This window comes from Goekera deserti (genome assembly GCF_010685995.1).
In the GTDB taxonomy this organism is placed as follows: domain Bacteria; phylum Actinomycetota; class Actinomycetes; order Mycobacteriales; family Geodermatophilaceae; genus Goekera; species Goekera deserti.
The window spans coordinates 1-115,343 of record NZ_JAAGWK010000012.1 but is presented as its reverse complement, the minus strand read 5'-3'; the positions used below and the strand labels follow the sequence as shown (position 1 = coordinate 115,343).

The 115,343-nt window shown below is 73.3% G+C and carries 94 protein-coding genes, 2 pseudogenes and 1 riboswitch (1 of these 97 running past the window's edge); of the genes and pseudogenes, 59 read left to right on the top strand and 37 right to left on the bottom strand.

Annotation, left to right across the window (positions count from 1 at the left end; translation table 11 throughout):
* Window positions 1-225 carry the start of a DODA-type extradiol aromatic ring-opening family dioxygenase gene (locus tag G1H19_RS10715; RefSeq protein ID WP_152727527.1) on the bottom strand. The gene continues 657 nt to the left of window position 1, outside the view, so 225 of the gene's 882 nt are visible here — the first part of the coding sequence; the start codon lies at window positions 223-225; its stop codon lies off the left edge, out of view.
* A gap of 240 nt (window positions 226-465) precedes the next feature.
* Between G1H19_RS10715 and G1H19_RS10710 the strand changes: the two genes are divergently transcribed.
* On the top strand, window positions 466-1,449 hold the full coding sequence (locus G1H19_RS10710) for a LysR family transcriptional regulator (protein ID WP_162392287.1): 984 nt from the start codon (window positions 466-468) through the stop codon (window positions 1,447-1,449).
* 12 nt (window positions 1,450-1,461) lie between these two features.
* On the opposite strand, the gene G1H19_RS10705 is transcribed toward G1H19_RS10710, so the two are convergent.
* Window positions 1,462-1,728: a dienelactone hydrolase family protein gene (locus G1H19_RS10705; RefSeq protein WP_152727529.1), complete on the bottom strand. Its 267-nt coding sequence runs from the start codon at window positions 1,726-1,728 to the stop codon at window positions 1,462-1,464.
* Between the two features lie 20 nt (window positions 1,729-1,748).
* On the opposite strand from G1H19_RS10705, the pseudogene G1H19_RS10700 reads away from it, so the two are divergent.
* Window positions 1,749-1,985, top strand: a pseudogene (locus G1H19_RS10700) (ABC transporter ATP-binding protein); the annotation flags it as partial.
* Window positions 1,986-2,040: 55 nt separating this feature from the next.
* Window positions 2,041-2,994, top strand: a complete 954-nt coding sequence (locus G1H19_RS10695; protein ID WP_152727530.1) for a quinone oxidoreductase family protein — start codon at window positions 2,041-2,043, stop codon at window positions 2,992-2,994.
* Between the two features lie 275 nt (window positions 2,995-3,269).
* Here G1H19_RS10695 and G1H19_RS10685 read toward each other — a convergent pair whose 3' ends face one another.
* From G1H19_RS10685 to G1H19_RS10660, 6 genes are all read right to left on the bottom strand, one after another.
* Window positions 3,270-4,337 carry a DNA polymerase domain-containing protein gene (locus G1H19_RS10685; protein ID WP_152727531.1) on the bottom strand — a complete coding sequence of 356 codons (1,068 nt, stop codon included), beginning with the start codon at window positions 4,335-4,337 and terminating at the stop codon, window positions 3,270-3,272.
* A gap of 36 nt (window positions 4,338-4,373) precedes the next feature.
* Window positions 4,374-5,930, bottom strand: coding sequence for an alpha/beta hydrolase (locus G1H19_RS10680; RefSeq protein WP_152727532.1), 1,557 nt, complete (start codon window positions 5,928-5,930; stop codon window positions 4,374-4,376).
* A 43-nt stretch (window positions 5,931-5,973) separates the two neighbouring features.
* Window positions 5,974-7,080 carry an ATP-dependent DNA ligase gene (locus G1H19_RS10675; RefSeq protein WP_152727533.1) on the bottom strand — a complete coding sequence of 369 codons (1,107 nt, stop codon included), beginning with the start codon at window positions 7,078-7,080 and terminating at the stop codon, window positions 5,974-5,976.
* A gap of 44 nt (window positions 7,081-7,124) precedes the next feature.
* Window positions 7,125-7,709: a signal peptidase I gene (locus tag G1H19_RS10670; RefSeq protein WP_162392286.1), complete on the bottom strand. Its 585-nt coding sequence runs from the start codon at window positions 7,707-7,709 to the stop codon at window positions 7,125-7,127.
* A 505-nt stretch (window positions 7,710-8,214) separates the two neighbouring features.
* The gene (locus tag G1H19_RS10665; protein WP_152727535.1) at window positions 8,215-8,892 is read right to left on the bottom strand and encodes a LuxR C-terminal-related transcriptional regulator; all 678 of its coding nucleotides are present in this window, start codon (window positions 8,890-8,892) and stop codon (window positions 8,215-8,217) included.
* Window positions 8,889-9,731: a sensor histidine kinase gene (locus G1H19_RS10660; RefSeq protein ID WP_163638808.1), complete on the bottom strand. Its 843-nt coding sequence runs from the start codon at window positions 9,729-9,731 to the stop codon at window positions 8,889-8,891. The genes G1H19_RS10665 and G1H19_RS10660 overlap by 4 nt, the downstream gene beginning before the upstream one ends.
* Window positions 9,732-9,984: 253 nt before the next feature.
* On the opposite strand from G1H19_RS10660, the gene G1H19_RS10655 reads away from it, so the two are divergent.
* The gene (locus tag G1H19_RS10655; protein WP_152727537.1) at window positions 9,985-10,611 is read left to right on the top strand and encodes a TasA family protein; all 627 of its coding nucleotides are present in this window, start codon (window positions 9,985-9,987) and stop codon (window positions 10,609-10,611) included.
* Window positions 10,612-10,656: 45 nt separating this feature from the next.
* Here the strand turns inward: G1H19_RS10655 and G1H19_RS10650 are convergent, their stop codons facing one another.
* Window positions 10,657-11,382, bottom strand: coding sequence for a dihydrofolate reductase family protein (locus G1H19_RS10650; RefSeq protein WP_162392285.1), 726 nt, complete (start codon window positions 11,380-11,382; stop codon window positions 10,657-10,659).
* 2 nt (window positions 11,383-11,384) lie between these two features.
* Window positions 11,385-13,139, bottom strand: coding sequence for a malto-oligosyltrehalose trehalohydrolase (gene treZ, locus G1H19_RS10645; protein WP_152727539.1), 1,755 nt, complete (start codon window positions 13,137-13,139; stop codon window positions 11,385-11,387).
* A gap of 173 nt (window positions 13,140-13,312) precedes the next feature.
* On the opposite strand from treZ, the gene G1H19_RS10640 reads away from it, so the two are divergent.
* Window positions 13,313-15,493: a hypothetical protein gene (locus G1H19_RS10640; RefSeq protein ID WP_152727540.1), complete on the top strand. Its 2,181-nt coding sequence runs from the start codon at window positions 13,313-13,315 to the stop codon at window positions 15,491-15,493.
* 110 nt (window positions 15,494-15,603) lie between these two features.
* Here the strand turns inward: G1H19_RS10640 and G1H19_RS24510 are convergent, their stop codons facing one another.
* Complete coding sequence (locus tag G1H19_RS24510) at window positions 15,604-16,179, bottom strand: transglycosylase family protein (protein WP_152727541.1); 576 nt, start codon at window positions 16,177-16,179, stop codon at window positions 15,604-15,606.
* A gap of 2 nt (window positions 16,180-16,181) precedes the next feature.
* A riboswitch (cyclic di-AMP (ydaO/yuaA leader) is annotated at window positions 16,182-16,331 on the bottom strand.
* A gap of 312 nt (window positions 16,332-16,643) precedes the next feature.
* Between G1H19_RS24510 and G1H19_RS10630 the strand changes: the two genes are divergently transcribed.
* Genes G1H19_RS10630 through G1H19_RS10620 form a run of 3 tightly spaced genes read left to right on the top strand, consistent with a single transcriptional unit; the run spans window position 16,644 to window position 19,686 of the window.
* Entirely contained in the window at window positions 16,644-17,690 is a 1,047-nt protein-coding gene (locus G1H19_RS10630) for an efflux RND transporter periplasmic adaptor subunit (protein WP_152727542.1), read from the top strand.
* Complete coding sequence (locus G1H19_RS10625; RefSeq protein WP_152727543.1) at window positions 17,687-18,469, top strand: ABC transporter ATP-binding protein; 783 nt, start codon at window positions 17,687-17,689, stop codon at window positions 18,467-18,469. Before G1H19_RS10630 ends, G1H19_RS10625 begins: the two co-directional genes overlap by 4 nt.
* Complete coding sequence (locus G1H19_RS10620) at window positions 18,466-19,686, top strand: ABC transporter permease (RefSeq protein WP_152727544.1); 1,221 nt, start codon at window positions 18,466-18,468, stop codon at window positions 19,684-19,686. Before G1H19_RS10625 ends, G1H19_RS10620 begins: the two co-directional genes overlap by 4 nt.
* 125 nt (window positions 19,687-19,811) lie before the next feature.
* On the opposite strand, the gene treY is transcribed toward G1H19_RS10620, so the two are convergent.
* Both treY and glgX read right to left on the bottom strand, forming a co-directional pair.
* Complete coding sequence (gene treY, locus G1H19_RS10615; protein ID WP_162392284.1) at window positions 19,812-22,157, bottom strand: malto-oligosyltrehalose synthase; 2,346 nt, start codon at window positions 22,155-22,157, stop codon at window positions 19,812-19,814.
* Window positions 22,154-24,265, bottom strand: coding sequence for a glycogen debranching protein GlgX (gene glgX / locus G1H19_RS10610; RefSeq protein WP_152727545.1), 2,112 nt, complete (start codon window positions 24,263-24,265; stop codon window positions 22,154-22,156). Before glgX ends, treY begins: the two co-directional genes overlap by 4 nt.
* A 244-nt stretch (window positions 24,266-24,509) precedes the next feature.
* Here glgX and uvrB point away from each other — a divergent pair, with 244 nt between their 5' ends.
* From uvrB to G1H19_RS10595, 3 genes are all read left to right on the top strand, one after another.
* Entirely contained in the window at window positions 24,510-26,624 is a 2,115-nt protein-coding gene (gene uvrB, locus G1H19_RS10605) for an excinuclease ABC subunit UvrB (RefSeq protein ID WP_162392283.1), read from the top strand.
* A gap of 304 nt (window positions 26,625-26,928) precedes the next feature.
* Entirely contained in the window at window positions 26,929-28,068 is a 1,140-nt protein-coding gene (locus tag G1H19_RS10600; protein ID WP_152727546.1) for a TerC family protein, read from the top strand.
* A gap of 186 nt (window positions 28,069-28,254) precedes the next feature.
* A complete protein-coding gene (locus tag G1H19_RS10595; protein WP_162392282.1) occupies window positions 28,255-29,346 on the top strand; it encodes a TerC family protein in 1,092 nt (363 codons plus the stop codon).
* A 104-nt stretch (window positions 29,347-29,450) separates the two neighbouring features.
* Here G1H19_RS10595 and G1H19_RS10590 read toward each other — a convergent pair whose 3' ends face one another.
* Window positions 29,451-30,686, bottom strand: coding sequence for a metal-dependent hydrolase family protein (locus G1H19_RS10590; protein ID WP_152727548.1), 1,236 nt, complete (start codon window positions 30,684-30,686; stop codon window positions 29,451-29,453).
* Window positions 30,687-30,750: 64 nt separating this feature from the next.
* On the opposite strand from G1H19_RS10590, the gene G1H19_RS10585 reads away from it, so the two are divergent.
* The 5 genes from G1H19_RS10585 (at window position 30,751) to G1H19_RS10565 (ending at window position 36,445) form a co-directional block, all read left to right on the top strand.
* Window positions 30,751-32,754 carry a S9 family peptidase gene (locus G1H19_RS10585; protein ID WP_152727549.1) on the top strand — a complete coding sequence of 668 codons (2,004 nt, stop codon included), beginning with the start codon at window positions 30,751-30,753 and terminating at the stop codon, window positions 32,752-32,754.
* Between the two features lie 28 nt (window positions 32,755-32,782).
* A complete protein-coding gene (locus tag G1H19_RS10580) occupies window positions 32,783-33,811 on the top strand; it encodes an acetamidase/formamidase family protein (protein WP_235909175.1) in 1,029 nt (342 codons plus the stop codon).
* A 28-nt stretch (window positions 33,812-33,839) separates the two neighbouring features.
* On the top strand, window positions 33,840-34,127 hold the full coding sequence (locus G1H19_RS23160) for an SDR family NAD(P)-dependent oxidoreductase (protein ID WP_235909176.1): 288 nt from the start codon (window positions 33,840-33,842) through the stop codon (window positions 34,125-34,127).
* A 66-nt stretch (window positions 34,128-34,193) separates the two neighbouring features.
* Window positions 34,194-35,876: a glucose-6-phosphate isomerase gene (gene pgi / locus G1H19_RS10570; RefSeq protein WP_162392281.1), complete on the top strand. Its 1,683-nt coding sequence runs from the start codon at window positions 34,194-34,196 to the stop codon at window positions 35,874-35,876.
* Window positions 35,873-36,445, top strand: coding sequence for a hypothetical protein (locus G1H19_RS10565; protein WP_152727550.1), 573 nt, complete (start codon window positions 35,873-35,875; stop codon window positions 36,443-36,445). The genes pgi and G1H19_RS10565 overlap by 4 nt, the downstream gene beginning before the upstream one ends.
* 19 nt (window positions 36,446-36,464) lie before the next feature.
* On the opposite strand, the gene G1H19_RS10560 is transcribed toward G1H19_RS10565, so the two are convergent.
* From G1H19_RS10560 to G1H19_RS10545, 5 genes and pseudogenes are all read right to left on the bottom strand, one after another.
* On the bottom strand, window positions 36,465-36,896 hold the full coding sequence (locus G1H19_RS10560) for a PaaI family thioesterase (RefSeq protein WP_162392280.1): 432 nt from the start codon (window positions 36,894-36,896) through the stop codon (window positions 36,465-36,467).
* The gene (locus tag G1H19_RS10555) at window positions 36,893-37,924 is read right to left on the bottom strand and encodes an extracellular catalytic domain type 1 short-chain-length polyhydroxyalkanoate depolymerase (protein ID WP_202925747.1); all 1,032 of its coding nucleotides are present in this window, start codon (window positions 37,922-37,924) and stop codon (window positions 36,893-36,895) included. The genes G1H19_RS10560 and G1H19_RS10555 overlap by 4 nt, the downstream gene beginning before the upstream one ends.
* Window positions 37,925-38,088: 164 nt before the next feature.
* Window positions 38,089-38,574 carry an aldehyde dehydrogenase family protein gene (locus tag G1H19_RS23940; RefSeq protein WP_235909326.1) on the bottom strand — a complete coding sequence of 162 codons (486 nt, stop codon included), beginning with the start codon at window positions 38,572-38,574 and terminating at the stop codon, window positions 38,089-38,091.
* Between the two features lie 79 nt (window positions 38,575-38,653).
* Window positions 38,654-39,469, bottom strand: a pseudogene (locus tag G1H19_RS23935) (aldehyde dehydrogenase family protein); the annotation flags it as partial.
* 127 nt (window positions 39,470-39,596) lie between these two features.
* Window positions 39,597-40,262: an MBL fold metallo-hydrolase gene (locus G1H19_RS10545; protein WP_152727551.1), complete on the bottom strand. Its 666-nt coding sequence runs from the start codon at window positions 40,260-40,262 to the stop codon at window positions 39,597-39,599.
* 126 nt (window positions 40,263-40,388) lie between these two features.
* Between G1H19_RS10545 and G1H19_RS10540 the strand changes: the two genes are divergently transcribed.
* From G1H19_RS10540 to G1H19_RS10485, 12 genes are all read left to right on the top strand, one after another.
* Window positions 40,389-41,804 carry an amidase gene (locus G1H19_RS10540; RefSeq protein WP_235927897.1) on the top strand — a complete coding sequence of 472 codons (1,416 nt, stop codon included), beginning with the start codon at window positions 40,389-40,391 and terminating at the stop codon, window positions 41,802-41,804.
* Window positions 41,805-41,877: 73 nt separating this feature from the next.
* Complete coding sequence (uvrA, locus tag G1H19_RS10535) at window positions 41,878-44,769, top strand: excinuclease ABC subunit UvrA (protein ID WP_152727553.1); 2,892 nt, start codon at window positions 41,878-41,880, stop codon at window positions 44,767-44,769.
* A 242-nt stretch (window positions 44,770-45,011) separates the two neighbouring features.
* The gene (gene uvrC, locus G1H19_RS10530; protein ID WP_235909177.1) at window positions 45,012-47,225 is read left to right on the top strand and encodes an excinuclease ABC subunit UvrC; all 2,214 of its coding nucleotides are present in this window, start codon (window positions 45,012-45,014) and stop codon (window positions 47,223-47,225) included.
* Window positions 47,222-48,160: an RNase adapter RapZ gene (gene rapZ / locus G1H19_RS10525; RefSeq protein WP_162392279.1), complete on the top strand. Its 939-nt coding sequence runs from the start codon at window positions 47,222-47,224 to the stop codon at window positions 48,158-48,160. The genes uvrC and rapZ overlap by 4 nt, the downstream gene beginning before the upstream one ends.
* Window positions 48,160-49,182 carry a gluconeogenesis factor YvcK family protein gene (locus tag G1H19_RS10520; protein WP_235927896.1) on the top strand — a complete coding sequence of 341 codons (1,023 nt, stop codon included), beginning with the start codon at window positions 48,160-48,162 and terminating at the stop codon, window positions 49,180-49,182. Before rapZ ends, G1H19_RS10520 begins: the two co-directional genes overlap by 1 nt.
* Window positions 49,183-49,312: 130 nt before the next feature.
* On the top strand, window positions 49,313-50,293 hold the full coding sequence (whiA, locus tag G1H19_RS10515; RefSeq protein WP_152727554.1) for a DNA-binding protein WhiA: 981 nt from the start codon (window positions 49,313-49,315) through the stop codon (window positions 50,291-50,293).
* 194 nt (window positions 50,294-50,487) lie between these two features.
* Window positions 50,488-51,492: a type I glyceraldehyde-3-phosphate dehydrogenase gene (gene gap, locus G1H19_RS10510; RefSeq protein WP_162392278.1), complete on the top strand. Its 1,005-nt coding sequence runs from the start codon at window positions 50,488-50,490 to the stop codon at window positions 51,490-51,492.
* Window positions 51,492-52,685, top strand: coding sequence for a phosphoglycerate kinase (locus tag G1H19_RS10505; protein WP_152727555.1), 1,194 nt, complete (start codon window positions 51,492-51,494; stop codon window positions 52,683-52,685). Before gap ends, G1H19_RS10505 begins: the two co-directional genes overlap by 1 nt.
* 14 nt (window positions 52,686-52,699) lie before the next feature.
* On the top strand, window positions 52,700-53,509 hold the full coding sequence (gene tpiA, locus G1H19_RS10500; RefSeq protein WP_152727556.1) for a triose-phosphate isomerase: 810 nt from the start codon (window positions 52,700-52,702) through the stop codon (window positions 53,507-53,509).
* A gap of 102 nt (window positions 53,510-53,611) precedes the next feature.
* Window positions 53,612-55,324 carry an ABC transporter substrate-binding protein gene (locus G1H19_RS10495; protein ID WP_235927891.1) on the top strand — a complete coding sequence of 571 codons (1,713 nt, stop codon included), beginning with the start codon at window positions 53,612-53,614 and terminating at the stop codon, window positions 55,322-55,324.
* 142 nt (window positions 55,325-55,466) lie between these two features.
* Complete coding sequence (gene secG / locus G1H19_RS10490; protein ID WP_152727557.1) at window positions 55,467-55,700, top strand: preprotein translocase subunit SecG; 234 nt, start codon at window positions 55,467-55,469, stop codon at window positions 55,698-55,700.
* 134 nt (window positions 55,701-55,834) lie between these two features.
* Entirely contained in the window at window positions 55,835-56,176 is a 342-nt protein-coding gene (locus G1H19_RS10485; protein WP_152727558.1) for an RNA polymerase-binding protein RbpA, read from the top strand.
* Between the two features lie 59 nt (window positions 56,177-56,235).
* Here the strand turns inward: G1H19_RS10485 and pgl are convergent, their stop codons facing one another.
* The 5 genes from pgl to tkt form a co-directional block, all read right to left on the bottom strand.
* Complete coding sequence (pgl, locus tag G1H19_RS10480) at window positions 56,236-56,964, bottom strand: 6-phosphogluconolactonase (protein WP_235927889.1); 729 nt, start codon at window positions 56,962-56,964, stop codon at window positions 56,236-56,238.
* Window positions 56,965-57,038: 74 nt separating this feature from the next.
* Window positions 57,039-58,220, bottom strand: a complete 1,182-nt coding sequence (locus G1H19_RS10475; RefSeq protein ID WP_162392276.1) for a glucose-6-phosphate dehydrogenase assembly protein OpcA — start codon at window positions 58,218-58,220, stop codon at window positions 57,039-57,041.
* Window positions 58,221-58,287: 67 nt separating this feature from the next.
* Window positions 58,288-59,805: a glucose-6-phosphate dehydrogenase gene (gene zwf, locus G1H19_RS10470; protein WP_152727559.1), complete on the bottom strand. Its 1,518-nt coding sequence runs from the start codon at window positions 59,803-59,805 to the stop codon at window positions 58,288-58,290.
* 215 nt (window positions 59,806-60,020) lie between these two features.
* Window positions 60,021-61,121, bottom strand: coding sequence for a transaldolase (tal, locus tag G1H19_RS10465; RefSeq protein WP_152727560.1), 1,101 nt, complete (start codon window positions 61,119-61,121; stop codon window positions 60,021-60,023).
* A gap of 23 nt (window positions 61,122-61,144) precedes the next feature.
* Window positions 61,145-63,373 (bottom strand): transketolase, encoded by a 2,229-nt coding sequence (gene tkt / locus G1H19_RS10460; RefSeq protein WP_152727561.1) that lies wholly within the window; start codon window positions 63,371-63,373, stop codon window positions 61,145-61,147.
* A 347-nt stretch (window positions 63,374-63,720) separates the two neighbouring features.
* Between tkt and G1H19_RS10455 the strand changes: the two genes are divergently transcribed.
* The gene (locus G1H19_RS10455) at window positions 63,721-64,635 is read left to right on the top strand and encodes a heme o synthase (RefSeq protein WP_162392275.1); all 915 of its coding nucleotides are present in this window, start codon (window positions 63,721-63,723) and stop codon (window positions 64,633-64,635) included.
* 440 nt (window positions 64,636-65,075) lie between these two features.
* Here G1H19_RS10455 and G1H19_RS10450 read toward each other — a convergent pair whose 3' ends face one another.
* On the bottom strand, window positions 65,076-66,023 hold the full coding sequence (locus G1H19_RS10450; protein WP_162392274.1) for a COX15/CtaA family protein: 948 nt from the start codon (window positions 66,021-66,023) through the stop codon (window positions 65,076-65,078).
* 213 nt (window positions 66,024-66,236) lie between these two features.
* Here G1H19_RS10450 and G1H19_RS10445 point away from each other — a divergent pair, with 213 nt between their 5' ends.
* From G1H19_RS10445 to G1H19_RS24505, 9 genes are all read left to right on the top strand, one after another.
* Window positions 66,237-67,115, top strand: a complete 879-nt coding sequence (locus tag G1H19_RS10445) for a helix-turn-helix transcriptional regulator (RefSeq protein WP_235927888.1) — start codon at window positions 66,237-66,239, stop codon at window positions 67,113-67,115.
* A complete protein-coding gene (gene sufB / locus G1H19_RS10440; RefSeq protein ID WP_152727562.1) occupies window positions 67,112-68,569 on the top strand; it encodes a Fe-S cluster assembly protein SufB in 1,458 nt (485 codons plus the stop codon). Before G1H19_RS10445 ends, sufB begins: the two co-directional genes overlap by 4 nt.
* Window positions 68,569-69,921, top strand: a complete 1,353-nt coding sequence (sufD, locus tag G1H19_RS10435; RefSeq protein ID WP_174278032.1) for a Fe-S cluster assembly protein SufD — start codon at window positions 68,569-68,571, stop codon at window positions 69,919-69,921. The genes sufB and sufD overlap by 1 nt, the downstream gene beginning before the upstream one ends.
* Window positions 69,918-70,250 carry a non-heme iron oxygenase ferredoxin subunit gene (locus G1H19_RS10430; protein ID WP_152727563.1) on the top strand — a complete coding sequence of 111 codons (333 nt, stop codon included), beginning with the start codon at window positions 69,918-69,920 and terminating at the stop codon, window positions 70,248-70,250. Before sufD ends, G1H19_RS10430 begins: the two co-directional genes overlap by 4 nt.
* An 11-nt stretch (window positions 70,251-70,261) precedes the next feature.
* Window positions 70,262-71,083, top strand: a complete 822-nt coding sequence (gene sufC, locus G1H19_RS10425) for a Fe-S cluster assembly ATPase SufC (RefSeq protein WP_235927885.1) — start codon at window positions 70,262-70,264, stop codon at window positions 71,081-71,083.
* Window positions 71,080-72,429, top strand: coding sequence for a cysteine desulfurase (locus G1H19_RS10420; protein WP_152727564.1), 1,350 nt, complete (start codon window positions 71,080-71,082; stop codon window positions 72,427-72,429). The genes sufC and G1H19_RS10420 overlap by 4 nt, the downstream gene beginning before the upstream one ends.
* Window positions 72,426-72,878 (top strand): Fe-S cluster assembly sulfur transfer protein SufU, encoded by a 453-nt coding sequence (sufU, locus tag G1H19_RS10415; protein WP_162392273.1) that lies wholly within the window; start codon window positions 72,426-72,428, stop codon window positions 72,876-72,878. The genes G1H19_RS10420 and sufU overlap by 4 nt, the downstream gene beginning before the upstream one ends.
* Window positions 72,875-73,240, top strand: coding sequence for a metal-sulfur cluster assembly factor (locus G1H19_RS10410; protein WP_456071364.1), 366 nt, complete (start codon window positions 72,875-72,877; stop codon window positions 73,238-73,240). The genes sufU and G1H19_RS10410 overlap by 4 nt, the downstream gene beginning before the upstream one ends.
* A gap of 116 nt (window positions 73,241-73,356) precedes the next feature.
* The gene (locus tag G1H19_RS24505) at window positions 73,357-73,941 is read left to right on the top strand and encodes a GNAT family N-acetyltransferase (protein WP_202925746.1); all 585 of its coding nucleotides are present in this window, start codon (window positions 73,357-73,359) and stop codon (window positions 73,939-73,941) included.
* 45 nt (window positions 73,942-73,986) lie between these two features.
* Here the strand turns inward: G1H19_RS24505 and G1H19_RS10400 are convergent, their stop codons facing one another.
* Together G1H19_RS10400 and G1H19_RS10395 are read right to left on the bottom strand one after the other, a co-directional pair.
* On the bottom strand, window positions 73,987-76,152 hold the full coding sequence (locus G1H19_RS10400) for an SCO7613 C-terminal domain-containing membrane protein (protein ID WP_152727565.1): 2,166 nt from the start codon (window positions 76,150-76,152) through the stop codon (window positions 73,987-73,989).
* A 73-nt stretch (window positions 76,153-76,225) separates the two neighbouring features.
* Window positions 76,226-78,601 carry an SCO7613 C-terminal domain-containing membrane protein gene (locus G1H19_RS10395; RefSeq protein ID WP_152727566.1) on the bottom strand — a complete coding sequence of 792 codons (2,376 nt, stop codon included), beginning with the start codon at window positions 78,599-78,601 and terminating at the stop codon, window positions 76,226-76,228.
* Between the two features lie 128 nt (window positions 78,602-78,729).
* Between G1H19_RS10395 and G1H19_RS10390 the strand changes: the two genes are divergently transcribed.
* From G1H19_RS10390 to G1H19_RS10365, 6 genes are all read left to right on the top strand, one after another.
* Window positions 78,730-80,331, top strand: a complete 1,602-nt coding sequence (locus tag G1H19_RS10390; protein ID WP_162392272.1) for an ABC-F family ATP-binding cassette domain-containing protein — start codon at window positions 78,730-78,732, stop codon at window positions 80,329-80,331.
* 227 nt (window positions 80,332-80,558) lie between these two features.
* Entirely contained in the window at window positions 80,559-80,789 is a 231-nt protein-coding gene (locus G1H19_RS10385) for a helix-turn-helix domain-containing protein (protein WP_152727567.1), read from the top strand.
* Between the two features lie 28 nt (window positions 80,790-80,817).
* Window positions 80,818-81,594, top strand: a complete 777-nt coding sequence (locus G1H19_RS10380) for an enoyl-CoA hydratase/isomerase family protein (RefSeq protein ID WP_162392271.1) — start codon at window positions 80,818-80,820, stop codon at window positions 81,592-81,594.
* Window positions 81,595-81,723: 129 nt separating this feature from the next.
* Entirely contained in the window at window positions 81,724-83,652 is a 1,929-nt protein-coding gene (locus G1H19_RS10375; RefSeq protein ID WP_152727568.1) for an ABC transporter ATP-binding protein, read from the top strand.
* 137 nt (window positions 83,653-83,789) lie between these two features.
* Entirely contained in the window at window positions 83,790-84,242 is a 453-nt protein-coding gene (locus G1H19_RS10370; RefSeq protein ID WP_152727569.1) for an SgcJ/EcaC family oxidoreductase, read from the top strand.
* A gap of 201 nt (window positions 84,243-84,443) precedes the next feature.
* The gene (locus G1H19_RS10365) at window positions 84,444-84,746 is read left to right on the top strand and encodes a hypothetical protein (protein ID WP_152727570.1); all 303 of its coding nucleotides are present in this window, start codon (window positions 84,444-84,446) and stop codon (window positions 84,744-84,746) included.
* A gap of 11 nt (window positions 84,747-84,757) precedes the next feature.
* On the opposite strand, the gene G1H19_RS10360 is transcribed toward G1H19_RS10365, so the two are convergent.
* The 3 genes from G1H19_RS10360 to G1H19_RS10350 all read right to left on the bottom strand — a co-directional run bounded on the left by G1H19_RS10360 (window position 84,758) and on the right by G1H19_RS10350 (window position 89,183).
* On the bottom strand, window positions 84,758-85,483 hold the full coding sequence (locus G1H19_RS10360; RefSeq protein WP_162392270.1) for a sirohydrochlorin chelatase: 726 nt from the start codon (window positions 85,481-85,483) through the stop codon (window positions 84,758-84,760).
* Window positions 85,484-85,593: 110 nt separating this feature from the next.
* The gene (locus G1H19_RS10355; protein ID WP_152727571.1) at window positions 85,594-86,355 is read right to left on the bottom strand and encodes an SDR family oxidoreductase; all 762 of its coding nucleotides are present in this window, start codon (window positions 86,353-86,355) and stop codon (window positions 85,594-85,596) included.
* The gene (locus tag G1H19_RS10350; protein WP_162392269.1) at window positions 86,355-89,183 is read right to left on the bottom strand and encodes an aconitate hydratase; all 2,829 of its coding nucleotides are present in this window, start codon (window positions 89,181-89,183) and stop codon (window positions 86,355-86,357) included. Before G1H19_RS10350 ends, G1H19_RS10355 begins: the two co-directional genes overlap by 1 nt.
* Window positions 89,184-89,381: 198 nt before the next feature.
* On the opposite strand from G1H19_RS10350, the gene G1H19_RS10345 reads away from it, so the two are divergent.
* The 7 genes from G1H19_RS10345 (at window position 89,382) to G1H19_RS10315 (ending at window position 97,992) form a co-directional block, all read left to right on the top strand.
* A complete protein-coding gene (locus tag G1H19_RS10345) occupies window positions 89,382-90,368 on the top strand; it encodes a phosphatase PAP2 family protein (RefSeq protein WP_152727572.1) in 987 nt (328 codons plus the stop codon).
* A 40-nt stretch (window positions 90,369-90,408) separates the two neighbouring features.
* Entirely contained in the window at window positions 90,409-91,944 is a 1,536-nt protein-coding gene (locus G1H19_RS10340) for an AMP-binding protein (protein ID WP_152727573.1), read from the top strand.
* Between the two features lie 103 nt (window positions 91,945-92,047).
* Window positions 92,048-92,563, top strand: a complete 516-nt coding sequence (locus G1H19_RS10335) for a nucleotidyltransferase domain-containing protein (protein WP_202925745.1) — start codon at window positions 92,048-92,050, stop codon at window positions 92,561-92,563.
* Window positions 92,564-92,854: 291 nt separating this feature from the next.
* Window positions 92,855-94,297: a C40 family peptidase gene (locus tag G1H19_RS24500; RefSeq protein ID WP_235927883.1), complete on the top strand. Its 1,443-nt coding sequence runs from the start codon at window positions 92,855-92,857 to the stop codon at window positions 94,295-94,297.
* Window positions 94,298-94,649: 352 nt separating this feature from the next.
* On the top strand, window positions 94,650-96,020 hold the full coding sequence (locus tag G1H19_RS23930) for an AAA family ATPase (RefSeq protein WP_162392268.1): 1,371 nt from the start codon (window positions 94,650-94,652) through the stop codon (window positions 96,018-96,020).
* The gene (locus G1H19_RS10320; protein WP_202925744.1) at window positions 96,017-97,039 is read left to right on the top strand and encodes a DUF58 domain-containing protein; all 1,023 of its coding nucleotides are present in this window, start codon (window positions 96,017-96,019) and stop codon (window positions 97,037-97,039) included. Before G1H19_RS23930 ends, G1H19_RS10320 begins: the two co-directional genes overlap by 4 nt.
* The gene (locus G1H19_RS10315) at window positions 97,036-97,992 is read left to right on the top strand and encodes a VWA domain-containing protein (RefSeq protein WP_152727575.1); all 957 of its coding nucleotides are present in this window, start codon (window positions 97,036-97,038) and stop codon (window positions 97,990-97,992) included. Before G1H19_RS10320 ends, G1H19_RS10315 begins: the two co-directional genes overlap by 4 nt.
* Here G1H19_RS10315 and G1H19_RS10310 read toward each other — a convergent pair.
* From G1H19_RS10310 to G1H19_RS10300, 3 genes are all read right to left on the bottom strand, one after another.
* Entirely contained in the window at window positions 97,884-100,580 is a 2,697-nt protein-coding gene (locus G1H19_RS10310; protein ID WP_152727576.1) for a DUF4132 domain-containing protein, read from the bottom strand. The genes G1H19_RS10315 and G1H19_RS10310 overlap by 109 nt on opposite strands.
* A 3-nt stretch (window positions 100,581-100,583) precedes the next feature.
* Window positions 100,584-100,976, bottom strand: coding sequence for a hypothetical protein (locus G1H19_RS10305; RefSeq protein ID WP_152727577.1), 393 nt, complete (start codon window positions 100,974-100,976; stop codon window positions 100,584-100,586).
* 95 nt (window positions 100,977-101,071) lie between these two features.
* Window positions 101,072-102,043: a quinone oxidoreductase family protein gene (locus G1H19_RS10300; RefSeq protein ID WP_152727578.1), complete on the bottom strand. Its 972-nt coding sequence runs from the start codon at window positions 102,041-102,043 to the stop codon at window positions 101,072-101,074.
* A gap of 438 nt (window positions 102,044-102,481) precedes the next feature.
* Here G1H19_RS10300 and G1H19_RS10295 point away from each other — a divergent pair, with 438 nt between their 5' ends.
* From G1H19_RS10295 to G1H19_RS10285, 3 genes are all read left to right on the top strand, one after another.
* Entirely contained in the window at window positions 102,482-103,408 is a 927-nt protein-coding gene (locus G1H19_RS10295) for an HIRAN domain-containing protein (protein ID WP_152727579.1), read from the top strand.
* Between the two features lie 198 nt (window positions 103,409-103,606).
* Window positions 103,607-104,791 (top strand): SIR2 family protein, encoded by a 1,185-nt coding sequence (locus G1H19_RS10290; protein WP_152727580.1) that lies wholly within the window; start codon window positions 103,607-103,609, stop codon window positions 104,789-104,791.
* 133 nt (window positions 104,792-104,924) lie between these two features.
* Window positions 104,925-106,121 carry a hypothetical protein gene (locus tag G1H19_RS10285; RefSeq protein WP_152727581.1) on the top strand — a complete coding sequence of 399 codons (1,197 nt, stop codon included), beginning with the start codon at window positions 104,925-104,927 and terminating at the stop codon, window positions 106,119-106,121.
* Between the two features lie 29 nt (window positions 106,122-106,150).
* Here the strand turns inward: G1H19_RS10285 and G1H19_RS10280 are convergent, their stop codons facing one another.
* The gene (locus tag G1H19_RS10280; protein ID WP_152727582.1) at window positions 106,151-106,294 is read right to left on the bottom strand and encodes a Zn-dependent oxidoreductase; all 144 of its coding nucleotides are present in this window, start codon (window positions 106,292-106,294) and stop codon (window positions 106,151-106,153) included.
* 145 nt (window positions 106,295-106,439) lie between these two features.
* Here G1H19_RS10280 and G1H19_RS10275 point away from each other — a divergent pair, with 145 nt between their 5' ends.
* The 4 genes from G1H19_RS10275 to G1H19_RS10260 all read left to right on the top strand — a co-directional run bounded on the left by G1H19_RS10275 (window position 106,440) and on the right by G1H19_RS10260 (window position 110,166).
* Window positions 106,440-107,159: an adenylate/guanylate cyclase domain-containing protein gene (locus G1H19_RS10275; protein ID WP_152727583.1), complete on the top strand. Its 720-nt coding sequence runs from the start codon at window positions 106,440-106,442 to the stop codon at window positions 107,157-107,159.
* A gap of 103 nt (window positions 107,160-107,262) precedes the next feature.
* Entirely contained in the window at window positions 107,263-107,988 is a 726-nt protein-coding gene (locus G1H19_RS10270) for an adenylate/guanylate cyclase domain-containing protein (RefSeq protein ID WP_152727584.1), read from the top strand.
* 13 nt (window positions 107,989-108,001) lie between these two features.
* On the top strand, window positions 108,002-108,496 hold the full coding sequence (locus G1H19_RS10265; RefSeq protein WP_162392267.1) for a Pycsar system effector family protein: 495 nt from the start codon (window positions 108,002-108,004) through the stop codon (window positions 108,494-108,496).
* A gap of 416 nt (window positions 108,497-108,912) precedes the next feature.
* Window positions 108,913-110,166 (top strand): HEAT repeat domain-containing protein, encoded by a 1,254-nt coding sequence (locus G1H19_RS10260; protein WP_152727585.1) that lies wholly within the window; start codon window positions 108,913-108,915, stop codon window positions 110,164-110,166.
* A 377-nt stretch (window positions 110,167-110,543) separates the two neighbouring features.
* Here the strand turns inward: G1H19_RS10260 and G1H19_RS10255 are convergent, their stop codons facing one another.
* The gene (locus tag G1H19_RS10255) at window positions 110,544-111,629 is read right to left on the bottom strand and encodes a hypothetical protein (protein WP_152727587.1); all 1,086 of its coding nucleotides are present in this window, start codon (window positions 111,627-111,629) and stop codon (window positions 110,544-110,546) included.
* 181 nt (window positions 111,630-111,810) lie between these two features.
* Between G1H19_RS10255 and G1H19_RS10250 the strand changes: the two genes are divergently transcribed.
* Entirely contained in the window at window positions 111,811-113,613 is a 1,803-nt protein-coding gene (locus tag G1H19_RS10250; protein ID WP_152727588.1) for a hypothetical protein, read from the top strand.
* Window positions 113,614-113,662: 49 nt separating this feature from the next.
* Here G1H19_RS10250 and G1H19_RS10245 read toward each other — a convergent pair whose 3' ends face one another.
* Both G1H19_RS10245 and G1H19_RS22605 read right to left on the bottom strand, forming a co-directional pair.
* The gene (locus G1H19_RS10245) at window positions 113,663-114,469 is read right to left on the bottom strand and encodes a DUF2971 domain-containing protein (protein ID WP_152727589.1); all 807 of its coding nucleotides are present in this window, start codon (window positions 114,467-114,469) and stop codon (window positions 113,663-113,665) included.
* 232 nt (window positions 114,470-114,701) lie between these two features.
* The coding region (locus G1H19_RS22605) for a hypothetical protein (RefSeq protein ID WP_204282669.1) at window positions 114,702-115,343 on the bottom strand (642 nt) is incomplete at its 5' end.

The window sequence follows — 115,343 nt, the reverse complement described above, 5'->3', positions numbered from 1 at the left end:
CTTGCCGATCAGAAAGGTCGGCATGTTGTCGAAGAACCACTGGTTGAAGTGGTCCCCGGAGACGACCACGAGCAGGTCGGGCTGCGCGGCGGCCAGTCGCTCCCGGAGCACGGCGAACTGGGCGATCGTGCGCTGCAGCGGCTCGGGCGAGGCAGCACCGCGGGCGGCGATGCCGGGCAGCGTCGGGTCGTGTGGGGTGCACAGCACCTGCACCACGGAGGCCATGGGTTTCCTCTCAGCACGCACCTGCCGGGTCCCGGTCGGCCGACCGGGCGTCCTCAGGAGGTCGCGGCCATCGTGACCCCGGCCGTACCGGTGCGGAATGGTCTTGTCGGTATGCGGACCATCGGGCGGGTGGATGCTCGCGCGCCGCGACCGGTGCCGGCAGCCGATGACGGGGCCCGGCGGGGGCGCATGATGGGGGGTGGCCCGCAGAGCGCGGCGACCGCTCGACGAGGAGGACCCGTGCCCGACCGCGCGTCCACCGGCCCCGCTGCGGGCGGCCCCGTGCCCGAGCCGTCCCGGCGGGCGTTGCGCAGCCAGGACCTGATGACCCTGCCGGTGCTCCGCGCCCTGCTGGTCGAGCGCAGCGTCACCCGGGCCGGCGAGTCGGTCGGGCTCAGCCAGCCCGCCACCAGCGCCGTCCTGGCACAGCTGCGGCGGCGTTTCGGCGACGAGCTGCTCGTGCGGGTCGGGCGCGACTACCAGCTCACCCCGCTGGCGGCCAGTCTCCAGTCCCGGCTGGAGGTGGCCACCGATGCCCTGGACCGGCTGTTCGGTGACGACTTCGAGCCGGCCACCACGTCGCGCCGCTTCACCCTCGCGATCTCCGACTACCTGGTGACCGTGCTGGCCGAGCAGCTGAGCCGGATCCTGGCCGACGAGGCCCCGGGGGCGAGCCTGGACGTGCAGCAGCTGACCGCGATGGCCCAGCTGGACGTCGACGCGCTGCTGCGCCAGACCGACGGCGCGGTGCTGCCGCACGAGCTCGTCCAGGGCCATCCGGGCCAGCCGCTGCTGGCGGACCGCTGGGTGTGCATCGTGTCCACCAACAACACCAGCGTCGGGGACGAGCTGTCGTTGGACGAGCTCGCGGCACTGCCCTGGGTCAGCCAGCTGAGCCGGCACGAGCGCACCACGGAGATCCCGCCGCTGCGCCGGCTGGGTGCCCTCGGCATCGACCCGCACGTCGACGTGCTGACCGACAGCTTCCTGGCCGTGCCGTTCCTGGTGGCCGGCAGCAACCGGGTCGCCTTCGTGCAGGAGCGCCTGGCCCGCCGGTTGGCCCCGGTCGTGCCGGTGCGCATCGTGGCCTGCCCGGTCGACGTCGTCATGACCCTGTCGCTGCGCTGGCACCAGACGATGACCGACGACCCCGGCCACCGGTGGCTGCGCGGCGCGCTCGTCCGCGCCGCCCGCCTGGCCACCGCGGACGACCCCGCGGGCTGAGCACCCGCAGGGTCAGCCGTCGCGCCGCACGCCGTCGACCGGCAGCTGACGGCGCAGCATCGCGACGACCAGCTCCCAGTCGCGCTCGGCGGCGACCGGGTCGTGCACGTCCCGCGTCGGCATCGTGTACCCGTGCTGCACGCCCGGGTGGGCCACGCGCTGGTAGCGCACCGGGGCGTCGGCGAGGAGCTGCTCCCACCGGGCGACCATCGCCGGTGGCGCGGTGAAGTCTTCGTCGGCGTAGCTGCAGTAGAGCTCCCCGCGCACCTGGTCGAGCACGAGGTGCGGCGTACACCGTCGCGCTGACCGCGGCCGCCCCGGTGCCCCGGCCGGCCCAGCAGGCCGCTCGCCGGGCGGCCCGCGAGGCCGCCGGGTTCGGCACCGCCGGCGCGGCCCGGCCCTCGGCGACCGGGTGCCCGTTCGTGCCCCGCTGCCCGCTGGCCACCGACGTCTGCAGCGCCCAGCGGCCGCCGCTGCGGCTGATCGGCGACAGCAGCTCGGCCTGCCACCACGCCGAGCGCGTCCCCTCCCTCTGACCCGTCCGCATCCCCATCCGGCCGGCCCGTCCGGTCCACAGCGAGGAGCTCACCCGTGCGCGCCCAGCTGCTCCGCGAGTCCGGCACCGACCCCGAGCTCGCCGACGTCCCGGTGCCCGCCGTCGGCGACGACGACGTGCTGATCCGGGTGACGGCGTCCTCGGTCAACCCCCGCGACCTGCACATCGCCTCCGGCGAGGCCGCCGCCTACATGACCTACGAGTACCCGGTCGTGCTCGGCACCGACCTCGCCGGCACCGTCGAGCGCGTCGGCGCCGGGGTGTCCGACCTCGCCGCCGGGGACCGCGTGTTCGGCACCGTGCACTCCATGGTGGCCGGTGCCCGCGGCTCGTTCGCCGAGCTGGCGGCGGCACCCCGCAGCTCCGTGGTCCGCACGCCCGACGCCGTGGACGACGAGTCGGCCGGCGCCCTCGGGCACGCCGCCCAGACCGCGTGGCAGTGCGTCGAGGCCGTCGCCGCGAGCACCGGTGACGTGGTGCTGGTGCACGGGGCCAGCGGCGGGGTGGGCAGCTACGCCGTCCAGGTGCTGCTCGCGCGGGGCGCGCGGGTGATGGCCACCGCCCGCTCGGAGCCGGGTGCCGAGCTGCTGCGCAGCCTGGGCGCCGAGGACGTGCTCGACGGCTCCTCGGCCGACCTCGGCGAGAGCGTGCGGGACCGGCACCCCGAGGGGATCGCGGCGATCGTGCACCTGGTGCCGCAGGCGCCGGCCGAGCTGACCGCGCTGGCCCGGCAGGTGCTCGCCACCGGCGGGCGGGTCGCCTCCACCACCTTCGCCGCCGAGCCCGACGCCCTGCCGGGGATGGTGGCGGGCAACGTGTTCGGGCACGCCGACCAGGCCGCCCTGCAGGCGATCGCCGACCTGGCGGCGGCCGGGCGGCTGCGCGCGCCGGTCACCCGGAGCTTCCCGCTGGAGCAGCTGACCGATGCCTTCGCGGCGCTGGGCGGCGGGTCCACCGGGAAGATCGCCGTGCGCATCGCCGCGCACTGACCTGCAGGCCGTCGAGCCAGGTCGCTGTCGGGGGAGATCGTCACCGAGATCGACGACGGGGAGGACCCCGACGCGGTCGCGATGGCCCGGGACATCGTGGACAGCCAGCGCGCGGAGATCACCGGGATGGAGCAGCTCTTCACCGTCGCCGGCGGCTGAGGCGCTGCACCGCGCTCACTGAGTGGTCCAGTGGTGCCCGGCGCGGCCGGAGTCGGCTGCGCCGGGCTCCCCGCCCACCACGACTGCAGCTGCTCGGCGTCGTGGTCCCCCGTCGGTCAGGTGATCTCGCCGGCTGGACGCCGGGCGCGGCTGGGCTGCACCCGCATCGGCTCGCCCGGCATCTTGGGGTAGTCCGGCGGGTAGGGCAGCTCACCCAGACCCAGGTCGCGCTCCTGGCGCTCGGCCAGCTCCAGCAGGCTCTCGATGCCGTGGGCGTGGTCGGCCAGGCCCGCGTGCCGGTCGCCGAGGGCGCGGAAGCGGTCGGGCATGGTGCGCACCGTGAAGTCGAAGGGGGACACGTCGGGCAGCTCGTCCCAGTCCAGCGGGGCGGACACCGGGGCGTGCGGCTGGGGCCGGATCGAGTAGGCGCTGGCGATCGTGCGGTCCCGGGCCATCTGGTTGTAGTCGATGAAGATCCTCTCGCCGCGCTCCTCCTTCCACCAGCTCATCGTGACCCGGTCGGGCAGCCGGCGTTCCAGCTCCCGGCCGAACGCGATCACGGCGCGGCGCACGTCGGCGAACGGCCAGCGCGGCTGGATCGGCACGTAGACGTGCAGGCCGCGCCCACCGGAGGTCTTGGGCCAGCCCTGCATGCCGTGCTCGTGCAGCAGCTCGCGCACGTGCGGGGCGACCCGCACGGCGTCGGAGAAGTCGGTGCCGGGCTGCGGGTCCAGGTCGATCCGGATCTGGTCGGGTTGCTCGACGTCGGTCGTGCTCACCGGCCAGGGGTGGAAGGTCAGCGTGCCCAGGTTCGCCGCCCAGGCCACCACCGCGACCGAGTCCGGGGCGATCTCGTCGGCGGTGCGCCCGCTGGGGAAGGTGATCCGCGCGGTGGGCACCCACTCGGGGGCGTTCTTGGGCACCCGCTTCTGGTAGAACGCGTCGCCGCTGGTGTCCGTCCGGGTGGACAGCTTCGCGCCCTCGAACACCCCGCCCGGCCAGCGCTCCAGCGTGGTCGGCCGGTGCCGCAGCGCGGCCAGCACGCCCGGGCCGACCGCGATGAAGTACTCCACCACGTCGATCTTGCGCAGGCCGAGCTCGGCGAAGTAGGGCTTCTCCGGGCTGGACACCCGCACCTCGTGACCGTCGACGGTCAGCACGACGGCGTCCTTGCTGCTGGCCATGGCCGGTCCTCCCCGGGCGGTGCGGTGGTGCCGGGCTCAGGCGGCCGGGCAGACGAGCCCGTCGGCGGGCACGGTCAGGTCGGTCAGGTAGGCGTCGACGGCCGCCGTCACGCACGGCGTCTTGGGGTAGGCGGTGTGCCCGTTGCCCTGCCAGGTGAGCAGCACGCCCGCGTCGAGGTCCTCGGCCATGTCCACCGCGCCGGGGTACGGCGTCGCCGGGTCGCCCTCGGTGCCGACGACGACGATCGGTGCGCTGCCCTGGGCGTCCCGCTCCGGCAGCGGTGTGCGCGGCGCGTCCCAGACCGAGCAGGTGTAGAGCGAGCTGGCGGAGCCCGCGCCGAAGAGCGGGTACCGGACGCTCCAGTCGGCGACCAGCGCCCGCACCTGGGCCTCGGTGTACTCCTCGTCGGTGTCGGCGCAGTTGATCGCCAGGTTCGCGTCGGTGATGTTGGAGTACGTGCCGTCGGGGAAGCGCCCGTTGTAGGAGTCGGCCAGGGTGAACACCCCGGCCGAGTCACCGGCCTGGGCACTGGCCAGGGCCTGCGCCAGCTGCGGCCAGGACGACGTGTCGTACAGGGCCGCGAGCACCGCGGTGAACACGTGCCCGGCCGTGGCCTGGCGGGTCTCCCCGGCCTCCGAGCTGGGGATCGGGGCGGTGCGGGCCTGGGCCAGCAGCGAGGTCACGAAGCCGCGGGGGTCGGCGCCGATCGGGCAGCCGGCGAGCAGGCCGGTGCAGTTGGCCGCGAACGCGTCGAAGGCGGCCTCGAAGGCCCGGGCCTGGCCTTCGGCGGACTCCTGCTCGGTGGCGTCCGGGTCGACGGCGCCGTCCAGCACCAGGGCGCGCACGTTCTCCGGGAACAGCTCGGCGTAGGTGGAGCCCAGCGTGGTGCCGTAGGAGTAGCCGAGGTAGCTGAGCTGCTCGTCGCCCAGCGCCTGGCGCAGCCGGTCCATGTCCCGGGCGGTGGCCACCGTGCTGAAGGCGCCGAGGCCCTCGCCGTACTCGTCGGCGCAGGCGTCCGCCACCTCGCGGGTCAGCGCGAACGCGTCGTCCAGCTGCTCGGGGGTGGTCGGCTGCGGCTCGGACGCCGCGGACCGGTCCTTGAGCTCGGCGTCGACGCACTCGACGGGGGAGGACAGGCCCACCCCGCGGGGGTCGAAGCCGACCAGGTCGAAGCGCTGCAGCACCTCCACCGGCAGGGTCAGCGCCAGGCCGACGACGGCGTCGACCCCGGAGCCGCCCGGGCCGCCGGGGTTGACCAGCAGCGACCCCTCGCGGTCGGTCTGCCCGGCCATGACCACCCGGATCATGAACAGCTGCAGGGTCGGGCCGTCGGGGTCGTCGTAGGTGACCGGCACGTCGGTGCGGCCGCACTCGAAGGACAGGTCCCGCTCGGCCCCCGGCTGCCCGGCGATCAGCTGCTGGATCTCGGAGTCGCAGTCGGTCCAGGCGATCGCGTCGACCTGCTCGGGCGTCGGGGTCGCGCTCGCCGCGGCCGGCGCGGCGGCGCCGTCGGTCTCGCTGAAGGACGTGCAGCCGGTGAGGCCGAGCAGCAGCCCGGTGGCGAGGGCGGCCAGGCGTTTCGGGACGGACATGATCAGGAGCGTAGGAGGCGCGGCGGTCGGCTGCTCGTCCCGGTCAGCCCTCGGTGGGCCGCACGCGGCCCCCGAGCACCTCGGCCAGGTCGTAGCGCACCGGCACCTCCAGCTGCTCGTAGGTGCACGAGCGGGCGTCCCGGTCGTGCCGCCAGCGCAGGAAGTGCCCGGTGTGCCGCAGCCGGGTGCCCTCCAGCTGGTCGTACTTCACCTCGACCACCAGCTCCGGGCGCAGCGGCACCCAGGACAGGTCCTTGCCGGCGTTCCAGCGGCTGGTGGCGCCGGGCATCCGCTGCTCGCCCTCGGTGAGCACCTGGGCGTTGGCCCAGTCCTGCCACGGGTGCCCGGACAGCGCGTCGGCCAGGTACGGCGCCAGCTCCTCGACCAGCTCGGCCCGCCGCGTGACGGTGAAAGACGCGGCGACGCCGATGTGCTGCAGGCCGCCCTCGGCGTCGTGGAGGCCCAGCAGCAGCGAGCCGACCAGCGGCTGCTCCGGCGTCGTCGTCTTGTGCCAGCGGAACCCGGCCACCACGCAGTCGGCGGTGCGCACGTGCTTGACCTTCGTCATCAGCCGCTGGTCGGGGGCGTAGGGCAGGCCACCGGGCTTGGCGACGACGCCGTCCAGCCCGGCGCCCTCGAACTCGGCGAACCAGCGGCGGGCCAGCGCGACGTCGCGGGTGATGGCGGTGGTGTGCACGGGTGCCTGCACCCCGGCCAGCGCCTCGCGCAGCCGGGCCTGGCGCACCGAGAACGGCTGCTCCATCAGCGACTCGTCGCCCAGGGCCAGCAGGTCGAAGGCGACGAACGACGCGGGGGTCTCCTGCGCCAGCTTCGTGACCCGGGAGACCGCCGGGTGGATGCGCTGCAGCAGCGACTCGAAGTGCAGTCGGTCGCCCTGCGGCACCACGATCTCGCCGTCGACGACGCACCGCTGCGGCAGTTGCGCCTTCACCGCCTCGACGACCTCGGGGAAGTAGCGGGTCAGCGGACGCTCGTTGCGGCTGCCCAGCTCGACCTCGTCGCCGTCGCGGAAGACGATGCAGCGGAAACCGTCCCACTTCGGCTCGAACCACAGGTCCGCCGCGGTGGGGAACGTGGTGGCGGCCTTGGCCAGCATGGGCTTCACCGGCAGCTGTACGGGCAGGTCCATGCCGGCCAGTGAAGCAGCCCCCGCCGACACCCGCCGCCGCCGTCCTACGGTGCGACCGGCCCGGGCAGCTCGTCGGCCGGCCGGGGGAGCTGCCGACCCGGTGACACGGCCAGCACGGCGCAGGCCAGCAGCACCAGCACCCCGGCGCCGGTCGGGCTGTGCGCCAGCACGGCGAAGCGCCCGAGACCGGGCACGGCGGACCACAGCACACCGCGGACGTCGCCGGCCGGCACCGGGTCGGCGTCGGCGTCGGCGTTGGCGTCACCCCGGGTGGTGAACGACAGCGTCGCGCCGGTGCCGTCCACGGCCACGACCCGGTGGGTGACCAGCACGCCGGTGGCCCGCTGGTAGGTGACGACGTCGCCGACCACCACGGTGCTCGGGTCGACCGCGCGGGTGAGGACCAGGGCACCGACCGGTATGCCGGGCGCCATGCTGCCGCTGAGCACCGTGAGCGCACTGCCGCCGGTCACCCTCGGGTACAGCGCGATACCCAGCGCGAGACCGGTCACGCCCAGCAGCACCAGACCCAGCAGGCCCGCGACGACGCGGCGCACCACGCGCATCCGCCGGTGCCCGGGAGCCGCGGGGGAGGGTGCGTCGGCCGGTGGGAGCAGCGTCGTGGACACGCTCGCCATCCTCGCCACGGCCGGCCGGTCGCACATCATCGAAGCTGGGGATGCGGGCCGGGGGAGCAGCGCACGAGCATCGGTCCGTGCCCCCGCCCCCGATGCCGCCGACGTGAGCGGCCGGGCCGTCGTCGGAGTGGCGCTGGCGCTGTGGGCGGGCACGCTGGCCGAGGGGCCGGCGGGGACGACGACGGCGTCGTTCACCGACGTGACCGGCGCAGGGGTCGTGGCCATCGCCGGGCCGGCCGGGGACCCGGCCCCGGACGGCGGGGTCGCAGCCGACGCGGACCCGGGCTCTGTCGGGGCAGCGCTGCCCGCCGATCCGGAGCCGGGGCCCGCCCTGCCTGTCGAGTCCGCGCCGCCGGAGCCGGCAGTGCCCCCCGCTACGGGCGGGCAGGGGGAGGCCTCGACCGCGCCTCCCGCCGGCGGCGGCCCCGCCGAGCCGGTGGACCCAGCTCCCGGACCTCCGGTCCCCGGGACTCCGGGCGACTGAGCGGACGCCCGGTCAGCGGCCGGCGGCGTCCAGCCAGCCCGTCCGGCGGGCGGCGGCGACCGCCTGCAGCTGCGAGGTGGCCTGCAGCTTGGTCAGCACGCCACGGATCTGGCTGCGGACGGTCGACTCGCTGACGAACGAGGCCCGAGCGATCGCGGCCGTCGTCATCCCGTCGGCCAGCCGGCGCAGCACCTCGTCCTCCCGGGGGCTCAGCCGGCGGAACGGAGCCCAGCGCGCGGTCTCGTCGGCGCGCGCCGTGCGAGCCGCGGCGAGCAGCTGCTGCCGTCGTCCCGGAGGCAGCGGGTCGCCGCCGGCGCGCACGGTGAGCACCGTCTCCACGAGACGGTCCAGGGGGGCGTCCTTGGCCAGCACCGTCGTCGCCCCGCGCTGCAGTGCCGTGCCCCAGACGCTGCCGGCCGGCTCGGCGGTCAACACGACGACGGTGCAGCCGGCGGCGACCAGCGGGGCGACGAGGTCCAGCCCGTCGAGCACGGTGCCGCCCGGGACACCCAGACGCAGGTCCAGCAGAACGGTCGCCGGCGCCACCGCCCGGGCCGCGGTCAGCACGGCGTCCGCGGAGTCCGGGGCCACCACCGACGCCTCGATCCCCGCTGTGCGCAGCGCGAACTGGACCGCCTGGGCCAGCAGCACGTGGTCGTCGACCAGGAGCACGGGCACCGCGGTGGTCATCCGACCAGCCGGAGACGGGCCGGGTCGACCGACAGCGTGGTGGGGAGCAGGTGCACGGCCCCGAGGGGCAGCGTCAGGGTGAACGTGGCACCGGCGCGGGACGACTCGGCCACCAGCTCGCCGCCGTGGGCGCGGGCCATCGCCCGAGCGATGCCCAGGCCGAGCCCCTCGCCCGGGCTGCCGGTCCGGTGCACACCCGGGGAGAACACGGCGCCGGTGTCGCCCAGGCCCGGGCCGTCGTCGGCGACGGTCACGGTGAGCTGGTCGCCCAGGTGCGCGCTCACCCGGCACGGGGCACCGGCGGCGTGCGCCAGGGCGTTGTCGAGCAGGTTGCCCACGATCACCGCCAGCGCGTCGGCGTCGACGGTGACCGGGCCGGTTCCGGTCGCCGTCCAGCTGACCGCGAGCCCGCGCTGCCGGTGCGTACCGACCAGGAAGCCGATCACGTCGTCCAGGGCGACGGCGCCCGGCGCGGGCGCCCGGTCGGGCAGCTGCAGCATCCGCTCCAGCCGGGCGAGCTCCCGGTCCACCGCCTGCTCCACAGCCGCGCGCCGGGCCGGGTCGTCACCGAAGGCCGGGTGTCGGGTCATCGACGACGCGGCGCGTACCCCGGCCACCAGGGACCGCGCGTCGTGCAGGCACTCCCGCACGGCGCGCAACCGCTGCTCGGCCTCCGCCAGCAGCGCCGTCGCCTCGTCCGGTACGTCCGGGAGCGCGGTCGGGCGGCGGCGCGGGGTCGCCCACGCGTCGAGCAGCGAGCTGCGGCGACGGGTCAGCGCCGCCGCCCGCCGGGGTCGGCGGGCGGGCGGGGTGACCGGCCGGTCGCGGGCCGGACTCATCCGGTCACCGCCCGAGCCGGCCGTCGTCCTGATCGGCACGGACCACCTCCTGGGGTTGCGCCGACTACAACACGCGCCGTGACCAGCTGATCCATTTCGGTGACAGTGTCCGCAACACGTGACCCACCCGTTACAGCCGGCGCATCCTCAACGTGGACGATGCCGCCCCACCGACCCTCACGGGAACCTCTCCCTGCCAGCCGCACGACCGGCGGGTGACCGCCGCCGCGCGGCCATCGACAGGAGAACAACCATGAAGAAGCTCGTCCTCACCTCCGCCGCCATGGGTGGCGTGGCCCTCATCGCCCTCAGCACCGGCGGCACCTTCGCCGGGTTCACCGACTCCGCCGCGGCGACCGGGCCGGCGGTCGCCGCCGGCACGTTGAGCGTGACCGTCGACGCGCCGGCGCAGGCGCCAACGATCGCCGGCAACCTCATCCCGGGCAGTACGGGCATCTACCCGTTCCTGGTGCGCAACACCGGCTCGACGCCCGGCTACCTGCACGGCTCGATCGCCGACGTGGTCAACGACGAGAACGGCTGCGCGGCGGAGGAGAAGCTCCTCGGCGACGACTGCACGAAGGCCGGGCCCGGCAGCGGCGAGCTCGGCGCTCAGCTCACCGTCGGGTACTACGTGGACAAGAAGGCGCACAACTACCAGGAATGCCAGGCGATCAAGACCCTGGACGACGCCGTGGGCACCGCCGACCTCGGCACCCTGAACGCCTTCACCGTGCCCAAGGGCAGCTTCGAGGTCGAGCCCAAGGGTGCGCTGTGCATGCTGCTGGTGCTCACGCTGCCCACCACCGCGGACAACAAGGTGCAGAGCGACACCGCGGCTTTCACGGCGACGTTCACGCTGGACCAGCTCAAGGGCTGACCGAGTCGCCGGCGGCGCGGTGCCCGACGGCCGCACCGCCGGCGGTCACGCCAAGCGGTACCGGGTGAACAGGCTGCCGTCCTCGGTGAGCACGTGCACCAGCTCCGGGCGGGCCACCTCCGCCAGCGCGGTGCCGCCGAGCAGCTGCGGCCCGCCGCCGACCAGCGCCGGGGCGATGGTGAGGCACAGCTCGTCCACCACCCCGGCGTCCAGCGCGGCGGCGAACAGCGCCGGCCCGCCCTCGCAGAGCACCTGCTCCAGCCCACGGGCGGCGAGCTGGTCCAGTGCCTCGGGCAGGTCGACGTCGTCCTCGCCGCAGACCAGCACGTGCACGCCGGCCGCGGTCAGCGCCGCGCGCCGCTCGGGGTCGGCGGCGGCGCAGGTGACCAGCACCGTGGGCTGTGCCGCGCCTGCCAGCTGGTCGTCGGGGCTCAGCGACGCCCGCCGGGACACCACGACCACCGGCGCTGTCGCCGGGCGGCCGAGGTCGCTGCGCAGCCGGCCGACGGGGGAGTCGGCGCTCAGCGGCCGGTAGCCCTCGGCCGCGGCGGTGCCCGCGCCGACCAGCACCGCGTCGGCCAGCGCCCGCAGCACCCGGAACACCCGCAGGTCGCCGTCGGACCCGAGCCCGCCGCTGCGGCCGTCGACGGCGACCGCGCCGTCCAGCGAGGTGACGAAGTTGACCCGCAGCACCCTGCCCGTCGGCAGCCCGTACACCGCGGCCAGCTCCTCGTCGGGCACCAGCCCGACCGACGGGTGGAGCGAGCGCACGGTCAGCGGGTGGTGACGACGACGGCGCTCTCGGCCGGCACGGTCACCGAGCCGTGGTCCAGCGTCGGCGCGTCGCCGGTGGCGAACACCACGCCGGTGGCCGGCACGTCCAGGTCGATCTCCCGGGCGGTGTCGGCCAGGTTGGCGACCACCCGCAGCGAGCCGCGGTGCACGACCAGCCAGCGGTCGTCGTCGTCCCAGCTGACGGCCATCGCCGACAGGTCGGGGTCGACCAGCTCGGGGTGCGCCCGGCGCAGCGCGATCAGCTCCCGGTGCACCGCCAGCAGCCGGGCGTGCGGCTCCCGGGTGGGCTCGGACCAGTCCAGCTTGGAGCGCCGGAAGGTCTCCCGGTCCTGCGGGTCGGGGACGACGGCGGCGTCCCAGCCGTGCTCGGCGAACTCACCGATCCGGCCCTCGGCCGTGGCCCTGCCCAGCTCGGGCTCGGGGTGGCTGGTGAAGAACTGCCACGGGGTGGCCGCGCCCCACTCCTCGCCCATGAACAGCATCGGGGTGAACGGGCTGGTCAGCACGATGGTGGCGCCGACGGCGAGCAGGCCGGGGGAGAGGCTGGCTGCGATCCGGTCGCCGACGGCGCGGTTGCCGATCTGGTCGTGGTCCTGCAGGTAGGCGACGAACTTCCAGCCGGGCAGCGCCCGGGTGTCCACCGGCCGGCCGTGGTGCCGGCGGCGGAAGCTGGACCACGCGCCGTCGTGGAAGAAGGCCCCGGTGAGGGTCTTGGCCAGCCCGCCGATGCCGGCGGCGGCGAAGTCGGCGTAGTAGCCCTGGCCCTCGCCGGTGAGGGTCGCGTGCAGCGCGTGGTGGAAGTCGTCGCTCCACTGCGCGGTCAGCCCGGTGCCGCCGGCCACCTGCGGGGTGACCATCCGGGGGTCGTTCAGGTCGCTCTCGGCGATCAGCGTCAGCGGCCGGCCCTCGGCGACCGACAGCCGGGCCACCTCGGTCGCCATCTCCTCCAGCACGTGGGTGGCGCGCTCGTCGACGAGGGCGTGCACGGCGTCCAGCCGCAGACCGTCGACGTGCATGTCGCGCAGCCACATGAGCGCGTTGTCGATGATGTAGCGGCGCACCTCGTCGGAGTCCGGGCCGGACAGGTTGATCGAGTTGCCCCAGGTGTTCGCCCCGCCCTCGGCGAAGACCGGGAAGAACTCCGGGAGGTAGTTCCCGGACGGGCCGAGGTGGTTGTAGACGACGTCCTGGATGACGCCGATGCCGCGCTGGTGGCAGGCGTCCACGAAGCGCTGGTACCCGGCGGGGCCGCCGTAGGTCTCCTGCACCGCGTACCAGGCGACGCCGTCGTAGCCCCAGTTGTGCGTGCCGTTGAACGCGTTGACCGGCAGCAGCTCCACGAAGTCGACGCCGAGGGACACCAGGTGGTCCAGCTGCCCGATCGCGGCGTCGAACGTGCCCTCGGCGGTGTAGGTGCCGATGTGCATCTCGTAGACCACGCCGCCGGCCAGCACCCGGCCGGTCCAGGCCCGGTCGCCCCAGGCGTGGGCACCGCGGTTGAAGCGGCGGGACAGCCCGTGCACGCCGTCCGGCTGGCGCGGCGAGCGCGGGTCGGGGCGGGGTGTGTCGCCGTCGTCGAGCAGGTAGCCGTAGTCGCTGTCCGGGCCGGCCTCGACGGTGGCCCGCCACCAGCCGCCCTCGTCGCGCTGCATCTCGTGCGGGGTGCCGTCGACCAGCACCCGGACCCGGGTGGGGATCGGTGCCCAGACGTCGAACGGGACGGGCTGCGACATGCGGGGGCCTCCGTGGTGCGGTGGTGTGTGCCTGCGGTGTGCTGGGCTCTGCTGACGGGTGGGCGCTGCGGGGAGGTGCCCGCCGGGCACGGCGCCCGGGGACGGGCGCCGGCGGGGGACGGGTCGATCATGCCCGGTGACACGCTCGCGAACCGTCGGACGGGGGGACGGGCATGCAGGCACAGGAACCGGGCGCCACCGGCGGCCCGACGGTCGAGCTGCGCACCCACGGCGCCGCGGGCAGCTCGCCGGAGGACCTGCTGGGCAGCCCGGTGGTGGTGCAGGTCGCCGGGGACGGCGCGGGGCGGTTCTTCCGACCGGCCGACGGCCGCGGCACGCCGCTGCCGGCGCGCGACGGGCACGTGCTCGAGGGCTACCACTGGGGCCTGTTCACCTCCGGCAGCTGGGTGCAGGGCCTGTGGTTCCTGCTGCTGCCGTTCGGCGCGGTCAACCTGGCCGCGCACGCGTTGCCGCCGGCTGCCGGCCGCCGGGCCCGCAGCACGGCGCTGGCCGCGCTGCGCCTGCTCGGCCTGGCGCTGAGCGCCACCTTTGCCCTCGGCGTGGTGCAGGTGCTGGTCGACCTGCTGGCCCGGCAGGGCCCGGGACAGGGACGCCGCGCCGCGGTGCTGGCCGCGCTGGCCGGGGTGCTGCTGGTGCTCGGCGTGGTCGCCGTGCTGGGCCGTGGCCGGGTCGGCGCCGCCCCGCCCGGCACTCGCACGGTGGACGCCGAGGACCCGCCGGCCACCGTGCTGGCCGACCCCGCCTTCTACCGGGGCGACCCCGACGTGCCGGTGCTCCGACGGCTGCACGGGGTGGTCGGCCTGGCCGTCGTGGCGGTGCCGGCCGGCGCCCAGGCCGGCGTGCCGGCGCTGCCCGCTGCCCTGCTGGCGGCCGCGGCACTGCTCGGGGTGCTGCTCGGCGACCCGCTGGCCCCGGCGCCCCGGCTGCGCCGCGGGGACGGGCCGCGGCCGGTGCTGGGCTGGCTGGTCACCGTGCTGCTGGTGGCCACCGCCGGCGCGGCCGCCGTGCTGTGGGCGCTGGTGCTGACCGGTCGGGCCCCGGCCCGCGGGCCGCTGCCCGGGACGGCCGGGCTGACCGCCGCGCTGGTGGCCGCCGGCGCGGGCTGCCTGCTGGTGCTGCTGGTCGCCGTGGCCGGCGCGGCCCGCCGGGGGACCGCCGCGGACACCCCGCCGCCGTTCCGGCCGCTGGCCGGGGGCCTGGCCGGCTGGGTGCTGGCGGCCCTGGGGGCACACCTCGGCATCGGGTTCACCGCCGGGCTGGTGTGGGCCACCCGGTGGGCGGTCGGCGGTGAGGTGGCCGGGCTCTACCGCGGGGTCGCCGGCGCCTGGGGGTTCGCCGTCCTGCTGCTGGCCGCCGGTGCGCTGGTGGTGCTGGCCGGCCGGGGCCGCGCGCTGCGCCGGCTGCGCGCTCGGGCGGCCGCGGCCCGGGCGCTGGTGGCCCCGACCACGCCCGCGACGCTGCTGGACGCGACGGCGGCGGCGCTGTGGCGGGCCGGGCTGCGCCGCCACCTGCCGGCCGCGCTCGTCGGGCTGGCCGTGCTGGGCACGGTCACCGCACCGGTCCTGCTCGCCGGGGTGACCGGCGCGGTGCCCGGCCGGCCCGCCGGGGTGCTGGTGGCGGTGGGCACCGTGGCACTGGTCGGCTTCGCCGCCGGCCTGCTGCTGGTCGGCCGGGGTGCGGTGTCCTCCCCGGCGGTGCGCCGCGGGGTCAACGTGCTCTGGGACGTCGTCGCGTTCTGGCCCCGCGAGGTGCACCCGGTGGTGCCGCCGCCGTACTCGCAGCGCGCCGTGGCCGACGTCGCCGACCGGGTGGCCTGGCACCTGACCGCCGGGGGCGCCGCCCGGGTGGTGCTGACCGGGCACAGCCAGGGCAGCCTGCTGTGCCTCGCGGCGCTGGTGCACCTGCCGGCCGGGTTGCGCGACCGGGTCGCCCTGGTCACGCACGGCTCGCAGCTGCAGGTGGCCTACGCCCGGGTGTTCCCGGCCGCGGTGCCGGTGGCCCTGCTGCGCTGGGTGCTCCGGGCCCTGGGTGGCCGCTGGCGCAGCTTGTTCCGGGACACCGACCCGTTCGCCGGCGCCGTCCTCTCCTGGGACCGCTCCGCGGAGGAGGCGGGCCCGCCGTGGACGTCGACCCGGCTGGCCCCGGCGGGCGCCGGGCGCGGCGACGACGTCGTCGACGAGCACGGCACCCGACGGTGCGGCCGGGACTGGCGGCTGCTCGACCCGGCCGTCGTGGACCCGCAGCGCCGACCCTGGCCGGGGCTGCGAGGCCACGCGGACGCCGCCAGCGACCCGGCCTGGCCGGCCGCCGTCGCGGACGTCTGGCGGGGGTGACCGGCCCGCTGCTGCGGGGCGGGCCGGTGTGGGCCCTGGGGAGAAGGCCGGACGGGCCGCAGGACGGGGCCCGGAGTGGGGGCCCCGCCGTGGCGGGGCCCCCGGTGCGGTCAGACGCTGAGGGTCTGGCCCACTCGGATGCTGTTCGGGTTCGGCACCGTGGCGCGGTTGAGCTCCCACAGGCCGCGCCAGCCGCCGGCCGTGCCCTGGACGCGGGCGATCTTCGCCAGGGTGTCGCCCGGCTGCACGGTGTAGCTGCCGGCCGGGGCCGGGGCCGGGGCCGGAGTGGGTGCCGGAGCGGGCGCCGGCGCGGGGGCCGGAGCCGGGGCGGCTGCGGCGGTCAGGCGCTTGCCGCAGGTCGGCCAGGCACCGGGGCCCTGGGTGAGCAGGACGCGCTCGGCGACCTCGATCTGCTGCTCGGGCGTGGCCAGGTCGGCGCGCGGGGCGAACTGGCCGCCGCCGTGGCCCAGCCAGGTGGCGGAGCTGAACTGCAGACCGCCGTAGTAGCCGTTGCCGGTGTTGATCGACCAGTTGCCGCCGGACTCGCACTGGGCGACACCGCTCCAGTCGTGCGCCGGGGCGGCCGAGGCCGGGCCGGCGAGACCCAGGGACAGGGCGGCGGCGCCGACGAGGGCGCCTCCCGTCACGAGGACGCGACGGGTGGGGGACAGGACGTTGCGGGACATGGTTCTCCGATTCCACCGCCTGCGGGGTCAGCTGTCGGGTTCGGGCGATCGGTGCCCGGCCGGCGGCGCTGCCGGCTTCACCCCGAGACGCGCGGGCGCGTCGAGAAATGGGTCCCCCGCCCCCGTCCACGGGTGATCGGTGTGCAGGCCACCACCGGACGGGGCTGGGCGGGGCGGTGCCTGGTGCCCGGCCACTGACGCGGACACCCGGAGGACGGTAGGTGGCTCCGGCGGGTGCCGCCCGGGCTCGGCGGGAGCCTCCCGGCGTCTGCCCAGGTCGCCGCCCGAGGGCCCGGTGCGTCCGTGACGTGACGTTGTGGTGATGACACGGAGCGTTCCGTGATCGTGCTCATCCTCGGGGATGACCCGGTCCGCATGCCGATGTCGACCCCGGGTTGACCACAGCCGGCGATCGGGTGGCTACGTTGCTGCACAGTCCCGTCCGATCGGTGAGAAGAGTGTTCATGAGGGTCCTGCGCTCCGTGGTGTTCCCCACCCTGCGCCTGCTCGTCTGGGGCGTCATCGCCGTCGCGCTCGTGGTGCTGGCCTTCCGGGGCGGCACGGGCACCGACGCGACCGCGGCCGGCTCGGGCGGCCCGGCACCGGTCGACCTGGCCAGCCCGGCGGTGCCGGTGACGGTCGGCACCGTGCAGAACACCGTCTCGGTGACCGGCACGGTCGTGGCCGACCCGGCCGTCCCGGTCAAGGCGACGGCGGCCGGGAAGGTGCGCCGGGTGCTGGTCGAGCAGGGCGAGGACGTCGCCGCCGGTGACGCGCTGTTCGAGATCACCGTGACCACCGAGCGGGACCCGGTCACCACGAAGGACGCGATGGGCGTGGAGGTGGTCACCCCGCGCCCGCCGCTGGTCACCCGGGTGACCGTGCCGGCGCCCACCGCCGGCCGGGTCGCCACCCTGGACGTCCTGGTGGACCAGCTCGTCGCCGTCGGGGACGCCGCCGGCACCATCTCCCCGGGCACCCTGTCGATCAGCGCACCGCTGACCCAGGCCGACCAGTTCCGGCTGCTCTCGCCCCCCACCACCGCCGCGGTCACCGTGCAGGGCGGGCCGGCCCCGTTCACCTGCACCGGCCTCACCCTCGGCACCCCCGAGACGGCGGCGGACCCGGCCGGGGCCCCGCCCGGCGGCGCCCCGTACTACGACCCGAGCAGCGGTGGCGCGACCACCGGGACGACGGCCCGCTGCACCGTCCCGGCCGGCACCCCGGTGTTCGCCGGCATGTCCGCCGGCGTGGAGGTCGCGGCCGGCACGGCGGTGGACGTGCTCACCCTGCCGATCACCGCCGTCCAGGGCTCGGTGCAGTCGGGCAACGTCTGGGTGGTCGGGCCGGACGGCGAGCAGGTGCAGACGCCGGTCACCCTGGGGCTCAACGACGGCCAGCAGGTGGAGGTCACCGGCGGGCTCACCGAGGGCCAGCAGGTGCTGCAGTTCGTGCCGATCCCGGACGACACCCCGGTGGACGGCGGCATGTACGGCGGCTTCGGCGGATGAGGGGCCTCGACGGCCGGGGACGCGGTCGGGGCGAGGGCGGGCCGCCGGAGCGGGTGGGCAGCCAGCTGCAGCTGACCGCCGTCGGCCGGGAGGTGCGGCTGCCCAGCGGTGACCTGCTGGAGGTGCTCAGCGGCATCGACCTCACCATCGGGGCCGGCGAGCACGTCTCGATCGTCGGCCGGTCCGGCTCGGGCAAGTCCACCCTGCTCAACGTGCTCGGCCTGCTCGACGCCCCGACGTCGGGGGAGTACCTGCTGGACGGCCAGCCCACCGACCGGCTGCGCGGCCGGCGGCGCGCCCGCCTGCGCGGGGAGTGCTTCGGCTTCGTGTTCCAGCAGTTCAACCTGCTGCCCCGCCGGACCGCCGTGGAGAACGTGGCCGCGCCGCTGCTCTACGCCCGCGGCCGGGAGTTCCTGGGCCGCACCCGGCGCGCGCTGGAGGTGCTGGACCAGGTGGGGCTCGCGGCCCGGGCCGACCAGGTGCCCGAGCGGCTCTCCGGTGGCGAGCAGCAGCGCGTCGCCATCGCCCGGGCGCTGGTGCGCCGCCCCCGGGTGGTGCTGGCCGACGAGCCGACCGGCGCCCTCGACGTCGAGACCGGCCAGGCGGTGATGGCCCTGCTGGCGGAGGCGACCGCAGCCCAGGGCGCCGCGCTGGTGACCATCACCCACGACCTCGCGGTCGCCGCCCTGGCCGACCGCCGCCTGCGGCTGGACCACGGCCGGCTCACCCCGATGGACGCCGAGGCCCCCGGGGCGCGCACCGCCGAGGTGGTCGCGTGACCGGGCTGATCGGCGTGTTCGTCGAGGCCTGGGGCGAGGTGCGGGTGCACAAGGCCCGCGTGGTGCTCTCCCTGGTCGGGGTGTTCCTCGCCGTCTTCGCGATGACGTCGGTGACCGGGCTGGGCCTGATCGTCGCCCAGGTGCAGCAGGAGCAGTCCGAGCGCAGCACCGGCCGGTCGGCCACCATCCAGCTGTCCGGCTTCGACCAGACCACCGGGGCACCGGCACCGGCCGCCGAGTGGGACGCCGCAGTCGGCCAGCTGCTGGACCGCTACGGGGTGGAAGCCTACGCCACGGTCGCCTACCGCGACGCGCTGTTCCGGTTGCCCGGCGGCACCCAGCAGCTCCAGGTGCAGCAGGTGTCGCCGTCCTACGGGCCGCTGCACCGCCTGCAGCCGGTGCAGGGGCGCTGGTTCCGGGAGGGCGACCGCACGTCGCTGTCCCCGACGCTGGTGGTCAACGAGTTCTTCCTAGACATGCTCGGCGGTGGCGACCTCACCGCCCCGCGCACCGTCGTCCTCGGTGGTGCTCGGCCGGTGACGGCCACCGTCGTCGGCGTGCTGCGCGACGGCTACCGGAGCCCCACGGTGTACCGCATCGACCACACCGGCCTGGACGACGCGCGCGCCACCGCGGCCGCCGACCAGGCCGCGATGATGTACGGGCCACCGAGCGTCGAGCTGTGGGTGCCGTCGGCGCAGGTCGACGAGGTGATGGCCGCCCTGCAGGCGGACCTGCCGCTGCTGCTGCCCGGCATCTCGGCCAACGTCTACCGGGCCGACGACCCCAGCCTGGAGGGAACCATCGACACGCTGCGGCTCGCCGTCCGGGCGGTCGGCGCGGTGGCGCTGCTGCTCGGCGGGCTGGGCGTGTTCAACGTGGGCCTGATGGCGGTACGGCAGCGGATCCGGGAGATCGGCATCCGGCGCAGCTTCGGCGCGACCTCCGCACGCGTGTTCGGCGCGATCATGCTGGAGAGCGTCGTGGCCACCGTGCTGGCCGGGCTCGCCGCGGTGGCCCTGGCCGTGGCCGTGGTCGACAACCTGCCCATCGCCGACCTGTTCAACGACGGCGTCCCGATCGCCGACCTGCCCGGCTTCCCGGTGGAGGCCGCCGTCGAGGGCCTGCTGGCCGCCGCCGGTGTCGGTGCCCTGGCCGGCCTGCTGCCGGCGCTGCTCGCCGTCCGGGTCAAGGTCATCGACGCCATCCGCTTCTGACCCCCGCCGCGGCTGCTGGGAGCCCAGCGGTGATCAGCTGAGCTGATCACCGTCCGGCCGAGCTCACCAACGCTGGTGAACCCGGCCGGACGGTCGTGAGCTCGGCGGGTGGCCGCCCCGCCCGCCTACGCGCGGGTGAGCAGCGCGACCGGGAGCCGCGCGAGCAGCTCGGCCACCGGGGCGCCGTGGGCGTCGGAGACGACCCGGGCGCCGGTGAGCACGTCGTGCCAGCTGCCGGTGGGCAGCGCGACGGCGGTGTCCCGCCAGCCGCCCGCGGCGGCCAGCCCGACCGGCAGCCGGGTGGCCACCGTCATCGCCCCGCCCCGGTCGAAGGCGACCACGTGGTCGGCAGCCGGCCCGCTCGCCGCCACCGGCGTGTAGCCGGTGAACAGCTCGGGTGCGTCCCGGCGCAGCCGCAGCGCGCGGGAGACGACCAGAAGCTTGGCGGCGCCGGTGTCGTCGACACCGGGCACCTCCCCACCGTCCAGCCGAGCCAGCAGCGCGCGGCGCAGGTCGTAGTCGACCGGTCGCCGGTTGTCCGGGTCGACCAAGGAGTGGTCCCACAGCTCGGAGCCCTGGTAGACGTCCGGCACCCCCGCGATGGTCAGCTGCAGCAGCTTCTGGCTCAGCGAGTTCGACCGGCCCTCCGGCGTGATCCGGGCCACCAGTTCCTCGACGGCGCCCCGCGTCACCTCGTCGTCGAAGGCGGCGTCGACCAGGGCGTGCAGCTGCTCCTCGAAGGCGGCGTCCGAGGCGGTCCAGGTGGTCGAGGTCCCGGCCTCCCGGGCCGCCTTCTCCGCGTAGGCGTGCGCCCGCTCCCGCGAGATCGGCCACGCGCCGACCAGGTTCTGCCACACCTGGTGCGCCAGCGGGCGGTCGGCCAGCGGGTGCCGCTCGAGCAGCTGCCGCACCAGCCCGGCCCACTCGGTGGGCAGCTCGGCCAGCACTGCCAGCCGGGCACGGGTGTCCTCGCTGCGCTTGGTGTCGTGGGTGGACAGCGCGGTCATCGACGCGGGCAGCGACGCGGCCCGGTGCTGCTGCGCGGCGTGGAACTCCTCGACGGTGCGGCCGAGGTGCGCCGGGTCCCCGCCCACCTCGTTGAGCGCGACGAACCGGGCCCACCGGTAGTAGGCGCTGTCCTCCACGCCCTTGGCCATCACCGGCCCGCTGGTCTGCTCGAACCGGGTGGCCAGCTCCGAGCCCGCCGTCGACAGCAGCGGGTGCAGCCCGTTCACGGCCTCGGTCAGGTCCGGACGCCGTTCCCGGACGGCGGCCACGGTGGCGTCCAGGTGCTCGCGGCCCGCGGGCAGGTAGGAGCGGTACACCGGGAAGCTCGCCAGCAGCTCGGCCAGCGCCTCCCGCACCTGCTCCGCCGGCACGCCCGGCAGCTCGCCGACCAGCCGGTGCAACCGAGCGACCTCGGAACCGAGGATGCCGTCGGTGACCTCCCGCTTGCAGTCGTGCACGAGCTGGGCGTAGTCGACCGGGGCACCGGTGATCTCGGTGTCCAGCGCGGTCAGCGCCGGCTCACCGGCCGGGTCCACCAGGACGCCGTCCACCTCGGCCATGGCGTCGTAGCCGGTGGTGCCGGCCGTCGCCCAGCTCTCCGGCAGGGCCTCGCCGGGCTCCAGGATCTTCTCCACCACCGTCCATCGCCCACCGGACGCCGCGGCCAGCCGGTCCAGGTAGCCGCCCGGATCGGCCAGACCGTCGGGGTGGTCGATCCGCAGGCCGTCGACGGCCCCGGTGCGCACCAGCTCCATCGGCAGGGCGTGGGTGGCCTCGAAGACCGCCGGGTCCTCGGCGCGCAGCCCGGCGAGGGTGTTGATCGCGAAGAACCGGCGGTAGTTCAGGTCGCTGTCCGCCCGGCGCCAGTCGACCAGCTCGTAGTGCTGGCGGTCGTGCACCTCCCGCGGCGTGCCCTCCGCCGTCCCCGGGGTGATCGGGAAGCGGTTGTCGTAGTAGCGCAGCTCGCCGTCCACCACCTCGAGCTGCGCCAGGTCGTCGGCCGAGCCGAGCACCGGGATGCGCACCCGGCCGTCGCCGAACTCCCAGTCGACGTCGAAGGCGTCGGCGTGGGCGCTGTCCCGGCCGTGCTGCAGCAGGTCCCACCACCAGGCCGAGGCGTGCGCGTCGGCCACGCCCATGTGGTTGGGCACCAGGTCAAGCACCAGGCCGAGGCCGACCTCGTGCAGCGCGGACACGAACCGGTCCAGGCCCGCGCGGCCGCCGCGGGCCTCGTCCACGTGGGCGTGGTCGGTCGTGTCGTAGCCGTGGTTCGAGCCCTCGGACGACCGCAGCAGCGGGGAGGAGTACGCGTGGCTCACCCCGAGGTCGGCCAGGTAGCCGGCCACGGCCGCGGCGTCGTCCAGGGTGAAGTCGGCGTGCACCTGCAGCCGGTAGGTGGCCGACGGGACGTCCCGCCGGTCGCGGGCAGCCGGAGCCGAGGTCGGGGGCGGGGCGGGCGTCACGGCGCGGAGCTCAGCACGAGCATCGCCCGACCGGCCACGGTGACCTTCTCGCCGGCCTGCACCTGCACGGCGTCCACCGGGCCGAAGTCGGCCGTGTCGAGCACGACCGTCCACGCCGCGGCGAACTCCGCGCTGGGCAGCACGAAGTCGATCGGCTCGTGGTAGGCGTTGAAGACCAGGTAGAAGCAGTCGTCGACGACGTCCTCACCGCGCTCGTCGGTGGAGCGGATGCCGTGGCCGTTGAGGTAGACGGCCACCGACTTGGCGTGGTCGTTGTCCCAGTCGTCCTCGTCCATCTGCTCGCCGTCGGGGTTCAGCCAGGCGATGTCCGGGACCGGCGCACCGGCCTCCCGGCGCACCGGGCGGCCGTGGAAGAACCGGCGGCGGCGGAACGTGGGGTGGTCGGTGCGGATCTTGGTGACCAGCTTGGTGAACTCCAGCAGGCCCTCGTCGACGGCGTCCCAGTTGATCCAGGTGATCGGCGAGTCCTGGCAGTAGCCGTTGTTGTTGCCGCCCTGGCTGCGCCCGAGCTCGTCGCCGTGCAGCAGCATCGGCACGCCCTGGCTGAGCATCAGCGTGGCGATGAAGTTGCGCCGCTGCTGGGCCCGCAACGCCAGGACCTCCGGGTCGTCGGTCCGGCCCTCGACGCCGCCGTTCCAGCTGCGGTTGTGGCTCTCGCCGTCGTTGTTGTCCTCGCCGTTGGCCTCGTTGTGCTTCTCGTTGTAGGAGACCAGGTCGTTGAGGGTGAAGCCGTCGTGCGCGGTGACGAAGTTGATGCTGGCCACCGGGCGGCGTCCGGAGTGCTGGTACAGGTCGGCCGAGCCGGTGAGCCGGCTGGCGAACTCGCCGACCGTGGCCGGCTCGCCGCGCCAGAAGTCGCGGACCGTGTCCCGGTACTTGCCGTTCCACTCGGTCCACAGGGCCGGGAAGTTGCCCACCTGGTAGCCGCCGTCGCCGATGTCCCACGGCTCGGCGATCAGCTTGACCTGGCTGACGATCGGGTCCTGGTGCACCAGGTCGAAGAACGCCGACAGCCGGTCGACCTCGTGGAACTGGCGGGCCAGGGTGGAGGCGAGGTCGAAGCGGAAGCCGTCGACGTGCATCTCGGTGATCCAGTACCGCAGCGAGTCCATGATCAGCTGCAGCGACTGCGGGGTGCGCACGTTGAGGGAGTTGCCGGTGCCGGTGGTGTCCATGTAGTACTGCTCGTCGCCCTCGACGAGGCGGTAGTACGCCTGGTTGTCGATGCCCTTGAACGACAGCGTCGGGCCCAGGTGGTTGCCCTCGGCGGTGTGGTTGTAGACCACGTCGAGGATGACCTCGATGCCCGCCTCGTGCAGCGTGCGCACCATGCCCTTGAACTCGGCCACCTGCATGCCGTTGTCGGTGTTGCTGGCGTACTCGTTGTGCGGGGCGAAGAAGCCGATGGTGTTGTAGCCCCAGTAGTTGCGCAGGCCCTTCTGCTCCAGGGTGTCGTCCTGCACGAACTGGTGCACCGGCATGAGCTCGATGGCGGTGACGCCGAGCTCGGTCAGGTGGTCGATGACCGCCGGGTGCGCGATGCCGGCATAGGTGCCGCGCAGCTCCTCGGGCACCCGGGGGTGCGTCATCGTCAGGCCCTTCACGTGGGCCTCGTAGATCACCGTCTTGTGGTAGGGGATCCGCGGCGGGCGGTCGACGCCCCAGTCGAAGTAGGGGTTGGTGACCACGGACTTCGGCATGTGCGCCGCGGAGTCCTCGTCGTTGCGCTCCTTGGTCTTGAAGTCGTAGCCGAAGACGGCGGGCGCCCAGTCGACCTGCCCGTCGATCGCCTTGGCGTACGGGTCGAGCAGCAGCTTGTTCGGGTTGCAGCGCTGGCCCTGCAGCGGGTCGTAGGGCCCGTGCACGCGGAAGCCGTAGCGCTGGCCGGGCTGGATGCCGGGCAGGAAGGCGTGCCAGACGTAGGCGTCCATCTCCGGGAGGCGGATGCGCGTCTCGGTGCCCGCCTCGTCGAACAGGCACAGCTCGACCTTCTCGGCCACCTCGCTGAAGAGGGCGAAGTTGGTGCCGGTGCCGTCGTACGTCGCCCCGAGGGGATAAGCGGTTCCGGGCCAGACCTGGAAGGTCATCGGGTGGTCCTCCTGCTGTGGGCGGCCCTCGTGTCGGGGCCGCGGGAGCCCCCGCCAGCCGGCGGGGACGACGAGCTCGTCGGGTCGGCGGTGCCCGCCCGCACCGCCGGGCACACGCACTCGTCATGACGTCCCGGTCACGAGCTCGCCGCCAGTCTCTCAACCACCGGCCCCGTCCGCTGTGCGAGGCGGGGGAGACCGAGCACGGCCCGTTCTGTCGGTGGGTCGTCGTACCGTCGTCCACGTGGTTACGAAGACCGGGCTCCGGCCCACCCAGGGGCGTTTCGAGGTCATCTCCGAGTACTCGCCGTCGGGTGACCAGCCCACCGCGATCGCGTCGCTGGCCCAGCGGGTCAACGCCGGCGAGCAGGACGTCGTGCTGCTGGGTGCCACGGGCACCGGCAAGTCCGCGACGACGGCCTGGCTCATCGAGCAGGTGCAGCGGCCCACGCTGGTCATGGCCCCGAACAAGACCCTGGCCGCGCAGCTGGCCAACGAGTTCAAGGAACTGCTGCCGAACAACGCGGTCGAGTACTTCGTCTCCTACTACGACTACTACCAGCCCGAGGCCTACGTCCCGCAGACCGACACCTACATCGAGAAGGACTCCTCCATCAACGAGGAGGTCGAGCGGCTGCGGCACTCGGCGACGATGAGCCTGCTGACCCGGCGCGACGTGGTGGTGGTCTCCACGGTGTCCTGCATCTACGGCCTGGGCACCCCGCAGGAGTACGTCGACCGGTCGCTGAAGCTCCGCATCGGCGACACGATCGACCGGGACGACCTGCTGCGCACCCTGGTCACCGAGCAGTACAGCCGCAACGACCTGTCCTTCACCCGCGGCACGTTCCGGGTGCGCGGCGACACGATCGAGGTCTTCCCGGTCTACGAGGAACTCGCCGCCCGGATCGAGATGTTCGGCGACGAGGTCGAGCGGCTGTACTACCTGCACCCGCTCACCGGCGAGGTGGTGCGCGAGGTCGAGGAGCTGTTCGTCTTCCCGGCCACCCACTACGTCGCCGGTCCCGAGCGGATGGAGCGGGCGATCGGCGCCATCGAGGCCGAGCTGGAGGCCCGGCTGGCCGAGATGGACCGGCAGGGCAAGCTGCTGGAGGCCCAGCGGCTGCGCATGCGCACCACCTACGACATCGAGATGATGCGGCAGGTCGGCTTCTGCTCCGGCATCGAGAACTACTCGCGGCACATCGACGGCCGCGCCCCCGGCAGCGCCGGCAGCTGCCTCATCGACTACTTCCCCGACGACTTCCTCACCGTCATCGACGAGTCCCACGTGACGGTGCCGCAGATCGGCGGCATGTACGAGGGCGACATGAGCCGCAAGCGCACCCTGGTCGAGCACGGCTTCCGGCTGCCCTCGGCGATGGACAACCGCCCACTGAAGTGGGAGGAGTTCACCGACCGGATCGGCCAGACCGTGTACCTGTCGGCCACCCCCGGCAAGTACGAGCTGGGCAAGGTCCAGGGCGACGTGGTGGAGCAGGTCATCCGGCCCACCGGCCTGGTCGACCCCGAGGTCGTGGTGAAGCCGACCAAGGGCCAGATCGACGACCTCGTGCACGAGATCCGCGTCCGCACCGAGAAGGACGAGCGGATCCTGGTCACCACCCTGACCAAGAAGATGTCCGAGGACCTCACCGACTACCTGCTCGAGCTGGGCATCAAGGTCCGCTACCTGCACTCCGAGGTCGACACGCTGCGCCGGGTCGAGCTGCTGCGCGAGCTCCGGCAGGGCGAGTACGACGTGCTGGTCGGCATCAACCTGCTGCGCGAGGGCCTCGACCTGCCCGAGGTCTCCCTGGTGGCCATCCTGGACGCAGACAAGGAGGGCTTCCTGCGCTCGGGCACCTCGCTGATCCAGACGATCGGCCGGGCCGCGCGCAACGTCTCCGGCCAGGTGCACATGTACGCCGACACGATCACCCCGTCCATGGCGCAGGCGATCGACGAGACCAGCCGGCGCCGGGAGAAGCAGATCGCCTACAACACCGAGCACGGGCTGGACCCGCAGCCGCTGCGCAAGAAGATCGTCGACATCCTCGACGGCATCTACCGCGCCGCGGAGGACGCCGAGACCTCGGCCGAGATGGTCGGCGGGTCCGGGCGCAACCAGTCCCGCGGCAAGGCCCCGGTCCCCGGCCTCTCGTCGAAGAAGACCAAGGCCGGCTCGATCGACGTGCAGGGCCTGCCGCGCAACGAGCTCGCCGACATGATCACCTCGATGAACGAGCAGATGCTGAACGCAGCGCGGGAGCTGCAGTTCGAGGTGGCCGCCCGGCTGCGCGACGAGCTGACCGAGCTGAAGAAGGAGCTGCGCCAGCTGGACGCCGCGCTCGCCTGAGCGGCGCGCGGCACGCCCGTGCCAGGCGGGTCGGTTGCCCCCCGGCGAGGCGAGTGCGGCGTGGATCACGTCGGGTCCGGGAATCATCCGGCGCTCCGGGTCGTCTTCCCCGGTGGACGGCGTGCCGCCTGGCCATCTCGTGGTGCCCAGGTGAGAGTGCTGTCCGGGAGGGGAGTATCCCCAGCAGCAGTCTCGTCAACACGGGGTCCGATGACCCCCGGGGCAGCTGGTCGGCCGGTCCACCGGTCCGACGGGAGAGACCTCCGGTTCTGACACGACCTGCCAGATCTCCGGAGGAACCCGCATGGACGTCCCCACCTGGGTGTGGGCACTGACGATCGCCGCGATCGTCGGGATGCTCGCGTTCGACCTGTTCGGCCACGTGCGCACGCCGCACGCCCCCTCGATGCGCGAGTCCGCGATCTGGTCCTCGGTGTACGTCGGCATCGCCGTCGTGTTCGGGTTGCTGGTCTTCGCCTTCTCCGGGGCCACCTACGGCGGTGAGTACTTCGCCGGCTACATCACCGAGAAGAGCCTCTCGGTGGACAACCTGTTCGTCTTCGTGCTGATCATGACCAGCTTCGCCATCCCGCGGGAGCTGCAGCAGAAGGTGCTGCTCTACGGGATCACCTTCGCCCTGGTGCTCCGCACGGTCTTCATCGTGATCGGTGCCGCCGCGATCGAGAACTTCAGCTGGGTGTTCTACCTCTTCGGCGCCATCCTCATCTACACCGCGGTCGTGCAGGCCCGCAGCGGCGGGCACAGCAAGGACGAGGAGTTCAAGGAGAACTCGGTCCTCCGGCTCACCCGCAAGGTGTTGCCGACGACCGAGGAGTACCACGGCGACAAGATGGTCACGAAGATCGACGGGAAGCGTTTCATCACCCCGCTCGCCGTCGCGCTGATCGCCATCGGCAGCGCCGACATCCTCTTCGCCGTCGACTCGATCCCGGCGATCTTCGGTCTCACCGAGGAGACCTTCCTCGTCTTCGCCGCCAACGCCTTCTCGCTGCTCGGCCTGCGCCAGCTGTACTTCCTCATCGACGGTCTGCTCGACCGGCTGGTGTACCTGGCCTACGGCCTCGCCGTCATCCTGGGCTTCATCGGCCTGAAGCTGCTGATCCACGCGCTGCACGAGAACGAGCTGCCGTTCATCAACGGCGGCGAGCACGTGACCGCCGTCCCGGAGATCCCGACCTGGCTGTCGCTGGGCGTCATCGTGGTCACACTGGTCGTCACCACCCTGGCCAGCCTGGCCAAGGACAAGAAGGTCAAGCAGCAGCAGGCCGCGGCTGGCCTGCCCGTCACCGGCACCGGCGGCGCCTCCGGCCCCGCCGCCCCGCAGACCGACGCGGACACGGGCTCCGAGACCGGCACCGCCTCCGACACCGGGTCGCCGGACACCGCCAGCCGGGACGCCGACGGGCTGCCCGCGCCGCGCTGACCCACCGGTGCGGCGTGCCGCACCCGCGGCCCCGCGCCACCCGCACGGCCGAGGCCGTCGACGACCCCGAGTCGTCGACGGCCTCCGTCGTGTCCGGCTCCGGTGACCCTGCCGTGAGCAGGCCGCGAGCGTCGTGCACAGCTCACGGACGGCGGCTCCCTGTGCGTCCCCGTAGAGTCCTGTCCCGTGGAGCTCCCCGTCTGGTTCGAGATCGCGACGTTCGTGGGGCTCACCGCCTTGCTGCTGTTCGACCTGGCGCTGGTGGTCAAGCGACCGCACGAGCCCTCGGTCAAGGAGGCCACCCGCTGGGTGGTCTTCTACGTCGCGCTGGCGCTGCTGTTCGGCGTCCTCGTGCTGGTGGTCACCAACGGTGACTTCGCGACACAGTTCTACGCGGGCTGGTTGACCGAGTACTCGCTGTCGGTCGACAACCTCTTCGTCTTCGTGATCATCATGGCCCGCTTCAAGGTGCCCCGGGCGCTGCAGCAAGAGGCCCTGATGGTGGGCATCATCATCGCCCTGGTGCTGCGCGGGATCTTCATCCTGCTGGGCGCCGCGGTCATCGAGCGGTTCGTCTGGGTCTTCTACATCTTCGGCGCGTTCCTCATCTACACCGCGATCAACCTGGTCCGCAGCCAGCACGAGGACGAGGAGTACGAGGAGAACGCGCTCATCCGGCGGATGCGCAAGATCCTGCCGATCACCGAGGACTACGAGGGCAGCAAGGTCCGCGTCAAGCGCGACGGCAAGCGGTTCTTCACCCCGCTGGTCATCGTCTTCCTCGCCCTGGGCACCACCGACCTGATCTTCGCGCTGGACAGCATCCCGGCCATCTTCGGGCTGACCCGCGAGCCGTTCATCGTGTTCACCGCCAACGTCTTCGCCCTGATGGGCCTGCGGCAGCTGTACTTCCTGCTCGGCGGCCTGCTCAAGCGGCTGGTCTACCTGTCGCTCGGCCTCGCCGTCATCCTGGCGTTCATCGGCGTCAAGCTCGTGCTGGAGGCGCTGCACGAGAACCAGCTGCCCTTCGCCGGCGAGCGCGAGCCGATCGAGAGCATCCCGGAGATCCCGATCTGGCTCTCGTTGTCGGTGATCCTCGGCGTGCTGGTCATCGCCACGGTCGCCAGCCTGCTGAAGACACGCGGCCAGGTGCCCGACGCCGACGGCCCCGCCGTCGACCCGGAGGGCGAGCCGACCGGTGCCCCCGGCGAGCCCGACGCCCTCACCGACGCCGAGCGTCGCGCGGCCGAGGCCCGGGGCGACACCCGACACAGCTGACCGATGGCCGGTGCCGCGCCCGCACGCCGACACCGGCCCCGTACGACCTGAGGTCCCGGCCGGCGGACCGGGGACCGGCCACCCGGTCGCCCTCGGCAGGGCGGTCAGGCGGCGGGGACGTCCACGACCCGGCCGTCCCGGGCCACCGGCACACCGTCCTGCCAGACCTCGCGCACCCGGCCGGCCAGCCCGCCGAGGTCGGCCGGGTCGCCGGTCAGCACCACGACGTCGGCCCGCTTGCCCGGCTCCAGGGTGCCGAGCTCGTCGTCCACCCGCAGCAGCTGCGCGGCCGACTGCGTGGTGGCGTGCCAGGCCTGCTCGGGGCTCATGCCGCAGCGAGCCATCAGGGCGAGCTCGCCCAGGTTGTCCCCGTGCCTGCCCACCCCGCTGTCGGTGCCCATCGCCACCCGCACGCCCGCCTCGACGGCCCGGGTCACCGACGCGTCGTGCACGTCCTGCACCGCTCGCGCCTTGGCCACGACGGCCTCCGGCAGCGCGGCCCCGGCAGCGACGGCGGCCAGCACCGCGCGCGGGGCCGACAGCGTGGGCACCAGCCAGGTGCCGTGCCGCAGCATGAGGTCGATCGCCTCGTCGTCCAGGTAGATGCCGTGCTCGATCGACCGGATGCCGGCCCGGACGGCGTTCTTGATCCCGTCGGCGCCCTGCGCGTGCGCCATCACCGCCAGGCCGGCCGCCTCCGCCTCCTCCACCAGCACGGCCAGCTCGGCGGGCCGGAAGTGCGCGTGCCGGGGGTCGTCGCGCGGGGAGAGCACGCCGCCGCTGGTGGCCACCTTGAGCACGTCGGCGCCGGCCCGCACCAGCAGCCGCACGGTGCGTCGCATCTCGTCCGGTCCGTCGCAGATGCCGCTGGGCCGGCCGGGGGTGACCGGCAGCAGCGGGGTGTCGGCGCCGCAGACGTGCCAGTCGTCGGCGTGCCCGCCGGTCTGGGAGATCATCGCGATGGAGATCTGCATCCGCGGGCCCGGCACCAGCCCGGTGCGCACCGCCTCGGCCACGCCCAGGTCCGCGCCGGCGGCGTCCCGCACCGAGGTGATGCCCAGCGCCAGGGTGCGGCGCAGGTTGCCCACCGCCTCGAAGTAGGTCTGGCTGTACGGGGTCTGCAGCTGCCGGAGGGTGTCCACGCCGCTCATCAGCACGTGCACGTGGCAGTCGAACAGGCCCGGCAGCAGCGTGGCGCCGGTGCAGTCGACCTGCTCGTCGCCGTCCAGCCCGGTGCCCACCTCGACGACGCGGCCGTCCTGCACCGCCACGTCGGCCGGCGCCGCGGGGCTCCCGGTGCCGTCGAGGACCTGGCCGCCGGTGAACACGCGTCGCGTCATCGGGTCACCGTAGCCCGCAGGTCCTGAGCAGTGCTCACGGTTGCCGGACGGCTAGCCTGCGCGCATGCGGCCCACCGACCTCGCCCTGCTGCGCACGCCCGGTGTCCCCACCGTGTCACCGGACGGGCGCACGGCCGTCGTCGCCGTCACCCGGCTGGACCTGGACGCCGACGAGTACCGCAGCCAGCTCTGGACCGTGCCCACCGACGGGTCCGCCCCGGCCCGGCCGCTGACCCACGGCCACCGGGACACCGCGCCCGCCTGGTCACCGGACGGGCGCTGGCTGGCCTACCTGGGCGCGGAGTCCGGCGGCAAGCCGCAGCTGCACCTGCTGCCGACCGGTGGGGGGCAGGCCCGCCGGCTCACCGACCACCCGCTGGGCGCCGGGGCCCCGGTGTGGTCGCCGGACTCCCGGCGGCTGGCCTACACCGCCCGCGTGCCCGAGCCCGGCCGTTACGGCACCGCCGAGGACGTGCCGCCGGCCGCCGAGCCGCCGCGGCTGATCACCACGCTCGCCTACCGCAGCGACGACGTCGGGTTCACCACCGACCGCCGCCCGCACGTGTTCGTGATGCAGCTGACCGACGACGACGCCGCCGACCTGCCGACGCCGGTGCAGATCACCGACGGGGACGCCGACGACGCCGACCCCGCGTGGAGCCCGGACGGCACCCGGCTCGCCTTCGTGTCCGCCCGGCACCCCGGTGCCGACCGCGACCTGGTGCGCGACGTGTACGTCGTGGACGCCGACGGCGGCGAGCCGCGCCGGGTGACCGGGTCCCGCGCGGACTGCAGCAAGCCGGCCTGGACGCCGGACGGCGGCACCATCGTCGTCACCGCCATCCCCGACCTCGGCCCGGACGGGCTGGACTTCGTCGCCCGCAACGAGACCGTGGCCCGGGTGGACGCGGCCGGCGGTGAGCTGGAGCCGCTGCTCGACCCGGAGCAGCACGGCCGGGGCGACGAGACCCCGGGCACGGTGGTCGCCGACGGTGCCGTGCTCGTCGGGGTGGAGCGGCGCGGCGCGGTGGAGCTGCTGCGGGTGCCGCTGGACGGCGGGGAGCCCGAGACGCTGGTCGACGGGGACTTCACCGTGCGCGGGTTCGCGGTCGGCAGGGGCGTCGTCGTCGCCACGGTGGCGCACGACCGCTCCGCCGGGGAGCTGATCGCCATCACCCCCGGCGCGAAGCGGCTGCTGACCGGCTTCGGGTCCGCACTGCAGGCCACCGGCCGGCTGCACCGGATGCGGGAGACGACCGCCACCGCCCCGGACGGCTACCCGGTGCACGGCTGGGTCACCACGCCCGAGGGTCCCGGGCCGCACCCGGTGCTGCTGATGGTGCACGGCGGCCCGTACAGCCAGTACGGCTGGACGCTGCTGGACGAGACGCAGACCGCGGTCACCGCCGGCTACGCGGTGCTGCAGTGCAACCCGCGGGGCAGCTCCGGCTACGGGCAGGCCCACGGTCGGGTCGTCAAGGAGCACCTGGGCGAGCTGGACGCGGCCGACGTGCTGGCCTTCCTGGACGCCGCGCTGGAGGACCCGGCCCTCGACGGCGAGCGGGTCGGCATCCTGGGCGGCTCCTACGGCGGGTACATGACCACGCTGCTGCTGGGCCGGACCACCCGGTTCACCGCCGCGATCAGCGAGCGCGGCTTCAACGACCCGGTGAGCTTCGTCGGCTCCTCTGACATCGGCTTCTTCTTCGCCGACGGCTACGTCGGCACCGACCCGGAGCGGATCACCGCGCAGTCGGCGATGGCCGGCGCCCACCGGATCAGCACGCCGACCATGGTCGTGCACTCCGAGGAGGACTGGCGCTGCCCGCTGGAGCAGGGCACCCGGCTGTACGTGGAGCTGCAGCGCCGCGGCGTGCCCACCGAGCTGCTGCTGTTCCCCGGCGAGGGCCACGAGCTGACCCGCACGGGCCGCCCCGCGCACCGGCTGGCGCGCTTCGAGCACGTGCTGCGCTGGTGGGCCCGCTGGCTGCCCACCGAGCAGGACCGACCCGACCCGGAGCCGGTGACCGAGGCCGCGCCGGCCCCGCCGGCGACCCGGGTCCGCTGAGCCCGGGGCTGGTGCTCGGCGCCCGGGGATGATCAGCTGGGGCATGGACGTCGTCGAGGTCATCCCGTCGCCCGACCAGTACGCCTTCACCTTCGGCGGCGTCGCGCCGCTGCGCACCGTGCGGCCGGGCACCGCCCTGCGGCTGTGGTCCGACGACGCGTTCTCCGGTGCGCTCACCTCGGCCACCGACCTGTCCGGCGATAAGGTCGACCTGAGCCGGGTCAACCCGCAGACCGGGCCGTTCCACGTCGAGGGCGCCGAACCCGGGGACACCCTGGTGCTGCACTTCGTGGCGATGGAGCCGGCGCGGGACTGGGGCGCGTCGGCGGTCATGCCGTTCTTCGGCGGGCTGACCTCCACCGAGCGCACGGCGATGCTGCAGGAACCGCTGGCGGACACCACCTGGATCTACGAGCTGGACCGGGCCCGCAACACCGTCGAGTTCGTGGCGCACCACTCCGACCTGCGGCTGGCCCTGCCGGTGGCACCCATGCTGGGCACCGTCGGGGTCGCCCCGGCCGGCGGTGAGGTGCGCAGCTCCCTGGTGCCCGACGCCTTCGGCGGCAACATGGACACCCCGCAGATGCGCCCCGGCACCACCTGCTACCTGCGGGTCAACGTGCCCGGGGCGCTCTTCTCCCTCGGCGACGGGCACTACCGGCAGGGCGAGGGCGAGGCCTGCGGCACCGCGGTCGAGGGCGCGATGACCACGACCGTCGTCGTCGAGCTGCTCAAGGGCGCCGATTCGCTCGGCGGCCCGGCCTGGCCCCGCCTCGAGGACGACGCCAGCCTGGTCACCGTCGGGTCCAGCCGGCCGCTGGAGGACGCCTGGCGGATCGCCCAGCGGGAGCTGGTCCGCTGGGTCGGCGAGCTGCACGGGCTGCACCCGCTGGACGCCTACCAGCTGCTGTCCCAGGTCACCGAGGCGCCGATCGCCAACGTCGTGGACGTCAACTACTCCTCGGTGGTGAAGGTGCGCACGGACCTGCTGCCGCACGCACCGGCCTACGGCGGCGTGCACGCCGAGCTGCGCGCCCGCGCCGCCACCCTGCTGTGATGCGCCCCGCCACCCTGACCGGAGACCCATGGACCTGCAGCTGACCGGCTCCCGCGTGCTCGTCACCGGCGGCACCCGCGGCATCGGCCGCGCCATCGTCGCCGCGTTCGCCGCCGAGGGCGCCCAGGTGGAGTTCTGCGCCCGGGACGCCGCCGCCGTCACCGCGGCCGCCGAGGAGCTGGGCGAGACCGGGTCGGCGGTGGACGTGGGCGAGCGGGGCGCGCTCGCGGGGTCGACGGTGGCGTGTGGCAGCAGATCGAGACCGGCCAGCCGGAGCGCCCGGGGCGGGCGAGCGGGCGGGGGAGCACTGCCCTAGCGTCGTCGGGGAGTGCGCCGGACCCGTACGACCCGACCCTGCACCTCAGGACTCTGGAGGACACCCGTGGCCGCCCCTTCGCACGACCCGACGAGCGTCCCGGCATGGGCCGCCCTGCAGCAGCACCGGCAGGCGCTGACGCCCGACCTGCGCGGCTGGTTCGACGCCGACCCGGAGCGGGCCGAGCGGCTGAGCCTCGACCTGGCCGACCTGCGCGTCGACCTGTCCAAGAACCTGGTCACCGACGAGACGGTGACGCTGCTGCTGCAGCTCGCCGAGCAGACCGGCGTGCTGGAGCGCTTCGCCGCGATGCTGGCCGGGGAGCACATCAACGTCACCGAGGACCGCGCCGTCCTGCACACCGCGCTGCGCCGTCCGGAGGGTGCGCAGCCGGCCCTGCGGGTCGACGGCCAGGACGTGGACGCCGACGTGCACGCCGAGCTGGCCAAGGTCTACGCCTTCGCCGAGCAGGTGCGCTCGGGGGAGTGGACCGGGGTCACCGGCAAGCGGATCACCACCGTGGTCAACATCGGCATCGGCGGCTCCGACCTCGGCCCGGTCATGGTCTACGAGGCGCTGAAGCCGCACGTGCAGCCCGGGCTGGAGTGCCGGTTCGTCTCCAACATCGACCCCACCGACATCGCCGAGACGACGGCGGACCTCGACCCGGAGACGACGCTGTTCATCGTCGCGTCGAAGACCTTCGGCACCCTGGAGACGCTGACCAACGCCCGGCTGGCCCGGGCCTGGCTGTGGCGGGGCCTCTCCGCCGCCGGGGCGCTCGCCGACGACGACGACGCGCGCCGGGACGCCGTCGCCAGGCACTTCGTCGCCGTCTCCACCGCCCTGCAGAAGGTGGCCGACTTCGGCATCGACCCGGCCAACGCCTTCGGCTTCTGGGACTGGGTCGGCGGGCGGTACTCGGTCGACTCCGCGATCGGCACCGCGGTGGTGATCGCGATCGGCCCGGAGCGGTTCGCCGAGTTCCTGGCCGGCTTCCACGCCGTCGACGAGCACGTGCGCAGCACCCCGCCGGAGCGCAACGTGCCGCTGCTGATGGGCCTGCTCAACGTCTGGTACGTCGACTTCCTCGATGCGCACACGCACGCGGTGCTGCCCTACAGCCAGTACCTGCACCGGTTCCCGGCCTACCTGCAGCAGCTGACCATGGAGAGCAACGGCAAGTCGGTGCGCTGGGACGGGCGGCCGGTCACCACGGCGACCGGCGAGGTGTTCTGGGGCGAGCCCGGCACCAACGGCCAGCACGCGTTCTACCAGCTGATCCACCAGGGCACCCGGCTGGTCCCGGCCGACTTCCTGGCCTTCGCCACCCCGCAGCACGCCCTGACCGACGGCGACGCCGACGTGCACGCCCTCTTCCTGGCCAACTTCTTCGCCCAGACGAAGGCGCTGGCCTTCGGCAAGACCGCCGACGAGGTGCGTGCCGAGGGCACCGCGGAGGACGTCGTCGCCGCGCGGGTGTTCAGCGGCAACCGGCCGACCACGTCGATCATGGCCGCGGCCCTCACCCCGTCGGTGCTCGGCCAGCTGATCGCCCTGTACGAGCACGTCACCTTCGTGCAGGGCGCGGTGTGGGGGATCGACAGCTTCGACCAGTGGGGCGTGGAGCTGGGCAAGCAGCTGGCCCAGCAGATCGCGCCCGCGCTGACCGGGGACGCCGGGGCCCTCGCCGCGCAGGACCCGTCCACCCGGTCGCTGATCGACTGGTACCAGGCCCACCGGGCGTGACCGGCGCCGCTGCCCGGACCGGCTCGGCGCCTGCCGCCGTGCCCGTCCGGCAGCGGGCGTGGCGGTGGTACCACAGCCGGCCCCGCGGGCTCCGGCGTGCGCTGGACTGTGGCGGCGCACTCCTGTTCCTGCTGGTCACCGCGGGGCTCACCACGGTGCTCGGCCATGCCCTCCACGACCGGCCCGACCCGGCGGCGGGCCTCGGGGCCGGTGTGGGTGGGCTCGTCGGGATGCGGATCCGCCGGAGCCTGGATGCCCGCCCCGGTGCCGCCGGGGTCAGCCGCCGCGACGTCGCCCGGGCCCTGCGGGTCGGGGCCCTGCCACCGGACCACCGGGATCGGGACTGGCTGGCGGCGCTGGCCGCCCACCGGCGCCTGCTGCACCGCGGACTGGTGATCAGCGGCGTGGTCGGTGCGTTGTTCGCCGCCTTCGTCGTCGCCGTGTTCACGCAGAGCGGCGCGGTGTGGGCGGTGCCGGCCGGGGCCGCGTTCTGCCTGGCGACGGCGGTCGGCGAGCACCGCCGCAAGCTGCGGGAGCTGGACCGGCTCGCCGACGTCCACCGCGGGTGACGCGACCGACCACCCGTGCTCAGCCGCTGCCCCCGGCGGCCACGATGGTGCCCTGCGCCACCGCGACCAGGCGTTCGACGTCGCCGTCCAGCACGGAGATCGAGCACTCGCAGACCGACTGCCGGCGGGTGGTCACGACCGCACGCGCCCGGGCGATGACGACGTCCCCGACCGCCGGCCGGGCATAGTTGATCTTGTACTCGACCGTGAGCGCATCGCCACCGAGTGCGAGACCTCCCGCGAACGTGAGGGCGTTGTCAGCCAGGTAGCTGAGGACGCCGCCGTGGACGAACCCGTGCTGCTGCTGGAGTTCGGGCCGGTTGCAGATGCGGATCTCGGCAGAGTCCGGGCCGACCGCGGCGAGCTCGGCGCCCAGCAGGCGGCTGAACGGCTGGGCATCGAAGACGCCCTGGGCGAAGGCGGCGAGGTCCGTCGTCGGATCGGCCGTCACCCCCGCGCGCCGCGCAGCCGGTGCTGCTCGAAGAAGTCCCAGAGGAGCTGGGAGGCGTCGATCTCCTGGGTCACCGGGCCCTGGGCCGGGACGTCGCTGCCCGGCCAGGTGTGCCCGCCGTCGCTCACCCGGTACAGCGTGACCTCGGCCCCGCCGGCGCACGTGGTGTAGCTCAGCTCGGTCACGTGCTCGCTGACCTGGGTCGCCTCCGGGCCGCGGCGGCAGCCGTCCAGCCGTGCCCACGTCTGCACGGCCACCGGAGTGGTGTAGCCCCAGCGCAGGTCCGCGTTGCCCTGGTAGGGGTTCACCGGGTCCTGCTGCCCGTGGAAGGTGATCACCGGGACCGGACGCGACGGCGAGCAGTCCTCGACCTCCGGCACCGACGTGTCGTCCGGGTCGGGGCGCCCGGCGCGCAGCCCGGCGACCGGCGCGATCGCGGCGACGACGTCCGCCGCGCGGCAGGCCAGCGTCGAGGCCATCCGGCCGCCCCCGGAGTAGCCGGTGGCGTAGGTCCGCGTGCGGTCGGTGCACAGCTGCGCCGAGACGGTGTCCACCACGTCCCTGAGGAACGCGACGTCGTCCCGGGCGCCGGCGGGCGGGAACGCGCCGGCCGTGGTGGGCACCCCCGGCACGTTCCACGCCCAGCTGCCGTTCGGGTCCGGCGGCGTCTGCGGCGCCAGCGGGAGGGCCCCGCTGGGCGCGGCCACCACGAAGCCCTCCTCGTCGGCGACGGCACGCAGGCCGCTGATGTCCTGCTGCGCCGGGCCGTTGGAGGAGCTGCCGTGCAGGTTCAGCACCAGCGGGGCCCGGGAGGCCGCGAGCCCCTCGGGGACGTACACCGCCACCGGGTACGTCGTGCCGCCGGACGCCACGTCCACCGTGATGTCGCCGGAGACGTCCGCACGCTCGCAGCGCCCGCCCCCACCGTCCGGGGTCGCGGCGGACGCGGCCGGTGGGGCGGTGACCATGGCGGCCGCCACGGCGGAGCAGAGCAGCAGGCCGCGCGTACGGCCGGTCCGGTGGGACACGGGGTGTCTCCTCGTCTCGTGCGACCCAGCGAGGCCGGACGGCGTGCTGGTCGGCCCATCCTCGGGGTTCGGCGGCCCGCGCGCCCGTCGTGGGCGTCCGGCACCGGGCCACGCACCACGCTCTGCCGGCACCGCCCGGTCGACGGGCGGTGCCGGCGCGTACGTCAGGCCGGGAACCCGACGGCGTGCGGGTCCATGAACTCGCGCAGCCCCTCGACGCGCATCTCGCGCCCGATGCCGCTGTGCCCCAGGCCGCCGAAGGGCGCCCGCTCGTCCAGGTGCGCGGCGCCGTGTGCGTTGACGAACGTGCAGCCCGAGCGCAGCCGGCGGGCCACGGTGGCGGCGCGGGCGGGATCCGCCGTCCACACCGAGGAGCAGAGCCCGTAGGGCGTGTCGTTGGCCCGGGCGACCGCGACGGCCTCGTCGTCGAAGGGCAGGACCGGTAGCGACGGGCCGAACTGCTCCTCCAGCACGACCCGGGTGTCGTCGGCCGGGGCCAGTACCAGGGACGGCCGGGGGAAGTTGCCGGCGGACAGGTCCGCGTCGCCGGCCTGCCCGCCGAGCTCGCGCACCTCGGCGCCGGTGTGCCGGGCCTGCTCCAGGAGTGCCTGGACGTACGCCTTCTCCCCCGCCTGGTACAGCGGGCCCATGGTCACCCCCCTCGTCCAGGCCGTGGCCGATGCGCGTGCTGCCCAGCGCGTGCGACAGCGCGTCGACGACCTCGTCGTAGCGGGAGCGGTGCACGTACAGCCGCTTGATCGCCATGCACGCCTGGCCCGTGGTGTCGAAGGCGCCGCTGACCAGGCGCTGCACCGCCTCGGGGCCGAGGTCGACGTCGTCGAGGAGCAGTGCGGCGTCGTTGCCGCCGAGCTCCAGGGTCACCCGGGTGAGCGTGCCGGCGGCCATCCCCATGATCCGCCGACCGCCGGCCGGGCTGCCGGTGAAGCACACCGACCGGACGCGGTCGTCACCCACGAGGGCCTCGCCGATCTGGGCGTCGGCCCCGGTGACGACGTCGAGCACACCGGGCGGCAGCAGTGCCGCCACCTGCTGCACGGTGCGCACGGTGGCCAGCGGGCAGGACGGCGGCGGCTTCACCACCACGGTGTTGCCGGCCAGCAGCGCGTAGGGCAGCGAGGCGGCGAGGAGCGCCAGCGGCCAGTTGAACGGCACGATGATCGTGACGACGCCCAGCGGCAGGTGCGAGATCTCGGTGCGGTGGGGCGGTGCCGGCAGCGTCGTCACCGCGTCCACCTCACCGGCCAGCCCGGCGGCGAGCTGGAAGCGGTGGGCGAAGACGATCGAGTCGATGAACGACTCGGTGCGGATCTCGCCGTTCTCCCGGGTGAGCAGCTCCGCCGTCGCCGGGCGGTCGGCCTCCAGGGGCGCCAGCGAGGCCAGCAGCAGGTCGGCCCGCTCCTGCGGGCTGCGACGGGCCCAGCCCGGGAACGCGCGGTGCGCGGCAGCGACGGCCGCGGTCGCCTGCGCCGCGGTGGCCGCGGCGGCGTGCCCGACGACGGTCGCGCCGTCCGCCGGGTCGAGCACCCGGAGCCGGTCGGCCGACGTGCGCACCTCGCCGTCGAGGTACGACGGATGACCTGGTCGGGCGCGGCCGGACAGCCGGTCAGGAGGCGCCGTCGTCGAGCACGGGCACGGCCGCCGGGACCGGGGTTCACCAGCCGCGGGCGCGCCACTCGCCGAGTCGGGGGCGCTCGGTGCCCAGCGTGGAGTCGTCGCCGTGCCCCGGGTAGAACCACGTGGCGTCGTCGTACCGGCCGAACACCCGGTCCTCCAGGTCGTCCATGAGCGAGCCGAAGTCCGCCGGGTCCGTGGTCCTGCCCGGGCCGCCGGGGAAGAGGGAGTCCCCGGTGAACAGGTGCGTGCCCGCGTCCGCCGGGCCGCGCCAGACCAGGGCGATGCTGCCCGGGGTGTGGCCGCGCAGGTGGACGACCTCGAGCACCTGGCTGCCGACCGGGACGGTGTCGCCGTGCTGCACCGGGCGGGTCACCGGGACCGGGAGGTCCGCGGCGTCCGCCGGGTGCGCCACCGTCTGCGCCCCGGTCGCCTCGACCACCTCGGGCAGCGCCCGGTGGTGGTCCCAGTGCCCGTGCGTGGTGACGATGCTCCGGACCGGGGTGTCGCCGATCAGGGCCAGCAGCGCGGCCGGCTCGGCGGCCGCGTCGACGAGCACGGCCTCGCCGGTGTCGGTGCAGCGCAGCAGGTAGGCGTTGTTCGCCATGTCGCCGACGGCGAGCTTGGTGACGGTCAGCCCGGGCAGGGCACGGGTCTGCGGCGGGCCGCCCACGGTGACCTCGCCGGTGTAGTCGCTGACGCCCATCGTCCGCTCCTGTCCGTGCTGCTCGACCCGGTCCTGTCGGTGCCCCCGGCTAGGTTCCACCGCATGGCCGACAACGTAGCCGGGCGCGCGCCGAGCGACCTGCCGGGCGGGCCGCCCGGTAATCCGGTGCCCAGGCAGGGTGCCGCGCTCGTGGGTCTGCCGGCGGTGGAGATCGCCGCGCGGGTCCGGTCCGGCGCGCTGTCCGCGGTCGACGTGGTGCGGGCGCACCTCGCGCACATCGCCGCGGTCGACGCCCGGGTGGGCGCCTTCCGGGTGGTCCGCGCCGAGGCGGCGCTCGCCGAGGCCGCCGCGGTCGACGCCGCCCCCGACCGGGCACAGCTGCCCCTGGCCGGTGTGCCGGTCGCGGTCAAGGACGTCGTGCCGGTGGCCGGCGAGCTGCTCACCGACGGCTCGGCGGCGGTGACCGGGCCGCCCGAGCCCGACGACCACCCGGTGGTGGCCCGGTTGCGGGCGGCCGGCGCCGTGGTCGTCGGGATCACCCGGGTGCCGGAGCTGTGCCTGTACGCGGCCACCGACGGCCCCGGCACGGTCAGCCGCAACCCGTGGGACACCGCCCGGTCCCCGGCCGGCTCCTCCGGCGGCAGCGCCGCCGCGGTCGCGGCCGGCTGCGTGCCGATCGCCCACGGCAGCGACGGGATGGGCTCGCTCCGGCTGCCGGCCGCCGCCTGCGGGCTGGTCACGCTGAAGCCGGGCACCGGCGTGGTCCCCGCCGGGATCGGTGCGGACAGCTGGTCCGGCATGGCGGAGAACGGCGCGCTGGCGACGACGGTCGCCGACCTGGCGCTCGCCCACGCGGTGCTCGCCGGTGCGCCGGTCCCCACCGGCGGGGCGCCCGCGGTCCCGGTGCCGCTCCGGGTCGCGGTCGCCGCCCGGTCGCCGCTGCCCGGCCTGCGCCCGGACGCCGCCGGGCGGGCGGCGCTCGACGCGACGGTGGCCGCGCTCCGGGCGGCCGGGCACACGGTGGTGGCGCGGGACCCGCGGCTCCCGCCGTCGGCCGCGCTGGGTGTCCTCGCCCGGTGGCTCGCGGCCGCGGACCGGGACGCGGAGGCCCTGGGGCTGGCCCGCGGGCAGCTCCTGGCCCGCAGCCGGGTCCACGCCCGGCTGGGGTCGTGGGTGCGCCGCGCCGGCCTGGTCCGGCCGGCGACGGCCACGCGCTTCCGGGCCGACATGGTGCGCTTCTTCGACGACGTCGACGTGCTGGTGAGCCCGGTGGTCACCGGCCCGCCGCTGCCGGCCCGCCCGTGGCACGAGCGCGGCTTCCTGGCCAACGCCCTGGCGAACGCCCGGTGGGCGCCGTGGGTGTCGGCGTGGAACCTGGCCGGTCTCCCGGCGCTCGTCCTGCCGGCGGGCAGCGATCCCGCCGGGCTGCCGCGGTCCGTCCAGCTGGTCGGCCCGCCCGGGTCGGAAACGCGACTACTCTGGCTGGCCGCAGACCTCGGAGCCCGGCGACCCTGGCGTCGGCACGCGCCTGTCTTCGATCCCGTCGGGCCGGCCGGGGCACCGTCGCCCTCCCGGCCCTGACCGCCTGCCCCACCGGGGCACCCTCCCGCACCGCCTGACCCATCCCGATCCACCTCAGACCGACAGGGATCACATGGACAGACTCGTCGTCCGCGGCGCCCGTGAGCACAACCTCAAGGACGTCCACCTCGACCTGCCCCGGGACGCGATGATCGTGTTCACGGGCCTCTCCGGCTCCGGGAAGTCCAGCCTGGCCTTCGACACGATCTTCGCCGAGGGGCAGCGCCGCTACGTCGAGTCGCTGTCGGCCTACGCCCGCCAGTTCCTCGGCCAGATGGACAAGCCCGACGTCGACTTCATCGAGGGCCTGTCGCCCGCGGTGTCGATCGACCAGAAGTCGACCAACCGGAACCCCCGGTCCACGGTCGGCACGATCACCGAGGTCTACGACTACCTGCGCCTGCTGTACGCCCGGGCCGGCCAGCCGCACTGCCCCAACTGCGGCAAGCCCATCGCCCGGCAGACCCCGCAGCAGATCGTCGACCAGGTGCTGGCGATGGCCGAGGGCACCCGGTTCCAGGTCCTCGCCCCGGTCGTCCGCGCCCGCAAGGGCGAGTACGTCGACCTGTTCAGCTCCCTGCAGACCCAGGGCTTCTCCCGCGTGCGGGTCGACGGCGTGGTCCACCCGCTGACCGAGCCGCCCACGCTCAAGAAGCAGGAGAAGCACACGATCGAGGTGATCGTCGACCGGCTCACCGTCAAGGAGAGCTCCAAGCGCCGGCTCACCGACTCGGTCGAGACCGCCCTCGGCCTGGCCGGTGGCCTCGTCGTGCTCGACTTCGTCGACCTGCCGGAGGACGACCCCGAGCGTGAGCGCACCTTCTCCGAGCACCTGGCCTGCGTCGACGACGGGTTGTCCTTCGAGGCGCTCGAGCCCCGCTCGTTCTCCTTCAACTCCCCGTTCGGCGCCTGCCCGGAGTGCACCGGCATCGGCACCCGCAAGGAGGTCGACCCGGAGCTGGTGGTGCCCGACCCCACCAAGAGCCTGGGCAAGGGCGCGGTGGCGCCGTGGGCCGGCTCGATGAGCAACGAGTACTTCACCCGGCTGCTCACCGGCCTCTCCGACATGCTCGGCTTCTCGATGGACACCCCCTGGGAGGACCTCCCGGCCAAGGTGCAGAAGGCCGTGCTGCACGGCTCGCCCGACCAGGTGCACGTGCGCTACAAGAACCGCTACGGCCGCGAGCGCAGCTACTACGCGGCCTTCGAGGGCGTGCTGCCCTTCCTCGAGCGTCGGCACGAGGACACCGACAGCGAGATGATGAAGGACAAGTACGAGGGCTACATGCGCGACGTGCCCTGCCCCGTCTGCCACGGCACCCGGCTCAAGCCGGAGATCCTCGCCGTCAAGATGAACGGGCGTTCCATCGCTGAGATCACCGGGCTGTCCATCGGCGAGGCCGCCGAGTGGCTGCACGCCCTGGAGCTCGGCGAGCGGGAGCGGGCCATCGCCGACCGGGTGCTCAAGGAGGTCCAGGCCCGGCTGTCGTTCCTCGTCGACGTCGGCCTGGACTACCTGTCCCTGGACCGGCCCGCGGCCACGCTGGCCGGCGGCGAGGCCCAGCGCATCCGGCTCGCCACCCAGATCGGGTCCGGGCTGGTCGGCGTGCTGTACGTGCTGGACGAGCCCTCGATCGGGCTGCACCAGCGCGACAACACCCGGCTCATCGAGACCCTCGTGCGGCTGCGCGACATGGGGAACACGCTCATCGTCGTCGAGCACGACGAGGACACCATCAAGCAGGCCGACTGGGTGGTCGACATCGGTCCGGGCGCCGGCGAGCACGGCGGTGAGGTCGTGGTCAGCGGCACCTACGCGGACCTGCTGGCCAGCGAACGTTCCGTCACCGGCCAGTACCTGTCCGGGCGCAAGGCGATCGTCGTCCCGGAGAAGCGGCGCGAGCCCACGCCGGGCCGGGAGCTGGTGGTCAAGGGCGCCCGCGAGCACAACCTGCGCAGCGTCGACGTCACCTTCCCGCTGGGCATGCTGGTCGCCGTCACCGGCGTCTCCGGCTCGGGCAAGTCCAGCCTGGTCAACGACATCCTCTACACGGTGCTGGCCAACGAGCTCAACCGCGCCCGGCTGGTGCCCGGGCGGCACCGCACCGTCACCGGCCTGGACCAGCTGGACAAGGTGGTCGGTGTCGACCAGTCGCCGATCGGCCGCACGCCCCGGTCCAACCCGGCCACGTACACCGGCGTCTGGGACCACGTCCGCAAGCTGTTCGCCAGCACGTCGGAGGCGAAGATCCGCGGCTACCAGCCGGGGCGGTTCTCCTTCAACGTGAAGGGCGGGCGCTGCGAGGCCTGCTCCGGCGACGGCACCCTGAAGATCGAGATGAACTTCCTGCCCGACGTCTACGTGCCCTGCGAGGTGTGCAAGGGCGCCCGGTTCAACCGGGAGACCCTCGAGGTGCACTACAAGGGCAAGACGGTCGCCGAGGTGCTCGACATGCCGATCGAGGAGGCAGCGGACTTCTTCGCCGCCATCCCGGCCATCGCCCGGTACCTGCGCACCCTCACCGAGGTCGGCCTCGGCTACGTCCGGCTGGGCCAGCCGGCCACCACGCTGTCCGGTGGCGAGGCGCAGCGGGTGAAGCTGGCCAGCGAGCTGCAGAAGCGGTCCAACGGGCGCACCGTGTACGTGCTCGACGAGCCGACCACCGGGCTGCACTTCGAGGACATCCGCAAGCTGCTGCTCGTCGTCCAGGGGCTGGTCGACAAGGGCAACTCGGTCATCGTCATCGAGCACAACCTCGACGTGATCAAGAGCGCCGACTGGCTGATCGACATGGGTCCCGAGGGCGGGTTCCGGGGTGGCTCGGTGGTGGCCGAGGGGCCGCCGGAGTTCGTCGCCTCCGTGCCGGAGAGCCACACCGGGCAGTACCTGGCCAAGATCCTCGACCCGGCCGCGGTCGCCGCGGCGTCCGCACCCAGGAAGCGGGCCCGCAGGAAGGCCGGCTGACCCGCCCGGCACGTCGGCCGCACGCCCCCGTCCGGGCCCGGACGGGGGCGTGCGGGCCGGTGCGCACCCCTCGCCGGTCCGGACCGCGACGGGTCCCCGGGGCGGTGACCAGGGCCGGGGCAGGGCGGTGACCGGGGCCGGCGGCAGGGCGCTGACCGGGGTGCGCCGGGACCCGGCCGCTGGTGACCACCGGCTCCGGGTCCAGCTCCCAGAGTGTCGGCCCGCCGACTTACGCTGGTGTCATGCCCGACCCGTCCACGTACCGCCCCGCGGTCGGCAGCATCCCCGAGTCACCCGGGGTCTACAAGTTCCGGGACCCGGCCGACCGGGTCATCTACGTCGGCAAGGCCAAGAGCCTCCGGCAGCGGCTGAACAGCTACTTCGCCGACGTCGCCGGCCTGCACCCGCGCACCCGGCAGATGGTGACCACCGCCGCCCGCGTCGAGTGGACCGTCGTCGGCACCGAGGTCGAGGCCCTCCAGCTCGAGTACAACTGGATCAAGGAGTTCGACCCGCGGTTCAACGTCAAGTACCGCGACGACAAGAGCTACCCCAGCCTGGCGGTCACCCTCGACGAGGAGTTCCCCCGGCTGCAGGTCATGCGCGGGCCGAAGAAGAAGGGCGTGCGGTACTTCGGCCCCTACGCCCACGCCTGGGCGATCCGGGAGACCCTGGACACCCTCACCCGGGTGTTCCCGGCCCGCACCTGCTCGGCCGGGGTCTTCAAGCGCGCCGGCCAGATCGGCCGCCCCTGCCTGCTCGGCTACATCGGCAAGTGCGCCGCCCCCTGCGTGGGGAAGGTGACGGCCGAGGAGCACCGCGAGATCGTCGACGACTTCTGCGAGTTCCTCGGCGGGCGCACCGACCAGTTCATGCGCCGCCTGGAACGCGAGATGGCCCAGGCCGCCGCCGACATGGAGTACGAGAAGGCCGCCCGCATCCGCGACGACATCGGCGCGCTCAACCGGGCGCTGGAGAAGCAGGCGGTCGTGCTCGGCGACGGCACCGATGCCGACGTCGTCGCCTTCGCGCAGGACGAGCTGGAGGCCGCCGTCCAGGTGTTCCACGTGCGCGGCGGCCGGGTCCGCGGGCAGCGTGGCTGGATCGTGGACAAGGTCGAGGCGGTGTCCACCGGGCAGCTGGTCGAGCAGTTCCTGCTCCAGGTGTACGGCGGCGTCGACGAGCAGACCGGCGTCGGCGAGGCGGGGGAGCAGGTGCCGCGCGAGGTCCTGGTGCCCGAGCTGCCCGACGACGCCGACGTCTACGCCGACCTGCTCGGGGAGCTGCGTGGCTCCCGGGTCTCGCTGCGGGTGCCCCAGCGCGGGGACAAGCGCAGCCTGATGGAGACCGTCGAGCGCAACGCCCAGGAGGCCTTCGCCCGGCACCGCGTGAAGCGCGCCGGCGACCTCACCGCCCGGTCGATGGCGCTGAGCGAGATCCAGGAGGCGCTCGACCTGCCCGACGCGCCGCTGCGCATCGAGTGCATCGACATCTCCCACGTGCAGGGCACCAACGTCGTGGCCAGCATGGTGGTCTTCGAGGACGGGCTGGCCAAGAAGAGCGACTACCGGCGCTTCCAGGTGGCCAACGGCACCGACGACACCGCCGCCATGGCCGAGGTGGTGCGTCGCCGCTTCGCCCGCCACCTCAAGGACGAGGCCGACCGGCGCGACCAGCAGGGCGTGGCCGCCGAGGAGGGCCGCCCGCGCCGCTTCGCCTACCCGCCCAACCTGCTGGTCGTCGACGGCGGGCAGCCGCAGGTGGCGGCCGCGGCCCGCTCGCTGGCCGAGCTGGGGATCACCGACGTCGCGATCTGCGGCCTGGCCAAGCGGATGGAGGAGGTGTGGCTGCCCGACGACCCCGACCCGGTCATCCTGCCGCGCACCTCCGAGGCGCTGTACCTGCTGCAGCGGGTGCGCGACGAGGCGCACCGCTTCGCCATCACCTACCACCGGCAGAAGCGGTCCACCGCCATGCTCACCTCGACCCTGGACGACGTCCCGGGGCTCGGCGACACCCGCCGCAAGGCGCTGATGAAGGAGTTCGGCTCGCTCAAGCGGCTGCGGGCCGCCGGTGTCGAGGAGCTGACCCGGGTGCCCGGCATCGGCCGCCGCACGGCCGAGGCCGTGCTCGCCGCGGTCGCGGACCCGGCAGCGGCCCCCGGAGCGGCGACCCCCGACCCGGCAGCGGCCCCCGACCCGGCAGCGGCCCCCGGTCCGGGTGAGGCGCCGGACGACACCGCACCCGGCGTGTCGCCACTGCACGGCGACGGGCACACTGCACCAGGTGCGCACGAGGCCGGGACCGACCGGGCACGCGGCAGTGAGCTCCGCGATGCTCGGGGCGTCCTGCCCGGCGGGCCCGCGGACGGCCGGCACCAGCACACCGCAGACGGGGAGCCCATGATCGACGAGCAGGTGGCAGCCGACCGCGAGCCCGCGCCGGTGGTCCGGTGAGCGCCCCTCCGGGCGGCACCCCGGCCGCCCCCGCCGACGAGGTCGCGCCCGACGGCGCCGCCGACCAGGCGCCGGCCCGTCCGGTACAGGTCGTCGTGGTCACCGGCCTGTCCGGCGCCGGCAAGAACACCGCCGGTCGCGTGCTGGAGGACCTCGGCTTCTTCGTCGTGGACAACCTGCCGCCGGCGCTGCTGGAACCGATGGTCGAGCTGGGTGCCCGCGGCGACGTCCGCCGGTTCGCCGCCGTCGTCGACGTCCGCAGCCGGGCGTTCTCCAGCGACCTGCAGGACGCGGTCCGCCAGCTCGCCGACATCGGGCACCGGCCGCGGGTGCTCTACGTGCACGCCCGCGACGAGGTGCTGGTGCGCCGCTACGAGTCGGTGCGCCGCGAGCACCCGCTGCAGGGCAGCGGCCGGCTGGTCGACGGCATCTCCGCCGAGCGGGCGCTGCTCACCGGCATCGCCGGCGACGCAGACCTGTGGGTGGACACCAGCGACCTGAACGTGCACCAGCTGCGGGCCACCCTGGAGGCCGCCTTCGCCGACGACGGCGAGGTGCCCGCCCTGACCGCCACCGTGCTCAGCTTCGGCTTCAAGTACGGCCTGCCCCTGGACGCCGACCTCGTCGTCGACGCCCGCTTCCTGCCGAACCCGCACTGGCTGCCCGAGCTCCGCCCGAAGACCGGCCGCGACCCCGAGGTGCGCGAGTACGTGCTCAGCAGGGACGGCGCCCTGGAGTTCGTGGACCGCTACACCGACGTGCTGCGCCTGCTGCTGCCCGGCTACCGCCGCGAGGGCAAGCGGTACCTGACGCTGGCCGTGGGCTGCACCGGCGGAAAGCACCGCAGCGTCGCCATCACCGAGGAGTTCGCCCGCCGGCTGTCCGCCGAGGGCGTGTCCGCCACCGCCCGGCACCGCGACCTGGGACGCGAGTAGTGCCGGCACCGACCTCCGCGGTGCCCTCCCGGGCCACCGCCGCCGGCGTGCTGCCCGAGCAGCCGCTGTCCGGCCCGCTCGCACCCCGGGTGGTGGCGCTGGGCGGCGGGCACGGGCTCTCCCAGGCGCTGGCCGCCTGGCGGCGGATCACCACCGAGCTGACCGCGGTGGTCACCGTGGCCGACGACGGCGGGTCGTCCGGGCGGATCCGGCGGGAGATGCCGGTGCTGCCGCCGGGGGACCTGCGGATGGCGCTGGCCGCGCTCGCCGGCCCGGCGGCCCGGCACCAGGAGCTCGCCGTGCTGCTCCAGCACCGGCTGGGCGGATGGGGAGCGCTGGCCGGGCACCCGGTGGGCAACCTGCTGCTCACCGGGCTCATGGAGGTGCACGGCGGGGACACCTGCCGCGCGCTGGACGTGCTCGGTGAGCTCGTCGGTGCGTGCGGCCGGGTGCTGCCGATGGCCGAGGTGCCGCTGGACCTGGTGGCCCGGGTCGAGAGCGTCGACCCCGACGACCCCCGGCGCTCCCGCACGATCCGCGGGCAGGTGGCGATCGCCTCGACCCCGGGCCGGGTGCGCGACATCCGGGTGGAGCCCGCCGACCCCGCGGTCGCCCCCGAGGTGACCGACGCCATCGCGGCGGCCGACGTGGTCACGCTGGGGCCCGGGTCCTGGTACACCTCGGTGCTGCCGCACCTGCTGGTGCCGCAGCTGCACGCGGCGCTGGCCGCGACCAGCGCCCGGGTGGTGGTGGTGCTGAACCTGGTGCCGCAGGCCGGGGAGACCGACGGGTTCTCCCCGGAGCAGCACCTGGAGGTGCTCAGCGCGCACCTGGACGGCGTGGCGGTGCACGCTGTCGTCGCGGACGAGCACTCGGTTGTTGACCGCCGTGGTCTGCTGTCAGCGGTGCGTGGGTACGGCGCGGAGCTGATCCTGGCTCCGGTCGCCGAACCCGACGGCGCACCGAGACACGACCCGGCCAGGCTCGCCGCGGCGCTGGCCGCCGTGGCCGGGGCGCGATGAACCAGCACGGGAGCACGGTGGGCGCTCCGGCGCCGCCGGACGGGTCGGGACGACCGGCGGGATTCCGGACGTCCCGCACCGTCGATCAGCACGACGTTGTCCTGCAGCAGGGGGAGAGAGGACGCCGCACATGGCGATGACCGCGATGGTCAAGGACGAGTTGTCCCGGGTCGAGTGCACCAAGACCTCCGAGCGCAAGGCCGAGGTGACGGCGCTGCTGCGCTTCTCCGGTGGCCTGCACATCGTGGGCGGGCGCGTGGTGATCGAGGCCGAGCTGGACACCGGCTCCGTGGCGCGGCGGCTGCGCCGGGACATCAGCGAGGTCTACGGCTACACCAGCGGGGTCAGCGTGCTCGCCGGCGGCAACATCCGCCGCGGCGTGCGCTACCTGGTCCGGATCGCCAAGCACGGGGAGGGCCTGGCCCGGCAGACCGGCCTGGTCGACCACCGCGGCCGGCCGGTGCGCGGGCTGCCGCCGTCGGTGGTGTCCGGCGGACTCAACGACGCCGAGGCCGCGTGGCGTGGCGCGTTCCTGGCGCACGGGTCGCTGACCGAGCCGGGGCGGTCCTCCTCGCTGGAGGTGACCTGCCCGGGGCCGGAGGCCGCCATGGCGCTGGTCGGCGCCGCGCGCCGGCTCGGCATCGCCGCCAAGGCCCGCGAGGTCCGCGGCTCCGACCGGGTCGTCGTCCGGGACGGCGACGCGATCAGCGCGCTGCTGACCCGGATGGGCGCCCACGACGCCGTGCTCGCCTGGGAGGAGCGGCGGATGCGCCGCGAGGTGCGTGCCACCGCCAACCGGCTGGCCAACTTCGACGACGCCAACCTGCGCCGCTCCGCCCGCGCCGCCGTCGCGGCCAGCGCCCGGGTCGAGCGGGCCCTGGACATCCTCGGCAACGACGCCCCGGAGCACCTGCTGGTGGCCGGCCGGCTGCGGCTGGAGTTCGGTCAGGCGTCGTTGGAGGAGCTGGGCCAGCGGGCCGACCCGCCGATGACCAAGGACGCCGTGGCCGGGCGGATCCGCCGGCTGCTGGCGACCGCGGACAAGCGCGCCAAGGACCTCGGCATCCCGGACACCGAGTCGGTCGTCACCGACGACATGCTGGCCCAGTAGACGCACCCCCTCGCCTCGCGGGGCCTCGCTCCGCGCGGTCCCGGCCCTGCGCGGTGGCTCGGCCCGCGCCCCCGCTCCGGGCCGGTGCTCAGCGCGGGTCGGGGGTCGGATGGCGGGTCGGTGCGGGGCCGCTAGGGTCGACGTCGACGAGCGGTCGTGCACCCGCGCGGCCCGCAGCGACGTGGAGGTCATCAGTGACGGTCCGGGTAGGCATCAACGGTTTCGGTCGCATCGGTCGCAACTTCTGGCGCGCGGTCGCCGCCAGTGGCCAGGACATCGAGGTCGTGGCCGTGAACGACCTGACCAGCAACGCCACGCTGGCGCACCTGCTGAAGTACGACAGCATCCTGGGCAAGCTCCCCGAGGAGGTCACCGCCACCGACGACGGCATCACCGTCGGCGGCGCGAGCTTCACGGCCCTCGCCGAGCGCGACCCGGCCAACCTGCCGTGGGGCGACCTGGGCGTCGACATCGTCATCGAGTCGACCGGCTTCTTCACCAAGGCCGCGGACGCCCGCAAGCACGTCGACGCCGGCGGTGCCAAGAAGGTCATCATCTCCGCGCCCGCCACCGACGACGACATCACCATCGTCATGGGCGCCAACCACGAGCTGTACGACGGCTCGCAGACGATCATCAGCAACGCGTCCTGCACCACGAACTGCCTGGCGCCGCTGGCCAAGGTCCTCAACGACGCCTTCACCATCGAGCGTGGCCTGATGACCACCATCCACGCCTACACCGCCGACCAGAACCTGCAGGACGGCCCGCACAAGGACCTGCGCCGCGCCCGCGCCGCCGCGCTGAACATCGTGCCGACGTCGACCGGTGCGGCCAAGGCCATCGGCCTGGTGCTGCCCGAGCTGAAGGGCAAGCTCGACGGCTACGCCCTGCGCGTGCCCGTGCCCACCGGCTCGGCAACCGACCTGACGGTCACCCTCGGCCGCGAGGTCACCCTCGAGGAGGTCAACGAGGCCTACCGGACCGCCGCCGCCGGCCCGCTGGCGCCGTACCTGGTCTACACCGAGGACCCGATCGTCTCCTCCGACATCGTCACCGACCCCGCGTCGTGCATCTACGACTCCGGCCTGACCAAGGTCTTCGGCAACCAGGTCAAGGTCGTCGGCTGGTACGACAACGAGTGGGGCTACTCCAACCGCCTCGTCGACCTCACCGCGCTGGTGGGCTCGAAGCTCTGATGCGGAGCGTCGACGACCTCATCGCCGAGGGGGTGTCCGGCCGGCGCGTGCTGCTGCGCACCGACCTGAACGTCCCGCTGGACACGACCACCCGGGAGATCACCGACGACGGCAGGATCCGGGCGAGCGTGCCCACGATCCAGGCCCTGCGCGACGCCGGCGCGCGGGTCGTCGTCGCCGCCCACCTGGGCCGGCCGAAGGGCGCCCCGGACCCCCAGTTCTCGCTGGCCCCGGTCGCCGCCCGGCTCGGCGAGCTGCTCGGCGCCGAGGTGCCGCTGGCCGCCGACGTGGCCGGCGCGGACGCCACCGCCCGCGCCGCGGCCCTGGCCGACGGGCAGGTGCTGCTGCTGGAGAACGTCCGCTTCGAGGCGGCCGAGACCAGCAAGGACGACGCCGAGCGGGGCGAGCTGGCCGACCGGCTGGCCGGCCTGGCCGACCTCTACGTCGACGACGCGTTCGGCGCCGTGCACCGCAAGCACGCCTCGGTGTTCGACGTCGCCCAGCGGCTGCCGCACGCCGCGGGCCGGCTCGTCGCCCGCGAGCTGGAGGTGCTGCGCCGGCTCACGACCGAGCCGGAGCGGCCCTACGTGGTCGTGCTCGGCGGGTCCAAGGTGAGCGACAAGCTCGCCGTGATCGAGGCCCTGCTGCCCAAGGTGGACACGCTGCTCGTCGGCGGCGGGATGTGCTTCACCTTCCTGGCCGCCCAGGGGCACGGGGTGGGGAAGTCCCTGCTGGAGGCCGACCAGGTCGACACCTGCCGGCGACTGCTGGCCGAGGCCGGTGAGCGGATCGTGCTGCCGGTCGACGTGGTGTGCGCCCCGGAGTTCAGCGCGGACGCACCCACCACCACGGTCGGCACCGACGCGATCGCCGACGACCAGATGGGCCTGGACATCGGCCCGCGCTCGGTCGAGCTGTTCGGCCGGCACCTGGACGGTGCGCACACCGTGTTCTGGAACGGGCCGATGGGCGTGTTCGAGCTGGCTCCGTTCGCGGCCGGCACCGAGGGCGTCGCCCGGGCCGTGTCCGGCATCGACGGGCTGTCGGTCGTCGGCGGCGGGGACTCGGCGGCCGCGGTGCGGCAGCTGGGCCTGGACGAGGCGGCCTACGGCCACATCAGCACCGGCGGCGGCGCGTCGCTGGAGTACCTCGAGGGCCGGGACCTCCCGGGCCTCGCGGTCCTGGCGGACTGAGCGAGGGGGCCGACATGGCACGCAGGAGCGCTCCGGCCGCCCGGGAGGGCCGCCGCCCGCTGATCGCCGGCAACTGGAAGATGCACCTCACGCACCTGGAGGCCATCGGCCTGGTGCAGAAGCTCGCGTTCAGCCTCAAGCCGGCCGAGCTGGAGGCCGCCGAGGTCGTCGTCCTGCCGCCGTTCACCGCGTTGCGCAGCGTGCAGACGCTGGTGACCGGGGACAAGCTGGACATCGGCTTCGGCGCCCAGGACCTGTCCGCGGCCGACTCCGGTGCCTACACCGGTGAGGTCAGCGGCGGCATGCTCGCCGCGCTCGCCTGCCAGTACGTGACCGTCGGGCACTCGGAGCGGCGCGCGCTGCACGGCGAGGGCGACGACGTCGTCGCGGCCAAGGTGCGGGCCGCCCTGAAGCACGGGATCACGCCCGTCCTCTGCGTGGGGGAGGGGCTGGACGTGCGCAGGGCGGGCACCCACGTGCCGCACTGCACCGCGCAGCTCGACGCCGCGCTCGAGGGCCTCGACGCCGGTCAGCTCGCCGGCCTGGTCGTGGCCTACGAGCCGGTGTGGGCCATCGGCACCGGGGAGGTCGCCACCCCCGAGGACGCGCAGGAGGTCTGCGGGGCACTCCGGGCCCGGCTCGCCGAGCGGTTTGGGAGTGACACGGCGGATACGCTCCGTATCCTCTACGGAGGATCCGTCAAGGCCGCCAACACGGCCGGGATCCTGGCCGGACCGGACGTGGACGGTGCTCTCGTGGGTGGCGCCAGCCTGGACGCCGACGAGTTCGCCGCGATCTGCCGGACGGCTGCCGAGAGCGGCTGAGGCCGGGACCCCGGTCCCCGGCGACGACGAGCACGGGGACGGAGCGGTGTGCAGCCGAGCAGGACGAGGTCGTCGGCCCCCCCGGGGCAACCGCGGCGGGGGGTGCTGACCGCCGCCCTGGCCGGGCTGCTGGTCCTGCTCAGCGCGTGTGGCGGCGGTGAGGCCGCGGCCCCGGCCGTGCCCACCGCCGCCGGGGCCCCCGACGAGGGGATCGGCGGTGTGCGAGCGCCGTCGGACGCCACGGGCGGCACGCTCCGGGTGTCGATCGCGACGATCGACCACCTGGACCCCCAGCGCTCGTACACCCCCGCCGTCTGGAACCTCATGCGGCTGTACACCCGGACGCTGGTCACCTACGACACGACCCCCGGGCGCACCGACCAGCTGGTGCCCGACCTCGCGACCGACACGGGGACCCCGTCGAACAACGGGCTGACCTGGACCTTCACCCTCAAGGAGGGCGTCCGGTTCGAGACCGGCCGGCCGATCACCTCGCGGGACATCGAGTACGGGATCGCCCGGACCTTCGACGCGAACGTGATCGTCGGGGGACCGACCCACGCGATCGACCTGTTCGACGACCCGGCCGACCCCTACGCGGGCCCGTACGCCGACGACGGCGACGTCGACGGCCTGGCGTCCATCGTCACCCCGGACGACCGCACCATCGTGTTCACCCTGGCCCGCCCGGCACCCGACCTCGGTCACGTGCTGGCGCTGCCCTCCAGCAGCCCGGTGCCGGTGGAGAACGACACCCGCGGCGGCTACGACGTGGACCCGGTGTCCTCCGGCCCCTACGCGGTCACCTCCGTGGACCCCGTCACCGGCGTCGTCCTCGACCGGAACCCGCAGTGGGACCCGGCCACCGACGACGTCCGTACCGCCCTGCCGGACCGGGTGGTGGTCAAGGTGGGTCAGAGCAGCACCGAGCGGGACCAGGCCCTGCTCGCCGGTGCGGCCGACGTGGACGCCACCGGGCTCGGGGTGCACCGGGCGACCACCAGCCGGCTGGAGAGCGATCCCGGCCTGGGCGACCGGGTGGACGACGTCGCCAGCGGTTCGGTGCGGATGCTGGCGCTGGCCAGCACGGTCGCCCCGCTGGACAACCCCTCCTGCCGGGCCGCGGTGGCCGCTGCCGTCGACCGTCGCGCCGTGCAGGAGGCACTGGGCGGCAGCAGTGCCGCCGACCGCACCTCGCAGCTGTGGACCGAGCGCCTCCCGGACGGCCCGGAGGACCCCGACCCGGCTCCGGACACCGCGGCCGCGCGGGAGGCCCTGGCCACCTGCGGGTACCCGGAGGGCTTTGCCACCGTGCTCGCCGTCCAGGACGTGACCGAGCTGGTCGAGGTGGCCGAGGTGATCGCCGCCCAGCTCGGTGAGATCGGCATCCAGGTGCGGGTGCAGCCGATGCCGGGCCTCGGCTTCTACGGCGGCGACGGCATCGGCCGGCCGGACAACGTGACCGCGCAGGGGTTCGGGCTGATGCTCATCTCCCGCCGCGCCGACTTCCCCTCCCCGGGGTCCCTGCTGGTGCCGCTGGTCGACGGCCGCTCGGTGAAGCCCGAGGGCAACACCAACTACGCGCGGCTGGCCGACCCCGGCATCGACCAGCTGGTCGACACCGCGCTGGCCGCCCCGGACCCCGCCCAGGCGAACGCCACCTGGGTGCAGGTGGCGCAGGCCGCCGTCGCCACCGGGGCGTACGTGCCGCTGGCCGAGGACCGGCTCCAGCTGCTGGCCGGTCAGCGGCTGCGCAACGGGGTCGTGATGGCGCCCTACCGCAGCTACGACCTGGCCACCGCCGGGGTCGGGTGAGCCCGTCGGGGCAGCGCCGTAGACTGTCGCGAGGTCCCGGGCCGAGGTGCACCGCCCGGGCAGCACGCGTCCTCACCGGTCGGGCCCCGTCCCCGCCCCACCCCGTACGTCGAGACCCGTGGCCCACGGGACAGGAGAGATCATGGTCGAGCTGGTCCTGAACATCGTGCTCGTGCTCACCAGCATCGTGCTGATCGTGCTGATCCTGCTGCACCGCGGCAAGGGCGGCGGCCTGTCCTCGATGTTCGGTGGTGCTGCCTCGGCGTCGCTGTCCGGGTCGTCGGTGGTGGAGAAGAACCTCAACCGGCTCACCGTGTTCTGCCTGCTGGTGTGGGCGATCTGCGTGGTCGGGCTGGGCATCCTGCTCAAGGTCTGAGCGCGCTCCCGCGCGGCCGGGTGCAATGCCGCGAAACGGTGTCCTCGTCGTGACCTGTGAGCTGCCTGACCGTCCTACACTTCCCCAACGGTGATCGCGTCGGCGCCGCGTGGACGGACGAGCAGGGGGCGCTCATGGCTGGTGGCAGTGCGATCAGGGGCAGCAGGGTCGGCGCGGGGCCGATGGGTGAGTCGGAGCGGGGTGAGTCCGCTCCCCGGCACCGGATCGGTTTCTGGTGCGCGAACCACCACGAGACACGGATCGCGTTCGCGGCCGACATCGACGTGCCGGTGGAGTGGGACTGCCCGCGCTGCGGGCTCCCGGCCGGGCAGGACGAGCAGAACCCGCCGCCGGCACCGCGCACCGAGCCGTACAAGACCCACCTGGCCTACGTGCGGGAGCGGCGCAGCGACGCCGACGGCGACGCCCTCCTCGAGGAGGCGCTGACCCGCCTCAAGGCACGCCGCGGCGCCTGAGCCCCGGACGACCGTGGTGCGGCGCCCGCGGGCGCCGCACCACGGTCGGCCACCACGGGTCAGCCGAGCCGGCTCGCGGCGGCGGCGTCCAGCAGCCAGCGGGTCGCCCGGGTGCCGTGCACCCCGGCGGCGGGCAGGCCGGCGCCGTCCGGGCCCAGCGCGGTGGCGACCGCCTCGGCCTTGCCCTCGCCGGCCACCAGCAGCCACACCTCCTCCGCGGAGTTGATCGCGGAGAAGCCCAGGCTCACCCGGGTCGGTGGCGGCTTCGGGCAGTCCCGCACCGCCACCACCGGACGGTCGTCGGCGGCGGCCGGGGAGTCCGGGAAGATGGAGGCCACGTGGCCCTCCGGCCCCATGCCCAGCAGCAGGACGTCGAAGCGGGGCAGCCCGGAACCCCCGGCGGCCGCCGCGAGCTGCCCGGCGTACCAGTCGGCCGCCTGCTCGGGCTCCGCGAAGCCGGCGTCCGAGGCGGGCACGGCGTGCACCCGCTCGGCCGGGACGCCGACCGCGTCCAGCAGCGCGCGGCGCGCGCCCAGCTCGTTGCGCTCGGCGTCGGCGGCGGGCACGAACCGCTCGTCGCCCCACCACACGTCCACGGCGGTCCAGTCGACGACCTCGCGCTCGGGTTCGGCGGCCAGCGCGGCCACCCGCTCCAGCACCGCGGTGCCCACCCCGCCGCCGGTCAGCACCACCGACGCCGTGCCGTGCACCGCCTGGGCGGCGGCGAGCCGAGCCACCAGGGCGCTGGCCACCGCCCGGGCCAGCCGGTCGGCGTCCGGCTCGATCACGACGGAAGGACCCTCCTGCCCCCCACCACTCGCAGGCTCGCGGCGGGCCCCTGCAGGAGGGCCGGGGTGGGAGCTCACGAGGTGACCGTGGCGGGGTCGTGGGCGTCGGAGGAGTCCTCCCGGTCACCGTCGGGGTCGTCGGCGTCGTGCGTGCCGGTCTGCGCCACCTCGTCGGCGTCGGCCGAGTCCTGTGGCACCTGCGGCGCCGGGGTGGCGGCGGAGTCGGCGCTGGTGGCCGGCGGCTGCGCGGTCGCACCGTTCTGCTGGGCGGTCGGGTCGAACCAGACGTGCTCCCGGGTGCCCGGCCGCCGGGCGAGGCCGGTCATCCCGGTCGCGGCACCCAGGGCCTCGCTGTAGGGCTCGTCGGAGTCCAGCCGGCGCAGCTCCTCGCCCACCAGTTCCCCGAGGTCACGCTCCACGAGCGCCACCACGGAGTCGGCCCGGTGCGGCTGGGAGATCACCGCGCCGCCCTTGCGGTCGGCGGTGACCCGCACCTCCTCGCCCTGGTCCAGGGTGAGGAACACCGACTCCACGCCGCTGGGGCCGGGGGTGCGCTGGCCGGCGACGACGTCGATCGGGCAGCCGCAGCGTGAGGAGATCCAGCCGGCCACCAGCTGCGCGGTGGCGCTGGCCGGGTCGCCCTCGACCCGCCCGCCGGTCACCGTGACCGGCGCACCGCGGCGGCCGACCACGGCGTCCAGCGTGGAGGTGAGGGTGGCCCGCCACATGGTGGTGCGGGTCCAGGCCAGGTCGGTGTCGCCGGGGGCGTAGTCCCGGGCCCGGGCGCGGAGCGCCTCCAGCGGGTCGGCCGCCATCGCGCAGTCGGTGATCCGCCGGTCGGCGATGACGCCCAGCGCGTCGGTGGTGATCCGGGTCGGCGGCGTGGCGTGCCACCAGGTCACCACGGGGGCGTCGGCGGCCAGCAGCGGCAGCACGACCGACTCGGCGTGCAGCCCGAGCCGGCCGTACATGCGCATCACGACGGCCTCGCCGGGGCCCAACCGGCCCCCGATGAGCACCTCGGCGTCCAGGCGGGGCAGCGGCGCCTCGACCTGGCGGCGCACCACGATCAGCAGCCGGCACGGGTGCAGCTCGGCGGCGGCGGCCGCGGCCTGCTCGGCCTCGGCCACCCGGTCCTCGTCGGCGATGACGACCAGGGTGAGGGCCACCCCGCTCATCACCGCGCCACCGGTGCGCCGCTGGGCGGCCAGTTCCTTGACGACGGCGGATCCGGTGGTGTCCCACAACGTAGTCACGGCTGTGCCTCCAGCGGACTCGAGCCCGGGAAAGTCAGGGTGGGGATGGGGGGAGTGCGGTGGGTGGTCACGGACGTCGCCATGCCCGGCCCTCGGCGGCGAGCATCTCCTCGGCGGCCCGGGGCCCCCACTCACCGGCGCGGTAGGGGTAGGGCGTGGTGTCCGCCCAGAACTCCTCCAGCGGGTCGATGACCGCCCAGGACGCCTCCACCTCGGCGTTGCGGGGGAAGAGGGTGGCGTCGCCGAGCAGCACGTCCAGCAGCAGGCGCTCGTAGGCCTCGGGGCTGGCCTCGGTGAACTGCTCGCCGTAGAGGAAGTCCATCGAGACGTCCCGCACCTCCATCACGCTGCCCGGCACCTTGGACCCGAACTTGAGCGTCATGCCCTCGTCCGGCTGGACCCGGACGACGAGCTGGTTGTGCCCGAGCTCCTCGGTGTCGGTGGGCGCGAAGGGCAGGTGCGGCGCCTTGCGGAAGGACAGCGCGATCTCGGTGACCCGCCGCGGCAGCCGCTTGCCGGTGCGCAGGTAGAACGGCACCCCGGCCCAGCGGCGGGTCTCCACGCCCAGCCGGACGGCGGCGTACGTCTCGGTCGTCGACTCCGCGGACACGCCCTTCTCGTCGCGGTAGCCGCAGGCCCGCTGGCCGGCGAGCCAGCCCTGCTCGTACTGCCCGCGGACGGCGAACTGCCGCATGTCCGCGGGCAGCGAGATGGCCCGCAGCACCTTGAGCTTCTCGGTGCGGATGTCCTCGGCGGCGAACTCGACCGGCTCCTCCATGGCGGTGAGGGCCAGCAGTTGCAGCAGGTGGTTCTGCAGCACGTCGCGCGCGGCGCCGGTGCGCTCGTAGAAGTCCGCGCGGCCACCGATGCCGACGTCCTCGGCCATGGTGATCTGCACGGAGTCGACGTGCTGGGCGTTCCAGACCGGCTCGAACAGGCTGTTGGCGAAGCGCAGCGCCATCAGGTTCTGCACGGTCTCCTTGCCCAGGTAGTGGTCGATCCGGAACACGTCCTGCGCGCTGAACACGGAGTCGACCAGCTCGTTGAGCTCGCGGGAGGACGGCAGGTCGGTGCCGAACGGCTTCTCGACGACGACGCGGCGCCACCGGTCGTCGGTGGACTCGGCCATGCCGGTGCGCTCCATCTGCCGCAGCACGACGGGGAACAGGCTCGGCGGGATGGACAGGTAGAACGCGGCGTTGCCGCCGATGCCGTGGCTGCTCTCCAGGTCGGCCAGCGCGGCGGCGAGCTCGTCGAAGGCGGCGTCGTCGTCGAAGGAGCCCTGCACGAAGCGCACGCTGGCGGCCAGCCGCTCCCACACCTCCTCGCGCCACGGCGTGCGGGCGTGCTCGCGGGCGGCGGTGCGGGCCAGCTCGGCGAACTCCATGTCGCCCCAGTCGCGCCGGGCGAAGCCGAGCAGGGCGAAGTTGGTGGGCAGCAGGCCGCGGTTGGCGAGGTCGTACACCGCGGGCAGCAGCTTCTTGCGGGCGAGGTCGCCCGTGATGCCGAAGACCACGAGGGCGCAGGGCTCGGGGACGCGGGGGAGCCGGCGGTCCCGAGGATCGCGCAGCGGGTTGCTCGTCATGGTGGGGTCCTCGGTCGCGGTCGTCAGGGAGGGCGTGGTCCGGGGCAGGGCGGGCCGACCGCCGTCCGTCCGGCAGCTGCGCTGCGCGCCGGCAGGACGACGGGGGACGCGGGGCGCGCCCGGACCCGGCTGCGTGCAGCCGGGTCCGGGACGTGACGTCGTCGGGTGCAGCCTGTCAGCTCCCGCTCACAGCCGCACCCGGCGAGGCCCTGGTGTCAGGACTTGTCCTGGAGCTGCTCCTGCACCGAGCCGGTGAGCTCGTCCCAGGCCTGCACGAACTTCTCCACGGCCTCGTCCTCGAGGACCCGGAACACGTCGGGCAGGTCGATGCCGGCGTCGGCGACGGCCTGCATGGTGGCCGCGGCCGACCCGTAGGCCTCCTGCACCGGGGCGCCGGGCTGACCGTGGTCGGCGTAGGCCTGCATGGTCTTCTCCGGCATGGTGTTGACCGTGTCCGGCGCGATCAGCTCCGACAGGTACATCGTGTCGCTGTACTCGGGGTTCTTCACGCCGGTGGAGGCCCACAGCGGGCGCTGCCTCGACGCGCCGCGGGACTCCAGCGCCTTCCAGCGGTCGGAGCCGAAGACCTCCTCGTAGGCCTGGTAGGCGAGCACCGCGTTGGCGACGCCGGCCTTGCCCTTGAGCTCGTCGTGGCCGCCGGCGGCGTCGAGCCGCTTGTCGATCTCGGTGTCCACCCGGGACACGAAGAACGAGGCGACCGACTCGATCCCGTCCAGCGACCCGCCCTGCTCCAGGCGCTGCTCGAGCCCGGTCAGGTAGGCGTCCATCACCTCGCGGTAGCGCTCGGTGCTGAAGATCAGCGTGACGTTCACGCTGATCCCGGCCGCGATCGACGTGGTGATCGCCGGGAGGCTCTCCACGGTCGCCGGGATCTTGATGAACAGGTTGGGCCGGTCGACGAGCCACCACAGGTGCGCGGCCTCCGCGGCGGTCGCGTCGGTGTGCCGGGCCAGGCCCGGGGCGACCTCCAGGGAGACCCGCCCGTCCCGGCCGGTGCGGGCGGCCACCGGGGCCAGCAGGTCGCAGGCGTCGCGGACGTCGGCGGCGGTGATGGTGCGCAGCGCCTCCTCCACGCTCACGCCGCGCACGGCCATGGCGTGCAGCTGGTCGTCGTAGGACTCCGACCCGCTGATCGCGGCGGCGAAGATCGACGGGTTGGTGGTCACGCCGACGACGCTGTGCTCGTCCACCAGCGACTGCAGGTTGCCGCTGCGGATGCGGTCGCGGGAGAGGTCGTCGAGCCAGACGGCGACCCCTGCCTTGGACAGCTGCGCCAGGTTCTCGTTCTGTGTCATGTCATGCCCTTCGGACGGAGGGATCAGCGGTCGGCGGTGGGGGAGTCGAGCCCGCCCCGGGAGGCGGTGGCCCCGGTGGGGGCGGCGGGCGGGGCAGCGGCGGCCTGGATGCTCTCCTGGGCCGCGGCGACGACCGCCTCTGCGGTGAGGCCGAACTCCTCGTAGAGCTTGGTGTAGGCGGCGCTGGCGCCGTAGTGGTCGAGGCCGACGATGCGGCCGGCGTCGCCGACGAAGTCGCGCCAGCCCATCGGCACCCCGGCCTCGACGCTGACCCGCGCCCGGACGGTGGGCGGCAGCACCTGCTCGCGGTAGGCCTGGTCCTGCTCGGCGAACCACTCCCAGCACGGCAGCGACACGACCCGGGTCGGGGTGCCCGCGGCCTCGAGGTGCTCGCGCGCGGCGACGGCGATCTGCACCTCCGAGCCGGTGCCCAGCAGGATGACCTCGGGGGTGCCGGTGGAGGCCTCGGCCAGCACGTAGCCGCCCTTCGCCGTCCCCTCGGCGGAGGCCATCACCTCACGGTCGAAGGTGGGCAGGTTCTGCCGGGACAGCGCCAGGCCGGCCGGGCGGTCGTTGTTCTCCAGGATGGTGCGCCAGGCGACGGCGGTCTCGTTGGCGTCGGCCGGGCGGACGAAGTCCAGGCCGGGGATGGCCCGCAGTGCCGCGTAGTGCTCGATCGGCTGGTGGGTCGGGCCGTCCTCGCCCAGGCCGATGGAGTCGTGCGTCCACACGTAGGTGACCGGCAGCTGCATCAGCGCGGCCAGCCGCACCGCGCCGCGCATGTAGTCGGAGAACGTGAGGAACGTGCCGCCGTACACGCGGGTGCCGCCGTGCAGCGCGATGCCGTTCATGATCGCGCCCATGGCGTGCTCGCGGACGCCGAAGTGCAGCGTGCGGCCGTAGGGCCCACCGCTCCACATCTTGGTCTGCTGGCTGGCCGGGATGAACGACGGCTCGCCCTTGACGGCGGTGTTGTTGCTCTCCGCCAGGTCGGCCGACCCGCCCCACAGCTCGGGCAGCTCGGGGTAGACCGCGGCGAGCACCTCGCCGGAGGCCTTGCGGGTGGCGACGCCCTTGGCGTCGGCCGGCCAGCTCGGCAGGGCGTCGGCCCAGCCGTCGGGCAGGCTGCGGGTCTTCATCCGGCTGAGCAGCGCGGCACGCTCGGGGTGCGCCTGCTCCCAGGCGGCGAAGCGCTCCTCCCAGGCCGCGCGGGCGGCCTGGCCGCGCTCGACGGCCTTGCGGGTGTGCTCGATGACCTCGGGGGCGACGTCGAAGGTCGCCTCCGGGTCGAAGCCGAGCACCTGCTTGGTGGCCTTCACCTCGTCGTCGCCGAGGGCGGAGCCGTGCGCGGCGCCGGTGTTCTGCTTGTTCGGCGCGGGCCAGCCGATGATCGTGCGCAGCACGATGATCGAGGGCCGGCCGGTCTCGGCCTTGGCGGCGGCGAACGCGGCGTCCAGCGCGGCGAGGTCCTCGCCGTCGTCGACGTGCTGCACGTGCCAGCCGTAGGCCTCGTAGCGCTTGCCGACGTCCTCGGTGAAGGCGATGTCGGTGTGGTCCTCGATGGAGATCTTGTTGTCGTCGTAGACGAGCACGAGGTTGCCCAGCTGCTGGGTGCCGGCCAGCGAGGAGGCCTCGCCGCTGACACCCTCCTCCAGGTCGCCGTCGGAGGCGAACGCCCAGACGGTGTGGTCGAACAGGCTCTCGCCGTCGGCGGACTCCGGGTCGAACAGACCGCGCTCCCGGCGGGCGGCCATGGCCATGCCGACGGCGTTGCCGACGCCCTGGCCCAGCGGGCCGGTGGTGGTCTCCACACCGGGGGTGTGGTTGACCTCCGGGTGGCCCGGGGTCAGCGAGCCCCAGGTGCGCAGTGCGCGCAGGTCGTCCAGCTCCAGGCCGTAGCCGGCCAGGTAGAGCTGCACGTAGAGGGTCAGGCTGGAATGGCCCATCGAGAGCACGAACCGGTCGCGGCCGGTCCACTGCGGCTCGCTGGGGTCGTGCTGCAGCCACTTCTGGAACAGCAGGTACGCAGTCGGCGCCATGCTCATGGCGGTGCCCGGGTGGCCGTTGCCGACCTTCTGGACGGCGTCCATGGCGAGCACGCGTGCGGTGTCGACGGCCTTCCGGTCCAGCTCGCCGAACGAGTCCGGGAGGGTGGGGTCAGGCTGCCGCGGCGAGCCGGTGGGGGTGTCGCTGGCGGCCTCCGCGGGTGCTTCGGCCTCGGTGCTCTGCGTCGCTGCGCTCTGGTCGGTCATGCGTTCTCACAGCTCCCTGTAGGTCGGCCGGTCCCTGACCCGGTCGCGCGGTGGACGTGCCACCGGTGCGGCCGGGCGACGATGCGTGGCGGCACGCCCGGGCGGACGTCGTCGCCCGGTGGGTCCCGGGGGACCCGCCCGCGCGTCGCCGTCGCCGTGGGCCCTACCCGCTGGACGTGCTGCCTCAACGTGATCGAACCCTAGTCATCGCGGAGCCTTCCCAGGGCGTTTCGCCCCGGGTGCGGAGTTAGAGTGGGTGCACCCCCTGACGTCGGCTGAGAAGGACCCCAGGTGCCCCCCTGCCCGCGCACCGCTCGCCCGTCGAGCGACGGGTCCCCGGGCACCCGGTGACGGCCACCGCCCAGCGCCCCGTCCTCGCCGCCCGGCGGCCGATGACGGTGCTGCGCTCGTACGTGTCGCTGACCAAGCCCAAGCTCGTCGAGCTGCTGCTGGTCACCACGCTGCCGGCGATGATGCTCGCCGACGGTGGCTGGCCGGGCACCGGCCTGGTGGTGGCCACGCTGGTCGGCGGCATGTTGGCCGCCGGTGCCGCCAACACGATCAACTGCTGGTTCGACCGGGACATCGACCGGCTGATGTCCCGCACCCGGGACCGGCCCATCCCCAGCGGGGTCATCCGGCCCCGGGCGGCGCTGATCTTCGGCGTGCTGCTGGCCTGGGTGTCGCTGGTGGTCCTCGGCGTGTTCACCACCCCGCTGGCCACCGCCCTCGCCGCGGCGGCGGTGCTGGCCTACTCGGTCGTCTACACCATGGTGCTCAAGCGCCGGACCAAGCACAACACCGTCTTCGGGGGCCTGCCCGGCGCCGCCCCGGTGCTCATCGGCTGGGCCGCGGTCACCGGCTCGCTGGCCTGGCCCGCGGTGGTCTTCTTCGGCATCGTCTTCTGCTGGCAGATGCCGCACTTCTACGCGCTGGCCAGCCGCTACCGCTACGACTACTTCCGGGCCGGCGTCCCGATGCTGTCCGTCGTCGCCGGGCCGGTCAGCGTCGGCCGGCAGTCGGTGGCCTGGGCGTGGGCCACGCTCGCCGTCTCGCTGTTGATGTGGCCGCTGACGCCGGGGGCGAGCTGGGTGTACCTGGTGCCCGCCGTCGTCCTGGGTGCCTGGTTCGTGCTGGAGTCCCACCAGTGGCTGGCCCGGGTCAAGCTCGGCGAGGAGCACCGGCCGATGCGGCTGTTCTCCGTGTCGATCACCTACATGACCCTGCTGTCCATCGCCCTGGTCGTCGACGTCCTCGTCTGAGCGCCCGGCCCGCCCGGCGGCCGTGACACGGCCCCGTCAGCCGGCCCGGCCGCTGCCCATCGCGAGCAGGGCGGCGCCCAGCGTCGCGCCGGCGCCCAGGACGGCCAGGCCGTAGCCGACCGTGTCGCCGGCGAACAGGCCGATCCGGGGCAGGTCGACGCGCCAGGCTCGTGCACCCGGTCGGCGGCGCCTCGTCCGTCACGTCGGTGACGGCGGACGCCGGCACGTCGGTGGCGCACCGGACGGGGACGAACAGCAGCCCGGCCACGACCACCGAGCCGCCGAGGACCGCGGACACCCACCGGCCGGGCCCGCGTCTGATCTGCCGACCGGCCAGCACCCCGACGGCGGTGCAGGCGACCAGCCCCACGACGATGACCGTCCAGGTCATGTCGGAGCTCCGTGCCCCCGCCGGGTGTCGGGCTAGCCCGGCACGCGGGTCAGGCGCTCAGCGAGGGGGCGGCCGTGGCGGCCGGGGTCGCCAGCGGCTGCTCGGACGCCGGGCCGCGCACCGACCACAGCAGCCGGGCGGTGTACGCCGTCACCAGGACCGCGCCCGCCATGTGCACCAGCACCAGCACGACGGGCAGGTCGGTGAAGTACTGCACGAAGCCGACGACGCCCTGTGCCAGCGTGACGACCAGCAGGTCGCGGGCGGCGCGGCGGACCCGGCCCGGTGCCTCGGTGGCCCGCAGCGCGACCACCAGCGCCAGCAGCAGACCGACCAGCAGGAACACCACGTCGGCGTGCAGCTGGCTCATCTGCTCGGCCGACAGACCGGTGCGCCCGGCCTCGGGGTCGCCGCTGTGCGGGCCGCTGCCGGTGACGATCGTGCCGAGCACCAGGACGGCGGCCACCGTGACGGCGATGCCGGTCGTGATGGCGGTGAGCTGCGGCCGGACGACGAGCTGGCCGACCCCGGGCTCCCGGGACCGCAGCCACAGCGTGGTGGCCACCGCCACCAGCACGCTGGACACCAGGAAGTGCGCGGCCACCGTCCACGGGTTGAGCCCGGTGAGCACGGTGACGCCACCGAGCAGGGCCTGCGCCGGGATGCCCAGGAAGCCGATCACGGCGAGCGGGCGCAGGTCGCGGCGCACCGACCGGAAGACGGCGACCACCGTGGCGACGGCGATGACGGCGAGCACGAAGGTCAGCAGCCGGTTGGCGAACTCGATGACCCCGTGACCGGCCAGCTCCGCGGTCGGGGTGACGCTGCCGTCGATGCACTCGGGCCAGGTGGGGCAGCCCAGCCCGGACCCGGTGACGCGGACGGCGCCGCCGGTCACGACGATCACGCCGTTGGCCACGGCGTTGGCGAGGGCCAGGCCGGTCACGACGGCCGGGCGGCCCAGGCGCGCGAGCAGATCCGCAGGGGAGACGGGCACGCCAGCGATGCTAGTCACCGGTGCGGCCGCTGACCGGCGGATCGGCCGATCGGGCCGGTGACCCGGCACACCGCCGACAGTAGTTGCCGTCGACACGGTGATCCGGGGGCGATCCGGGTAGGGCCTGGCGGCCGGGCCGCCCGGGTCAGGTGGGGCCCCCGGGGTTAGGTCGACCTTGCTTGCGGGAGCCTCGAAATAGGACACACTCGTGTTGTGGAATCCCCCCTGTCGCACGCCCCCCGGTCGTCGGGTGCCCCCGACGACGGGCGCACGCGCGACCGGGTCTCCGCCCTCCTGCTCGAGCACGGGCCGCAGACGGCGACGGAGCTGGCGGCGCTGCTGGGTGTCTCGCCGGCCGCCGTCCGCCGGCACCTGGACGCCCTCACCGCCGCCGGGCGGGTGCAGGAGCGGGCCACCCCGGGCGAGCACCGCGGCCGCGGCCGGCCGGCCCGCCGCTTCCACCTCACCGACGCCGGGCGCTCGGCCTTCCCGCACGCCTACGACGACCTGGCGCTGACCGCGCTGCGGTTCGTGGCCGCCCAGGGTGGTCCGGACGCCGTCCGGGCGGTCGCCGAGCAGCAGCTGGCCGGCCTGGAGCAGCGCTGCTCGACGGCCGTGGCCGCCGCCACCCAGGCCGACGGCGGCCAGCCGGTGGACCGGGCGCAGGCCCTGGCCGTGGCGCTGTCCGCCGAGGGCTACGCCGCCACCTCGACGGCGATCGCCAGCGGCGGGCAGCTGTGCCAGCACCACTGCCCGGTGGCCCACGTCGCCGCCGAGTTCCCGCAGCTCTGCGAGGCCGAGACCGCGGTGATCGGCCGGCTGGTCGGCACGCACGTGCAGCGGCTGGCCACGATCGCGCACGGCGACGGGGTCTGCACCACCCACATCCCGGGTGGCCTGGCCCGCCCCGGTGGCGCCCCTCAGACCGCGGCGAGTGCCACGCAGACCACGGCCCGGACGGGGAACAACACGCCCCCGGCCGGCCCTGTACCACCTGAGCGCAGCGTGCCGACCGGCCTCCGCGGCCCGGCCCGCCCTGCACAGACCACCCGCCCCAGCTCGACGACCCACCGGGAGAGGACGCCCGCATGACCAGCATCCAGGACCCTGAGACCCAGACCGGCACGCCGGCCGCCGCGCTGACCCAGGACGAGCAGATCGACCAGCTCGGCCGGTACAAGTTCGGTTGGGCCGACTCGGACGTCGCGGGTGCCTCCGCGCGCCGCGGCATCGACGAGGACGTCGTCCGCGACATCTCCCAGCGCAAGAACGAGCCCGAGTGGATGCTCGACCGTCGGCTCAAGGCCCTGAAGCTCTTCGGGAAGAAGCCCATGCCCGACTGGGGCTCGGACCTCTCCGGCATCGACTTCCAGAACATCAAGTACTTCGTGAAGTCCACCGAGGCGCAGGCCGCCACGTGGGACGACCTGCCCGCGGAGATCAAGGACACCTACGACCGCCTGGGCATCCCGGAGGCGGAGAAGCAGCGCCTGGTCTCCGGCGTCGCGGCCCAGTACGAGTCCGAGGTCGTCTACCACAAGATCCGCGAGGACCTCGAGGAGCAGGGCGTCCTGTTCCTGGACACCGACACCGCGCTGCGCGAGCACGAGGACCTGTTCCGCGAGTACTTCGGCTCGGTCATCCCGTCCGGGGACAACAAGTTCGCCGCGCTGAACACCGCCGTCTGGTCCGGTGGCTCGTTCATCTACGTGCCGCCGGGCGTGCACGTGGAGATCCCGCTGCAGGCCTACTTCCGGATCAACACCGAGAACATGGGCCAGTTCGAGCGGACCCTCATGATCATCGACGAGGGCGCCTACGTGCACTACGTCGAGGGCTGCACCGCCCCGATCTACAAGAGCGACTCGCTGCACTCCGCGGTCGTCGAGATCATCGTGAAGAAGAACGCGCGCTGCCGGTACACGACCATCCAGAACTGGTCGAACAACGTCTACAACCTGGTCACCAAGCGGGCCGTGGCCCACGAGGGCGCGACCATGGAGTGGGTCGACGGCAACATCGGCTCCAAGGTGACGATGAAGTACCCCGCCGTCTGGATGACCGGCGAGCACGCCAAGGGCGAGGTCATGAGCATCGCCTTCGCCGGCGAGGGCCAGCACCAGGACGCCGGGGCCAAGATGGTGCACGCGGCGCCGCACACGTCGTCCAACATCATCAGCAAGTCCGTCGCCCGCGGCGGTGGCCGCACGTCCTACCGCGGCCTGGTGCAGATCGACGAGGGCGCGTACGGCTCGAAGTCGACGGTCAAGTGCGACGCGCTGCTGGTCGACACGATCAGCCGCTCGGACACCTACCCCTACGTCGACGTCCGCGAGGACGACGTCGCCATGGGCCACGAGGCCACGGTCTCCCGGGTCAGCGACGACCAGCTCTTCTACCTGATGAGCCGCGGCCTGTCCGAGGACGAGGCCATGGCCATGGTGGTGCGCGGGTTCGTCGAGCCCATCGCCCGCGAGCTGCCGATGGAGTACGCCCTCGAGCTCAACCGCCTGATCGAGCTGCAGATGGAAGGTGCCGTCGGCTGATGACCGACCCACAGACCACCCTCACCACCGACACCGCGGCGCTGGCCGGGGAGCTGTTCGCCCCCGGCGTCGGCGCCCAGGCCGGCCCGCCCACCACCCCCGCGGCGGGCACCGGCACCGCCGGCGACACGACCGCCGGGTCGCACTCGCACGGCGGCCCGGCCCCCACCGGGTCGCCCGCCGAGCGGTTCACCTCCACCGACCCGGACGCCTTCGGGCGGGTCACCGGCCGCGAGGAGGAGTGGCGCTTCACCCCGATGCGCCGCGTCCGCCCGCTGCTGGAGGGCGCCCCCTCCGAGGCCCGGCTCAGCTGGGACGACGACCTGCCCGAGGGCGTCGAGCTCACCAGCGTGCTGGCCGACGACCCGCTGCTGAAGGGCCTGCCCGAGCCGGTCGACCGGCTCGCGGCGCTCACCCGCCAGCGCAGCGGCGGCGCCACCGTGCTGCGGGTGCCGGCCGAGGCCCAGCTCGACCGCCCTGCCACCGTCCGGCTCACCGGCACCGACTCCGACGCCGCCGGTGGGACGCCGGTCGTCTGGGGCCAGCTGGTGATCGAGGTCGGCGCGTACGCGAAGGCCACCGTCGTCCTGGAGCACTCCGGCTCCGCCCGCTACTCCGGCGGCGTCAGCGTGCTCGTCGGCGACGGCGCGCAGGTCACCGTGGTCTCGGTCCAGGACTGGGACGCCGGCTCCGTGCACGGTGGCCAGTTCGACGCCGTCGTCGGCCGGGACGCCCGGTTCAAGCAGGTCGTCGTCACCCTGGGCGGTGACCTGGTGCGGCTGGTCAGCAACGTGCAGTACGCCGGGCCCGGCGGCTCTGCCGAGCTGCTCGGCCTGTACTTCGCCGACGAGACCCAGCACCAGGAGCACCGGCTCTGGGTCGACCACGCGGTGCCCAACTGCACCAGCAACGTCGTCTACAAGGGCGCGCTGCAGGGCGAGCAGGCGCACACCGTGTGGGTCGGTGACGTGCGGATCCGTCCGGCGGCCACCGGCACCAGCACCTACGAGCTCAACCGGAACCTGGTGCTCACCGACGGCGCCCGCGCCGACTCGGTGCCCAACCTGGAGATCGAGACCGGTGAGATCGTCGGCGCCGGTCACGCCAGTGCCACCGGCCGCTTCGACGACGAGCAGCTGTTCTACCTCTGCTCCCGCGGCATCGACTCCGAGACCGCCCGCCGCCTCGTGGTGCGCGGCTTCTTCGCCGACGTCGTGCAGCACATCGGCATCCCCGAGCTGCAGGACCGCCTGATGGCCGGCATCGACCGCCGCCTGGGCGCCCTGCCCGACCTCGAGGAGCAGGCCACACCGGAGCGCGCCGAGCCGGAGCACGAGGACCAGCCGGCATGACCGCCGTCCGGGCGTGTGCGCTCGCCGACGTCCCCGAGGGCGGCGCGCTGCGCGTCGAGCTCGCGGACGTCGATGTGGCGGTCGTCCGGTTCGGCGGCGAGGTCTACGCGATCGAGGACCTCTGCTCGCACGCCGACGTGCCGCTGTCCGACGGCGACGTCGACGAGATCGACGGTGCCCCCGCCATCGAGTGCGCGTTCCACGGGTCGTGCTTCGACCTGCGCACCGGTCGGCCCACCCACCTCCCGGCCACCGCGCCGGTGCCCGTCTACCCGGTCCGCGTGGAGGGCGACGACGTGTACGTCGACGTCTCCGCGGCCAGCACCTGAGGAGCCACCCCGTGACCAGCCCCAGCACCACCCAGACTCCCGCCAGCACCGTCACCGGCAGCGTGCTGGAGATCCGCGACCTGCACGTCACCGTGGGGGAGGGCGACGACACCAAGGAGATCCTGCGCGGCGTCGACCTCACCGTCCGCGGTGGCGAGACCCACGCGATCATGGGCCCGAACGGGTCAGGCAAGTCGACCCTGGCCTACTCGATCGCCGGGCACCCCAAGTACACGATCACCGGCGGCACCGTCACCCTGGACGGCGAGGACGTGCTCGCCATGACCGTCGACGAGCGGGCCCGCGCCGGGCTGTTCCTGGCCATGCAGTACCCGGTCGAGGTCCCCGGCGTCTCGGTGTCGAACTTCCTGCGCACCGCGGCGACCGCGGTCAGCGGCGAGGCACCGAAGCTGCGCACCTGGGTCAAGGACGTGCGCACCGAGATGACCGCGCTGGAGATGGACGCCGCCTTCGCCGAGCGCAACGTCAACGAGGGCTTCTCCGGCGGTGAGAAGAAGCGGCACGAGATCCTGCAGATGCGCCTGCTCAAGCCGCGCATCGCGATCCTGGACGAGACCGACTCCGGCCTCGACGTCGACGCGCTGCGGGTCGTGTCCGAGGGCGTGAACCGGGCCAAGGCCGACAGCCCGGTCGGCGTCCTGCTGATCACGCACTACACGCGGATCCTGCGCTACATCCAGCCCGACTTCGTGCACGTGTTCGTGGCCGGCCGGGTCGTCGACGAGGGCGGCCCGGAGCTGGCCGACAAGCTCGAGGCCGAGGGCTACGCCAGCTACCTCAAGGACGCCACCGCGGGGGAGGCCACCGCATGACGCAGACCGTCGCGCGCAGCGGCGCCGAGGCCGGCTCGCCGGCCCGGCCGTCGCTGCCGCTGGACGTCGACGCCATCCGGGCCGACTTCCCGATCCTCGCCCGCACCGTGCGGGACGGGAAGCGGCTGGTCTACCTCGACTCGGGCGCCACCTCGCAGAAGCCCCGCCAGGTGCTGGACGCCGAGCGCTGGTTCTACGAGAACGTCAACGCCGCGCCGCACCGCGGTGCCCACCAGCTCGCCGAGGAGGCCACCGAGGCCTACGAGGCCGCCCGGGCCACCATCGCCGGGTTCCTGGGGGCGCGGTCGGACGAGGTGGTGTTCACCCGCAACAGCACCGAGGCGATCAACCTGGTGGCCTACGCGATGAGCAACGCCGCCACCGCCAAGGAGCCGGCGTTCCGCCGGTACGCGGTCGGCCAGGGCGACGAGATCGTGGTCACCGAGATGGAGCACCACGCCAACCTCGTGCCGTGGCAGCAGCTCTGCGAGCGCACCGGCGCCACGCTGCGCTGGCTCGGCATCACCGACGACGGCCGGCTGGACCTCTCCGACCTGGCCACGGTGGTCAACGAGCGCACCAAGCTGGTCACCGTCACCCAGCAGTCCAACATCCTGGGCACCATCAACCCGCTCGGCGAGATCATCGCCCGGGCGCACGAGGTCGGCGCCCTGGTCATGGTCGACGGCGCCCAGTCGGTGCCGCACCAGCCGGTCGACGTGACCGAGCTGGGGGCGGACTTCCTGGTGTTCTCCGGTCACAAGATGCTCGGGCCCACCGGTGTCGGCGTGCTGTGGGGCCGCTACGACGTGCTCGACGCGCTGCCGCCGTTCCTCACCGGCGGCTCGATGATCGAGGTCGTGCGGATGGAGGGCAGCACCTTCGCCGCCCCGCCGCAGCGGTTCGAGGCGGGCGTGCCGATGAGCGCCCAGGTGATCGGCCTGGCGGCGGCCGTGGAGTACCTGCAGGGCCTGGGCATGGACCGGGTCGAGGAGCACGAGCGCGTGCTCACCGGCTACGCCCTGGACCGGCTCGGCGAGATCCCCGGCGTCACCGTGATCGGCCCGCCGGACACCGTGGCCCGCGGCGGGGCGATCAGCTTCACCGTCGACGGCGTGCACCCGCACGACGTCGGCCAGGTGCTGGACGACCTCGGGGTGGCCGTGCGCGTGGGGCACCACTGCGCGTGGCCCGTCGTCCGGCGCTTCGGCGTACCGGCGACCACCCGGGCCACGTTCTACGTGCACACCGGCCTGGACGACGTCGACGCCCTCGTCGACGGCATCCGGCATGCCCAGCGCTTCTTCGGTGTCGCTCCGTCCGCCGTCCACGGAGGTAGGCCGTGAACCTGGAGAGCATGTACCAGGACATCATCCTGGACCACTACCGGAACCCGCACGGCCGCGGGCTGCGCGAGCCCTTCGAGGCCGAGGTGCACCACGTCAACCCCACCTGCGGCGACGAGGTCACCCTGCGCGTGCACCTCGACGGTGACACGATCGCCGACGTGTCCTACGAGGGCATGGGCTGCTCGATCAGCCAGGCGTCGGTCTCGGCGATGTACGACCTGGTGATCGGCCGGACCGTGCAGCAGGCGCTGGACACCGGCGAGCACTTCAGGACGCTGATGTCGGCCAAGGGCGACCCGACCGTCGCCGAGAAGCTGGAGGACGAGCTGGAGGACGCCATCGCGTTCGCCGGTGTCTCCAAGTACCCCGCCCGCATCAAGTGCGCGCTGATGAGCTGGATGGCCCTCAAGGACGCCAGCATCCGAGCAGGAGGGACCACCCCGTGAGCGAGACCCCCGAGACGCCGACCATGCCGGTCGGCAAGAGCGCGCTGATCGAGGACCTCGAGGAGGCCATGCGCGACGTCGTCGACCCCGAGCTCGGTGTCAACGTCGTCGACCTCGGGCTCGTCTACGGCATGGACGTCGACGACTCGAACGTGGCGATCATCGACATGACGCTGACCTCGGCGGCCTGCCCGCTGACCGACGTCATCGAGGACCAGGCCCGCCAGGCCCTCACCGGCGGCCCCGGCCCCGGCCTGGTCGACGACATCCGGATCAACTGGGTCTGGATGCCGCCGTGGGGCCCGGACAAGATCACCGACGACGGCCGCGAGCAGCTGCGCGCCCTGGGCTTCCGGGTCTGAAGGAGGACCACCCTGCCCCCCACGCTTCGCAAGCTCAGCGCGGGCCCCTGCAGGATGGCCTGTTCCAGGCGATCGCTGCTGGCGGCCACCCTGCGGCCGACGGCAGTGTGACGACGGTGCCCCCGCTCCCCGGAGCGGGGGCACTCGTCGTCGGCGGTACCGCCTGGCACGTGGTCGCCGCCGACGTGGACCCGGCCTGGGTGGTGGCCGCCGTGGCGCACGACCCGGTCGCCGCCCCGCTGGGCGCCCGCTTCCTGAGCGCGCTGGCCGACCGGACCGGCCTGTCGCCCGGTGTGCTGGACGCCGTCCTGGTGGCTACAGCGACTGCACCCACTCCTGCAGTGCAGCTCAGGGCTCTGGTCGAGGTGTCCGCGGCGGCCCACCCCCGGGTGGAGCGGGCCCTGCACCACCGCACCGGCGTCCGGGTGTGGCAGACGTCTGACGGCGCCGCCCTGCTGACCCTGGGCCAGGGTGTGGCCGGGCGCTGGGAGGTCAGCCTGGAGGTCGACCCGTCAGCCCGGGGCCGCGGGCTGGGCACGGCGCTCGCCACCGCGGCCCGGTCGCTGCTGCCGCCGGGGACGCCTGTCTGGGCGCAGGTGGCACCGGCCAACACCGCGTCGCTGCGCGCCTTCCTCGCTGCCGGGTACCGCCCGGTGTGCGCCGAGGTGCTGTTCGACGACCCCTCGGTGCAGCGGATGTAGTGATCAGCACCGACCAGCGGCCGGCGGCGAGTGCGCCGGGGCAGCTCAACGGAACTGGGCCAGCCGGCCCACCACACCTCGCACCCGCTGCCGTCGCTCCTCCTCGTAGGAGGTGCCGAGCCCCAGCAGCAGCACGCCGGCGCCGCCGACGCCCAGTAGCAACGGCCACGGCAGGCCGACGACGAGCAGCCCGGCGGCCACGGCGAGCAGCGTGCCGGCGGCCACCAGCAGCGGCGCCCGCACCTGCCAGCCGATCGAGGCACCGACGGTCGCGGTCGCCACCAGCAGCACCAGCGAGGTGCGCAGGGCATCGGGTTCGGCGAGCCCGAGCAGGACCGAGGGCACGGCTGCCACCAGGCAGGCCGGGCCCCAGGTCCGCCAGGACGGGCCCGTCACCAGCTGCCGGCCCGACCCCGCCAGCAGCGCCGCGGCCGCGCTGAGGCTGTAGACCTCGACCACGCCGATGCCGACCGTCGCTGCACCCGTCCAGCAGCCCGCGACCAGGGCCACCACCCCGAGACGGCGGGCCCCGGAGCGCTCGCCGACGTCCGCCCGCTCCGCCTGCGGGTCGGCCACCGCCGCGGCGTCGGCGACCGGATCCTCGGCGTCCTGCCGGTCCTGCGCCGCGGCGAGTGCCCGCCGGCCGGGCAGCCCCCGACGCCGGGCGACCCGGGGCACGCGGTCCGGGCCCGGCGTCGTCCCGGGCAGGGCGCCGTAGACCAGCAGGGCCACGCCCCAGACGGCGAGCTCCGCGGCCAGCCAGCCCCACGCGCCCAGCGTCGTGACCACGAGCAGCCCGGCCAGCGCGGCCCCGGCCCCCACCCGCAGCAGCGGCCGCTCGTCCGGCCCGCCCCGCAGCACGCCCGCCCCGTCCAGAGCGGTGACCGCCACGACGAGCACCGCCGCCGACGCCCAGGGGGCCGGCACCGTCCCGGCGGCGGCCTGCAGACCCACCCCGGCGGCCAGGCAGGCGAGCGCGACGGTGACCGCGTCGGTGTGGTCGACGCGGGGCAGGGCGGCGACCACGGCGGCGATCAGCGCGCACGCCAGCAGCAGCAGCGACACCGCGGCCCACCGCTCGGCCAGCAGCAGCTGCACCAGCGCCGTGCCCGTCAGGGTCACCGCGGCGACGGTTCCGGCCGGCTCCCAGACGCCGATCCCGCGCTGGGCCGCGGCGCTCACCAGCACGGCCAGCAGCAGGCCGGCGTGGCCGGCCAGCTGCACCGCGTCGGTGCCCTCGCCGTGCGCGGCCCCGGCGACACCGAGCGCTGCGACCGACCCGCCGGCCAGCGGCAGGAGCCAGCGGTTGCCCAGGTACGGGTGCAGCTCGCGGTGGTGCTCGACCAGGACCAGCGCCGCTCCGGCCGTCACCAGCAGCGCCACCGCCGTGCTGCGTGCGGCACCGGCGCCGGCCGGGCCCCAGGCGGCGTCCAGCGCGGAGAGGACCCCCGCGGCCCACCACGGCAGCGCGGTGACCAGGACGACGAGGGCGACCCGGGTGCGCCGGCGGGCACCGGCGTGCGCGCGCGCCTGCGCGCCCACCGGCGTCGCGGCCACCCGGCCCCGCGTGCCGCGGTACGCAGCTGCCAGCAGCCCGGTGACGGCCGTGCCCACCAGCGCCACCTGCGGCCACGGTGCGGGCGACGGGACGCCGGTGAGCCAGCCGAGCACGCCCACCTGCACGGCCGCCCACGAGGCCACCGGCCAGGTCAGCGGGCCCTCCGCCCGGCCGGCGAGGGAGGCGAACAGCACGGCCAGTCCGCCGGCCGCCAGCGTCGAGGCCGGCAGGCCCGGCACGGGGGAGTCCGGGCCCAGGTCGAGCGCCACCAGCAGGGCGAGCACCGCGCCCACCGCGGCGAGCGCCTCCTCGGCCACCCGCAGCCCGCGGGTGGCCGCGGGCACCGACAGCCCGGCGGACACCAGTGCGAGCCCACCCACCGCTGCCCGGCCGACCTGGCTCCCGCCGGTCAGCAGCGTGGCCGCACCGACGGCCACCACCAGCACCGCGCCGACGCCCAGCAGGACCTGCTGGGGGCTCGTCCGGTCGGTGGCGGTCCCGGTCCTCGCCGCCCCCGGCCGCGTCCTGCCCGGTCGCGGGCCGCGGGGGCGGGTGGTCCCGGGAGGGGTGGTGTCGGGCGGGGTGGTGTCGGGCGGCGTGGCTGCGGGCGGCGTCCCCGGGGGCGTCCCCGGGGGCGTGGTGGTCGGTGCCATCGAGCCTCCAGGAGCGGGCGGGTGGCTGTCCCCTCACCGTAGGGGCGTCGGCAGCCACCCGCCCCCGGCCGGGTCAGCGCATCTGGCCGACCCAGGCCACGGCCTCCCGGGCCTGCGCCCGGCGCTGCTCGTAGGTGGCGCCCACCGCCAGCAGCACCAGACCGGCGGCGCCCAGCGACAGCCAGCGCGGCACCAGCGGCGCGTACGGGGCGAGCTCGGCGAGCACCACCAGCACCAGGCTGACCCCTCCGACCACGAACGGTGCCTGCCGGTGGGTCAGCGCACCGGCGACCACGGCCGCGGTCGCCGCCAGGACGACCAGCACCAGCCGCACGGCCGAGCCGCCGGCCATCACGAGCAGCACCGAGGGCGCGGCGGCGACCAGCAGGGCCGGCCCCCACACCGCCCACGACCCACCCGGGGCGGGCCGCGGTCCGTCGCCGCGCCACGGGCGGGTCCGCAGCCACGGGCCGGTGAGCAGCAGCAGGCCCAGCGCCGCGGGCAGCGTGTAGGCCTCCGGGGTGTCCACGTTGGCGCCGCCCAGCGCCGTCCACAGCGCGACGAGCAGGTCGGCGACGGCGACGGCGAGCACGAGGCGGCGACCGCTGACCGCCCAGTACCCGACGCCGGCCGCGCCGACCACGGCCAGCTGCAGCGCCACCTGCCCGGTGGCCCCGGTCGACCCGCTGGACGCGGCGGCGGCCAGCGTGAGCAGCGCACCGGACGCGGCGGCCGCGACCTCCTCGGCCCGGCCGGTACGCAGGCCGGCCACGGTAAGCGCGGTCGCGGCGAGCAGTGCCAGCAGCAGGCCGGCCTGGGTGCGGCCGAGCACGTCGGCCTCGCTGGTGAGCAGCACCGCGGCGCCGGGGGCCAGCAGGGCGACGGCGGTGGCGCCGCTGCGCAGCACCGGCACCCGCACCGCGGCGACCACGCCCGGGCCGGTGACGGCCAGCGTGGCGACCGCGAGCAGCCCCGGCCGGTCGGCGGCCAGCAGGGCGACCGTGCCGGCCAGGCCCAGGACGGTCGCGGCCGTCCCGGCCCCGGCGGCGACGCCGGCCCGGTGCCAGCCGAGCACGCCCGCCAGCAGCGCGGTGACGGCCAGCAGCCCGGCGGTCAGCGCGCCGCCGTCGCCGGTGGCGACCAGCGCGCCGGCCAGCGCCAGCGCCGACGGCAGCACGGCCACGGAGGTGAGCACGGCGGCGACCGGGCCGGTGGGGGTGGCACCGTCGCCCGGGACGCCGGCTCCCCGGCGCTGCAGCAGCACCGCGGCGGCCGACCCGAGGAGCACCACGGCGGTGCTGCCCCACGCGTCCGGCCGCGAGCCCGACCAGGCGACGGCGACCCCGCCGATCGCGCCCAGCGCCCCGGCCGTCAGGGCCAGGGCCCGGGCCAGGTCGGTGAGCGCGGGACGCAGCAGCCCGACCAGGGCCAGGTCGGTGGCGGCCAGCCCCAGCAGCGCGGCGACGCCGGCCGGCCCGACCAGCACGTCCGGGGGCAGCAGCACCAGCGGCAGCGGCTGGACGGCGGCCAGCGCCACCACCGGCCAGGTGATGGTGCTGGGGGTGAGCCGGCCCGCGGCCAGCGCGATGCCGGCGGTCACGGTGAGCGCCACCGCCGACCAGGGGCGCAGGCCGATGGCGTCGGCGCCGAACAGGCCCAGCGTGCGCACCGCCCACAGGTCGATCGCGACCAGCGCGCCGGCCGTGACCGCCAGCGCCTCCTCGGTGGCCCGCAGCCCGCGCCGGGCCGCCCACGCGGACGTGCCGGCCGCGGCGGTGGTGACCACCAGCATCGTGCCGGCCTGGAACACCAGCCCGAAGCGCGTCCAGCCGACGGCGACGAAGGCCAGCGCGGCGGTGACCAGCAGGGTGGCGCCCAGCCCGAGCAGCACCTGCTGCGGGGACAGCCGGTTCGCCGGGGAGGGGTCGCGGTGCGGGCCGGAGTGTGCCGGCGGCGGGCCGGCCGGCGGCCGGGCGCCGGTCGGGGGGCCCGCGGGTGCGTCCGGCCGCGGGGTCGGCGGTCGGTACGGGCCCCCGGCGGGAGCCGCGGGCTGCGGCCACGGGCCCGGTCCGGGGGCGGTGGCCGTACCGGGGGTGGTCGCCGTGCCGGGGGCGGTGGCCAGGGGGGCAGCGGTGGCCGGGCCGGCAGCGGTGGGCGGGCCCGCAGCGGTGGCCGGGCGTGAGGTGCGGGCGGGCACCTGCCCGGGGGCGGCGGCGTAGCGGCTCAGCGTGCTCAGCAGCGCGTCCCGGTCCCGGGTGAGCTCGGCCAGCGTCGACCCGATCCGGGCCACGACGAGCCCGGCCTGGCCGACGGCGGGCAGCCCGCAGCGGGCACACGAGGGCGGCACCGTACCGGCCGGGGACCCGGTGCGGACGGTGGACTCACGGGGCACCGGTGCCCCGCAGACCGGGCAGGACAGCACCCACGCGGGCGGGTTCGGGAAGACCATGGGGGGAGCCTGGCAGCGGACGGGGCCGGTGGGGAGGGTGTGCCCACCCGGGTGCCGGTGAGTACTGCTACGCATGTCACCCGGCAAAGGGGTCGAGGTACGGGCACAGCACGCCTACCCTGGGATCAGTGATCACGACCACTGGCCTCGAGTTGCGCGCGGGCGCCCGGATCCTGATCAGCGAGGCGGACCTCCGGGTCCAGCCCGGTGACCGCATCGGGCTCGTCGGGCGCAACGGCGCGGGCAAGACGACCACGCTCACCACGCTGGCCGGCGAGCGGGTCCCGCACTCCGGGAAGGTCGACGTCACCGGTGAGCTGGGGTACCTGCCGCAGGACCCGCGCAGCGGCGACCTCGACATCACCGCCAGCGACCGGGTGCTGTCCGGTCGCGGCCTGGACGTGCTGAAGGCCCAGCTCACCAAGGCCCAGGTGGCCATGGCCGAGCCGGCCGACGACGCCGAGCGCGACCGCGCGGTGCGCCGCTACGGCCGGCTGGAGGACCAGTTCGCCGCGATGGGCGGGTACGCCGCGGAGAGCGACGCCGCCCGCATCTGCGCGAACCTCGGCCTGCCCGACCGGGTGCTCGCGCAGCCGCTGCGCACCCTGTCCGGTGGTCAGCGGCGCCGCGTCGAGCTGGCCCGGATCCTGTTCTCCGACGCCGACACGCTGCTGCTCGACGAGCCCACCAACCACCTCGACGCCGACTCGATCGTCTGGCTGAAGAGCTTCCTCGCCGGCCACCGCAGCGGCCTGGTCGTGATCAGCCACGACGTCGACCTGCTGGAGGCCGTCGTCAACAAGGTCTGGCACCTGGACGCGAACCGCGCCACCGTCGACGTCTACAACCTGGGCTGGAAGCGCTACCTGGACGCCCGGGCGACCGACGAGCGCCGGCGCAAGGCCGAGCGGGCCAACGCGGAGAAGAAGATCGACGCCCTCACCGCGCAGGCCGACAAGATGCGCGCCAAGGCCACCAAGGCCAAGGCCGCGCAGAGCATGGACAAGCGGGCACAGCGGCTGGCCGCCGGGCTGGACGCCGTCCGGGTGCAGGACCGGGTGGCCAAGCTGCGCTTCCCCTCGCCGGCCCCGTGCGGGCGCACCCCGCTGACCGCGGAGAACCTGAGCAAGGCCTACGGCTCGCTGGAGATCTTCACCGGCGTCGACCTGGCCATCGACAAGGGCACCCGGGTCGTCGTCCTGGGGTTGAACGGTGCGGGCAAGACCACGCTGCTGCGGATGCTGGCCGGCACCGAGGCCCCGGACACCGGGGAGGTCAAGGCCGGGCACGGGCTGCGGGTGGGCTACTACGCCCAGGAGCACGAGACGATCGACCTGGACCGGTCGCTGCTGGAGGTCATGCGCGCGGCGGCCCCGGAGCAGACCGACACCGAGCTGCGCCGCATCCTGGGCGCGTTCCTGTTCTCCGGGGAGTCGGTCGACCAGCGCGCCGGCACGCTGTCCGGTGGGGAGAAGACCCGGTTGGCGATGGCCGCGCTGGTCTGCTCGGCGGCCAACGTGCTGCTGCTCGACGAGCCCACCAACAACCTGGACCCGGCCAGCCGCGAGCAGGTGCTCGAGGCGCTGCGCACCTACGCCGGGGCGATCGTGCTGGTGACCCACGACGAGGGCGCCGTGCACGCGCTCGACCCGGACAAGGTGATCATGCTGCCCGACGGCACCGAGGACAGCTGGAGCGAGGACTTCGCCGACCTGGTCAGCCTCGCCTGAGGGCGGACCCCGCTGCCCCCGACCGACGCTCCGCGCCGATCGGCCCCGGGCGGCGGGGGCGGGGACGAGCGCACCGGGCCGGCGGGTGTCGTGTCCGGTCGCGCGCCACGTGACCCTGGGTGATCATGGGTGTCGGGACGCCGACGTCACCAGGACGACGGCACCGGAGGACCAGCGACCCGCCCGGCGCACCCGTGCCGGGACGTTTCCTGGCACGGAGGGGAGTCATGGCCGACTCGAACGCACCGGACCTGAGCAAGGGCAAGCGCATCACGGGAGGGGACAGGTCCTCGCTGGCCGACGACCTGCGCGCCCGCTACGACGGCGGGGAGAGCATCCGCTCCCTGGCCACCTCGACCAACCGTTCCTACGGTTTCGTGCACCGGCTGCTGTCGGAGAGCGGGGCCACCCTGCGCAGCCGCGGCGGAGCCAACCGCAACGCCAAGAAGAGCGCGTGAGCCCCTCGACGACGGTGCAGGGGCGGGCGTGACCGCACCGGACCCGCAGGGCTGGGTGCGCACCTCGCGCGACGGCGCGGTGCTCACCGTCACCCTGGACCGCGCCGACCAGCTCAACGCCCAGACGCCGGAGACCTGGTCGGCGCTGCAGCAGGTGGGGGAGTCGCTGGACGACGAGGTGCGGGTGGTCCTGGTCCGCGGGGCCGGCCGCGCCTTCTCCGCGGGGTTGGACCGCAGCCTGTTCAGCACCGCCCCCGACCAGGCCGGCGGCCTGGGCGAGCTGGCGGCGATGTCGGCCGAGGACACCCAGGAGCGGATCCGCGGCTACCAGGCCGGCTTCCGGTGGCTGCGCCGCCCGGGGATCGTCTCCATCGCCGTCGTCCAGGGCCACGCCATCGGCGCCGGCGCCCAGCTGGCGCTGGCCTGCGACCTTCGGGTCTGCGGCGAGCAGGCGTCGTTCCGGCTGCCGGAGGCGGTGCTGGGCCTGGTGCCCGACCTGACCGGCACCAGCACCCTGGTCGAGGCCGTCGGGTACAGCCGCGCCCTGGAGATGTGCCTGACCGGCCGGCCGGTGCCGGCCGCGGAGGCGGTGGCCGTCGGGCTCGCGCTGGCCGTGGTGCCGACCGAGGAGCTGGACGCGAAGGTCGCCCAGCTCGTGGCGGCCGTGCTCGCACCGGACGTCGACGCCAGCCGGGAGACCGCCGCCCTGGTGCGCAGCGCGGTGCGCAACGACCCGGACACCCAGGACGCCGCCGAGCGCGCCGCCCAGGTCCGCCGGCTGCACGCCCTCGCCGGCCGCTCCTGACCCCGCCACGCCACCCGGCGGAGTGCCCGAGCGCAGTGTCCCTGCGCCCTGGCACTCCGCAGGAGAGCCGTGCGGAACAGGCCGACACCGCGCGCCGTTGTCAGGGGCCGAGCCCAGGAGAGGTCGTGCATGGACGGTCCGATGACCTCGATGGCCGCGATGCGGTCGTTCCGACGTGACCCCTCGGTCACCACCCGCCAGATCCCCCGGGGCACGGTGCGCCGCATCCTCGGCATCGCCCGGCCCTATCGTGCCGAGCTGGCCAGGTTCCTCGCCCTGGTGGTGCTGTCCGCGCTGATCGGCGTGGTCACCCCGCTGCTGGCCGGCAGCATCGTCAACCGGATCGCCGGCCTGGAGGGCACCGCCGGTGACATCGTCCGGATCGCCCTGCTCATCGCCGGGCTGGCCCTGCTGGACGCGGCCAGCTCGCTGACCCAGCGCTGGTACTCCTCCCGGATCGGCGAGGGCGTCATCTACGACCTGCGCAGCCGGGTGTTCGAGCACGTGCAGCGGATGCCGGTGGCCTTCTTCACCCGCACCCAGACCGGGGCACTGGTCAGCCGGCTCAACAACGACGTCATCGGCGCGCAGCAGGCGTTCACGTCCACGCTGTCCGGCGTCGTCTCCAACGTGATCGGCCTGGTGCTCACCGGTGCGGTGATGCTCACGCTGTCCTGGCAGATCACCCTGCTGTCGGTGGCGATGGTGCCGCTGTTCGTCTACCCGGCGAAGCGGATCGGCAGCAAGCTGCAGGAGATCACCCGGGAGTCCTACGGGCTGAACGCCTCGATGAACTCCACCATGACCGAGCGGTTCAACGTCTCCGGCGCACTGCTGGTCAAGCTGTTCGGCCGCCCCGAGGCCGAGGCGGCCTCCTTCAGCGGCCGGGCCGCCCGGGTGCGCGACATCGGCGTCCTGTCGGCGATGTACGGCCGCACCTTCTTCACCGCGCTGACGCTGGTCGCGGCGCTGGCCACCGCCCTGGTCTACGGCCTGGGCGGCTCGCTGGCGTTCTCCGGCTCGCTCAGCGCCGGTGACGTCGTCGCCCTGGCCCTGCTGCTGTCCCGGCTGTACGGGCCGCTGACGGCGCTGGCCAACGTGCGGGTGGACGTGATGAGCGCGATGGTCAGCTTCGACCGGGTCTTCGAGGTGCTCGACCTGGCCCCGATGATCGCCGAGGCGCCGGACGCCGTCCCGGTGCCCGCGGACGACCGGTCGCTGGAGTTCGACCACGTCTCCTTCAGCTACCCGGCGGCCGCGGACGTGTCGCTCGCGTCGCTGGAGGACGTCGCACTGCCCGAGCAGGGTGGCGCCACGTCCGTGCTGCACGACGTGTCGTTCCGGGTGGAGCCGGGGCAGCTGGTGGCCCTGGTCGGCCACTCCGGTGCCGGCAAGTCGACGATCGCATCGCTGGTGCCCCGGCTGTACGACGTCACCGAGGGCAGCGTCCGGGTGGGTGGGCTGGACGTGCGTCGGGCGACCACCGACTCGCTGCGGGAGGCGGTCGGCGTGGTGAGCCAGGACGCGCACCTGTTCCACGACACGGTCCGCGCCAACCTGCTCTACGCCCGGCCGGAGGCGACGGAGGAGGAGCTGTGGGCCGCGCTGACCGGGGCCCGCATCGCCGCGCTGATCGCCTCGCTGCCCGACGGGCTGGACACCGTGGTCGGCGACCGCGGGCACCGGCTGTCCGGCGGGGAGAAGCAGCGGCTGGCCATCGCCCGGGTGCTGCTCAAGGCCCCCGGCCTGGTCATCCTGGACGAGGCGACAGCGCACCTGGACAGCGAGTCCGAGGTGGCCGTGCAGCACGCACTGGACACCGCGCTGGCCGGCCGGACCTCGCTGGTGATCGCCCACCGGCTGTCCACCATCCGCAGCGCCGACCAGATCCTCGTCGTCGAGCAGGGCCGCATCGTGCAGCGCGGCACGCACGACGAGCTGCTGGCCGAGGGCGGGCGCTACGCCGACCTGTACCGCACCCAGTTCGCCGACCGTGCCGGCTCGGGCGGCAGCACCGCCCTCGACCCCGGTGCCGAGCTCGTCGTCCCCACGGGGTGAGATGGTGCCCGGCGAGCGTGCCGGGGCGCGCCGACCGCGCGCACTACCGTCACACCCGACCCATCGGCCACACCCACCACCCCGTCCGCCCGGACCGCTGAGCCGCCCGGCCCCGGACCCCGCCCCTGGAGTTCTCGTTGTCTGTCGCCCATCCGCACCACGCCCACATCCGCACCCTGTACGAGCAGTACATCGCCGGCTGGAACCGTCGCAGCGGGGCGACGGTGGCCGCCGGCTTCGCCGACGACGGCGACATCATCGCCTTCGACGGCACCACACACAGCGGCCGGCTGAGCATCGCCGCCGACCTGCGCCGGGTGTTCGCCGAGCACGAGACGCCGCGCTACGTGGCCGTGGTCCGCAGCGTCCGCCCGATCACCGACGGCGTGGCCGTGCTCAGCGCCGTCGCCGGGATGATCCCGCCCGGCGAGGAGGACGTGGACCCGCGGCTCAACTTCGTGCACACCCTGGTCGCCGTCGACGAGGGCGGTCGCTGGCGGATCGCCGTCCTGCAGGCCACCCCGGCGCGCTACTACGGCCAGCCGGACGTCTCCGCCGCCCTGACCGAGGAGCTCCAGGCCGCCCGCTGACCCCCGACCTCGGCCTCGACGTGAGCTCGAGCTGGACGGACCAGGCGCAGGCTGAGCAGTTCCACGGATGTGCAGCCCTCGCCGGGTGGCGAGGCTGCTGGTATGACGTCGTCTCCCGGTCGCGCCACCCGATCCCCGCACCCCCTGTTCCAGGACAGGGACGACCCTCGGCTCGGACCCGGAGCCTCGTGCGCAGTGCTGATGACCATGCAGCTGGCGCTCTACCTCGGCGTGATCGCGCTGTACGGGGTGTCTGCCGACCTCAACCGGGACTGTGTCCCGGGTGTCGTCTTCTCCTGCGGCTGGACGCCCGCGTCGTGGATCCCGTTCATGTGGCTGCTGCTGGGGCTGCCAGGCGCTGGGGTCGGACTGCTGGGCAGCGCAGTCGCGTACCGGGTGTTCTTCGGTGGCTGGCGGGTGTTCGCCCGGGGCTCGTACGGCACGGCACTGGTCGCCTCACTGCCGGTGATGGCGCTCCTGGTCGCCTGCCTGCTCGCCAGCTGATGTCTGGCGTCTCAGGGCGTCATGCTGGCTGCTGCGTCTGGCGATGCCAGCGCGGCGTCGAACCGGTCGACCAGCACGGCGGCGATCCGCGGGTCCGGCAGCAAGGGTGCAGTGACTGCATCGGCGCCGGCGCCGGCCAGCTTGTCGTGGAAGTGACCGGGTGCGAGCAGGTAGCTGGCCACCACCACCCGCTCGGCGCCGGCCTTGCGGGCCAGCGCGACGGCGTCCGGCACCGGGGGCTGCGCGGCGGACCCGTAGCCGGTGGTCACCGGGCCGGCCCAGGAGCGTTGCAGCAGGTCGGCGATCTCCTCCACCGCGGCCACCGACCGGGCGTCGCTGGACCCCGCGGCGGCCACCACGACGGCGGTGTTCGGGTCGCGCGGGTCGGCGTCCACGGCGAGCAGCCGGTCGTGCAGCACCGCCACCAGTCGGTCGTCCGGACCCAGCGGGCGGGCCGCCAGCACGCCGTCGTGTGCCGCGACGGCCGAGGCGATGTCCACGTGCACGTGGTACCCGCCGGAGAGCAACAGCGGGACGACGACCGCCGCCGTCCCGCGGGCCGCGAGCCCCGCCACCACGTCGACGACGGTGGGCGGCTGCACGTCGACGAACGCGGCCACCGTGGTGAGCCCGGGGCGCACCGCCCGCGCGGCGAGGGCCAGCTCGGCGATCAGCCGGCGCCCGGTGGGGTTGCGGGTGCCGTGCGCGCACGCCACCAGCACCGGGGCGCCCCCCACCCCTGCGGACTCCGCACGCGCGCCGGCGTGCGCCGGACCACGGTGACTTGAGCCCGAAGAAGACAGGGGGGGTGGGGTCGGCTCCGGGGCGGGAGTCGGGACGGGGGCGGTCACAGGGCCCTCAGCGCGCCGCCGTCGACGGGGAGCATGACGCCGGTGAGGTAGGAAGCGGCGGGGGAGAGGGCGAAGGCGGCGACCCGGCCGAACTCCTCCGGCCGGCCCACCCGGCGCAGCGGGATGCCGGCCTCGGTGCGCGCCCGCATGGCGGCGGCGTCGCCGGAGGCGGCCTCGATCTCGGTGATCCGGTCGGTGGCGATGGTGCCCGGCAGCAGCCCGAACACCCGGATGCCGCGCGGGCCCAGCTCGTCGGCCAGCGCCTTGGCCGTCATCGCCAGACCGGGGCGCAGGCCGTTGGAGATGGCCAGGTGCCCGATCGGCTGGCGGACCGAGCTGGACAGCACCAGCCCGATCGCGGCGCCCTCGCCGAGCACCGGCACCAGCGCCTTGACCAGGCGGATGGTGCCCAGCAGCACGGAGTCGACGGCCGCCCGCCAGGACTCCTCGGCGACCTCCAGCACGCTGCCGGGCGCCGGTCCACCGACCGACACCAGGGCGCCGTCGAGCCGGTCCAGGCGCGAGCCGGCCGCGGCCACCAGGTCGGTGGCCGCGGCCGGCTCTGCGAGGTCGGCGGCGTGGCCGTGCGCGGCGGGGGCGCCCCCGAGGGAGGCCACCGCCGCCTCGACCGACGACTGCGACCGGGAGCTGACCAGCACCCGGGCGCCGTCGTCGACCAGGGCCCGGGCGGTGGCGAGACCCAGCCCCCGGCTGGCGCCGGTGAGCAGGTACCCGCGACCGCCCAGGCCGAGGTCCATCAGGCGGTGACGGAGCCGCGCAGCGAGCGGAGCACGTACTGCATGATGCCGCCGTTGCGGTAGTAGTTCGCCTCACCGGGTGTGTCGATCCGGACGCGGGCGTCGAACTCGACGTCGCCGGCCGTGACCTTCACCGTCCGGGGGATGCCGCCGTCGTTCAGCGCGGTGATCCCGGTGATGGTGAACTCCTCGTCGCCGGTCAGGCCGAGGGACTCGCGGTTCTGCGCTGGCGGGTACTGCAGCGGCAGCACGCCCATGCCGATCAGGTTCGACCGGTGGATGCGCTCGTAGCTCTCGGCGATGACCGCCTTGACGCCGAGCAGTGCGGTGCCCTTGGCCGCCCAGTCCCGGGAGGAGCCGGAGCCGTACTCCTTGCCGGCCAGCACGACCAGCGGCACACCGGCGTCGATGTAGGCCCGCGACGCGTCGTAGATCGACGTCGTCTCGCCGGTGAGGTGGTTCTTGGTGACCCCGCCCTCGGTGCCGGGCACCAGCTGGTTGCGCAGCCGGATGTTGGCGAAGGTACCGCGGATCATGACCTCGTGGTTCCCGCGGCGGGAGCCGTAGGAGTTGAAGTCCCGGCGCTCGATGCCGTTCTCCTGCAGGTACGCGCCCGCCGGGCTGTCGGCCTTGATCGACCCGGCCGGCGAGATGTGGTCGGTGGTCACCGAGTCACCGAGCACTGCGAGGGTGCGCGCGCCGGCGATGTCCTGCACCGGGGACGGCTCGGCCGGCATGCCGTCGAAGTACGGGGGCTTGCGCACGTAGGTGCTCTGCTGGTCCCACTCGAAGGTGTCACCGGTCGGCGTGGGCAGGTCCTGCCACTGCTGCGTGCCGGCGAAGACGTCGGCGTAGTCCTTGGCGAACATCTCCGCGGTGACCGCCGTGTCGATCACCGACTGCACCTCGTGCGGGGAGGGCCAGATCTCGCTGAGGTACACCGGCTGGCCGTCGGTGCCGGTGCCCAGCGGCTCCGTCGTCAGGTCCAGGTCCATCGTGCCGGCCAGCGCGTAGGCGATGACCAGCGGCGGGGAGGCCAGGTAGTTCATCTTGACGTCGGGGTTGATCCGGCCCTCGAAGTTCCGGTTGCCGGACAGCACCGAGACGACGGCGAGGTCGGCCTCGTTGACCGCCTTGCTGACCGGCTCGGGCAGCGGGCCGGAGTTGCCGATGCAGGTGGTGCAGCCGTACCCGACCAGGTGGAAGCCGAGCTTCTCCAGGTAGGGGGTGAGCTCGGCCTTCTCGTAGTAGTCCATGACGACCTTGGACCCCGGGGCGAGGGTGGTCTTGACCCACGGCTTGGTGAGCAGCCCGCGCTCGACGGCCTTCTTGGCCAGCAGCGCGGCGCCGATCATCACCTGCGGGTTGGACGTGTTGGTGCAGGAGGTGATCGCGGCGATGACCACGTGGCCGTGGTCGACGAACGTCTCGGTGCCGTCCTCCATCACCACGGGGGTGCGCTTGGAGGTGCGGCCGGTGTCGTGGCCGGTGACCGCGTCGGCCGGCTTGCCGGCGTCCCCGTTGCCGCCGGCGAACGGGCTCGCCGGGTCCGACGCCGGGAACGACTCCTCGGAGGCCTCGTCGACCAGCGAGGTGGCCGAGGCGGCGTCGTCGGGGTCGCTGTCGCCGTCCGGGGCGTAGGTGGGCAGTGCCTCCCGGAACGCCTCCTTGGCCTCGGTCATGGCGACCCGGTCTTGCGGTCGCTTGGGCCCGGCGATCGAGGGCACGATCGTGGCGAGGTCGAGCTCCAGGTACTCGGAGAAGGCCGGCTCGCGGTCGTCGTCGTGCCACAGGCCCTGGGTCTTCGCGTAGACCTCGACCAGGGCGACCTGCTCGGGCGAGCGGCCGGTGAGCTGCAGGTAGCGGATCGTCTCGCCGTCGATCGGGAACATGGCGGCGGTCGAGCCGAACTCCGGGCTCATGTTGCCGATCGTGGCCCGGTTGGCCAGCGGGACGGCGGACACGCCCTTGCCGTAGAACTCCACGAACTTCCCGACGACGCCGTGCTTGCGCAGCATCTCGGTGATGGTGAGCACCAGGTCGGTGGCGGTGGCGCCGTCCGGCAGCTCGCCGGTCAGCTTGAAGCCGACGACCCGGGGGATGAGCATCGACACGGGCTGGCCGAGCATGGCCGCCTCGGCCTCGATGCCGCCGACGCCCCAGCCGAGCACGCCGATGCCGTTGACCATCGTGGTGTGGGAGTCGGTGCCCACGCAGGTGTCCGGGTAGGCGAGGGTGCGGTCGCCCTCGGCGCGCGGGAAGACCACGCGCGCCAGGTGCTCGATGTTGACCTGGTGCACGATGCCGGTGCCCGGGGGGACGACCTTGAAGTCGTCGAAGGCGCCCTGGCCCCAGCGGAGGAACTGGTAGCGCTCGCCGTTGCGCTGGTACTCAATCTCGACGTTGCGCTCGAAGGCGTCCGGGGTGCCGAAGACGTCGGCGATCACGGAGTGGTCGATGACCAGCTCGGCCGGTGCCAGGGGGTTGATCTTCTGCGGGTCGCCGCCGAGGTCGGCCATCGCCTCGCGCATGGTGGCGAGGTCGACGATGCACGGGACGCCGGTGAAGTCCTGCATGACGACGCGCGCCGGGGTGAACTGAATCTCCTGGTCGGGCTCGGCCGACGGGTCCCAGTTGGCCAGGGCGCGGATGTGGTCGGCGGTGATGTTCGCGCCGTCCTCGGTCCGGAGCAGGTTCTCCAGGAGCACCTTGAGGCTGAAGGGCAGCTTCTCGCTGCCCTCGACCGCGTCGAGCCGGAAGATGTCGTACTCGGTGCCGTCGACGTCGAGCGTCGCCCGCGCTCCGAAGCTGTTCTTGCTGGCTGCCACTGCTGCGCCTCACCCTCGCTTGTCCACTGCGTTGGGACTACGCGCCCGATCATCCCAGCTCCTGGACGATCACGGGCACCAAGGCTGCCCTTCCTGTGATCGGCGGTGACCGCCGTCACCGGTGAGAGCGACGCCGCACCGGCGTGCCGCGACCTCCACCGTGCCCCGGCCCCCGGTCGTCGCCTAGCCTCCGGCGCCATGACGACTGTGGAGCGCTCCACCTCCCCAGTCGACGCCGGCACCCCCCGGCCGGGCCGCCGGGCGCTGCGCTCGGTGCTCTGGGCCGCGCTCGTGGTGGCCTTCGCCGTCACCTGGTACCGGCAGGGGCTGCCCACCGACCGGCTCTCGCTGCTGTCCTGGGTCCTGGCCGGGCTCGCGGTGCACTGCGTCGGCCGCGGACGGCGCTCGCTGGTGCGGCTGCTCACCGACTGGCTGCCCCTGGTGGCGCTGCTGCTGCTCTACGACCTGTCCCGCGGCATGGCCGACACCCTCGGCGTGGCGGTGCACGTCACCGAGCCGATCGCCGCCGACCGGTTGCTCACCGGCGGCGAGCTGCCCACGGTGTGGCTGCAGGCGCACTGGCAGGACCCGTGGTGGCAGGTGGTGGCCTCGCTGGTCTACAGCAGCCACTTCGTCGTGACGCCGGTGGTGCTGGCCGTGCTGTGGCTGCGCGACCGGTCCCGCTGGGTGCGGTACGTGCGGCTGGTGCTCGCCCTGTCGGTCGCCGGGCTGGTCACCTACGTGCTGTACCCGGCGGCGCCGCCGTGGCTGGCCGCCGACATGGGCGTGATCGAGCCGGTGCGGCGGATCTCCGGGCTCGGCTGGGAGGTGCTGGGACTGCCCCGCGCGGGCGCGCTGCTGACCACTGGGCAGGGCCAGGTGAACCCGGTCGCGGCGGTGCCGTCGCTGCACACCGCGTTCGCGGTGCTCACCTGCCTGGCGCTGTTCCCGATGGCGCGGCGGCTGTGGCAGCGGGTGGCGCTGGTGGCCTACGCCCTGGTCATGCCGCTGGTGCTGGTGTGGTCGGGCGAGCACTACGTCGTGGACACCGTGCTCGGCGCCGGCTACGCCGCCGCGGTGGCGGTGCTCGTGCCGCTGGCGGTGCGCGCGTGGAGCCGGTGGCGGTCGCCCGCCGGGCTGTCGGCGGTGCCCGCTAGCGTGACGCCGACCACGTCGAGCGGCTGACCGGTGTGCCGGGCCGGCCCTGTCCTGGAGGAGTGCGGCCATGCGTGTGCCCCTGACGACCTGTGACTTCCTCGACCGGGCCGAGCTGGTCTACGGGTCGCGCACCGGCGTCGTCGACGAGCCCGCGCAGCCGGCCGCCTCACTGGGCGAGCTGAGCTACGCCGACGTCGCCCGCCGCGGGCGTGCGCTGCAGGCCGGGTTGGACGCGCTCGGCGTCGGCCCGGGGGAGCGGGTGGCCGTGGTCAGCCACAACTCCGCCCGGCTGCTGGAGCTGCTGCTGGCCGTGCCGTCCTCGGGCCGGGTGGCGGTGCCGGTCAACTTCCGGCTGCAGCCCGCGGAGGTCTCCTACATCGTGGAGCACAGCGGTGCCAGCATGCTGCTGGTCGACCCCGAGCTGGAGCCCGCGCTGGCCGGGGTCACCGCCCGGCACCGGTTCGTGATCGGCCCGGAGTACGAGGACCTGCTGCGCTACGACACCGAGCCGCGGCCCTGGGCCGACCCGGACGAGGACGCCACCGCCACGATCAACTACACCAGCGGGACGACGGCGCGGCCCAAGGGCGTGCAGATGACGCACCGCAACATCTGGGTCAACGCGGTCACCTTCGGCATGCACATGCAGGTCAGCGACCGCGACGTGTACCTGCACACGCTGCCGATGTTCCACTGCAACGGCTGGGGCCTGCCGTACACGATGGCCGGCGTCGGGGCGCGGCAGGTGGCGCTGCGCAAGGTCGACGGCGCGGAGATCCTGCGCCGGGTCGAGCAGCACGGCGTCACGATGATGGCCGGCGCGCCGGCGGTGTGGAACGCGGTGCTGGACGCGGCCGCGACCTGGGACGGCGAGGTGCCCGGCCGGGACCGGGTGCGGCTGGTGGTGGCCGGTGCGCCCCCGCCGTCGCGCACCGTCGCCCGGATCGAGGCCGAGCTCGGCTGGGAGTTCAACCAGATCTACGGCCTGACCGAGACCGCGCCGCTGCTCACCATCAACCGCCCGCGGGCCGAGTACGACGGGCTGTCCGCCGAGGAGCGCGCCAAGGCGCTGTCCCGCGCCGGGGTGCCGGCGTTGGGCACCCGGCTGCGCACCAGCGACAGCGGTGAGGTGCTGGCCCGCGGCAACACCGTGCTGGCCGGCTACTGGGAGAACCCGGACGCCTCGGCCGAGGCCCTGGAGGGCGGCTGGTTCCACACCGGCGACGGCGGCACCATCGACGATGCCGCGTACCTGACCATCTCCGACCGCAAGAAGGACGTGATCATCACCGGCGGGGAGAACGTGTCCTCGATCGAGGTGGAGGACGCGCTGTTCAGCCACCCCGCGGTCGCCGAGGTCGCCGTGATCGGTGCCCCGGACGAGAAGTGGGGCGAGAGGGTCACCGCCCTGGTCGTGCTGGCCGAGGGTGAGCAGGCCACCGAGGCGGAGCTGATCGCGCACTGCAAGGCGCGGATGGCCGGCTACAAGGCGCCCAAGCGGGTGGAGTTCCGGGACGGCATCCCGCGCACCGCCACCGGCAAGATCCAGAAGTTCAAGCTGCGCGAGGCCTTCTGGGCGGACGGCGAGCGCCAGGTCAACTGACGCGAGGCGGTCACTGCTGCGGGGCGTCCGGGCCGCGACCCGGCGCGGTGGACGGCTCGGTACACGTCCTCGCCGGGCGCCCCTGCCGTCGTAGGGTCTCGCCGTGACCCCCGGCGATGCAGGGATGCCGGCCACCGAGGTGCTGGCCGTGCTGGAGGCGCTGGAGCGGCGCGGCTGCTGGGTCGCCCTGGAGGGAGGCTGGGGGGTGGACGCCCTGGCGGGGCGCCAGACCCGCCTGCATCGCGACGTCGACGTCGACGTGGATGCCGCGCAGGAGCGGGTCGCGCTGTCGGTGTTGGAGGAACTGGGCTACGCGGTCGAGACCGATCAGCGGCCCACCCGGGTCGAGCTCGTCGCCCCGCGAGGCCGCCGGGTCGACGTCCACCCGCTGCGCTTCGACGCGGCGGGCGATGGTGTCCAGACCGGCCTCTGCGGCGAGCAGTACCGCTACCCGGCCACCTCCTTCGTGACCGGCTGCATCGATGGCCGGCCGGTCCGTTGTCTCTCCGTGGCGCAGCAGATCGAGTGGCACGCCGGGTACGCGCCACGGGAGTCCGACCGCGCCGATCTGGTCGTCCTGCACGACCTGGTGCGCGACGGGCACAGCCCTGGGTGGTGAGCCGGGCCCAGCCCGCTCCAGCGGGGCCGACCAGGCGGGCTCACGCGAGGCTGCACCCGCTCGTGGCCGTCCACCTGACCCGCGTGGGTGTCGCTGACGCGGGTCCGGTGACGCCCCGCACACCCCGGACGGGGTTGTCCCCCGGAAGGGGGAGGTGCGGCGCGGTCACCTCAAGGCGTCTCTGACCAGGTCCGATGCGGTCAGGGACGTCACCTGTCCGGGTGGCGTCCCGTGGTCGAGGTGGCCGCGGCGCCGCACGTGGTGCCGCAGGCCCCGGAAGAGGTCGGGTCAGTGAACTTCGGACGCAGTCAGCAGCTCCCCCCGGGGACGTACGGCATCGAGCGGGGACGGCGCACCGCCGGCCGCGTCCTCGGCGTCGCCGTCGCCGGGGCCCTAGCCTTCGGGCTCGGGCCGGCGACGGCATGGGCCGCCCCGCCGCCCAACCCCAGCGACTCCGACATCTCCGCCGCGCAGGCCGAGAAGGACGCCGCCGCCGCCGAGGTCGGCGCCATCTCCGCCCAGCTGGCCGCCGCCCAGAGCCAGGTGGACGCCGCCCGCGCCGCCTCGGCGCTGGCCCTGGACGAGTACCAGGCCAAGGCCGCCGAGTACGACGCCGCCCAGCTGGCCGCCGACACCGCCGCCGCTGCCGCGGTGCAGGCCACCGCCGACCTGGACGCCTCGCGCCAGGACCTGGCCGACTTCGCCCGCACCAGCTACATCGAGGGCAGCACGTTCCAGGGCGCCGCCGCGCTGCTCAGCGCCGACGGCCCGGCCCAGATGATCGAGCGCGCTGCGCTGCTGGAGGCCTCCGGCGCCAACTCCTCCGACGTCGTGGACACCACGCGGGTGCTGCAGCAGCAGGCCACCGCCGCCGACCTCGCCGCCCGGGACGCGCTCACCGTCGCCGACGGCCTCAAGCAGGAGGCGGCCACCGCGCTGTCCGCCGCCCAGGCCAGCGAGACCTCCGCGCGCAGCCAGGCCGCCGCGCTGGCGGACCAGCAGGTCGCGCTGAACGAGCAGCTGCAGCAGGCGCAGCAGACCCTGCTGGGCCTGGAGGGCGCCCGCAAGGCCAACGAAGAGTACGCCGCTGCCCAGGCCGCGCTCGCCCGCCAGCAGGCCCGCGACCAGGAGGCCGCCCGGGCCGCCGCCGAGGCCGCCGCGCGCCGCGCCGCCAGCGCCAGCTCGCCGACCGCCTCCCGGCCCAGCTCCAGCAGCTCCTCCGGTGGCGGCTCGTCGTCGTCCGGCTCGTCGTCCTCCAGCTCGTCGAAAAGCTCGACGGCGACGTCCTCCACCGTCGACACGACGCCAGCCGGCAGCGGCTCGGCGGGTGCGGCCGAGACCGCGATCTCCGCCGGCATGCGCTACCTGGGCACCACCTACGCCTGGGGCGGTGGCGGCACGAAGGGCCCCGGCCCGGGCATCGCCCCGGACGAGGGCGTGGTCGGCTTCGACTGCTCCGGCCTGACCCAGTACGCCTACGCACGCGCCGGGATCAGCATCCCGCGCAACAGCCGCGCCCAGTACGCGGCGCTGCCCAAGGTCGGCCGCTCCGACCTGCAGGCCGGCGACCTGGTCTTCTGGGCCACCAGCCCCGGGGACCCCAGCACGATCTACCACGTGGGCATCTACCTGGGCGGCAACAAGGTGCTGCACGCCCCGCAGAGCAACGACGTGGTGAAGGTGTCCACGATGTGGTGGGGCGGCTACGCGGGCGCGGTGCGCCCCAGCGCCTGACGAAGGACCCCGCTGCTCCCCGGCACTCGCAGGCTCGCACCGGGCCCCTGCAGCGGGGCCGGACGCGGCGGGGTGTGGGGCGTCGGGCAGCCACGGGGGGAGCTGCCCGACGCGGCTCCCAGGCTAGCAGCCGGTGGCCCTGTCAGGGGCCGGCTGAGCTGTGGACTCCCCCTGTCGGAGGGTGTCGCGGGCACGGCACCGGCGGGTCCGCACCGGGTGGTCCGGAGCGCACCCGCCGCGGCGTGGGTGGACGGGTCGGCTGGGTGTAGGACACTGGTCGAGGGGCCGAGGGGACGCCGTCCCCGCTGGGCCGCTGCAGGCGGTCCGCGCCCGCTGCCGACCAGGGAGTTCCGTGACCAGCACCGCCAGCAGCCGCCCCGACCAGCACACCCCGCCGTCGGTGGACGCCGCGCAGCTGGAGCGGGTGCTCTTCGAGATCAAGCGGGTGATCGTCGGGCAGGACCGGCTGGTGGAGCGGATGCTCGTCGGCCTGCTCGCCCGCGGCCACGTGCTGCTCGAGGGCGTGCCCGGCGTGGCGAAGACCCTCGCGGTCGAGACGCTGGCGACCGTGGTGGGCGGCAAGTTCGCGCGCCTGCAGTTCACCCCGGACCTGGTGCCGTCGGACATCATCGGCACCCGCGTGTACAAGGCCGGCCAGGACGCCTTCGAGACCGAGCTCGGTCCGGTGTTCGCCAACTTCGTGCTCACCGACGAGGTGAACCGGGCCCCGGCCAAGGTGCAGTCGGCGCTGCTGGAGGTCATGGCCGAGCGGCAGGTGTCCATCGGTGGCGTGACGCACAAGCTGCCCGACCCCTTCCTGGTGCTGGCCACGCAGAACCCGATCGAGAGCGAGGGCGTCTACCCGCTCCCGGAGGCCCAGCGCGACCGCTTCCTGATGAAGGTGCTGGTGGACTACCCGAACCCGGAGGAGGAGCGGGAGATCATCTACCGGATGGGTGCCACCCCGCCGCGGCCGGAGACGGTGCTCGCCGAGGGCGACCTGCGCCGGCTGCAGCGCACCGCGTCGGAGGTGTTCGTGCACCACGCGCTGGTCGACTACGTGGTGCGGCTGGTCGTGGCCACCCGCGCCCCGCGCGAGCACGGCCTGGACGACGTCGCCGGGTGGGTGACCTACGGTGCCAGCCCGCGCGCCTCGCTGGGGCTGATCGCGGCCAGCCGGGCGCTGGCCCTGATCCGCGGCCGGGACTACGTGCTGCCGCAGGACGTCCTGGACATCACCGCCGACGTGCTGCGGCACCGGCTGGTGCTCTCCTACGACGCGCTGGCCGACGGCGTGCCCGCCGACCACGTCGTCCGCCGGATCGTGGAGAGCGTGCCGCTGCCGCAGGTCACCCCGCGCCAGCGCGCCGGCGGCTACGGCCCGGCCGGTCCCGGCGGCCCGATGGTGCCCAGCTACCCGGCCCCGGGCGGCTACCCGCAGCAGGGCCCCGGTGGCTACCAGCCGTCCGGCCCCGGCCAGCCGATGGGTCAGCCGATGCAGGGCCAGCCGATGCCGATGGGTGGCCCGGCCACGGGTCAGCAGCCGAACGGTCAGCCTCCGCAGAACGCTCAGCAGGCCCAGAACGCTCAGCAGGCCCAGAACGCTCAGCAGGCCCAGAATGCTCAGCAGGCCCAGAACGGGCAGCAGTTGCCGGGGCAGGGGCAGCAGCCGGGCCAGGCCAACGGGGCCTCGCCCTACGGCCGCGGGCCGCAGGGCGCGTGACGTCCGGCGTCCCCGGCGAGGGGCCGGTCCGCGAACCGGCGATCTGGGAACCGCGTGACCGCGACGCCGAGGACGGCCGGCCGGGCACCGGTCGCGGTTCGGGTGCCCCGCCGCACTTCGGCACCGGCTCGCCCGCCGTCGCGCTGCGCCGGCTGGAGCTGACCGTGCGCCGCCGGCTGGACGGGCTGCTGCAGGGCGACCACCTGGGCCTGGTGCCCGGGTCGGGCTCGGAGTCCGGCGACTCCCGGCAGTACACCCCCGGGGACGACGTGCGGCGGATGGACTGGCACGTCACCGCCCGCACCCGCACCCCGCACGTGCGCACCACGATCGCCGACCGCGAGCTGGAGACCTGGGCGGTGGTCGACCTCTCGGCCAGCCTGGACTTCGGCACCGCCGACTGCGAGAAGCGGGACCTGGCGATCGCCGGGCTGGCCGCGGTCAGCCACCTCACGGTGCGGGCCGGCAACCGGCTGGGTGCCGTGGTCACCACCGGTGAGCGGGTGGACCGTTACCCGGCCGCACCGGGGCGGATGGCCGCCGACCGGCTGCTGCGCCAGGTCGTCGCCACGCCGAGGGCGGCCGGTGGCCGGCGCGGTGACCTGGCCGAGGCGATCGAGACGCTGCGCCGCCCGCCCCGCCGTCGTGGGCTGGTGGTGGTGGTCTCGGACTTCCTGGGCGACAGCGACTGGGAGCGCCCGTTGCGCGGGTTGTCGGCCCGGCACGAGCTGCTGGCCATCGAGGTGGTCGACCCGCGCGAGCTGGAGCTGCCCGACGTCGGGATGCTCACCGTGGTGGACCCGGAGAGCGGTCAGACCCTGGAGGTCCCCACTGGCAACGCCGAGTTCCGGCGGCGGTTCGCCGCCGGCGCCGCCGCCCAGCGCCGGCAGATCGCGGCGACGCTGCGTCGCTGCGGTGCCGGCCACCTGCAACTGCGCACCGATCGGGACTGGTTGATGGACGTCGTCCGGTACGTGTCCGACCGCAAGCGCGCCGGGACGGGAGGGGCGGCACGATGAGCTTCGAGTCACCGGTGTGGCTGCTCGGGCTGCTGGCCGTGCTCGCCCTGGTGGGCCTGTACGTGCTGCTGCAGCTGCGCCGGAAGGCGTACGCGGCGCGGTTCACCAACGTGTCGATGCTGGCCTCGCTGGTGCCCAGGCGGCCGGGGTGGCGGCGGCACGTGTCCTTCGGGTTGGTGGCGCTGGCGCTGGGCGCGCTGGTGCTGTCGCTGGCCCAGCCGAGCACGGAGGTGCGGGTGCCGCGCGAGCGGGCCACGGTGGTGATGGCCGTGGACGTGTCGCTGTCGATGCAGGCCGAGGACATCGAGCCCAGCCGCTTCCAGGCGATGCAGGTGGCGGCCAAGGAGTTCGTCACGGTGCTGCCCGAGCGGATCAACCTCGGGCTGGTGGCCTTCGCCGGCACCGCGAGCGCGCTGGTGACCCCGACCACCGACCGCCCGCAGGTGACCGCCGCGCTGGACAACCTGGAACTGGCCGAGTCGACCGCGATCGGGGACGCGATCTTCGCCTCGCTGACCTCGATCCAGAACTTCCAGGCCAGCCTGGACCAGCCCGCCGAGGACCTGCCACCAGCCCGGATCGTGCTGCTGTCCGACGGCTACAACACCGTCGGCCGGGAGGCCACCCAGGCGATCGACGCCGCGATCGGCGCCGGGGTGCCGGTGTCGACCATCGCGTTCGGCACCGACTACGGCACCCTGGACATCCAGGGCGAGAACGTGCCGGTGCCGGTCGACCGGGCGACGCTGGAGGAGATCGCCGACGAGACCGGCGGCAGCTACAGCGAGGCGGCCAGCGCCGCGGAACTGGAGCGGGTGTACGCCGATCTGGGCAGCCAGATCGGCTACACCACCGAGCCGCAGGACATCAGCCCGTGGTTCGTCCGCGGTGGGGTGCTGTTCGCCTTCCTCGGCGTCACCCTGTCCCTGCTCTGGACCAACCGCCTGCTCTGAGAGCCCTCCCTCCCCGCCAAGATGGCCATCTTGGCGGGGAGTTCGTGTCGATCCTGGTGTGCCGCCCAGGGGCAGGGGCGGCGGATCTGGGAGGTGATGGTGCGGTCGGTGATCGCGGCGTCGTCGGCGAGCAGGAACGCCTTGGACAGGATCACCGAGAGGACGCCGCCACCCTCCTCGAAGGGCAGGTGGACGGCCGGGTCCTTCCTGCCGCGCGCCGGGACGATGCACAGGTACTCGTCGTTCGGGCTCATCAGGATGTTGCCCGACCCGAGGTGGATCCGGTAGGTGCGCAGTGAGCCGCGGACCTCGAGGAACCGGTCGGTCAGCGTGCAGCGGTCGGCGATGTGCAGCCGGGGGACCAGCCGGGTCAGCGCTTCGTGCCGGGCCTTCGCCGACTCACCGAGCTCGCCGAAGCTCGTCTGCTGCCAGTAGTCCACGTGGGTGCGCTCACCGCGCGTCACCCAGGTCGGGTCGGCGGCGATGGAGGTGACCCCGACGAACAGGTCGACGTCGCGCATGGCCTCGGTGAAGACCAGGGGCGGCACCTCCTCCAGGGGCCGGAGCTCCCAGTCACGCCCCTGCCGGCGGTGGAAGCGGACCTGGTCGGAGCCGGCGAGGCCCGGAGTGCCGAACTGGTCCTCCTCGCGCTCGATCAGGTCGTAGAAGAACTCGGCGCGCCAGTCGCCCAGGTCCCTGGTGGCCCGGCCGTCGGCCCCGCCGTCCCAGTAGCCCAATGCCGACCCGATCCACCCCCGGGTGCGCATCAGCGCCTGGGCCTGCGGTGCGCGCAGCACGTGGGCGGCGAAGCGGTTGGAGTGGTCGCGGGTCGCCACCTCGGCCGGGGTGAGCAGGTAGATCTCGCGGAACGCCTGCTTGAACGGCTGGCGCAGGTCGGCGTCGAGCAGGTGGGTGCGCCAGGCCCGCACCTCCTCCGGCGGCACGACGGCGGGGTGCCAGAGCCGCACCCGCTCGCCGTCGACCGCCGTCCCGTCGCGGTCGGTGAGGGCTCCGTCGTCGAGCAGCCGGCCGGTGCGCCAGTTGTCCCCGACCCCGGTCTGCCACAGCAGGCCCCGCACGAGCCGGCCGGTGAGTGGGTGGTCGCGGTAGAGCCGCACCCAGTCCGCGGTCGCCCAGCTCCGGTCTACGGCGAGCAGCCCCTCGATGCGGCGGCGCTCGGTGGTGACCGTCTTCCTGAGGTCCGCGGCCGTGCCGCGCAGCCCGGCCAGCGCGGCGGCGTGCTGCTCCCTGACCGCTGTCGGCACCGAGGCGAGTCGTCGTCCGGCGGCGGTGGAGAAGGTGAGCGACACGGTGCCGGGCGGTTCGACCGCCAGGCGGGCAGTGTGCTCGCCGAGCTGCGTGGTGCACTGGCCGTCAGCATCCAGGCCGTGCGTCGGGACGGCGGACTCGAGCAGCTCGCCCGGCGTCGTGCCGGCGTGGCCGGCAGTCGCCTCCAGGCCGGCGGCCACGCCCTTGAGCACCCCGCGGTGCGTGAGCCGGGCCTGCAGCCGAGCGAGGTGCGGGACGGCGTCCGGCCGGCGGGCCAGCGCCGCGACGGCCGCGTTGGCGACGACGATGTCGCGCGGTTCGGAGGCGATGCCCCGGTGACCGCCGCCGGCGTGGGCGGCGAGGTCGCCGAGCAGCGGCGTCACCCATGCCTCGTCCACCTCACCGGCCAGCAGCACCAGCCCGCGGAGCAGGCCGGCGGTCGACGAGTGCACCCACACGAGGTCCTCGCCGTCCCATCCGCGCCGCCGGACCGGCGTCTCGCGGTGCGCGAGCGCACGCTGGAGGACGGCGCGCAGGAGGTCGGCCCCCTCGTCGACGTCGTCCAGCAGTGCGCGACCGGTCTGCGACCAGCGTGCCGACGGCTTCGAGCTGCTCGCGGTCGCGGCGTGCAGGAGGAGCGCGGGCACGCCCGAGGCCGAGAGCCGTGTGCCGAACTCCGCCCGGACCGCTGGGCCGAAGGCGTCGCCGTCGTGCAGCAGCGACGGGGGCACCGACCGCACGGGGGTGTCCTCCCCGGGTGAGGTGAGCAGGGCGTCCAGCCGCCGGAGCAGGCGCCGGCGCTCTCCACCGGGCAGGGGCCGCCGCTCGTCGGCCGCATGGCTGCGCAGGACGGTCAACACGTCGGCCAGCCGGTGGCGGTCGGCCCGGGACAGCCGCTCGGCCGCGCTGACCGGCAACCGGTAGAGCACGGCCAGGTCGAAGACGTCGACGGTGGCGGCCGAGCCGGCGACGCGAGCGGCCCACCCCACCTCCTCGGGCCGCCACGCCAGCCGCCGCCGGCTGAGCGACGTGAGCAGCTCGAGCGCCGGCCATCGTTCGTGGACGTGCTCGGCCGAGCAGATCGCGCGGTGTGCCCACAGGGCGGCGCTGCGCAGCTGCTCGTCGTCGTCGGCGCCGTCCAGCGCGCGCCCGAGCGGGGTGTCGACGAGCGTGACGCCTTCCGACCAGCCGGTCCGGGCACGCATCGCCGCCTCGTGCGGGCCGAGCCGCCGGTCGGACTCCGCGAGGCGACCGGCGAGCGACGACGGTGTGGCGATCGCCGCGGTGAGGCGCACCCGGACCCGGCCGAGCAGGCTCACCGGTCAGCCCCCGACGAGCGGGACGAGCTTGACGAACGCGACGTCGGAGGCCGTCGTCAGGTCGACGACCTCGTCGAGGTCCTCGACCTGGCGGTCGCCGACGAGCACGAAGAAGCCGTTGCGCAGGAACGCGGCGCACGCGATGTCCGCCTGTCGCTCCCAGTCCAGGCGCCGGGGCTGGGCGAGCCGGTAGCCGTTCAGCTCCACCTCGGCACCCTGGGGCTGCACGAGACCGGCGAACCGCTCGGCCGGCGCGGCGTTGTGCCGGGCCACCTCGTCGCGGACGCGCAGCCGGATGAGCTCGCGGACGGTGATGTCGTCCGGGACGTCCGGCAGGTCGAAGCTGCGCAGCGACCGACCCGTCGCTGTCTCGTCACGGAAGGTCACTGTCGCCATGGCCGGGAGTCTGGCACGCGCGTCCGACGATCCGACCCCGCATCACCCTCCCCGCCATGATGGCCATCATGGCGGGGAGCTCGTGTCGGTCCTGGTCAGCGGGCGGGGTCGAGGACGAGCTTGCCGGTGGTGCGGCGGGCGAGCAGGTCCTGGTGCGCCTCCCGGACGGCGGTCAGCGGGTACCGGCCACCGACCACCGGCTTCAGCACGCCGGACGCGGTGAGCTGGAGCAGGTCGGTCATGGCGTCGTCCATCATCTGCGGGCGGGTCATGCAGTGCGCCAGCCAGAAGCCGATGACCGCGCGGCTGGTGCCCATCAGCGCCGGGACGACGACCTGCGCGGGCGCGGCCCGGCCGGCCATGCCGTAGGCCACGAGCCGGCCGAACGGCGCGAGCGCGGACAGCGAGCCGTCGAAGACGTTCCCCCCGGTCATCTCCAGCACGATGTCCACCCGCTTGCCGCCGTTGGCCTCGCGCAGCGCGGCGGTGAAGGTCTTCGGGTCGTCCTCGGCCAGTGCCGGGTCGACGGTGGCGTGGGCGCCGAGCTCCTCGGCCAGGGCGCGCTTCTCCGCACTCGACGCGGTGGCGATGACCCGACCGGCGCCCCAGTGCTTCGCCAGCTGGACGGCGAGCGAGCCGACCCCGCCGGCCCCGGCGATGACCACGACGCTCTCGCCCTGGGCCATGTGCGACGAGGTCTTCAGCAGGTGCCACGCGGTCGTGCCCTGCAGCACCAGCGCGAGGGCCTGCTCGTCGCTCACGCCCTCGGGCACCGGCCAGGTGAGCCGGGTGTTCGCGGCGACCCGCTGGGCGTACCCGCCGCCGTCGAGCAGCCCGACGACGCGGTCCCCGCCGCCGGCCGGGGTGCCGACGAACTCCGCGCCCGGGATCAGCGGCAGCTGCTGGGGGGCGAGGTAGCTGTCCTCGGTCTGGTGCGTGTCGGCAAAGTTAACTCCGGCCGCGCTCACCTTGTAGAGCTGCTGACCGGGCCCTGGGACGGGGTCAGGGAGGTCGACGATGTCCATGACTTCGGGGCCGCCGAAGCGGGTGATCTGCACGGCGCGCATGGTGTGAGGCTAGGACGTGCCAGTACCTAGCACGCGTCGCGGTTGACCCGTGACTGAGCCGACTGGCAAGTTCCGTTTGTCCAGCGAACCATCAACCAGCGGGTGGGCGGGGACCATAGGGTCCTGAGGCTGGCCTGACCGACGGGGGTTTCTGTGGGGACTCGCTTCAATCCGCCACCGAACTGGCCTCAGCCGCCAGAGGGGTGGGTTCCACCCGAGGGATGGCAGCCCGAGCCCAGTTGGGGTCCGCTTCCACTTGGGTGGGAGCTTTGGGTAGAGGACAGACCTCCCCGTGGGCTGCTGAAGCGGATCTTCGGTGGTCCGCCCGCTCAAGCGCCTCCCGTGGCGCGTGTGCAGACAACGGTCGCTGATCATCCCCGGCCGCTGCCGCCGGTCCCATCAACGGTGAGTCGTCCTGCAGCGGGTCGCGCTGACGGCGTGAACCCGAACGCCGAAGGGGCGGCTGCCCGTGAGGTGACCTTCCGGACGGCCTCGCGAAGGGCCGGCAGAGGAAGGGGCTCGGCGGCGACCGGAAAGGTCGTCTTCGACCTCTGGGGTCAGCGCGGCTGGGCTGGCCGAGATGTTGTCGGCGAAAGCAACTACCTCGACCACATCAAGAGGGTCATCGGCACGGCGCATCAGCCAGATGGCGCTGAACATCTGCACCACGCATTGCTTGTCGCCGAGCCGGATAACCCGCATGATCGACATGCCGTTGCCGTACAGATCGCCGGTCAGGCGGTTGGATATCTTCCGCGGGAGGACGCCCCCGCATACAGCCGCGTGCTTCAGCGCTTGGCCGATCAGGGCTTCGTCGCCCAAGTTCAGGCACGGATTTGGGCCAGAGACTTCGACGACTACGAGGTCGACCGTCGCGGCAACTACGTGCAGTCGACCCGCTTCGGAGCTGGCGTGCGGGTGGATCTCGGTGAAGCGCATCTGCTCGTCCCTGGGAATACGCCGCCCACTGGCGCTCACGAGTTCGTGCCGGTCGGAGGCGCGATCCAGGTGACCGGGGAAGAGGCCCACGCCGAGATCCTCGCGCCCTACTGCGGACCCGCAGGCGAGCAATGGGCCTACGCGACCTTGCACGAAATGACGCAACAGCTGGCGCGGTCGACTCGTGACGTCGTAGAGGTCCGTCTCGACAGCCAACGCATCGGCCAGCTCACCCCCAAGATGAGCGCTGACCTATTCCCTGCCATCCGTCACATCAACGAGCTCGGCGCGACCGCGGCATGCAGGGCTCTCGTTAAGGGAAACCGGGCTGCAGCGCAGGTGACTCTGTACGTGCAGCGCAGTCATGAGCTTGAAGACGCGTGGTTCGACGACGTACGACGCCGACACGGCGGGTCATCGGTTTGATCCTTCGACCGAGCAGCGATGAGTGAACCGACTGACACGATCGACTCGTCTGGCCTCGGGCCTCGTGCAACACATGAACTGGCTCTTCGCCAGAGTGGTGTTTCCCGTTCCTCGTCGCCGCGGCACCTAAGGGCGTAGGACTTGAGCCGAGACTTCGTACTTCTAGGGGCGGGCTTCTCGAGGGCCATCAGTCCGTCCATGCCGCTACTCGCCGGACTGAGTGACCAAGTCCTCCGCGAGCTGAACCTGCCTGCCGAGACGCTCACGGCGTTTGCAGGCAACCTCGAGGAGTGGTTGTCCTTCTTATCGACGGATCAGCCATGGCTGACGGATCAGCAGAACCTGCGCAATCGCGCGCAATTCCGCGACGCCAGCGAGGCTGTCCACGCATGCATCACGCAGTGCGAAGAGGCGGCTGTCCTATCCGCTCCACCCCCGTGGCTCGAGCGCCTCGCCTGGCACTGGTGCGCCGCTAGTCCCGACATCGCGACTTACAACTACGACTTGCTTCTCGAACGCCTCACGACGCAATTGGCCTTGACGAGCACGTGGGGAGACTTGTACGGGATTTCTCTGACGGAACGCCAGGCACCTGGGGACAGCTCCTTCTTGTCTGCCTCTCGTCCTGTCAGCTCGACCTACCGCCTGTTCAAGCTCCACGGATCGATCAACTGGTTCTACGGCGGGCCGGATGCCCCGACTACTGAACGAGTGGTGCTTGCGCGCGACTCCGTCCGGTGGCTCGGATCGCCGGCAGACTCAACCGAGGCCGTGGACCGTGGGCGGCGGGCGGCGGTCCATGAGGACCTCCTGCCGCTCATCGTTCCTCCGACAGGAACGAAGGGCGTCTCCTACGGCAATCGGTCGCTCCGAGCTCAATGGCAGAAGGCTTTCGAGGCCTTGAGTTCGGCCGAATCCCTAACGATCATCGGTTACTCGTTTCCGCCGAGCGACCTGGTGGCACGCCACTTCCTGTCCAGTTCGTTGCTAGCGGTCCCGGTGGCTGTGGTGGATCGGGGAGAGCTCGCTGCCGAGGTCGTTGCGGACCTGCTTCCTCGTTCCGACGTGCAGTCGGTAACCGGGGACGATGCGGTGGCACACTACGTCGAATCGGTGTGCGGCGACGTCATCCTGTGGGGAGTTAGACATCACGAACGCGGGCGTCGCGCCTGCCTAAGGGTGAATGGCGTCGAGACGGAACTGGCGGACGACGAACGATTCGACGCGAGCCGATACCCGGGTGATTCAGACCCGGCTAGTACCTGGGCGAGGGAAGAGGCTGAGCGCCGGTATCCAGGGATCGCCAATCTGGCCCTGACGAACCACTGGCCAAGCACGGGCGACAGCACCCTCTGGCAGGGCGTCTATACCGGCCCTCGCTGAGCTCATGGCTTCCTGTCGAGAATGCTAGTCAACGTCGGAGAGGAAAGGAATGGGCGGGAGCAGGCGAGGTAATCGTAAGAGGGCACAGCCGCCTCAGGTAAGACCCGCGCCTGGCAAGCCCCTCAAGGAGCGCGTGGCCGAAGCTCTCGATCCCAATGGGTCCACGCGCGTCACGGCAGCGGCCGTGAACGCAATCGTCGGCGACCCCGTGCTTGCCGGGGTTCTGAGGGCGCAGGGCTTCGACATCGACAGTGTGGTCAAGGCGAACGCTCAGATCGACTCGATCCAAGAGGTCGCCGCCGAAGCGATCCGCGTCTTCGCCCCGCTGGGCTGGGCGCCGTCAGGGGCGATGTCGATACCGGACTACACCGAGGCACTCCGGGTGTTCGCGACCGACGGCCCGGAAGCTGCCGAGCAGATCCTGTTGGCCGCGTGGGATTCCGAGCATCGACTCCGGCGGCCCATCAAGCAGATCAGCGTCCTAGGTCTTCCTGACAAACAGTTGCACGATCCGTTCAGGCGCCGTTCGCGCTTGCTATCCAAGGCGTTCGACCACCACCAGGCCGGTGCCTACGAGGCGTCCATCCCCATCCTGCTGGCTCAGATCGAAGGCTTTGTCGTAGACGTGGCGGACGGGAAGTTGTTCTTCTCGCGCCGCGACGGCAAGAAGGCCGACGTGATTGACAGCGCGACGATCGCGACGATGGACGAGTCCTTGCAAGTGGTCCGCGACCTCTACTCAGCAGGCATGGACTACACCGACAGCACGGGTGGGATGAGCCGACACGGAGCCCTGCATGGGCGAGAACTCGGCTACGACACCCGCATCAACTCTGTGAAAGCGTTTGTGCTCCTGCAAGCGCTCGTGGAGTGGGCACAGCCCCGGATGGGGGCCAAGATTGCGGCGCGCCAGTCCGAGCAAGAGGCTGCCTCGGCTGGTTCTGACGAGGTCGATGAACGGGGGCGTCGGCTGGACCAAAGAGAGTTCGGCCCGACGCGAGAGTCGTTGCGCTGGCTTGCGATCTGCCAAATGGGCGTGTTCAGGAACACTGGACACTACGACGTGAACCGGCTCGCGATCGTCGAGTCGTCCTTCCTGAGGAAGGGCTTGCCCGCGAAACACGGCATCGAGATGCACGTCAGTTCCGACGGACAGGCATGGTGGGCCTGGCGCCGAACCGTTAGCGGGTGGTGCCTCGGGATCGGCGCTGTCGGTCCCGATCCATTGGCTCAGTGGTTCTACGACGCGGGTGCCCCACCCGCTGCCGGGCCTGACGAGGCCCCGGAGGCATGGGGCGGGGCCGCGCACGCCCTTCTGCCGAACTGGTAGGCGAGTCGCAGGCGGATCAGGGACTCAGCTCAGGCGTGGTGGGTGTCTGCAAAGTTGACCCCTGCGGAGCTCACCTCATATAGCTGCTGGCCCGCGCCCGGGCTGGGTTCAGGCAGGTCGACGACGTCCATGACCTCGGGGCCGCCGAAACGGGTGGTCTGCACAGCTCGCATGACTCGACCCTTGGTCTTCTTCCTAGTCGCGGGGGCGGGAGTGGCAGTGGGACGGGACCCTCGGCAGCGGTAGGAGGCTCGGGTGATGAAGAAGTGTCGGTGGTGCCGGTTACGTTCGGGCCCCCCGCGAAACCATGGAGACCATGTGAGCCTGAAAGACGACGTCGACAAGGCGGTCGCCGATACTTTCAGTGCCAACTGGACGACGGTGCAGCGCGCCAGCGCCGTGGACGCGGTGCCTGACCCGGACAAGATGGGCTACTCCGAAGGTGTCGTGGTGCCGTGCACTTACCTCTACGCAGACATGGCCAACTCGTCCGGCCTGCAGACCACGTCGCCGCAGGACACAGTCGCCAAGATCATGCGGGTGTTCCTCAACGTGTCCGTTCGGGTCATTCGCTCCCTGGACGGGCATGTGCGCAGTTTTGATGGTGACCGAGTCATGGGCATCTTCAGCGGGCCGGTCAAGGAGGACCGCGCTGTGAAGGCGGCTATGAGGATCAATTACGCAGTTCGGCAGCTCATCCAACCCGCGGCAAAGACACGCTTCGGGTCCCTAGCCAAGAGCGGCTGGGAGCTACAGCACGCCTGCGGAATCGCCACCGGGGAGACCCTTATGGCTCGGGCCGGTGTTCGCGGCAATGACGACATGATCTCCATCGGAGTGGCGCCGAACCTGGCTGCCAAGCTGAGTGACATCCGCGACTGGCCGCGGGCAACCTTCATCGGGTCGGGGACGTATAAGGCCCTTACAGACAGCGGCAAGCTCAGCGAGGGCAGGAATATGTGGGTGGGCCCCATCGACCTCCAAATGGGCAGCGGCACCTACAGCTACTACAAGTCGGGCTACTGGTGGAGCTTCTGACGCCAACGTAGGCGCCATCTGGCCAAGGTGGGTGCTGTGGCGGTCTCCGTCGCCGTAAGACGGTGGCAGGCGGCACGGCGGACTGACGAGGAGTGCACCCTAAATGGGCATTCACGAGGACATCCTGGGGACGATCGTCGACCAGGTGGGTCAAGAGTTCGATGTTAGGACGGGGCGTACAGTTCCGACCGATGAGACGATAACCAGCGGCCAGGCAGTGGAGCTGGAAGCAACGTATCTTTACGCCGACCTCGCAGACAGCAGCGGTTTGGCGCAGAAGGTGGACCCTCATGACGCTGCACGGGTCATCCGCGCCTATGTGAACACGGCGGTCAAGCTCATTCGGCACAAAGACGGGCATATCCGCAGCTTCGACGGCGACCGGGTGATGGGCATCTTCGTCGGTGACGACAAGGAGACTCGAGCCGGCCGAACCGCTCTGGCGATCAACGCCTATGTGGTGGCGATGCGCGGCTGGATACCTGGCGAGCTGCCGAGCGTGAAGGAGGCTGGCTGGAAAATGAGGCACGGCGTCGGCATCGACACAGGGCCGGCGCTCATCATTCGAGCTGGCATTCGCGACAACGCCGACATCGTCTCCATCGGGCAGGCGCCCAACGTGGCAGCGAAGCTAAGTGACATCCGAGACGGCCATGCGCTGCATGCAACCGAGGAGGCGTACGTGCCCATGAGTCGGGAAGTTTCGTTCAAGGGCTCCGCGCTCAAGCCGGAGGAGGCGAAGTCCAGGTGGCCTCACCGGGAGACCGTCACCGTCGGGGGGCGGACTATATCGGTGCGCGGATCCAGCTGGTACTGGGACTACGGCTGAGGATGGAGAGGTAGTGACGGATCAAGATCCGGTCGATACGGCCTGGCGCGTTCATGGGGCACTGGCGGACTGGACCGGGAAAGTGGACACCAAGGCCTCGTTCGTCCTGACCATCGAGTCCGCCCTGTTGGTGACGATCATCGCCCTTAGTAGCTCGGGCCGGCGGCTCTTCGGTCTGGACGGTGCGGCCCTGATCCTCTTCTGGTTCGGCGTGGCGAGCATTGTCCTGGGCGTCGTTGCGGTCGCCATGGTCGTCAAACCGCGGGTACGCCGGAGGGACGTCGCTCAGGAGTGGCACGACAACTACATCTTCTTCGGGCACCTGAAGTCTTGGTCACCGGCGGAGCTAGGGGAGGCCCTGTCGGAGAAGCCCGTGCTACCCGTGTTGGCGCGCCAGTTGGTCAACATGAGCAAGATCGCTTGGCGCAAGCACCTATTAGTTGAGGTGTCGCTGCTGTGCGCGGCCGTGGGAACCGTACTGGTCGCCCTCGCCGCCCTGATCCGGTAGTAACGCCCGAGAACTGTCGCTCGGCCTGTGAGGGAGCCGGCTGTTTCCGGCAATAGCGGGCTTCCGCAGCTCGTGCTGACGATCGACGCGAGATGATGCGCCTCAGGCGGTGGACTGTCAGGGCGCCCATGTCGATCGATGCGCGCGCATCTGCCGCGAGAGCCACCGCAGCTAGTACGCTCCCGCTTGACGCGGTCGAGTGACTGGGTGGTCCCATGGGCGCAGCACAGTTGCCACCCGAAGAATTAGCCGCCGCGATGCAGTCGGACTTGGCCGGCTCAAGTAGCGTCTGGAACAGTGGCGATGCTAGCGCAATAAGACGGCTAGTCGCTCTCCATGGCGACGCCATGGCAATGGCGCTCTCGCGGTCAAATGCGCACTGGCCATCAGCCCCCGCGCGGGGGGACGAGATACGCATGTGCTTCGTCAGTACGGACACGGCGGCCGAGTGTGCTGTCGCGCTATTGCGTCACTACAACACGGCACGGTTCATCGAGGAAGAACTTCCAGTGATGCAGCCGCGAATCGCCCTCCATGTCGGCGAAGTATTCAGAGGCTTACCTCCCGACGGGCCAGCGTTTAACGTATTGAGTGCCATCGAGCGAGAGGTCAACCCGGGCTCGATCTGGATGACCGAAGAATTCGCTCAGATCTGGAAGACGCAGCGACCATCCTCATCGAGGCATGGATCTACCTATATCGGGCGCTTGCGTTCGGACAAGCTCGGTCAGTGGCCCATCTACGAATTAGTGGTGGGCAAGCCTTCGCTCGCTGCAATCCCCTCCGCAAGAGTCGATCCGGTCGAGCTGGCGCTCGCTCAACTGCGGGAGTCGGAAGATAATCGTACGCAGGCAGTTGATGCCCTCGGCAGCTTAAGGGACGCCCGATCGCGAACCGCCTTGCTGAACATCGCTTCTGCTCCGGATCAGCCGTTCGGCGTCCGCGCGCGGGCCCTTCAGTCGCTTCGTAGGCAGGCAGAGCCGTACGCCGCAAGGCATTTAATCGACCGGTTCACTGCCTTCAAAGACTTCGCAACCTTGCGCCGTCTAGCAGTTGAAGCTGTCGGGCACGTAAAGGACGGTGGCAATGTCAAGTTCCTCATCGGGATAATCACGGACATTGAAGAACATCTGGAGGTTCGAGAAGCAGCACTGCTTGGCCTGCACCGATGCCCAGTGGGAAACTCGAAAAGCTCATTGACCGGCGTCTTGGGTGCGATGATCGCGGCACCCAGTCAAGATCCCCAGTTGCTGCAAGCAGCTGCCGTTGCGGCGACAGCTTTGATGCCAATAGAACAAGAATTGAGAGAGGCCCTTGCTCGGATTGTCAGCAATCCGGAGCGGCCCGCCATTACTCGTGAAGCGTGCCTCGAGTCTCTGGTTCCCCTACTGGAAGGCGAGCATCGTTTAATCGGGATCGCTGCTTCCCTTGATGAACCGGAAGCACTTCGGAGAATTGTGCTGCAAGACTTAGCCGACTCGGGGAGAGGTAAGTCGCTTGATGTGCTGAAAGAAGTGGCGGCGAATTACCTTGATCCCTTACGTAGTTTCGCGTTGCTGTTGCTGTCGGACGCACTGGCCGCGCTCCCGACGCCACGACCCGTCGAGTCAGTCCAACAGTCCGCGCACCTCCGAATCATTCAGGACCGGACAGGCTGGCGGAGCGCGTGACCCTTAGGCGTAGGCGTCAAGTTGGAGCCGCTCCTTCAGCGACTGCGCCATCCCTTTGCCGATGCTCGCCGATCAGACCGAGGCACGCCGGCAGCCGCTTGCTTCGTCGTGGACTCGTGCGGCGGTGACTGGAGTGGCTTACGCCTGGTGGGTGTCTGCAAAGTTACTCCTGCGGAGCTCACCTCGTAGAGCTGCTGACCGGGTCCCGGAGTGGGGTCGGGCAGGTCGACGACGTCCATGACTTCGGGGCCGCCGAAGCGGGTGATCTGTACAGCGCGCATGCAGGTGAGGCTAGGGCCCGCGGCCGTCGTCAACGGTGCAGGGCTGCAGCGGGAAGCGGACGACCTAAGCGACTTCTATGTGGAGTGAGCTGGGCGTCAGTCGGCGACGATGGTTCCGTTGGTCCCCGGGCCGGTCTGGGTGAGCCCGACGATGCCCTTAGAGGTCTCAACAGCCAGGCCGCGCGAAGTTTGACTCTTGTCCGAGATCGTAAGGGCCTGTCGGTAGCCAACGATCTCCCGAACGATGGCGTCCGGCGGGGGTCCGAGCACCAGCCCGGGATGCTTAGGCTTGGCCTCGTCTGGCCCCACGAAGCGGTCGGCTGCCGCGGACGCGAACACTGACGCCCACACAGTGGAGAGCATGAGGGATTCGGCGATAAGGGGCGCAGGCCGGAGGTTGAGGACCGTAACTTCCCAAGACCCAGCGTGCTCGTGGCGCGATGGGAGACGTTCGAGGAACTCAATCGCCGTTGCGTCGATGATGCTGGACGCGCTCTCGACGGTTGACAGTCGAACGTTACCGTCCGGTGGCGGGGACCCTGCTACAAAGCTGACTCGCAATTCGTTGTGCGGTCGTACGGCAAGGCCATGCTTGAGCTTGTTGTTTCCGACGTTGGCGTCGAGCCCCTCACTGACAAGTAGGTGCATGGCGCGCCGCACCCACTGCCAGTGCATCCGGACCCCGGCCTCTACGTCGGCAGGTGGATCTGAGGGCAGAGCTCGTACGTTTGTCGCAGGCATGAAGAGATTCGCTGGAACCTCGCCCTGATCCTCGAAGGCGCGGAGCGCCTGCACAAGATCATGGCCAGTGTCCCGATTACTGGCGAGCGACGGCCAGATGCTGCGGGACCCCGGCATCTTCCAGTGGGCGAGGACGGCGTGGACCATCCGCACGAGCGACTCGGCGAGGTGATGGCGGAGGGTGAAGGCGTCGAGTGCCCTCTGCAGTTCGCGTTCGGCTTCTGTCGGTTTCGTCGTGGATAGCAAGCGCTCGTCAAGGCCGTAGCTGGTCACTTGCGCAGCGAGCGCCTCGCGGTAGTCGATTGGCGTTGGTTCGCGGAGCAGATCGTCGATGCGGGCGCGCCAGTAGGAAGCAGGATTCGACTCGAAGAAGGTGTCGTCCAGGAGCGCATGCTGTTCTGGCGTCAAGTTCGACGTGTCGCTCGTCGGGTACAGCGGCATGCCCTTCCTCGTTGTTCCATGTTCCCTCACCCGATCGTTCCACTCGCGACGACGTTGGATCGACGCTCAGCAGCGCCCTCGGGCAGACGACGCGCTGCGGGCGCTCGGGCAGGGCTCTGCATTTCCTGGTGCCATATCCGGGGACGCCCCGGCGCCCCGGCGCCCCGTTAACCTTGCAGGAATGGCACGGGTTGAGTGGGCGGCTCTCGGAGGCGACGAAGTCGAGACCGTCGTCGCCGTCCTGCTCTACAACAAGTTCCCGCGTGCCGTCCGCATCCGCCCGTCCCAGGGTGACTACGGGATCGACGTCCTGGTGCCGGCAGCGGCCGGCACCGAGGCCGTTGACGTCTACCAGATCAAGAAGTTCGCGACGAACCTCTCGGCGAGTCAGAAGTCGCAGGTCGAAGAGTCGTTCCGCCGTCTCATGCTCGGCATGGTCCGGCGCGGCGTCCCCGTCGGCGACTGGTACCTCGTGATGCCGCTCGATCCGACGCTGGACAACCGCGACTGGTTCGACGCCCTGCCGGACGCCGTCATTGCCGCCATGGTCGCCGACCGGCAGCTCAAGCTGACGGACGATGAGCAGCGTCGGATCCGGGAGTGGCGCGAGGCGCCCGGCCGGATCATCGACTGGAAGGGCCTCGTCTTCTGCGAGGCACTGACCAGTGACTACTGGTTCGTGACGGACTACTACCTGCACGGCGGCCAGGAGCGGCTCCGCAACGCTGTTGCGGACGTTGCCCAGCTCCTCCGGCGCGACCTGGCGTTGCCCGCCGCAGACGACGTCGACACGACCGCCGTTCTGGCGCCGGCCGACATCCGTGAGCACCTGGGCCGACTGCAGCAGGCCCTGGACGGCGACCCGCACTTCCGCTACGGCCTCAGCCTCGACCCCGCGCCGCCACAGCTGCTGAACGAACCGGGCCTGCTGGCCGCCACGCAGGACATCCAGACCGACGGATCGTGCATCACCTACCGCATCTACGAGCGCTTCGCCGAGGCGGTCAACCTGCGACCGATTCCGATCAAGGTGGACTTCGAGTTCTCCGAGGGGACGCCGGAGCACGAGGCCTTTGAGGCCTGGCGCAAGTACGGCAAGCCGGTGACCGTGCCCGCCTCGATCGACGCGGACTTGCCCGGCGGCCTTGGCGGCCCCCTGACGCACGGCACCATCTCCATCCTGCCGCCCGGTGACGATAGCCAGTTCACCCTGCGCATGCGTGTGCAGCTGCCGGGCGGGATAGAAGGGCCGGAGCTGGCTTTCACCATGGTCTCGACGACGGGCGCCGACCAGACCGGGGTCTGGAGCCGGGGCACCGATGCCGCGGGAGTCGTGACGACCGAAGGACTCCTGGACGTCACCGGGAAGACCAGCACGATCAGCTTCTCGGTGGCACCGCTCAGCGGTCGAAACGCCGCTGAGGTGCTGCCCGCCCTGCGCTTCGTGGCGGCCCTGCGGCACCCGAACGTGCTGCAGATGGCCCCTCAGTACGGACCGTATTTCGACTTCGACCAGCTCGGCGCCGAGTGGGATTTGCTGTCACCTTTCGAGCTGCGCCTCGTCGAGGCGCTCGCGCTCCTGCAGGAGCGGACCTCGGCCCCCATCGCGGTCCCTGACCTGGCGACACTGACCGCCGAGGACTTCCAAGCTATCTTGAGCACCGCCTCGCTGATTGCGGGCCGCACGGTTGTCGGAACCTGGGCGGCCATGAGCTTTCCCCTGAACCCTGCCTTCGAGATTGACCCTGACGCCACCTACCAGCTGGCCGTGACCATGCCGTTGGCACTGACCCTCGGTGGTCGACGACTTGAGTTCGGTGCAGTCGAAGACCTGCTCCTGTCGGTGAGACTCAGCCGTAGCGATGACGGGTCGGTGCTGGCGTCAACCGCTCAGCGGAACACGGCGTACCGCCGGTTCCTGCCAGGCGTCCCCACGCCGACGCCCCCGTTCCAGATCGGCGCCCGGCCGGCGCCCGCCTCCTGAAGCTGGTCGCTCGGCGGCAGCTGGTGTTTGCCCCGCCTTGGGTCACGGCTCAAAAGGCGGGCACGAGTATGGGATGGCCGTTACTCCACCGGCATCGGGCTACTGGGAAGTCATCGGGGAGGCCGCAGTTGGACAGCCGGTATCTCAGGACGGCGTGCTCGTGATCGGGGTAGTCCATGCCGAGGACGATGGCCCTCAGGGCAGGTAGCGCCTCGACTTCCTCGTGGTCGGCGTCGCTGACGGTGACGTAGCGGTACTCGAACTCTGACGCCCAGTCGATGTCCTTCTCGAAGTACAGGTCGTCACCGTGCTGCGCGATGATCTCATCGGCGACGGCGATGCAGCCTCGCTGGAGGAGCTCCTCGACCCTAAGGCCGCGAAAGGCGTCCATCGTCCATTGCCCGTCTAGGTAGCGGACGGGCCCCTTGTGCACGCGGCCGTTGATCTGGGTGGTCATGGTCTTGTCGAGCCTCTCGTGGTCGAAGACCAAGACCGCACCACGGTGGCGTTCGGCGTACTGCTCCCACATGCGCGCACGAGCCCACCCGCGGCTGGTGCCGGAGAAGGAGTAGTCGTGTTCCGGTCGGTCCATCGTGAAGCACACGAGCTTGGCGCGCTGCCGTACAGCCGCGTCGAGGTCCTCCCAGAGTGCCTGCGCGTCGAAGCTGTTGGGGTCGAGGCCGTCTCCGAGGCTGAGGCCGGGCCGCCACGTGGCGTTCTCGCGGGGGTCGCGCATCGCCGAGTAGGGACTTAGCCAGAGCCGCTGTGAGGTCAGGATGAGCGCTAGCTTCTCGGCTCCCGTGTAGTGGAAGAGCACCGGCTCGTCGCCGGGGTCGCGAGAGCCGAAGAGCACCATGAGTAGGAGTGTCTCAGCATGACCTCGCCCGTCCCTGGCGCGCGATCAAAGCGGGAATCGCCGTCGGCTTGGCGCTGGGGCTCTAGGGAACCTCGCCACGGTGGACCTGCGCACGGCGCGATGTAGCGTTCAGCGAGCCGCGGCCTCAGAAGGTCTGGTGCGCACACCGTGGGTGGGGGCTGTCGGCCCAATCGACGTCCCCACGGCGCTTCCGCAGGCCAGTCGAAGGCGGTTAAACGAGGTCCGGGGCGCCCAGCAGCTCGCGGAGTTTGCGGTAGGTCGGCCACAGATGTGCGGCCGGCGCAGTCTCGGTTCGACCAGATCTCGGTGCCTTTTGCACCGGCAGGATCCCAACGTCCCGCCAGCTCGTGAGCACCATCCGTTCGGTCGATACGGCGACGGAATGCGCGAGACCCAACCAGTTGGCGACCAGCACGTAACCTTGATCGCACAGCTGGCGAACCCTTGTGTTTCCACTGGCGACGCCGACCTTCACTGCACCCGTTCCTGGATGGTGTAGGAGGTAGACCCGGTCGAATGCGACGAGGCATTCGTGGCAGAGACCCTGTCCTTGCTGGAGGCTGTTTGGCCGGGGATTGCAGGCGTGCCCGGCCGCGCAGATCAGCGACACCGGCGTCCTACTGCCTTCGTACCTCGCGTTAGCGGCCGGCCGGGCGCCTCTGCTGTCGACGGCTGCCCAGAAGGCTGCCTCGGCTGCCTCGGGGTCGCTGCCGGCGCACGTCCGGCAGGGCCGGCGGCCCAGTCGAAGATTGGCGGGGCGGGGCGCGCAGTGATGGCCGGCGGCGCAGATCAACGCCACCGGCGTCTCCTTGTTCTCGTACACCGCGCCGGCGGCGGGGAGCGCGCGGCATCT

Coding starts and splice junctions, on each gene's coding strand:
- G1H19_RS10375 (WP_152727568.1), top strand. CDS start 81,724: ATGGACGGTCCGATGACCTCGATGGCCGCGATGCGGTCGTTCCGACGT.
- G1H19_RS10355 (WP_152727571.1), bottom strand. CDS start 86,355: ATGGACCTCGGCCTGGGCGGTCGCGGGTACCTGCTCACCGGCGCCAGC.
- G1H19_RS10340 (WP_152727573.1), top strand. CDS start 90,409: ATGCGTGTGCCCCTGACGACCTGTGACTTCCTCGACCGGGCCGAGCTG.
- G1H19_RS23940 (WP_235909326.1), bottom strand. CDS start 38,574: ATGGGCCCGCTGTACCAGGCGGGGGAGAAGGCGTACGTCCAGGCACTC.
- G1H19_RS10245 (WP_152727589.1), bottom strand. CDS start 114,469: ATGGTGCTCTTCGGCTCTCGCGACCCCGGCGACGAGCCGGTGCTCTTC.
- G1H19_RS10585 (WP_152727549.1), top strand. CDS start 30,751: ATGCGGCCCACCGACCTCGCCCTGCTGCGCACGCCCGGTGTCCCCACC.
- G1H19_RS10600 (WP_152727546.1), top strand. CDS start 26,929: ATGGACGTCCCCACCTGGGTGTGGGCACTGACGATCGCCGCGATCGTC.
- sufB (WP_152727562.1), top strand. CDS start 67,112: ATGACCAGCATCCAGGACCCTGAGACCCAGACCGGCACGCCGGCCGCC.
- G1H19_RS10430 (WP_152727563.1), top strand. CDS start 69,918: ATGACCGCCGTCCGGGCGTGTGCGCTCGCCGACGTCCCCGAGGGCGGC.
- glgX (WP_152727545.1), bottom strand. CDS start 24,265: ATGACCTTCCAGGTCTGGCCCGGAACCGCTTATCCCCTCGGGGCGACG.
- G1H19_RS23160 (WP_235909176.1), top strand. CDS start 33,840: ATGGACCTGCAGCTGACCGGCTCCCGCGTGCTCGTCACCGGCGGCACC.
- whiA (WP_152727554.1), top strand. CDS start 49,313: ATGGCGATGACCGCGATGGTCAAGGACGAGTTGTCCCGGGTCGAGTGC.
- G1H19_RS10660 (WP_163638808.1), bottom strand. CDS start 9,731: ATGAGTCCGGCCCGCGACCGGCCGGTCACCCCGCCCGCCCGCCGACCC.
- G1H19_RS10280 (WP_152727582.1), bottom strand. CDS start 106,294: ATGCGAGCTGTGCAGACCACCCGTTTCGGCGGCCCCGAGGTCATGGAC.
- G1H19_RS10255 (WP_152727587.1), bottom strand. CDS start 111,629: ATGCCGCTGTACCCGACGAGCGACACGTCGAACTTGACGCCAGAACAG.
- tkt (WP_152727561.1), bottom strand. CDS start 63,373: ATGACCGACCAGAGCGCAGCGACGCAGAGCACCGAGGCCGAAGCACCC.
- G1H19_RS10580 (WP_235909175.1), top strand. CDS start 32,783: ATGATCAGCTGGGGCATGGACGTCGTCGAGGTCATCCCGTCGCCCGAC.
- uvrC (WP_235909177.1), top strand. CDS start 45,012: ATGCCCGACCCGTCCACGTACCGCCCCGCGGTCGGCAGCATCCCCGAG.
- uvrA (WP_152727553.1), top strand. CDS start 41,878: ATGGACAGACTCGTCGTCCGCGGCGCCCGTGAGCACAACCTCAAGGAC.
- G1H19_RS10290 (WP_152727580.1), top strand. CDS start 103,607: ATGCCGCTACTCGCCGGACTGAGTGACCAAGTCCTCCGCGAGCTGAAC.
- G1H19_RS10385 (WP_152727567.1), top strand. CDS start 80,559: ATGGCCGACTCGAACGCACCGGACCTGAGCAAGGGCAAGCGCATCACG.
- G1H19_RS10675 (WP_152727533.1), bottom strand. CDS start 7,080: ATGGACCTGCCCGTACAGCTGCCGGTGAAGCCCATGCTGGCCAAGGCC.
- secG (WP_152727557.1), top strand. CDS start 55,467: ATGGTCGAGCTGGTCCTGAACATCGTGCTCGTGCTCACCAGCATCGTG.
- G1H19_RS10315 (WP_152727575.1), top strand. CDS start 97,036: ATGAGCTTCGAGTCACCGGTGTGGCTGCTCGGGCTGCTGGCCGTGCTC.
- G1H19_RS10655 (WP_152727537.1), top strand. CDS start 9,985: ATGAAGAAGCTCGTCCTCACCTCCGCCGCCATGGGTGGCGTGGCCCTC.
- G1H19_RS10590 (WP_152727548.1), bottom strand. CDS start 30,686: ATGACGCGACGCGTGTTCACCGGCGGCCAGGTCCTCGACGGCACCGGG.
- G1H19_RS10665 (WP_152727535.1), bottom strand. CDS start 8,892: ATGACCACCGCGGTGCCCGTGCTCCTGGTCGACGACCACGTGCTGCTG.
- G1H19_RS10505 (WP_152727555.1), top strand. CDS start 51,492: ATGCGGAGCGTCGACGACCTCATCGCCGAGGGGGTGTCCGGCCGGCGC.
- G1H19_RS10250 (WP_152727588.1), top strand. CDS start 111,811: ATGGCACGGGTTGAGTGGGCGGCTCTCGGAGGCGACGAAGTCGAGACC.
- G1H19_RS10685 (WP_152727531.1), bottom strand. CDS start 4,337: ATGGCCAGCAGCAAGGACGCCGTCGTGCTGACCGTCGACGGTCACGAG.
- G1H19_RS10395 (WP_152727566.1), bottom strand. CDS start 78,601: ATGGTCTTCCCGAACCCGCCCGCGTGGGTGCTGTCCTGCCCGGTCTGC.
- G1H19_RS10305 (WP_152727577.1), bottom strand. CDS start 100,976: ATGGCGACAGTGACCTTCCGTGACGAGACAGCGACGGGTCGGTCGCTG.
- G1H19_RS10625 (WP_152727543.1), top strand. CDS start 17,687: ATGAGGGGCCTCGACGGCCGGGGACGCGGTCGGGGCGAGGGCGGGCCG.
- G1H19_RS10420 (WP_152727564.1), top strand. CDS start 71,080: ATGACGCAGACCGTCGCGCGCAGCGGCGCCGAGGCCGGCTCGCCGGCC.
- G1H19_RS10630 (WP_152727542.1), top strand. CDS start 16,644: ATGAGGGTCCTGCGCTCCGTGGTGTTCCCCACCCTGCGCCTGCTCGTC.
- treZ (WP_152727539.1), bottom strand. CDS start 13,139: ATGTCGCAGCCCGTCCCGTTCGACGTCTGGGCACCGATCCCCACCCGG.
- tal (WP_152727560.1), bottom strand. CDS start 61,121: ATGACACAGAACGAGAACCTGGCGCAGCTGTCCAAGGCAGGGGTCGCC.
- G1H19_RS10260 (WP_152727585.1), top strand. CDS start 108,913: ATGTGCTTCGTCAGTACGGACACGGCGGCCGAGTGTGCTGTCGCGCTA.
- G1H19_RS10640 (WP_152727540.1), top strand. CDS start 13,313: ATGCAGGCACAGGAACCGGGCGCCACCGGCGGCCCGACGGTCGAGCTG.
- sufD (WP_174278032.1), top strand. CDS start 68,569: ATGACCGACCCACAGACCACCCTCACCACCGACACCGCGGCGCTGGCC.
- G1H19_RS10545 (WP_152727551.1), bottom strand. CDS start 40,262: ATGGGCGTCAGCGACTACACCGGCGAGGTCACCGTGGGCGGCCCGCCG.
- G1H19_RS24510 (WP_152727541.1), bottom strand. CDS start 16,179: ATGTCCCGCAACGTCCTGTCCCCCACCCGTCGCGTCCTCGTGACGGGA.
- zwf (WP_152727559.1), bottom strand. CDS start 59,805: ATGACGAGCAACCCGCTGCGCGATCCTCGGGACCGCCGGCTCCCCCGC.
- G1H19_RS10345 (WP_152727572.1), top strand. CDS start 89,382: ATGACGACTGTGGAGCGCTCCACCTCCCCAGTCGACGCCGGCACCCCC.
- G1H19_RS10300 (WP_152727578.1), bottom strand. CDS start 102,043: ATGCGCGCCGTGCAGATCACCCGCTTCGGCGGCCCCGAAGTCATGGAC.
- tpiA (WP_152727556.1), top strand. CDS start 52,700: ATGGCACGCAGGAGCGCTCCGGCCGCCCGGGAGGGCCGCCGCCCGCTG.
- G1H19_RS10400 (WP_152727565.1), bottom strand. CDS start 76,152: ATGGCACCGACCACCACGCCCCCGGGGACGCCCCCGGGGACGCCGCCC.
- G1H19_RS10365 (WP_152727570.1), top strand. CDS start 84,444: ATGACCATGCAGCTGGCGCTCTACCTCGGCGTGATCGCGCTGTACGGG.
- G1H19_RS10485 (WP_152727558.1), top strand. CDS start 55,835: ATGGCTGGTGGCAGTGCGATCAGGGGCAGCAGGGTCGGCGCGGGGCCG.
- G1H19_RS10680 (WP_152727532.1), bottom strand. CDS start 5,930: ATGTCCGTCCCGAAACGCCTGGCCGCCCTCGCCACCGGGCTGCTGCTC.
- G1H19_RS10270 (WP_152727584.1), top strand. CDS start 107,263: ATGGGCATTCACGAGGACATCCTGGGGACGATCGTCGACCAGGTGGGT.